This is a genomic window from Methylosinus sp. LW4 (assembly GCF_000379125.1).
Taxonomy (GTDB): Bacteria; Pseudomonadota; Alphaproteobacteria; order Rhizobiales; family Beijerinckiaceae; genus Methylosinus.
In genome coordinates this window covers 1,416,498-1,527,111 of record NZ_KB900626.1, presented here as the reverse complement: position 1 = coordinate 1,527,111, position 110,614 = coordinate 1,416,498, and the positions used below count along the sequence as shown (strand labels likewise).

Annotated in this window: 116 protein-coding genes and 2 tRNA genes (2 of these 118 only partly in view); 29 read left to right on the top strand and 89 right to left on the bottom strand. The window is 64.8% G+C overall.

The annotated features are described in order from the left end of the window. Positions 1–216, bottom strand: partial view of an NAD(P)H-binding protein gene (locus METLW4_RS0107800; RefSeq protein ID WP_018265647.1) — the 5' portion only. Its footprint begins 1,035 nt before the window's first position; the window shows 216 of its 1,251 coding nt (coding positions 1–216); its start codon is at positions 214–216; its stop codon lies off the left edge, out of view. A 171-nt stretch (positions 217–387) separates the two neighbouring features. Between METLW4_RS0107800 and METLW4_RS0107795 the strand changes: the two genes are divergently transcribed. From METLW4_RS0107795 to METLW4_RS0107780, 4 genes are read left to right on the top strand one after another with little or no spacing between them, the layout of a single operon-like run. Next, positions 388–2,112 carry a sensor histidine kinase gene (locus METLW4_RS0107795; RefSeq protein WP_018265646.1) on the top strand — a complete coding sequence of 575 codons (1,725 nt, stop codon included), beginning with the start codon at positions 388–390 and terminating at the stop codon, positions 2,110–2,112. After that, positions 2,109–3,452: a sigma-54-dependent transcriptional regulator gene (locus tag METLW4_RS0107790; protein ID WP_018265645.1), complete on the top strand. Its 1,344-nt coding sequence runs from the start codon at positions 2,109–2,111 to the stop codon at positions 3,450–3,452. The genes METLW4_RS0107795 and METLW4_RS0107790 overlap by 4 nt, the downstream gene beginning before the upstream one ends. A gap of 58 nt (positions 3,453–3,510) precedes the next feature. Continuing rightward, positions 3,511–5,307: a carbamoyltransferase family protein gene (locus METLW4_RS0107785; RefSeq protein ID WP_018265644.1), complete on the top strand. Its 1,797-nt coding sequence runs from the start codon at positions 3,511–3,513 to the stop codon at positions 5,305–5,307. A 36-nt stretch (positions 5,308–5,343) separates the two neighbouring features. Beyond that, positions 5,344–6,606 (top strand): glycosyltransferase family 4 protein, encoded by a 1,263-nt coding sequence (locus METLW4_RS0107780; protein WP_018265643.1) that lies wholly within the window; start codon positions 5,344–5,346, stop codon positions 6,604–6,606. Between the two features lie 8 nt (positions 6,607–6,614). Here METLW4_RS0107780 and METLW4_RS0107775 read toward each other — a convergent pair whose 3' ends face one another. Further along, positions 6,615–7,700 carry an acyltransferase family protein gene (locus METLW4_RS0107775; RefSeq protein WP_026191340.1) on the bottom strand — a complete coding sequence of 362 codons (1,086 nt, stop codon included), beginning with the start codon at positions 7,698–7,700 and terminating at the stop codon, positions 6,615–6,617. Positions 7,701–7,904: 204 nt separating this feature from the next. Then, positions 7,905–9,080, bottom strand: a complete 1,176-nt coding sequence (locus METLW4_RS0107770) for a glycosyltransferase family 4 protein (RefSeq protein WP_043332407.1) — start codon at positions 9,078–9,080, stop codon at positions 7,905–7,907. A 10-nt stretch (positions 9,081–9,090) separates the two neighbouring features. On the opposite strand from METLW4_RS0107770, the gene METLW4_RS0107765 reads away from it, so the two are divergent. Then, on the top strand, positions 9,091–10,428 hold the full coding sequence (locus tag METLW4_RS0107765; protein ID WP_018265640.1) for a hypothetical protein: 1,338 nt from the start codon (positions 9,091–9,093) through the stop codon (positions 10,426–10,428). Here METLW4_RS0107765 and METLW4_RS0107760 read toward each other — a convergent pair. From METLW4_RS0107760 to METLW4_RS24340, 6 genes are read right to left on the bottom strand one after another with little or no spacing between them, the layout of a single operon-like run. After that, positions 10,418–11,575, bottom strand: coding sequence for a glycosyltransferase (locus METLW4_RS0107760; protein ID WP_018265639.1), 1,158 nt, complete (start codon positions 11,573–11,575; stop codon positions 10,418–10,420). The genes METLW4_RS0107765 and METLW4_RS0107760 overlap by 11 nt on opposite strands. Further along, entirely contained in the window at positions 11,568–12,584 is a 1,017-nt protein-coding gene (locus tag METLW4_RS0107755; protein ID WP_018265638.1) for a polysaccharide deacetylase family protein, read from the bottom strand. Before METLW4_RS0107755 ends, METLW4_RS0107760 begins: the two co-directional genes overlap by 8 nt. Next, entirely contained in the window at positions 12,581–14,158 is a 1,578-nt protein-coding gene (locus METLW4_RS0107750) for a lipid II flippase MurJ (RefSeq protein ID WP_018265637.1), read from the bottom strand. The genes METLW4_RS0107755 and METLW4_RS0107750 overlap by 4 nt, the downstream gene beginning before the upstream one ends. Then, a complete protein-coding gene (locus METLW4_RS0107745; RefSeq protein ID WP_018265636.1) occupies positions 14,155–15,585 on the bottom strand; it encodes an O-antigen ligase family protein in 1,431 nt (476 codons plus the stop codon). Before METLW4_RS0107745 ends, METLW4_RS0107750 begins: the two co-directional genes overlap by 4 nt. 7 nt (positions 15,586–15,592) lie before the next feature. Beyond that, positions 15,593–17,782, bottom strand: coding sequence for a GumC family protein (locus tag METLW4_RS24345; protein WP_157234982.1), 2,190 nt, complete (start codon positions 17,780–17,782; stop codon positions 15,593–15,595). Next, positions 17,752–18,909: a glycosyltransferase gene (locus METLW4_RS24340; RefSeq protein ID WP_018265634.1), complete on the bottom strand. Its 1,158-nt coding sequence runs from the start codon at positions 18,907–18,909 to the stop codon at positions 17,752–17,754. Before METLW4_RS24340 ends, METLW4_RS24345 begins: the two co-directional genes overlap by 31 nt. Before the next feature lie 663 nt (positions 18,910–19,572). On the opposite strand from METLW4_RS24340, the gene METLW4_RS0107730 reads away from it, so the two are divergent. Next, positions 19,573–19,648, top strand: a tRNA-Phe gene (locus METLW4_RS0107730). A gap of 256 nt (positions 19,649–19,904) precedes the next feature. Here METLW4_RS0107730 and amoC read toward each other — a convergent pair. From amoC to METLW4_RS27720, 12 genes are all read right to left on the bottom strand, one after another. Then, positions 19,905–20,684, bottom strand: coding sequence for a bacterial ammonia monooxygenase, subunit AmoC (amoC, locus tag METLW4_RS0107725; protein WP_018265633.1), 780 nt, complete (start codon positions 20,682–20,684; stop codon positions 19,905–19,907). A 172-nt stretch (positions 20,685–20,856) separates the two neighbouring features. After that, positions 20,857–21,297: a DUF1178 family protein gene (locus METLW4_RS0107715; RefSeq protein ID WP_018265631.1), complete on the bottom strand. Its 441-nt coding sequence runs from the start codon at positions 21,295–21,297 to the stop codon at positions 20,857–20,859. Then, positions 21,294–21,566 carry a glutaredoxin 3 gene (gene grxC, locus METLW4_RS0107710; RefSeq protein ID WP_018265630.1) on the bottom strand — a complete coding sequence of 91 codons (273 nt, stop codon included), beginning with the start codon at positions 21,564–21,566 and terminating at the stop codon, positions 21,294–21,296. The genes METLW4_RS0107715 and grxC overlap by 4 nt, the downstream gene beginning before the upstream one ends. Positions 21,567–21,636: 70 nt before the next feature. After that, positions 21,637–22,389 carry a ComF family protein gene (locus METLW4_RS0107705; protein WP_018265629.1) on the bottom strand — a complete coding sequence of 251 codons (753 nt, stop codon included), beginning with the start codon at positions 22,387–22,389 and terminating at the stop codon, positions 21,637–21,639. 3 nt (positions 22,390–22,392) lie between these two features. After that, positions 22,393–24,261: a potassium transporter Kup gene (locus METLW4_RS0107700; RefSeq protein ID WP_018265628.1), complete on the bottom strand. Its 1,869-nt coding sequence runs from the start codon at positions 24,259–24,261 to the stop codon at positions 22,393–22,395. Positions 24,262–24,279: 18 nt separating this feature from the next. Then, on the bottom strand, positions 24,280–24,852 hold the full coding sequence (locus METLW4_RS0107695; protein ID WP_018265627.1) for a pyridoxamine 5'-phosphate oxidase family protein: 573 nt from the start codon (positions 24,850–24,852) through the stop codon (positions 24,280–24,282). Between the two features lie 28 nt (positions 24,853–24,880). Then, positions 24,881–26,053: a CobW family GTP-binding protein gene (locus tag METLW4_RS0107690; RefSeq protein WP_018265626.1), complete on the bottom strand. Its 1,173-nt coding sequence runs from the start codon at positions 26,051–26,053 to the stop codon at positions 24,881–24,883. A gap of 7 nt (positions 26,054–26,060) precedes the next feature. After that, positions 26,061–27,632 carry a D-alanyl-D-alanine carboxypeptidase family protein gene (locus METLW4_RS0107685; RefSeq protein WP_018265625.1) on the bottom strand — a complete coding sequence of 524 codons (1,572 nt, stop codon included), beginning with the start codon at positions 27,630–27,632 and terminating at the stop codon, positions 26,061–26,063. A gap of 240 nt (positions 27,633–27,872) precedes the next feature. Beyond that, the gene (locus METLW4_RS0107680; RefSeq protein ID WP_018265624.1) at positions 27,873–28,247 is read right to left on the bottom strand and encodes a hypothetical protein; all 375 of its coding nucleotides are present in this window, start codon (positions 28,245–28,247) and stop codon (positions 27,873–27,875) included. A 26-nt stretch (positions 28,248–28,273) separates the two neighbouring features. Beyond that, positions 28,274–28,666, bottom strand: a complete 393-nt coding sequence (locus METLW4_RS0107675) for an energy transducer TonB (protein WP_018265623.1) — start codon at positions 28,664–28,666, stop codon at positions 28,274–28,276. Positions 28,667–28,795: 129 nt separating this feature from the next. Next, on the bottom strand, positions 28,796–29,104 hold the full coding sequence (locus tag METLW4_RS0107670) for a hypothetical protein (protein ID WP_018265622.1): 309 nt from the start codon (positions 29,102–29,104) through the stop codon (positions 28,796–28,798). Between the two features lie 69 nt (positions 29,105–29,173). After that, positions 29,174–29,374 (bottom strand): hypothetical protein, encoded by a 201-nt coding sequence (locus tag METLW4_RS27720; protein ID WP_157234980.1) that lies wholly within the window; start codon positions 29,372–29,374, stop codon positions 29,174–29,176. Positions 29,375–29,687: 313 nt separating this feature from the next. Between METLW4_RS27720 and METLW4_RS24335 the strand changes: the two genes are divergently transcribed. After that, complete coding sequence (locus METLW4_RS24335) at positions 29,688–30,341, top strand: hypothetical protein (protein WP_018265620.1); 654 nt, start codon at positions 29,688–29,690, stop codon at positions 30,339–30,341. A 54-nt stretch (positions 30,342–30,395) separates the two neighbouring features. On the opposite strand, the gene proS is transcribed toward METLW4_RS24335, so the two are convergent. Next, complete coding sequence (gene proS / locus METLW4_RS0107655; protein WP_018265619.1) at positions 30,396–31,943, bottom strand: proline--tRNA ligase; 1,548 nt, start codon at positions 31,941–31,943, stop codon at positions 30,396–30,398. Between the two features lie 180 nt (positions 31,944–32,123). On the opposite strand from proS, the gene METLW4_RS0107650 reads away from it, so the two are divergent. Further along, positions 32,124–33,329 (top strand): acyltransferase family protein, encoded by a 1,206-nt coding sequence (locus METLW4_RS0107650; protein WP_157234978.1) that lies wholly within the window; start codon positions 32,124–32,126, stop codon positions 33,327–33,329. 14 nt (positions 33,330–33,343) lie between these two features. Here the strand turns inward: METLW4_RS0107650 and METLW4_RS0107645 are convergent, their stop codons facing one another. Then, positions 33,344–33,541, bottom strand: a complete 198-nt coding sequence (locus METLW4_RS0107645; protein ID WP_018265617.1) for a hypothetical protein — start codon at positions 33,539–33,541, stop codon at positions 33,344–33,346. Positions 33,542–33,788: 247 nt separating this feature from the next. Here METLW4_RS0107645 and METLW4_RS0107640 point away from each other — a divergent pair, with 247 nt between their 5' ends. The 6 genes from METLW4_RS0107640 (at position 33,789) to METLW4_RS0107615 (ending at position 41,015) form a co-directional block, all read left to right on the top strand. Continuing rightward, positions 33,789–34,691 (top strand): LysR family transcriptional regulator, encoded by a 903-nt coding sequence (locus METLW4_RS0107640; RefSeq protein WP_018265616.1) that lies wholly within the window; start codon positions 33,789–33,791, stop codon positions 34,689–34,691. A 145-nt stretch (positions 34,692–34,836) separates the two neighbouring features. Further along, positions 34,837–35,313: a formate dehydrogenase subunit gamma gene (locus tag METLW4_RS0107635; protein WP_018265615.1), complete on the top strand. Its 477-nt coding sequence runs from the start codon at positions 34,837–34,839 to the stop codon at positions 35,311–35,313. After that, entirely contained in the window at positions 35,310–36,863 is a 1,554-nt protein-coding gene (locus tag METLW4_RS0107630) for a formate dehydrogenase beta subunit (protein WP_018265614.1), read from the top strand. Before METLW4_RS0107635 ends, METLW4_RS0107630 begins: the two co-directional genes overlap by 4 nt. Positions 36,864–36,874: 11 nt before the next feature. Next, a complete protein-coding gene (gene fdhF, locus METLW4_RS0107625; RefSeq protein ID WP_018265613.1) occupies positions 36,875–39,751 on the top strand; it encodes a formate dehydrogenase subunit alpha in 2,877 nt (958 codons plus the stop codon). Between the two features lie 222 nt (positions 39,752–39,973). Beyond that, positions 39,974–40,804 carry a formate dehydrogenase accessory sulfurtransferase FdhD gene (gene fdhD, locus METLW4_RS0107620; protein ID WP_018265612.1) on the top strand — a complete coding sequence of 277 codons (831 nt, stop codon included), beginning with the start codon at positions 39,974–39,976 and terminating at the stop codon, positions 40,802–40,804. Next, entirely contained in the window at positions 40,794–41,015 is a 222-nt protein-coding gene (locus METLW4_RS0107615) for a formate dehydrogenase subunit delta (RefSeq protein WP_018265611.1), read from the top strand. Before fdhD ends, METLW4_RS0107615 begins: the two co-directional genes overlap by 11 nt. 47 nt (positions 41,016–41,062) lie before the next feature. Here METLW4_RS0107615 and METLW4_RS24330 read toward each other — a convergent pair whose 3' ends face one another. Both METLW4_RS24330 and METLW4_RS0107605 read right to left on the bottom strand, forming a co-directional pair. Next, positions 41,063–41,716 (bottom strand): Crp/Fnr family transcriptional regulator, encoded by a 654-nt coding sequence (locus METLW4_RS24330; RefSeq protein WP_018265610.1) that lies wholly within the window; start codon positions 41,714–41,716, stop codon positions 41,063–41,065. Positions 41,717–41,852: 136 nt separating this feature from the next. Further along, entirely contained in the window at positions 41,853–43,049 is a 1,197-nt protein-coding gene (locus METLW4_RS0107605; protein WP_245258423.1) for a lytic murein transglycosylase, read from the bottom strand. A gap of 186 nt (positions 43,050–43,235) precedes the next feature. Here METLW4_RS0107605 and irrA point away from each other — a divergent pair, with 186 nt between their 5' ends. Continuing rightward, entirely contained in the window at positions 43,236–43,718 is a 483-nt protein-coding gene (gene irrA, locus METLW4_RS0107600; protein ID WP_026191338.1) for an iron response transcriptional regulator IrrA, read from the top strand. A 67-nt stretch (positions 43,719–43,785) separates the two neighbouring features. Here irrA and METLW4_RS24325 read toward each other — a convergent pair whose 3' ends face one another. The 3 genes from METLW4_RS24325 to METLW4_RS0107585 all read right to left on the bottom strand — a co-directional run bounded on the left by METLW4_RS24325 (position 43,786) and on the right by METLW4_RS0107585 (position 45,550). Beyond that, the gene (locus tag METLW4_RS24325) at positions 43,786–44,304 is read right to left on the bottom strand and encodes a helix-turn-helix domain-containing protein (protein WP_018265607.1); all 519 of its coding nucleotides are present in this window, start codon (positions 44,302–44,304) and stop codon (positions 43,786–43,788) included. Between the two features lie 2 nt (positions 44,305–44,306). Further along, positions 44,307–44,540, bottom strand: a complete 234-nt coding sequence (locus tag METLW4_RS0107590) for a DUF4160 domain-containing protein (protein WP_198290179.1) — start codon at positions 44,538–44,540, stop codon at positions 44,307–44,309. Positions 44,541–44,665: 125 nt separating this feature from the next. After that, complete coding sequence (locus METLW4_RS0107585) at positions 44,666–45,550, bottom strand: UTP--glucose-1-phosphate uridylyltransferase (protein ID WP_018265605.1); 885 nt, start codon at positions 45,548–45,550, stop codon at positions 44,666–44,668. A 200-nt stretch (positions 45,551–45,750) separates the two neighbouring features. Here METLW4_RS0107585 and galE point away from each other — a divergent pair, with 200 nt between their 5' ends. Continuing rightward, a complete protein-coding gene (galE, locus tag METLW4_RS0107580) occupies positions 45,751–46,746 on the top strand; it encodes a UDP-glucose 4-epimerase GalE (RefSeq protein WP_018265604.1) in 996 nt (331 codons plus the stop codon). Between the two features lie 169 nt (positions 46,747–46,915). Further along, a complete protein-coding gene (locus tag METLW4_RS0107575) occupies positions 46,916–47,830 on the top strand; it encodes a hypothetical protein (RefSeq protein ID WP_018265603.1) in 915 nt (304 codons plus the stop codon). A 16-nt stretch (positions 47,831–47,846) separates the two neighbouring features. Here METLW4_RS0107575 and METLW4_RS0107570 read toward each other — a convergent pair whose 3' ends face one another. The 4 genes from METLW4_RS0107570 to METLW4_RS0107555 all read right to left on the bottom strand — a co-directional run bounded on the left by METLW4_RS0107570 (position 47,847) and on the right by METLW4_RS0107555 (position 54,514). Beyond that, complete coding sequence (locus tag METLW4_RS0107570; protein WP_018265602.1) at positions 47,847–50,927, bottom strand: autotransporter outer membrane beta-barrel domain-containing protein; 3,081 nt, start codon at positions 50,925–50,927, stop codon at positions 47,847–47,849. Positions 50,928–51,015: 88 nt separating this feature from the next. Next, positions 51,016–53,775: a phosphoenolpyruvate carboxylase gene (ppc, locus tag METLW4_RS0107565; protein ID WP_018265601.1), complete on the bottom strand. Its 2,760-nt coding sequence runs from the start codon at positions 53,773–53,775 to the stop codon at positions 51,016–51,018. A gap of 158 nt (positions 53,776–53,933) precedes the next feature. Further along, on the bottom strand, positions 53,934–54,185 hold the full coding sequence (locus METLW4_RS27005; protein ID WP_245258485.1) for a type II toxin-antitoxin system RelE/ParE family toxin: 252 nt from the start codon (positions 54,183–54,185) through the stop codon (positions 53,934–53,936). Positions 54,186–54,226: 41 nt separating this feature from the next. Further along, positions 54,227–54,514: a ribbon-helix-helix domain-containing protein gene (locus tag METLW4_RS0107555; RefSeq protein WP_026191335.1), complete on the bottom strand. Its 288-nt coding sequence runs from the start codon at positions 54,512–54,514 to the stop codon at positions 54,227–54,229. 165 nt (positions 54,515–54,679) lie between these two features. Between METLW4_RS0107555 and METLW4_RS0107550 the strand changes: the two genes are divergently transcribed. Genes METLW4_RS0107550 through METLW4_RS0107540 form a run of 3 tightly spaced genes read left to right on the top strand, consistent with a single transcriptional unit; the run spans position 54,680 to position 57,111 of the window. After that, entirely contained in the window at positions 54,680–55,222 is a 543-nt protein-coding gene (locus tag METLW4_RS0107550; protein ID WP_018265598.1) for a hypothetical protein, read from the top strand. 27 nt (positions 55,223–55,249) lie between these two features. Then, positions 55,250–56,236, top strand: a complete 987-nt coding sequence (gene bioB, locus METLW4_RS0107545) for a biotin synthase BioB (protein ID WP_018265597.1) — start codon at positions 55,250–55,252, stop codon at positions 56,234–56,236. Between the two features lie 32 nt (positions 56,237–56,268). Then, positions 56,269–57,111 carry a shikimate dehydrogenase gene (locus METLW4_RS0107540; protein ID WP_018265596.1) on the top strand — a complete coding sequence of 281 codons (843 nt, stop codon included), beginning with the start codon at positions 56,269–56,271 and terminating at the stop codon, positions 57,109–57,111. A gap of 56 nt (positions 57,112–57,167) precedes the next feature. Here METLW4_RS0107540 and METLW4_RS0107535 read toward each other — a convergent pair whose 3' ends face one another. Both METLW4_RS0107535 and METLW4_RS0107530 read right to left on the bottom strand, forming a co-directional pair. Then, complete coding sequence (locus METLW4_RS0107535; protein WP_018265595.1) at positions 57,168–57,839, bottom strand: phasin family protein; 672 nt, start codon at positions 57,837–57,839, stop codon at positions 57,168–57,170. Positions 57,840–58,012: 173 nt separating this feature from the next. Then, positions 58,013–58,372 (bottom strand): phasin, encoded by a 360-nt coding sequence (locus METLW4_RS0107530; protein ID WP_026191334.1) that lies wholly within the window; start codon positions 58,370–58,372, stop codon positions 58,013–58,015. A gap of 353 nt (positions 58,373–58,725) precedes the next feature. On the opposite strand from METLW4_RS0107530, the gene METLW4_RS0107525 reads away from it, so the two are divergent. The 5 genes from METLW4_RS0107525 to METLW4_RS0107505 are packed head-to-tail and all read left to right on the top strand — an operon-like array spanning position 58,726 to position 64,546. Then, positions 58,726–61,521, top strand: a complete 2,796-nt coding sequence (locus tag METLW4_RS0107525) for a histidine kinase dimerization/phospho-acceptor domain-containing protein (protein WP_018265593.1) — start codon at positions 58,726–58,728, stop codon at positions 61,519–61,521. A 38-nt stretch (positions 61,522–61,559) separates the two neighbouring features. After that, positions 61,560–62,033 carry a nucleoside deaminase gene (locus tag METLW4_RS0107520; RefSeq protein WP_026191333.1) on the top strand — a complete coding sequence of 158 codons (474 nt, stop codon included), beginning with the start codon at positions 61,560–61,562 and terminating at the stop codon, positions 62,031–62,033. After that, positions 62,030–62,797 (top strand): LamB/YcsF family protein, encoded by a 768-nt coding sequence (locus METLW4_RS0107515; RefSeq protein ID WP_018265591.1) that lies wholly within the window; start codon positions 62,030–62,032, stop codon positions 62,795–62,797. Before METLW4_RS0107520 ends, METLW4_RS0107515 begins: the two co-directional genes overlap by 4 nt. Positions 62,798–62,801: 4 nt before the next feature. Further along, on the top strand, positions 62,802–63,530 hold the full coding sequence (locus tag METLW4_RS0107510) for a 5-oxoprolinase subunit B family protein (protein WP_018265590.1): 729 nt from the start codon (positions 62,802–62,804) through the stop codon (positions 63,528–63,530). Then, positions 63,527–64,546 carry a biotin-dependent carboxyltransferase family protein gene (locus tag METLW4_RS0107505; RefSeq protein ID WP_018265589.1) on the top strand — a complete coding sequence of 340 codons (1,020 nt, stop codon included), beginning with the start codon at positions 63,527–63,529 and terminating at the stop codon, positions 64,544–64,546. Before METLW4_RS0107510 ends, METLW4_RS0107505 begins: the two co-directional genes overlap by 4 nt. A gap of 9 nt (positions 64,547–64,555) precedes the next feature. Here METLW4_RS0107505 and METLW4_RS27715 read toward each other — a convergent pair whose 3' ends face one another. From METLW4_RS27715 to ybgC, 6 genes are all read right to left on the bottom strand, one after another. Then, positions 64,556–65,035 carry a hypothetical protein gene (locus tag METLW4_RS27715; protein WP_157234976.1) on the bottom strand — a complete coding sequence of 160 codons (480 nt, stop codon included), beginning with the start codon at positions 65,033–65,035 and terminating at the stop codon, positions 64,556–64,558. Between the two features lie 306 nt (positions 65,036–65,341). Beyond that, a complete protein-coding gene (gene tolB / locus METLW4_RS0107495) occupies positions 65,342–66,655 on the bottom strand; it encodes a Tol-Pal system beta propeller repeat protein TolB (protein ID WP_018265587.1) in 1,314 nt (437 codons plus the stop codon). Between the two features lie 55 nt (positions 66,656–66,710). Beyond that, complete coding sequence (locus tag METLW4_RS0107490; protein WP_026191332.1) at positions 66,711–67,979, bottom strand: hypothetical protein; 1,269 nt, start codon at positions 67,977–67,979, stop codon at positions 66,711–66,713. 9 nt (positions 67,980–67,988) lie between these two features. Beyond that, on the bottom strand, positions 67,989–68,438 hold the full coding sequence (locus tag METLW4_RS0107485; RefSeq protein WP_018265586.1) for an ExbD/TolR family protein: 450 nt from the start codon (positions 68,436–68,438) through the stop codon (positions 67,989–67,991). 15 nt (positions 68,439–68,453) lie between these two features. Beyond that, the gene (tolQ, locus tag METLW4_RS0107480) at positions 68,454–69,191 is read right to left on the bottom strand and encodes a protein TolQ (protein ID WP_018265585.1); all 738 of its coding nucleotides are present in this window, start codon (positions 69,189–69,191) and stop codon (positions 68,454–68,456) included. 248 nt (positions 69,192–69,439) lie between these two features. Then, entirely contained in the window at positions 69,440–69,859 is a 420-nt protein-coding gene (gene ybgC / locus METLW4_RS0107470) for a tol-pal system-associated acyl-CoA thioesterase (protein WP_018265583.1), read from the bottom strand. A gap of 176 nt (positions 69,860–70,035) precedes the next feature. Between ybgC and METLW4_RS0107465 the strand changes: the two genes are divergently transcribed. Both METLW4_RS0107465 and METLW4_RS24320 read left to right on the top strand, forming a co-directional pair. Continuing rightward, positions 70,036–70,854 (top strand): hypothetical protein, encoded by an 819-nt coding sequence (locus tag METLW4_RS0107465; RefSeq protein WP_018265582.1) that lies wholly within the window; start codon positions 70,036–70,038, stop codon positions 70,852–70,854. A 99-nt stretch (positions 70,855–70,953) separates the two neighbouring features. After that, a complete protein-coding gene (locus METLW4_RS24320; RefSeq protein WP_018265581.1) occupies positions 70,954–71,796 on the top strand; it encodes a hypothetical protein in 843 nt (280 codons plus the stop codon). Positions 71,797–71,854: 58 nt separating this feature from the next. On the opposite strand, the gene METLW4_RS27710 is transcribed toward METLW4_RS24320, so the two are convergent. After that, positions 71,855–71,952, bottom strand: a tRNA-Pro gene (locus METLW4_RS27710). 69 nt (positions 71,953–72,021) lie between these two features. Between METLW4_RS27710 and METLW4_RS0107455 the strand changes: the two genes are divergently transcribed. After that, on the top strand, positions 72,022–72,318 hold the full coding sequence (locus METLW4_RS0107455; RefSeq protein ID WP_018265580.1) for a hypothetical protein: 297 nt from the start codon (positions 72,022–72,024) through the stop codon (positions 72,316–72,318). 84 nt (positions 72,319–72,402) lie between these two features. Here the strand turns inward: METLW4_RS0107455 and METLW4_RS0107450 are convergent, their stop codons facing one another. From METLW4_RS0107450 to METLW4_RS0107365, 17 genes are all read right to left on the bottom strand, one after another. After that, entirely contained in the window at positions 72,403–72,615 is a 213-nt protein-coding gene (locus METLW4_RS0107450) for a hypothetical protein (protein ID WP_018265579.1), read from the bottom strand. Then, complete coding sequence (locus METLW4_RS0107445; protein ID WP_018265578.1) at positions 72,612–72,959, bottom strand: hypothetical protein; 348 nt, start codon at positions 72,957–72,959, stop codon at positions 72,612–72,614. Before METLW4_RS0107445 ends, METLW4_RS0107450 begins: the two co-directional genes overlap by 4 nt. 15 nt (positions 72,960–72,974) lie before the next feature. Beyond that, positions 72,975–73,154, bottom strand: coding sequence for a hypothetical protein (locus tag METLW4_RS0107440; RefSeq protein WP_157234974.1), 180 nt, complete (start codon positions 73,152–73,154; stop codon positions 72,975–72,977). 19 nt (positions 73,155–73,173) lie between these two features. After that, positions 73,174–73,449, bottom strand: coding sequence for a hypothetical protein (locus METLW4_RS0107435; protein WP_018265576.1), 276 nt, complete (start codon positions 73,447–73,449; stop codon positions 73,174–73,176). Positions 73,450–73,452: 3 nt separating this feature from the next. Then, a complete protein-coding gene (locus tag METLW4_RS0107430) occupies positions 73,453–74,142 on the bottom strand; it encodes a hypothetical protein (protein WP_018265575.1) in 690 nt (229 codons plus the stop codon). A gap of 280 nt (positions 74,143–74,422) precedes the next feature. Beyond that, positions 74,423–74,545, bottom strand: a complete 123-nt coding sequence (locus tag METLW4_RS28755; protein WP_018265572.1) for a hypothetical protein — start codon at positions 74,543–74,545, stop codon at positions 74,423–74,425. Between the two features lie 6 nt (positions 74,546–74,551). Beyond that, a complete protein-coding gene (locus tag METLW4_RS0107410) occupies positions 74,552–74,812 on the bottom strand; it encodes a hypothetical protein (RefSeq protein ID WP_018265571.1) in 261 nt (86 codons plus the stop codon). Positions 74,813–74,839: 27 nt separating this feature from the next. Beyond that, positions 74,840–75,838, bottom strand: coding sequence for a hypothetical protein (locus METLW4_RS24315; RefSeq protein ID WP_018265570.1), 999 nt, complete (start codon positions 75,836–75,838; stop codon positions 74,840–74,842). A gap of 147 nt (positions 75,839–75,985) precedes the next feature. Continuing rightward, positions 75,986–77,206 (bottom strand): acyltransferase family protein, encoded by a 1,221-nt coding sequence (locus tag METLW4_RS27000; RefSeq protein WP_157234972.1) that lies wholly within the window; start codon positions 77,204–77,206, stop codon positions 75,986–75,988. A gap of 80 nt (positions 77,207–77,286) precedes the next feature. Continuing rightward, on the bottom strand, positions 77,287–79,488 hold the full coding sequence (locus tag METLW4_RS0107400; protein WP_043331766.1) for a phage head spike fiber domain-containing protein: 2,202 nt from the start codon (positions 79,486–79,488) through the stop codon (positions 77,287–77,289). Between the two features lie 2 nt (positions 79,489–79,490). Further along, positions 79,491–79,751 carry a spike base protein, RCAP_Rcc01079 family gene (locus METLW4_RS0107395; RefSeq protein WP_018265568.1) on the bottom strand — a complete coding sequence of 87 codons (261 nt, stop codon included), beginning with the start codon at positions 79,749–79,751 and terminating at the stop codon, positions 79,491–79,493. A gap of 43 nt (positions 79,752–79,794) precedes the next feature. After that, positions 79,795–83,106, bottom strand: a complete 3,312-nt coding sequence (locus METLW4_RS26390) for a phage head spike fiber domain-containing protein (protein WP_018265567.1) — start codon at positions 83,104–83,106, stop codon at positions 79,795–79,797. Positions 83,107–83,178: 72 nt separating this feature from the next. Beyond that, positions 83,179–84,054 (bottom strand): hypothetical protein, encoded by an 876-nt coding sequence (locus METLW4_RS0107385; protein WP_018265566.1) that lies wholly within the window; start codon positions 84,052–84,054, stop codon positions 83,179–83,181. Between the two features lies 1 nt (position 84,055). Beyond that, a complete protein-coding gene (gene gpJ, locus METLW4_RS24305) occupies positions 84,056–86,872 on the bottom strand; it encodes a TipJ family phage tail tip protein (RefSeq protein WP_018265565.1) in 2,817 nt (938 codons plus the stop codon). Beyond that, on the bottom strand, positions 86,824–87,237 hold the full coding sequence (locus METLW4_RS0107375; protein ID WP_018265564.1) for a C40 family peptidase: 414 nt from the start codon (positions 87,235–87,237) through the stop codon (positions 86,824–86,826). The genes gpJ and METLW4_RS0107375 overlap by 49 nt, the downstream gene beginning before the upstream one ends. Beyond that, positions 87,234–87,746 (bottom strand): hypothetical protein, encoded by a 513-nt coding sequence (locus METLW4_RS24300; protein WP_157234970.1) that lies wholly within the window; start codon positions 87,744–87,746, stop codon positions 87,234–87,236. The genes METLW4_RS0107375 and METLW4_RS24300 overlap by 4 nt, the downstream gene beginning before the upstream one ends. A gap of 2 nt (positions 87,747–87,748) precedes the next feature. After that, entirely contained in the window at positions 87,749–88,177 is a 429-nt protein-coding gene (locus METLW4_RS0107365; RefSeq protein WP_026191329.1) for a hypothetical protein, read from the bottom strand. A gap of 117 nt (positions 88,178–88,294) precedes the next feature. On the opposite strand from METLW4_RS0107365, the gene METLW4_RS0107360 reads away from it, so the two are divergent. Next, positions 88,295–88,684 (top strand): translation initiation factor 2, encoded by a 390-nt coding sequence (locus METLW4_RS0107360; RefSeq protein WP_198290178.1) that lies wholly within the window; start codon positions 88,295–88,297, stop codon positions 88,682–88,684. Positions 88,685–88,686: 2 nt separating this feature from the next. Here METLW4_RS0107360 and METLW4_RS0107355 read toward each other — a convergent pair whose 3' ends face one another. From METLW4_RS0107355 to METLW4_RS24250, 31 genes are all read right to left on the bottom strand, one after another. Further along, a complete protein-coding gene (locus tag METLW4_RS0107355) occupies positions 88,687–91,062 on the bottom strand; it encodes a hypothetical protein (RefSeq protein WP_018265560.1) in 2,376 nt (791 codons plus the stop codon). A gap of 10 nt (positions 91,063–91,072) precedes the next feature. Continuing rightward, a complete protein-coding gene (locus tag METLW4_RS26385) occupies positions 91,073–91,750 on the bottom strand; it encodes a hypothetical protein (protein ID WP_157234968.1) in 678 nt (225 codons plus the stop codon). Further along, positions 91,747–92,037, bottom strand: a complete 291-nt coding sequence (locus tag METLW4_RS29005) for a phage tail assembly chaperone (RefSeq protein ID WP_444849022.1) — start codon at positions 92,035–92,037, stop codon at positions 91,747–91,749. Before METLW4_RS29005 ends, METLW4_RS26385 begins: the two co-directional genes overlap by 4 nt. 23 nt (positions 92,038–92,060) lie before the next feature. Then, positions 92,061–92,486 carry a hypothetical protein gene (locus METLW4_RS0107345; RefSeq protein ID WP_018265558.1) on the bottom strand — a complete coding sequence of 142 codons (426 nt, stop codon included), beginning with the start codon at positions 92,484–92,486 and terminating at the stop codon, positions 92,061–92,063. Beyond that, entirely contained in the window at positions 92,486–92,668 is a 183-nt protein-coding gene (locus METLW4_RS0107340; RefSeq protein WP_018265557.1) for a hypothetical protein, read from the bottom strand. The genes METLW4_RS0107345 and METLW4_RS0107340 overlap by 1 nt, the downstream gene beginning before the upstream one ends. Continuing rightward, positions 92,665–93,612, bottom strand: coding sequence for a phage tail tube protein (locus METLW4_RS0107335; protein ID WP_018265556.1), 948 nt, complete (start codon positions 93,610–93,612; stop codon positions 92,665–92,667). The genes METLW4_RS0107340 and METLW4_RS0107335 overlap by 4 nt, the downstream gene beginning before the upstream one ends. Positions 93,613–93,639: 27 nt before the next feature. Then, positions 93,640–94,059, bottom strand: a complete 420-nt coding sequence (locus tag METLW4_RS0107330; RefSeq protein ID WP_018265555.1) for a hypothetical protein — start codon at positions 94,057–94,059, stop codon at positions 93,640–93,642. A 1-nt stretch (position 94,060) separates the two neighbouring features. After that, complete coding sequence (locus METLW4_RS0107325) at positions 94,061–94,456, bottom strand: hypothetical protein (protein WP_157234967.1); 396 nt, start codon at positions 94,454–94,456, stop codon at positions 94,061–94,063. Next, positions 94,453–94,773 carry a hypothetical protein gene (locus tag METLW4_RS0107320; RefSeq protein WP_018265553.1) on the bottom strand — a complete coding sequence of 107 codons (321 nt, stop codon included), beginning with the start codon at positions 94,771–94,773 and terminating at the stop codon, positions 94,453–94,455. The genes METLW4_RS0107325 and METLW4_RS0107320 overlap by 4 nt, the downstream gene beginning before the upstream one ends. Next, complete coding sequence (locus METLW4_RS0107315) at positions 94,766–94,966, bottom strand: hypothetical protein (protein WP_018265552.1); 201 nt, start codon at positions 94,964–94,966, stop codon at positions 94,766–94,768. Before METLW4_RS0107315 ends, METLW4_RS0107320 begins: the two co-directional genes overlap by 8 nt. A gap of 14 nt (positions 94,967–94,980) precedes the next feature. Continuing rightward, positions 94,981–95,388, bottom strand: a complete 408-nt coding sequence (locus METLW4_RS0107310; RefSeq protein ID WP_018265551.1) for a hypothetical protein — start codon at positions 95,386–95,388, stop codon at positions 94,981–94,983. After that, positions 95,388–95,618 carry a hypothetical protein gene (locus METLW4_RS0107305; RefSeq protein ID WP_018265550.1) on the bottom strand — a complete coding sequence of 77 codons (231 nt, stop codon included), beginning with the start codon at positions 95,616–95,618 and terminating at the stop codon, positions 95,388–95,390. The genes METLW4_RS0107310 and METLW4_RS0107305 overlap by 1 nt, the downstream gene beginning before the upstream one ends. Beyond that, positions 95,618–95,890, bottom strand: coding sequence for a spike base protein, RCAP_Rcc01079 family (locus METLW4_RS0107300; protein WP_018265549.1), 273 nt, complete (start codon positions 95,888–95,890; stop codon positions 95,618–95,620). Before METLW4_RS0107300 ends, METLW4_RS0107305 begins: the two co-directional genes overlap by 1 nt. 7 nt (positions 95,891–95,897) lie before the next feature. Next, positions 95,898–96,251 (bottom strand): DUF5856 family protein, encoded by a 354-nt coding sequence (locus tag METLW4_RS24290; protein WP_018265548.1) that lies wholly within the window; start codon positions 96,249–96,251, stop codon positions 95,898–95,900. 3 nt (positions 96,252–96,254) lie between these two features. Next, positions 96,255–96,935 carry a hypothetical protein gene (locus METLW4_RS0107290; protein ID WP_018265547.1) on the bottom strand — a complete coding sequence of 227 codons (681 nt, stop codon included), beginning with the start codon at positions 96,933–96,935 and terminating at the stop codon, positions 96,255–96,257. After that, on the bottom strand, positions 96,935–97,264 hold the full coding sequence (locus tag METLW4_RS0107285; RefSeq protein WP_018265546.1) for a hypothetical protein: 330 nt from the start codon (positions 97,262–97,264) through the stop codon (positions 96,935–96,937). Before METLW4_RS0107285 ends, METLW4_RS0107290 begins: the two co-directional genes overlap by 1 nt. A 10-nt stretch (positions 97,265–97,274) precedes the next feature. Then, on the bottom strand, positions 97,275–97,763 hold the full coding sequence (locus METLW4_RS26380; protein ID WP_018265545.1) for a hypothetical protein: 489 nt from the start codon (positions 97,761–97,763) through the stop codon (positions 97,275–97,277). Positions 97,764–97,820: 57 nt separating this feature from the next. Then, positions 97,821–98,246, bottom strand: a complete 426-nt coding sequence (locus METLW4_RS0107275) for a hypothetical protein (RefSeq protein ID WP_018265544.1) — start codon at positions 98,244–98,246, stop codon at positions 97,821–97,823. A gap of 70 nt (positions 98,247–98,316) precedes the next feature. Next, positions 98,317–99,546 (bottom strand): phage major capsid protein, encoded by a 1,230-nt coding sequence (locus METLW4_RS24280; RefSeq protein WP_018265543.1) that lies wholly within the window; start codon positions 99,544–99,546, stop codon positions 98,317–98,319. A 66-nt stretch (positions 99,547–99,612) separates the two neighbouring features. Further along, complete coding sequence (locus METLW4_RS24275) at positions 99,613–100,359, bottom strand: head maturation protease, ClpP-related (RefSeq protein WP_083919308.1); 747 nt, start codon at positions 100,357–100,359, stop codon at positions 99,613–99,615. Between the two features lie 113 nt (positions 100,360–100,472). Beyond that, complete coding sequence (locus METLW4_RS24270; protein WP_018265541.1) at positions 100,473–101,798, bottom strand: phage portal protein; 1,326 nt, start codon at positions 101,796–101,798, stop codon at positions 100,473–100,475. 3 nt (positions 101,799–101,801) lie between these two features. Further along, positions 101,802–103,775, bottom strand: a complete 1,974-nt coding sequence (locus METLW4_RS0107255) for a terminase large subunit (RefSeq protein ID WP_018265540.1) — start codon at positions 103,773–103,775, stop codon at positions 101,802–101,804. Further along, positions 103,772–104,389: a hypothetical protein gene (locus METLW4_RS0107250; RefSeq protein ID WP_018265539.1), complete on the bottom strand. Its 618-nt coding sequence runs from the start codon at positions 104,387–104,389 to the stop codon at positions 103,772–103,774. Before METLW4_RS0107250 ends, METLW4_RS0107255 begins: the two co-directional genes overlap by 4 nt. Positions 104,390–104,585: 196 nt before the next feature. Beyond that, positions 104,586–104,984 (bottom strand): HNH endonuclease signature motif containing protein, encoded by a 399-nt coding sequence (locus METLW4_RS27705; RefSeq protein WP_157234965.1) that lies wholly within the window; start codon positions 104,982–104,984, stop codon positions 104,586–104,588. A gap of 56 nt (positions 104,985–105,040) precedes the next feature. Continuing rightward, entirely contained in the window at positions 105,041–105,667 is a 627-nt protein-coding gene (nusG, locus tag METLW4_RS26375; protein WP_018265537.1) for a transcription termination/antitermination protein NusG, read from the bottom strand. A 66-nt stretch (positions 105,668–105,733) separates the two neighbouring features. Further along, the gene (locus METLW4_RS0107235; protein WP_018265536.1) at positions 105,734–106,852 is read right to left on the bottom strand and encodes a helix-turn-helix domain-containing protein; all 1,119 of its coding nucleotides are present in this window, start codon (positions 106,850–106,852) and stop codon (positions 105,734–105,736) included. Continuing rightward, positions 106,849–107,331 (bottom strand): hypothetical protein, encoded by a 483-nt coding sequence (locus METLW4_RS27700; RefSeq protein WP_018265535.1) that lies wholly within the window; start codon positions 107,329–107,331, stop codon positions 106,849–106,851. Before METLW4_RS27700 ends, METLW4_RS0107235 begins: the two co-directional genes overlap by 4 nt. Continuing rightward, positions 107,328–107,852, bottom strand: a complete 525-nt coding sequence (locus METLW4_RS0107225) for a hypothetical protein (protein ID WP_018265534.1) — start codon at positions 107,850–107,852, stop codon at positions 107,328–107,330. The genes METLW4_RS27700 and METLW4_RS0107225 overlap by 4 nt, the downstream gene beginning before the upstream one ends. Next, positions 107,849–108,154, bottom strand: a complete 306-nt coding sequence (locus METLW4_RS0107220; RefSeq protein ID WP_157234962.1) for a hypothetical protein — start codon at positions 108,152–108,154, stop codon at positions 107,849–107,851. Before METLW4_RS0107220 ends, METLW4_RS0107225 begins: the two co-directional genes overlap by 4 nt. After that, positions 108,151–109,164 (bottom strand): MT-A70 family methyltransferase, encoded by a 1,014-nt coding sequence (locus tag METLW4_RS26370; RefSeq protein WP_018265532.1) that lies wholly within the window; start codon positions 109,162–109,164, stop codon positions 108,151–108,153. The genes METLW4_RS0107220 and METLW4_RS26370 overlap by 4 nt, the downstream gene beginning before the upstream one ends. Continuing rightward, positions 109,161–110,614 carry the 3' portion of a DEAD/DEAH box helicase gene (locus tag METLW4_RS24250; RefSeq protein ID WP_018265531.1) on the bottom strand. Its footprint extends 88 nt past the window's final position, so only the last 1,454 of its 1,542 coding nucleotides appear in the window; its start codon lies off the right edge, out of view — the gene reads right to left on this strand; its stop codon occupies positions 109,161–109,163. Before METLW4_RS24250 ends, METLW4_RS26370 begins: the two co-directional genes overlap by 4 nt.

The following is a 110,614-nucleotide window of genomic DNA, read 5'->3' as shown; positions in this document are numbered from 1 at the left end:
CGCCATGCTGTTGGCGCCGTCGTCGCGGACGAGCCCGGCGCAATTGACGACGATCTCGAAGCTCGCGACCTTGTCGCGAAGCCGCGCTTCGCCGTCACGCGCGAGATCGATCTCGCGGCGCGAGGCGGCGACGACATTATGGCCGCGTTCGCGGAGCCGGCCGGCGATATGCCGCCCGATGAATCCGCTGCCGCCGATGATGAGAATACATGCCAATTTCAGTTTCCTCCGAAAGCGGGGCGAAGAGGTTTCGCCTTCTGGGAGGTAGAAGGGCAATGGCGGCGCCATATCGTAAATTATTGTTTATATGTGCGATTTCTCGCCATTCTATAAACGTGAGATACGGGATTCATTGAGTTGCCTATAAACTCGGGATACAGTCTTGCGATGACGTCGAGCCAGCTGTTCGCCCTGTCCCTCTCGACGACTTTCGTCTCGAGCATTGCGCTTTCGGCGTTTCTCCTCGCGCGGGCGAGGACGGCGCCGGGCGCGAAGCAGCTCGCCGCATTCGTCGGGATCGTCGGGCTTTTCGCCCTCGGCCTCCTCCTGCCCGAGCGCCTCGGCGCGGCTTCGATGGCGCTGGCGCCGCTTGGCTCGGCGATGGCGGTCGATTTCGCGATCCGGCTGACGGGGCGGGGCGCGCGCTCCCTTCCGATCGTCCATGCGCTCGGGGCCGGCGCGACGCTTTTGCTTCTGCTGTTCGGTCCAGGCGCCTTTTTCGAAACGGCGGACGGCTTGCGCGGCTTTCGCTATGAGGGCGTCGGCCTCATCGGCGTCGCTGTCGCGATCGGTCTCGCCGCCTATGGCAATGGGCTGATGGCCTTCGCGCTGCGACGCGCCGAGGGCAAGCGACAACGCGAGATCGCGATCGTTCTCCTCTCCTCGCTCGTCGGCCTTTCGACGGTCGTCTCCTTTGCGCCGGCTTTGGTCGGCATGGCGGTCGCGCCCTGGTCCATTCTCGCTCTGCCGATCTATCCGGCGCTGCTCGTCTATGGAATATTGCGCTACGAGCTGATGGCGGCCAATGTATGGGCGCGCCGCGCCGCGGCCTATGCGCTCATTCTTCTGCTCGCCGCCGCCGTGGCCGGATTGCTCGCCGCCGCGCCTTTGAGCTTCATTGCGCCATCCATGGATTTCATTTCTCTATGGCTCGTCGTCGCCGCGGCCATGGCGCTGGCCTTCGCCTTCGGCGAGCCCATTCGCCGTGCGGCGGATCGGCTCGTTTACGCCGGCCCCGAGATTTCCGCCGAGACGATGGCGCAATGGCGCAGCGACCTCGCCGGCGTGGACACGACGACCGAGGCGCTCGAGATCGCGCGCGCGCATTTGCGCATGGCCATGCGGCCCTTGGTCGATGTGACGCTCTCTAGCGATGGGCCGGAGCCGGCGCTTCGCTGCGTCGATACGGGCGACAAATGGATGGCGAAGCTCACAGGCTTCGAGGATTCGCCGCCGGGCGCGCGCCGCCTCGCCATCGTCTACGCCGATCTTCTGACGCAGAGCCTCGACGACATCGATCGCCGAAGAAGCCGCGCCGAGAGTGAACGGCTCGCCGAGCTCGGAATGCTCGCCTCGACAATCGCGCATGATCTGCGCAATCCGCTCAACATCGTGAATATGGCGGCGGCCGCCGCGCCGCCGGAGACGCGCGCCGAGATCATAGAGCAGACGCGGCGCATGAATCGTCTCGTCGGCGAATTGCTCGACTACGCCAAGCCCTGGAAGATCGAGCCGGCCGATATCGATCTCGCCGCAGCCTTCGGCGATGTCGAGACCGACATTGCGAGCGATGCGCATTTGCGCGCCGATCCGTTTCGCTTCGCCCAGGCGATGGACAATCTCATCGCCAATGCGCGCGCCGCCGGCGGCCGCATCGCAATCTTCGTCGAGACGGCGCGGGATGCGACGGTCCTTCATGTCTGCGACGATGGCCCCGGCGTGCCGGAAGAGATCAAGGATCGTCTGTTTCAGCCCTTCGTCTCGCGCAACAGCGAAGGCACGGGGCTCGGCCTCGCCATTGTCGCCAAGATCATGGCGGCGCATGGCGGCTCCGTCGCGCTCGGCGCGCGCGAGGGCTTTTCCACCTGCGTCACTCTGAGGTTCCCGAGATGACCGCCGAGACGATCCTCATCGTCGATGACGAGCCCGCTTTCGCGCGCGTCGCCGGCGCCTTTCTGACGCGCGAGGGCTATCATGTCGTGACGGCGACGGACGCGGCCTCGGCGCGCGAAGTCTTTGCGCAGGCGCGGCCTGATCTCGTGCTTCTCGATCTCGTCATGCCGCCGGAGCGCACGCCCGAGGCGGGCCTGTCGCTGCTGCCCGATTTTTCGAGCGCCGTCACCGTGGTGCTGACGGCGCATAGCGAGCATGAGCTGGCTCTGCGCGCCGTCGCGCTCGGCGCATGGGACTTTCTCGCCAAGCCCGTGGAGCCGGAGCTGTTGCGCTTTTGCGTCCAGCGCGCGCTCGCCAAAGCGGCGCTCGAGCGCGAGATCGCGCAGCTGCGCGCGGAAAAGGCGAGCGCCGACGACGGGCTGATCGGCAATGGTCCCGCCATGACGCATGTGAAGGACATGATCCGCCGCATTGGTCCGGCCGAGCTGCCTGTGATGATCCTCGGCGCCACCGGCTCCGGCAAGGAGCTCGTTGCCAATGCGCTGCACAGGGCGAGCGCGCGTCGCGGGGCTTTCGTCTCCATCCATTGCGGCGCAATTCCCGCCGAGCTGATCGAGAGCGAATTATTCGGCCATCTCAAAGGCGCCTTCACCGGCGCCCACGCCGATCGCCCCGGCCTCGTCGCCACGGCGCGCGGCGGAACGCTGTTTCTCGATGAGGTCGGCGAGACGCCGCCGTCCATGCAGGTAAAGCTGCTGCGCTTCCTGCAAGACGGAACCTTCACTCCCGTGGGCGGGCGCGAGACGCGGCGCGCCGATGTGCGTATCGTCAGCGCGACGCATCGAGACTTGGAGGCGATGACTGCGGCGGGGAGCTTTCGCGAGGATCTCTATTATCGCCTGCGCGGCGTCGTCATTCGCACGCCCGCGCTGGACGAGCGGCGCGAAGATTTGGGTCTTCTCGCCGCGCATTTCCTCATGCGCGCGGCGAAGAAGCGCAAATTGCGCTTCTCGCAGGAGGCGCTGGCGTGGCTCGTCGCGCAATCCTGGCCCGGCAATGTCCGCGAGCTGAAAGCGACGATCGAATGCGCCGCCGCGCTCGCCGATCCGCAGTCGTCGACGATTTCCGCCGAGGATTTGATTTTCGCGCGCGGCGGCGGAGCTCCTTCCTCCTCAACCGTCATTGCGGAAACGCTTCCCGAGGCGCAGGAGAAGTTGGAGCGCCGCATGATCGGCGCCGCGCTCGCCGCGGCCGAACACAATCACAGCGCCGCGGCCCGCCGCCTCGGCGTCTCGCGCGTCGGGCTGCTGAAGATGATGGCGCGGCTGGGCCTGCGATAATCCGCGCTATTTCACTCGGCGCGAGGCGGAGGAACAGGTCCTCCGGAAAGGAGATAGCGTGGCGATCATACTCGGGCTCAACGCCTATCATGGCGACGCATCGGCCTGTCTCGTGCGTGACGGCGCCATCGTCGCGGCGGCGGAGGAGGAGAGATTCCGCCGCGTCAAGCATTGGGCGGGCTTTCCCTCGGAAGCCATTCGCTATTGCCTCGAGGAAGGCGGCGTGACGCTCGTTGATGTCGCGCATGTCGCGGTGAGCTCTGATCCGAAGGCGAGCATCTTTCGTAAGATCGGCTATTCGCTGAAGACGCGTCCCGATCTTTCGCTCATTGTGGATCGCATCCGCAATCAGACAAAGCGACGGTCGATCGAAACGGATTTGGCGAGCGCGTTTCCGGGAGCGAATTTCAAGGGCGAGATCCATCGCATCGAGCATCATGTCGCTCATGTCGCATCTGCATTTCTGGTCTCGCCTTTCGAGCACGCGGTGGCTCTGTCGTTGGATGGGTTCGGCGACTTTTCGAGCGCCGCTTGGGGCATGGGCGATCGAAATGGCGTGTCGATCGACGGTCGTGTCTATTTCCCGCATTCGCTCGGGATCTTCTATCAGGCGATCACACAATATCTCGGCTTTCCACACTATGGCGACGAATATAAGGTCATGGGGCTCGCGCCCTATGGACGCCCGCAATTCATGAGCGCGATGCGGCGTATTCTTCGGCTCGAGGACAATGGCGCGTTCACGCTCGATCTCGGCTATTTCCGCCATCATAAGGAAAAAATCGCATATGAATGGACCGGCGGCGCGCCTCATGTCGGCGCGCTCTACAGTCCGGCGCTCGAAGAATTGCTCGGACCTGCGCGAGCGAAGTACGAGCCTCTGGAGGAGCGCCATCTCGATATCGCGCGTTCTGCGCAGGCGATGTATGAAGAAGCGTTCTTTCATTTGCTGAGCGCGCTTCACGAGCGATATCGTCATTCCGATCTCACGCTCGCCGGGGGCTGCGCGATGAATTCTGTCGCCAATGGCAAGATCAAGCGCTATTCGCCGTTCAGCCGGGTCTATATTCAGTCTGCGGCGGGTGACGCCGGCGGAGCGATCGGCGCGGCGATGCAGGTCTGGAGCCGGCTCGGGGGCGTCGTCCAAGGCGCATCGTCTACGACGGCGCTTTCGGGGGATAGGATATCGGGCCGAAGCGTGATGGATCACGCCTATCTCGGTCCTCGCTATGACGACAAGTCGATCGCGGCTCTGCTCGCCGCGCGCGGGGCGGAACTGGAGGGCCAGAATTGCGTCGTCGAGCATATCGAAGACGAGGCGGCTTTGTGCGCGCGAGCCGCGGAGGCGATAGCGCAGGGCGAGGTCGTCGGCTGGTTCCAAGGACGGATGGAGTGGGGTCCGCGCGCGCTGGGAAATCGATCGATTATTTGCGATCCGCGCCGCGCCGACATGAAGGACATTCTAAATCTGAAAATAAAGCGTCGCGAGAGCTTTCGTCCTTTTGCGCCCTCGATCCAAAGGGAGAGCGTCGCGCAGTGGTTCGAGGAGGATGGCGATGCGCCGTTCATGATGCAAGTGTTTCAGATAAGGGAAGAGAAGCGCGCGATGATACCCGCAGTCACCCATGTCGACGGTTCGGGACGCCTGCAGACTGTTCACCGCGAGACCAATCCGCGCTATTGGGGATTGATCGAGGCGTTTCGACAGCGGACCGGCGTGCCCATGGTGCTCAACACGTCGTTCAACGAGAACGAGCCCTTGGTATGCAGGCCCGAGGAGGCGCTCGACTGCTTCTCGAGAACCAAGATGGATGTGCTGGCCTTGGGGAACAGCTTCATTCGGCGTAATAGCTGAGCGCCGGCTTCGAGCGCCGCCGCACTCGGAGTCGTGATGCTGATTTTCGTGAACCGCTATTTCTACCCGGACCATTCGGCGACGAGCCAGATGTTGTCCGATCTTGCGTTCGGATTGCGCGCGCGTGGGCATGATGTCCGCGTCATCACGTCTCGGCAACGATATGATGCGCCGAATGATCTCCTGCCGGCTCATGAGGTCATCGGCGGGGTCGAGGTTTTTAGGGTGTGGACGTCGCATTTCGGCCGCGGCGATCTCATCGGCCGGGCTGTCGATTACGCGACCTTCTATTTCTCCGCAGCGTGGCGGCTCCTGCGATTGGCGCAAGCCGGAGACACGATCATCGCGGAAACCGATCCGCCGATGCTGTCCGTCGTCGTCGCGCCAATCGCGCATTGGAGAGGCGCGCTGCTGGTCAATTGGATACAGGATCTGTTTCCAGAGGTCGCAGAGGCTGTAGGGCTCGGCCGGCGCCAGCTTCCGCATTTCGTCTATGGCGCGCTTCGCATGCTGCGCAACGCGTCATTGCGCTCGGCGGCGATGAATGTGGCGCTGGGCGAAAAAATGGCGGAGCGACTGTCTTCGCTCGGCGTGGCGTCGGATCGCATCGCCGTTATTCCGAATTGGGCCGACGCCGAGCTGATCCGGCCCATTGCGCCAAAGGACAATCCGGCGCGGAAGGAATGGGGGCTCGATGGCGCTTTTGTCGTGGGCTATTCGGGCAATCTCGGGCGCGCGCATGATTATCGCGCTCCGCTGGGCGCGATCGAACGGCTGAGCGGCGCCTCGTCGACGAATCCGAAAATTCGCTGGCTATTCATAGGGGGAGGCGCGCTCTACGACGCCTTCGCGCGGGAGCTGCGCGCCAAGGGGCTGCAGGACGTTTTATTCGCGCCCTACCAGCCGCGCGAGCGCCTTTCGGAGAGTTTGTCGGCTGCGGATGTGCATCTCGTGTGCTTGCGGCCCGATCTCGAGGGCTCGATCGTGCCGAGCAAATTCTACGGCGTCGCCGCTGCCGGTCGTCCGACCATTTTCATCGGCGATGACGACGGCGAAATCGCGCGGATCGTCAGACGAGAGGATCTCGGCTGCGTGTCGCCGCAAGGCGATGGAGAGCAGCTGGCCGCGCGGATTTTGACGCTCGCGCAGGACCCGGACCGGCGCCGAGACATTGGCGCGAGGGCGCGTCGGCTTTGCATGGAAGAGTTCGACAAGCGCGTGGCTCTCGACAGCTGGGAGCGGCTGCTGGAGCGCCTTTCGGCGAGACGCCGCGGCGCGGCTCGATGTCGGCGCGCCTAATAGAGTGCTCAGCTCGCGACGCTCGACTTCTGCGTGCGGGCTTTGCCGAAGATGGAAATTCCATCGATCGCGCGTCGCATCGGCGTCTCGAACAGATGAAACGACAGCAGGCTCGTGGCGAAGATGCACGAATAGCAGATGAGGCTCAGCGCGGCGATCGTGATACCGCCGCCCTTCATCAGCTTGTCGCCGACGATATTTATCAAGACCAGAATAAACAGATTGTGCCACATATAGATCGAATAGGTGAGCTGTCCGAGCGGAGCGATGCGCATCAGGCTCGGCGTCGCGATCGCGTGGACGTCGCGCGCGACCGCGCCCGTCACGAGTAAAACAATCAGAGCCAAGATCAGCAATGGCGATTGCCCGGTGAGCATGGCCGCCAAAATCGCCAGCAGGCCACCGGCGAGAACCGGGAAAGGCGGCGTAATGGGCGCGAGAAAATGCCGGAGCCGGAAGAGCGCCACGCCGACGCCGAAGCCGAAAGCGCCGCGCAGAAGTGGATGAAAGCTCTCGGAGTCGATCCAATCATGAACGCCGAAATCGAGGCCGTAGCGACGGACGGCTCCGAAAATGATCGCGGCGCAGGCCGCCGCGATGACGAGAACGCCTCTCTGCCCGGCGCTTCGGGCGAGAAAAATGACGATCGGAAAACCGATATACATCATCATCTCGACGCTGATCGACCAGTTGACGCCATTGAAATACTGGTGATTTCCACATTCGATGAGAGTGTGCAGCAATAGGGCCGTATCCGCGATGCACAGCGGGCTGAAGGATGGCGTGTGCCGGCTCGGCAGCTGCAGCGCCGAAAAGCCAGCATATAGGAACGCAGATACGACGAGGGTGAGCAGATGAAGCGGGAATAGTCTCGCAACGCGCTTCTTCAAAAAGGCCCCATATGAGGCGATGTCGTCTATGTGGTCGAAATACACATGGGATATGACATATCCAGATATGATAAAAAACATGTCGACGAATAGAGCCAAGCCATCCGAGCGCTCATTGGCGGCGGAAGAGAGCATGAACTCTTTGGAATGGTGAAACACGATGCCGAGAGAGGCGAGGAAGCGAAGCGCGTCGAGGTGCTGCATTTCCCCCGATTTCGCCACGAGCGGCTTCAGCTTCAACCACTTCCGCATAAGAGCCGTCCACCTTTCCGCATCTTTGTTGTCTAGCTCGCGTTGAATGATTTACCAAGCGCAAATTCTGCGGGTTCGACTGTCGTTTGTGTGGGCAATGGGGAATATTTGTTGCTGCTTTGTGTAGTTCTGCGCCGAGCCGGCCTCACGCGGAAGTTATCGTTTGGCGGCGGACGCCTCTTCCTTTTGCATTTCTTCCAATAATTCGAGATATTTCGTCGCGACGCTGTCCCAGCCGAAGCTCTCGGCGGTGGAGCGGGCGCCGGCCCGCAATGTCGCGAAGCGCTCCTTGTCCTCGAAGGCGGAGTGCAGCTTCTCGGCAATGTTTTTGGCGTTCCGCTCGATCGTGAAGCCGTTCACGCCGTCTCGCAAATAGTCTTCGATCCCGCCGACGCGGGTCGCGAAAACCGGGAGGCCGGCGGCCATCGCCTCCATGCAGACCAGCGAGAATGTCTCATAGGCGGTCGGAAGCGCGAAGGCGTCGGCCGCGGCGTAGAAGGCGGCGACGTCGCGCCGCGCGCCGCAGAACAAGAGCCGTCCCTCGGCCTGCGCGGCGAGGCCTTTATAGCGCGCCGGATTGTCGGAGCCGACCACGGCCAGCCAATAGCGCTCGTCCAGAAGCGCCAGCGCTTCAATGAGCGGCGCGAGGCCTTTGCGCGCAAATTCATGTCCGACGAACAGCAGCAGCCGGGCGTCGGGCGGTATTCCGAATTCGCCGCGAATTTGCGCGCGCGCTTCCTCCGAGGCTTGGAAACGCTGGAGATCGATGCCATTGTAGATGATGCGTATGCGTTCGGCGGGAACATTGTAATGCGATTGCAATTCGTTACGCACGCGAGCGGAGACCGCGACATATTTGCGGTAGCGGAGCCCGCCGATCATCCAGCGGTCCCGCAAGGCGACCCAATAATGCATGGGATTGAGCCTCCAGCGCCAATCGCCGGCCTCGCGCTTTTGCGCGAGACTCTCTGCATTCACGGCGTGGACGACGAGAATGTCGCCACGCAGACAATCGCCATGGCTGATGATCTGCGTCGCCCGCGCGCGGCGCTGAAGGGCGAGCGTCGCGGCGAGCGTGAATATCGGCATGACGACGAGCCGGCCGATATGGCGCATGGCGCCGCGAGTCGGCACGCGCGACAGCCATGGCGTGACGAACTCTATCTCGGAGGCCGTCTCGCCGTCGTCTGCGACGACCGCGGCGACGACGCAATTGTGCGCTCCGGCGCGCGTGAAGGCTTTCGCGAGCTCGAGGGCGACTGTCTCGACGCCGCCGTCTCGGCTGAATTCTTGCACGACCTGAACAATTGCGAGTGAATTGCGTGAGCTCATTGGTAAATCCATGACACAAATCTGCGTGAGATTAGCGTGCGCGACTCTGCTTTTCGTCGCATCGGCCGCCTTTTGCGAGGATCGGCTCTTCGAGCCCGATGCGCCTTTGCGAATGCGCATCGGCGGCGGAAATCTCGTGACGCATCTGCACGGAGCGCCTTCTGCGCAAATCTATGCGGCGCTGCGCGGAGTCGGCGCGCCGCTCGGCCGCATGGATTCCTATGGTTGGCGCACGCTCGACCGCAAGCCGACGCCGAGCGATTTCGACGCCGCCATGCGCGAGGCCTATGAGCGCGGAATAACGCCGGTCATTCTGCTGGAATATGAAGGCTCGTATCAGTTTCTCGATCCGCCGCAGCCGATCGGCTCGTATCGAGATTGGTTCATCGCCGGCGTCGCTTATGCACGGCGCTTTCAGCCCGGCGGCGATTGGGCGAAGGCCAATCATATCGAGGGATGGGGCGCGACCATCTTCACCGCGATCAACGAGCCGGATGTGCAGGCGACCATTCCGCGCGAGGACTATCGGCGGGCGCTGGAAGGGCTGGCCGATGGCGTTCACAGCGTCGATCGGGAACTGAAAGTCGTTCCCGGCGGCTTCGCCACTTGCAACTCGCATGGCGACGCGACTCTGCGCGGCTATGGACCGGCCATTGCGCCATTGCTCGAGGACGGACGCCTCGACGGCGTCGATCTGCATACCTACTATAACTTCCGCTGGTTTCCGCTGACTCGCGGTCGCCAATTTTCGGCGCAGAGCTGCTTCGATCGCGTCAAAAAAGCGATGGGCCTGTCGCGCGACATTAATTTCTACGCGACCGAATATAATATCTCGAAATCGGAAGGCTGGGCGCGGCCGGAGACCGCCGCCAAGCTGTTCCTGACCGCCTTTTGGGACGAGATGTCGGTCGTCGGCGCCGACGGGCGCAGGCCCGCGACGGTTTTCGCCATGCCCTGGAATCTCGGCGACACTGGCGCGATCGAGGGACCGAGCTACGCAATGGCGGCCGGCGCCGCTCCTTGGCGTCCGGAGGCGCGCGCTATCGTGCTGCGCAATCTGATCGAGATCGCCGGCGCGATGCATTTCGTTTCCATCGATCGCGAGAAGGGGCTGCTGACGCTGGAAGGGCCGAATGGACGATTGCTCGTCTGGCATGATCTCGAGGGCTGGACCGACGCGCCGGGCTCCGCATGGACCGTGCCCTTGCCGGAATGGGCCGCCGCCGCAGAGCTGTGGGGCTGGGACGGACTGCGGCGACGCGTCCCCGTGGCGGGGGCGGAGCATCGCTTCGCCGCGCTGCAGCCGGGCGAGACCTATATGGTGTTTATTCCGCGGCCTAAGCGCTGAGCGACGTTGCATGATAGGCCTCGAGCCAAGCGCGCCGCAGCGTGCGCGCGACCTCGTCATAGGTGAAGCGCGTCGCGACATTCTCTAGCGCGGCGCGTGACTTTGCGCGCACATCTTCATTGCCGGCGGCGATGTCGTCGAGCAGGCGCGCGAGCGCCGCGCTGTCACGCTCGGGCGCGACCCATCCGCCTTCGCCGATCACATCCGGTATCGCCCCGCCGGTGGAGCCGATCACCGGCACGCCGCAGCTCTGCGCCTCGATGATGACGCGGCCGAACTGCTCGCGCACGCGCGGCGTGGTGCGCGTGAACAAGATCAGCGCGTCGAGCCGGCGCATGAATTGCGCGACCTCATGCGGCGACGCCCAATTGCGAAAGCTCACGCGCTCGGCGAGGCCGAGCCGCGCCACGCGCGCGCGCAATTTGCCTTCATGCGGGCCGGAGCCGATCAGATCGAGGCTGATACCGGCCTCCGCGCGCGCGATCGCATCCAGCACATCGTCGAGCCCCTTCTCCTCGACGAGACGGCCGACATAGCCGATGCGCAATCCCGCGCCTCGCGGCGCTGCGACGCCATCGGGACGGAAGCAGTCCTGATCCACGCCATAGCCGATCATCGTGACCGGGCCCTCATAGCCGCCGGCCCTCACCACGGCCTCGGCGTCCGGGCTGCGCGCGAGAATATGCGCGCATTTCTTCAACACGAAGCGGCGAATGGTCTCGAAGGGCGGCGGCAGGGTCTTGAGAATATTCTGATCGACCTCGAGAACGAGCGCCGCCTCCCGTTTCGTCAGCGCGGCTTGCAGCGCCACTATGCTCCACGGCTCTTCCCATAGATGAAGCACATGCGGCCGCACCTTGCGCAGCAGGCGCGGGAGATGCGGATAGAAATGCAGATACCAGTTCAACGGCCCGGCACTCGGAAACAGGATCGGTAGCACATGCAGCTGCATGGCGGGATCGGCGGCAGGCTCGCCGGTGAGCGAGCGGCCGAACTCGCGCCAATTTTTTGGCGCGACGAGATGCAGATCGAGGTCGCTCTGGCGGAGCAGGGGCGTGTAGCGTTGACGTCCGCCCTTCTGGCCGACGGCGGAATGCGCGATGGAGACGACGCGCAGAGGGGAGGGGGCGCTGCGAAGGTCAGACACGGCCGAGCATCCTCGCGACGACGCCGGACGCGCCGGTCAGATGCATCTCGGCCATCGCCAGACTTTTCGCGCCGCCATTGATCGTGTTGCGCGGCAGGCTGAACACATTGCTCCGGCGCCGCATCACGCCTTTGCGCGTCGTCGCCGCCGAGGAAAAGCCGGCGCGATGCGCGAGCGCGAAATCACGCTCGCCCGCATCGGCCGCGCGGCCGAAGGGAAAGGCGAAATGTCGAATCTCTCGGCCGAGCCGCTCGCGCAGTCGACGACGGCAGGATTCGAGCTCGGCGAGCGCCTCCGCTTCGCCGAGCGCCGAGACGCGCGGATGATCGACCGTATGCGCGCCGATCTCGACGAGCGGATCGCGCGCCAGCGATTCCAGCATATCCCAGGAGATGGCGTGCTTCTCGCGCAGCCGCCTCTCGTTGAATCCACTTTCCGCGCAAAAGGCCGAATAGAGCGCGTCTGCTCGCGGTCCTTCCCATGCGCTCTCTATCGTCGCATAGGCGGCGCGCTTCTCTTGCGCGGTCCCGACCTCGATCGTCCGACCGTCGTGAATGATATGGTCCTTGCTCAGGATGATGTCCTCGAGGCCGGCGTGCCACAAAGACATTGTTCCATCGGGAATGCCCGTGGTCACGAAGAGCGTCACCGGCGCTCCTTGCGCACGAAACAGCGGGACGATCTCCTCGAAAGCGTCGCGGTAGCAATCATCGACGGAAAAATTCACAAAGCGGTCGCCGGGGCGATCGGCGGCGGCGCGCTCTATCGCCTCTTCCATGGTCACGATCGACCAGCGTTGCGCCTTCAGATATGCGAGCAGACGATCGAGATAGGCGAGGTCGAGATAGAAATTGCGATTGGGCAGCCGCTCCCATAGCGCGCTCGGCGCGGCGCGATGAAAGGTGAGCAGACAGCCGCGCGCGCCTCTCGCCCTGTCGAGGAGCGCGCCGATGGGTCGCAGCGCCGCCTCCATCGGCAGAACGTCTGTCAAGCTCGACGCGAGACTCATGGCGCCTCTCCTGTTCCGAGCAATATTCGCAGCTTCGAAAGACTCGCATCGTGCAGTTGCGGCAGCAGAATGAATGCTCCGGCCGCTGTGCAAAGGGCGCAGGCGACGGCGCCGGCGAGGAGCCGCGGCGCGAGGGCGCTCATTTGCGCCTCGATCATCCATCCGGCCGCCAGCATGGCGGCGCCGGGCGCCGCCGCCATGCATGTCAGCGACAATATTCGCCCGCGATTGGGCAAGGCAAAGGCCGTTCCTGTCAGCAATGTGAGGCTGCGCGCGCTCTCGCCGAGGCCGATCAGCAGCATGCCGAAGCCGAGCGGCGGCGCGAGCCATGCGCCGAGCGCATTGATGACGATATTGACGAGATAGGCGCCGACGACGATCAGCGTCGCCCGCGCATTGCGGCCCTCGCTATTGAGATGCCGCAGGAGAATCCATCCGAGCGTCGAGGCCCAGAGGCCGATGGAGACGCCGCGCAGCGTCGCGCTCGCGAGCAGCAGGCCGGTCTCGGAGAAAGCTCCGCGGAAAAACACCAGCCGGACGATATCGGATGCGAAGACGAAGACGAAGGCGGAGGCCGGGACGGTGAGCGCGAGAATGAGACGCGCGATGGCTTCGATCTGATGATGGCTCTCGTCCTTCCGATAGCTCGACATATAGGCGAGCCCGACCGGCTGGCTGATGAGCAGCAGCGCCGTGTCCGAGAGCGTGCGCGAATAGTCGAGCGAGGCCACCGCTCCAGTTACGTTTCGCGAGGCCGCCAAGCGCTCGATCCAGACCTGCGTCTGCTCCGCGAAGGGAAGCGCGAGCAAAGGGCGCAGGCGCCACAGAAACTCGCGTCCGGCGGCGAGGATCATTGCGGGATGCGCGCCGCTCGGGTCCAGCGTGCGCTCTCGATAGCGCGACCAGAGGCCGAACAGCGCCAAGGCGATGAAGGAGAGGGTGAAGGGCCAAGCGAGCGCGCCGAACCAGCCGACGACGGCATAGAGCGCGAGACCTATAATCATCGACAGATTCAAGAGGCCGGCGCGCAGATTGGAGAGCCGCGTCTTGCCGAGCGCGATCTCGCCCGCCGCCAGCGTGTTCACCAGCACGGAGGTCGGCATGGCGAAGCTCATGATCTCGACATAGCTCAGCGTCAGCGCCTTGCCCTCGGGCGTGAAGCCGCCGAGCATCAGATCGATCCACCATGCGCCGAGCGTCTGCACGCAGAGCATCACCGCAATGGCGGCGAGCGTCAGCGCGCAGCAGAGCGAGGCGAGCAGGCGAGGGGCGCGCCCTTCCGCCTGGGCATGTTGCAGCATGGGGATGAGAATGGCCGGCGCGCTCTCATTCTGCAGAAAGCACAAGGGCAGCAGGATCACGGTGACGGCGCCGCGATAGCCGTCGGCGAGCAGCGACGCCCCCAGCACTTGCGCCATCAATATCTCGCGCGCGAAGCCGAGAATTTTGCTGGCGAGGGCGCCGAGCATCAGCAGCGCGGCCATTTTGCGCGGCGCGGCGTGCGTCGGCGCGGCGGGCGAGATCGGAGCGCTCAGCGGAGGCGCCGAGCCGCGAAGGCGTTGCGTCCAGCTCATCGGCGCCGCCCTATGTCGAGGCGCTGGCGTGATCCGCGCTCCGGGACGGAGGCGAGCGCGAGCGCCATGAAGGTCCAGAAGAGAAAGCCCGCTTCGCCCGAGCCTATGCCGGCGAGCGGCAATTGCACGAGGAAGAAGGCGCCGAAGGCGCCGAGCATGACGCTTTCCGCGCCGCCGTCGCTCAGCGCGCCGATGATCGCCGAGACGGCGACCCACACCAGCGCGAAGAGGCAGATGAGGCCGAAGACGATGCCCATCGACTGCCAGCAGGCGATGATCATTCCGTCGACCGGCTGCGAGCCGGCGACGCCCGTGTCGACCGTGGTGAATCCGGCGCCGATCAGCGAGCTGTCGGAAAGATTCCACAATGCGGAATATTGATCGATACGCTCGCGCGCGCTGCCGTCGCGGCTGCCTTCCGTGAAGGTCGCCAGTCGCGCGCTGATCGACTCGCCGAAGGGCGTCGCGACCAGAGCGACGATCGTCGCCGCGCAGACGCAGAACATCATGATGAAGGAGCGTCCGCGCGTCGCGCGGAACAAGGCACAGAACAGCATGGCGACGACGAGCGAAATCCAGGCGGTGCGGTAGAGCGAGAGAAACAGCGCGAGCGCAGCAGGCGCCGTGGCGATCTGCGACAGCCAGTCGCTCTTGCGAAACCAGACCAGCAAGAGTCCGGCGGCGGTGAAGGTGGCAAAGCCAGCGGGGGCGTTCATGGTGCTGAAGACGCGCACGCTATAGGGGACGGGCTGGCCGATGGAGGTGATCGGCGCATTTTGCATCCAATAGCGATCCCACGCCGGCGGATCGACATATTGCACGACGCCGTAGACGCCGATGAGCGGCAGCGCGATCACGAAGACATTGGTGAGGGCGGCGAGCATCTCGTCCTTGTCGGCGGTCTCCGCGAGCAGCATGGCGTAGAGCAGGGGAGCGAACCATTTGACGGCGTCTCGCGCGGCGCTCATCCACTCGCCTTTGAACAAGGTGAGGATCACCGCATAGACCACGCAGGCGATGACCATGAGCATGGGCTCCATGCGCCGCATCCGGCCCGGCGATGTCATGAGGCCGAGCATTTGGGAAAGAGGCGCCATGAGGCAGGCCAGCGGTCCCACCAGCATCAGGCTGCTGGCGTCATAGCCGAGGCGGACGTCGACCAGCCGCCGCACGAAGGGCGTGAAGAGAAACAAGAGCAGCGCGGCTCCGACATGAGCCGAGGGGCCGCGTCGCCAGCTCCACCATCCGACGGACGCGCAGGCGAGCACATAGAGCGCGCGGGCGGGCGCGCCGAGAAAAGGTCCGACAGCGCCGGCGATGAGCAATGTCGCGAGCGCGGCGGCGCATCCAATCAAATGGTCCCGCGCGCTCGGCGCCGCGTCGCGGCGGACGCCGTTGTCGGTTCTGGCGCCAGCGAGACTCGTCATCTCCGCCTCACGCCGTCGCACGCGAAGATCGCTTCGAGAAAGGCGGCTCGTCGCGCTCCGCCATATTGACGACGACGCCGAGCAGCCGCCCGCCGCACGCGATGAGCCCCTCGCTCGCGGCGAGGGCTTCCTCCGCAGAGCATCGCCCGGCGCGCGCGCAGAGCAGGATCGAATCCGCCCGCCGCGCCAAAAGGCGTGCGTCCAATGCATCGGCAGGCGGGCAGTCGAGCAGCACGAGATCATAGTCGCGCGTCGCTTTCAGCACGGTCTCGATGCGCTTGCCGATCTGGGGCGGCGCCGCTTTGGCGGAGGCGCCGAGCGGCAGGGCGTCGAGCATTCGCCAGTCTGTCGCCGTCACGCAGTCTCGCAGAGGCGCTGTAGAGTCCAGCGCCTCGAGCAGGCCAGGCCCGCGCTCGAGGCCGAGCGCGGACTCGAAGCATGGATTGGCGCGGTCGCATTCGACGATGAGCACGCGATGCCCCATCGCAGCTGCGAAATGCGCCAGGATCAAAGTGAGGAAAGTCTTGCCGTCGCCGCGCGCGGGCGAGGTCACGGCGATGAGCCGCGATCCCTTTTCCTCGCCGAGGCGCGCGCTCGAATAGATCTCGAACAGCGCGCGCTGCGCAGCTTCGTCGCTCTCTGCGAGCTCGATGAGGGCCTTCGAGGGCAGGGCGCGATCTCGACGCGCCGGCATGCCGAAAAGCCTGGGGCGCGCGCTGCGAAAATGCGGCAGCTCCACGCATGGCGCGTCGCCGGGGAGACCGGCCAGCTCGGCCGAGCCGCGCAGGCTCTTGTCGAAACGATCGCGCAATATCGCCGCCGTGGCTCCCAGCAGCGTGGCCATCGTCAATCCCGCCGCGAGGAATGGCAGCTTCTTCGGGAAGTAGGGCTGATTGGGCAGCTCGGCCAAGCCAACGAGGCGCGTGCTTCCGTTCAGCACGCGACGATCGGCGTCGAGCTCGCTGGCGCGCTTGTAGAGTTCCGAATATTGACGCCTCTTCATATCGACGCCATGCACCAGCGTCTCTATGGAGCCCTGATCGATCATCGCGTCGCCGACCTCTGTCTTAGCGGCCTCCACCTTGGCTCTCAGCGAGGCGACGAGCGAGTTGGCGGCGTCGTAATTGCGCTTCGCCGCGGCGGCGACGCCGGCGATCTCGGCCGCGAGGCGTCGCTGCGCGATGTCGCGCTCCTGCTCCAGCCCGCGCATGGCCGGGTGCCGATCGCCGAGCGTGCTCTGCGCGGAAGCGATCCGCATCTCGATCATGGTGAGCTGCTGCTTGAGATCGGAAACGCTGCGGCTCGCCAGCACGGCGGGCGAGTCGGCCAATCCCTTGCCTTTGTTCGCGGTGATCTCCTTGAAGCGCGCCGAGGCCTCCGCCCGAGTGGCCTCGGCGGCGGAGAGCTGCTGCGTGAGGCTGGTCAGGCGTTCGGAATCGATCAGCGCATTGGTTCCGCGCGCCAGACCTTTCTTGCGCTTGTATTCTTGAATCTTGCCGTCGTCGTCGCGCAACTCGGTCTCGAGCCGATGCACCTCGGCCCATAGCCAATCCGCGGCGTGCTGGCGCCCGGACGACAGATTCGCGCGCTGATCCTCGAGGAAGGCGGAGATCAGCGCATTGGCCATCTTCTGCGCGATCTCCGGCCGAGTGGATTGATAGGAAATGCTGATGACGCGCGATCGTCCGACATTGCCGATGGAATAGCGCGGACGGACGAACTCGACGAGCGCGTCGGCGTCCTCGCTCAGCTTGTCGCAGCCGGAGCGCCGGCCGAGCTTTTCCAGCAATGCGCCGATCCCTTTGCCCGCCGCGCAATCCTGCAGCGCCAATTCGAGAACGCCGGGCGAGGCGGTCGCCGCCTTCAGCACGCGCGACGAGCCGATGATGAGAAGCTGACTCTCCATATCGGCGGGATCGCCGGCCTTCTGCGCCCAGACGGCGGATGAATTATTGTCGCCGGGCTCCTGCTCGGCGACGATCACCGAGCCCGTCGCCATATACTGAACCGGCAGCAACAGCAGCGCCGCGACGACAGCGCCGAGAATCGTGATGAAAATCGCCGAGAATATCGTCTTGCGTCGCCACAGCGCGGCGAGCAGGCCATGTCCCGGGGCGACGGCGATGCTCGTCGCGCGCCGCGCCTCCAGATCGGAAACGGCTGCGCCTAGATTGTCATAGGCCATGCGGGCGTCCAATCCGTTTCCTTGCCGCGCTCGCGCTCGGCGATCGTTCGTTCCACGAGATCTTTGAACTCTCGGCGAAAGCGCTCTGCTGAAAAATTCTGCGCGCGCCTTCGGCAAGCCATGCGCGAAAATTGATCTTCTTCCGCCACAAATCTGCGAAGGCAATCGGCGATCTCCGCCGGCGTCGCATTCGCGAAAAACATTCCCGAGCGAGGCTCCCGCGCCGACACCGATTCTCGCGCGCCGCCGCGATCGAGCGCCAGCACCGGCGTTCCTTCGGACATGGCCTCGACGACGACGATGCCGAAATCCTCCTCGGCGGCGAAAATGAAAGCGCGCGCCGAGGCCATCAGATATCGAAGCCGCTCATCGCTGACGAAGCCTTCGAAGGAGACATTGTCGGTCGCGATGCTGCGCAGGCGCGCGGCTTCGGGGCCGTCTCCCGCGACGATCAGCTGAAGATCTTCGAGCTCGCCGAAGGCCTTCACGATCGCATCGACATTCTTGTAGGGCACGAGCCGGCTGGCGGTGAGAAAATAGGGGCGACGCGAGACGTCCTGCCCTCCGCCGAGCGCGACGGGCGGGTAGATCACTTTTGCTTTGCGCCCATAGGATTTCTTTATGCGCCGTGCGACGAATTGCGAATTGGCGACGATGACGTCCGGCCCATTCGCCGTGCGCGTATCCCAGATGCGCAGATAATGAAGCAGCATGCGGGCGACCGCTCCCTTGATCCCTTTCTCGAAGCCATTGTCGCGCAAATATTGATGCTGCATGTCCCATGCATATCGCATCGGCGAATGCACATAGGAAATGTGAATTTGATCCGGGCCCGTCAGCACGCCTTTGGCGGCGGCGAAGCTGCTGGAGATGACGAGGTCGTAGGCGGAGAGATCGAACTGCTCGATCGCCAATGGCATCAACGGCAGATACAAGCGGTGATGCGTGCCGACGAAAGGCGCGCTTTGCAGAAAGCTGGTCGTCTCGCGGCCGATGCCGATGACGGCGCGATCCGCGGGCGGGAGAACGTCGAAGAGCGAAAAGACATGCGCTTGCGGATAGCATTGCAAAATTTCGCCGAGGACGCGTTCGGCGCCGCCGAGGACATAGAGCCAATCGTGCACGACCGCGACGCGCATACTCTTCCCTTGTGGTTCCAGGGCGCTCGTCGGTACAATCACAATCGACGGGCTAGGGGCTAATTACGTCTTCAAATACAAGCATTATCAGTGAGGATGGTCGGATAATCGAGGTGAATGTCTCTTCCTCTCGCTGTATACATTTTTACGTGTTCGCTTGCGCTCTCGTAAAGTTATTTTTTTACAAGAACAGTTAATGTGAAATCGCTCGATTATTATTTATATGTGTCCGTCAACGACTTGGCGTCTATTCGTTCGATCTCGAAATAATGAGTGAGATTCGATCGAGTGATCTAAGCGCTCTCACTCCTCTGGCGCCTATGGGACATTATGATACGGCGGTCGATACGATGTCTCTGATCGGGACAATGGATCGCGCGAAGAATGCGCGTGGACCTTTCAGGCAAAAGCGGCGCCGCCACCAATGGGACGATGATCCATTAGAGTCGGCGCGCGCGGCGAGATGGTGAGCGCGTCTCGATGATGTCATGCAGGACGGGAAGGGCCGGCCCGGTTCCTCTCGCGGTTTCGTGCGTGCGCGGGCTCGGCGACAGCGGCCGCGCCTGCGGTTTTGCGCGAGCTCGTGAGAAATCCGCTTTTGGGGTCTAGACAAGGCCGGCGGCACTTTCTATAAGCCCGCTCTCGGCGTCGCGAGGCGCCCAGGCCCAGGTAGCTCAGTTGGTAGAGCATGCGACTGAAAATCGCAGTGTCGGTGGTTCGATTCCGCCCCTGGGCACCATCCCCGCCTAAGAAATTCTGCACTGTCGCACGGTGGCTCGAGATCTGAGCCAGGCGATTTGCCATAGCGCGACGGTCGCGGGAATTTCGTGAAAGCTGTGGCTCGCTTCGCTGGCGTCGGCTCTCGGCCATTTCCGCCCTATAACGGCGTCGCCGCGAGAATCAGCGGCCCGAGAGGCAATCAGACGAAATTGAAAGCGAACGAGCCGCCCCTCGATCGAGGGGCGGCTGCTTGGCGTCGGATGCTGTCGGGCGCGTCAGTCGATGATCGCCTTCACGCCGTCTTCGCCGAGCAGGCGTTTCATGTTCAGCAGAATTTGCGCGGTCACGCCGAACACGGCGAGCGCCATCCAGCCGAAGAACACGAAGCCCCAGTGCAAGGGAGCGACGAACAGCTCCTCCATGAACCAGAAAGTGTGGCCCCATTCGTTCAGTCCGACATTCGGAATGATCATGAACGGGCCGATCGTCAGGATCAGAAAGGCCAGCGAATAGCCCTTGGAGAAATAGGGCAGCCTGGTCTTGGCGTAGAAGAACGAGCCGACGCCGACGATCGAGTAGATCGGATAGCTCAGATAGAACTCGATGATATGGCTGGGCGTGAAGTCGGTGTCGCGGATCACCGTCATGTGCCAGGTGCCGTCTTGTTCCGTGAAGAAGCTCGCGCCGAAGTAGATCGCTATGCCATAGACGACGAGCCATTGCGCGAGGCACACCCAGCGGCGCAATTCTTCGCGCGTGCTCAGCGCCGCCATGTCGCGCGTGCGCGTCTTCCACAAATAGCCGGCGAGGCCGAGGCCGGTGATCAGCTCCAGCGGAATCTCGGTCCAGAGCATCGTCAGCCAATAGGTCTGGAATTCCGGGGCGAAGGAGTCGAGACCGGCGCGCCAGCCATAAATCTGCTCATAGATTCGAATGAACAGATAGAAGGCGACGAGTCCGCCGGCGGCGATCCACATTGGCTTCAGATCGACGATGACGACGTCGGCGCTGTCGGTCGCGCCGGCTTTGCCGGCTGCTTCTGTCGTTAGACTCATGTTTTTCTCCTCGAGCTCGGCTTCGCGTCTCGGTGTTTCGCAAAGCCCGGCTCAAAGGGATAAGAGTCGTATTCTCAAAGAGAAAGTGCAGATTATTCATTGGGATATGACGGAATTTCAGCGGCGCTCGACATAGAGAAGCGCCCGCGGCGCTATTCGTCGAGGAAGAGCCTCAGTGGCTGTCGTCGGGCGGGCCGGGGAGCGGCAGGATTTCTATGCCCTCCTCGAGCAGCGCCTTGGCTTCCTCGAAGCTGGCGCGTCCGCGAATGGGGCGGTTCTCGGCCTCGCCGTCCTGCATCCGCCGCGCCTCGTCGGGGAAGCGGTCGCCGACGTCTTCCGTCGCGGCGACGACATTTTGGCGTAGCTCCTGGATCATCGCCCGCAGCGCCGCATGGCGCTCGTCCAGCAGAGCGGGGAGGCTCGCCTCGCGCTCACGCTCGCGTGACGAGCGGCGGGCGACATGTGGGGCCATGATCGCCTTGGCGACCTGCGTCGAATGACAGAAAGGGCAGCTGACAGCCCCCGCGGCGGCTTGCGCGTCATAGGCTTCGCTGTCGCGAAACCAGCTTTCGAATTCATGTCCTTCCGAGCAGATCAGCCGGTAGAGGATCACGGCGCCGGCTCGCCCGCGGCGAGCAGCGGGTCGAGCTCGCCGGCGCCGTCCAGAGCGTAGAGATCGTCGCAGCCGCCGATCGGCCGGCCGTCGATGAAAATCTGCGGCACAGTGGTCCGGCCTTCGGCCAGCCGGCTCATCTCGGCGCGCTTTTGCGCGTCGCCGTCGACGGAAATCTCTTCATAGGCTGCGCCTTTCACGTCGAGCAGCTGCTTGGCGGCGCGGCAATAGGGGCAGGTTCTCGTGGTGTAGATGACGATCTGCGGCATGACGGTTCCGTGACCTTTCGCGCGCTCTTATAAGCGCTTCCGGCGCATGGCTGCAACGGAGGCCTTCGCTTCAGCTCTGGCCGACGACGCGGGCGTAGACCAGCACGTCGACGCGCGTCGCCCGCGCCCGCAGCAAGACGCGGGCCGCGGCGTTGGCCGTCGCGCCGGAGGTCAGCACATCGTCGACGAGCACGATGTTGCGGCCTTCGATTTCTGGCTTTTTCTCCTCGCGCAGGCGGAAGGCGCCCTGCATGTTCGCCGCGCGCTGGCCGCGCGTCAGCCCCACTTGCGGCGGCGTCGGCTTCACGCGCTCCAGCGCCAGCGCCTCCACCGGAACGGCGCTCTCTCGCGCGATCACATGGGCGAGCGCCGCCGATTGGTTGAAGCGCCGCGACAGCAGCCGCATTCTGTGCAGCGGTATGGGAACCAGCAGATCGGCGTCCGAAAGGATCTCGGCGCCGGCGCGCGCCATCCAGCGGCCGAGCGGCTCGGCGAGTTCCAGCCGATCGTAATATTTCAGCCTGTGGGCGAGGCTGCGGGCGCGGTCGCTGTCATAGCGCACGACGGCTCGCGCCCGCGTGAAGACGGGCGGATCGGCGGCGGCCTCCAGCGAGATCATGCCGGGGCCGAAATCGCGCTCGAAGGGCGTGCCCAGCCGCTCGCAATAGGGCTGCTCGATAAAGCCCATCTCGCCCCAGCAGCGCGGGCAGAGCGCGCCATGGCTCGCCACCGCCCGGCGGCAGACGAGGCAGACGGGCGGATAGACGATGTCGAGCAGGCGCGCGCCTAGGCTGCCGATGAGGCCGGCGGCGCGCCCCAGCATGGCTCAGACCTCGACTTGGCCGCCGAGCTCGACGACGCGGCCGGAGGGGATTTGGAAAAATTCCGTCGCCGGCAGCGCGTTACGGTGCATGAATTGGAAAATGTGGATGCGCAGCCTCCGCCAGCGCGAGCGCCCGAGCGGCGTCACGGTGAGCCGGCCGACGAAGAAGGAGGTGTTCATCATATTGAAGGTCAGCGGGCTCGATATGGTGTCGAGCATCAAGGCGCAGGGAATGTTCGGCTGCTCCATGAAGCCGTAGTTCAGCTCCATCGCATAGAAATGATCGTCGAGGGACTGGGTCTCGACGCGCCGTGCGCGATCGGCGCGCGGCGTGTTGGCGGTGGCCACATGCAGCAGCACGATATGCTCATGCAGGACCTTATTGTGCTTGAGATTATGCAGCAGCGCGACCGGCACGACGTCTGTGCGGCTGGTCAGATAGACGGCGACGCCGTCGACGCGCGGCTTGCCGTGGAATTTGGCGACGAAATCGGCGATCGGAAACGTGTCGCGCTCGAGCGCCTTGCGCATGGCCTCGAAGCCCTCGCTCCAGCAGCTCATCAGGAAGAAGAGGATGGCGGCGACGACGAGAGGAATCCAGCCGCCCTCGAAGAATTTGATGAGATTGGCGGCGACGAAGGCGACGTCCACGACGAGAAACAGGCCGCCGACCAAAAGGGCGAGCGGCAGGCTCCAGCGCCAGATTGAGCGCATGGCGATGAACATCAGCGCCGTCGTCAGCAGCATGGTCAGCGAGACCGCGATGCCGAAGGCGGCCGCGAGATTCTCCGAGGAACGAAAGGCGAGGGTGAGGACCAGAGTGAGCGCCATCAGCGTCCAATTGACGAAGCCGACATAGATCTGGCCGTAGCTCTGCGCCGAGGTCTGCGTGATGGCGAGGCGCGGCGACAGGCCGAGCTGGATCGCCTGCCGCGCCATGGAGAAAGCGCCGGTGACGATGGCCTGGCTCGCGATGACGGTGGCGACGGTGGCCAGAGCGACCAGCGGCAATTGCAGCGGGGCAGGGCAGAGATCGAAGAAAGGATTCTCCGTCACGGAGCCCTCGACGAGCAGCGCCGTCTGGCCGGCGTAGACGAGGACGAGCGACGGCAGCACCAGCCCGTACCAGGCGAGGCGAATGGGTCGCCGCCCGAAATGGCCCATATCCGCATAGAGCGCCTCGGCGCCGGTGGCGCAGAGAAACACGGCGCCGAGCAGCAGAAATCCCTCGAAGCCATGGGTGAAGAGATAATGCAGCCCGACGCGCGGATCGACGGCGGCGAGAACGCTCGGATGCGCGACCACGCCGCGCGCGCCGAGGATCGCTATCGAGACGAACCAGAGCGCCATCACCGGGCCGAAGAGGCGCGAGATGCGCTCCGTGCCCTGCGGCTGCAGGGCGAACAGGCCGATGAGCACGACGATGGAGAGCGGGACCACATAGGGCGCGAGCGCGGGCAGGGGCGCCTTCAGCCCCTCGAGCGCGCTCAGCACCGAGATCGCCGGCGTGATCGCGCCATCGCCGAACAGCAGCGCCGCGCCCAGCATTCCGATCGCGATGATCGCCGGATGGCGCCCGTGCTTCATGCCGAGCAGAGACATGAGCGCGAGAATGCCGCCCTCGCCGTCATTGTCGGCGCGCATGATGACGGCGACATATTTGATCGAGGTGACGATGATCAAGGTCCAGACGATCAGCGACAACATGCCGAGCGCTGTCTCGGCGCCCACATGCCCGCCGGACCAGTCCATCGCCGTCTTGATCGTGTAGAGGGGGCTGGTGCCGATGTCGCCGAAAACGACGCCGAGGGCGCCGAGCGTCAAGGCTTTCACGCCGGTCTCGCCGGCGTGCGTCGCAGTCGAATTCGTCATGTGAGTTTCGCCTCGCGCCTATTCGGCGACCAGATCTTCATTCTCGAACAGGCCGGTGGGCAGCCCGTCTATGCTCTGCTGGTTCTTTTCCCGGCGATAGGCGTCGAGCGCCTGCTCGCCTTTCGACACGGCCCAGCGGTCGAGCCCGTCGCGCTCGCCGGCGTAATCATAGAGCGGCACGGCGAAGCCGCAGGACGTCTGCACGGATTGGACGTCGATCAGGATCATCTGCCGTGCGCCCGGCGGCTCCGTCCCGCCGAAGGCGGAGCGCAGCAGCCGCGCATACTCCGCGCCGCCGCGCGCCAGCGCCCGGCCGCGGCCATAGAGGCGCAGGATCAGCGGCGCGCCGTCGAGCGCGCAGAACATGAAGGTGAGGCGCCCGTCTGCTCGCATATGCGCCGCCGTCTCATTGCCGCTGCCGGTGCGGTCGATATAGACGGCGGTCCGCTCGTCGATGAGGCGCAGCGTATCGGCGCTCTTGGGCGAGACGTTCACGCGCGAGGCGGGCGCGGCGGAGGCGACGAAGAAGAGCTTCTGCTTCTCGATGAAGTCGCGATGCTGCGGCTCGATCGATGCGAAGAATTTGCTCATGACGCGCGATTCCGATGCTTGCCCCGCGTCAGCCTAGCAGGCCGGCGTTTTTGGGGGCAAGCGGATTATCCTGCAGCGCGGCGGCGTCCGGCGTGTCCGGCGCCGGAATTCCCGCGACGGCGGCGTAGAGCTTCTCGACGAAGGACGGGTCCAAATCCTTGACGATGAAGACGAGCCGCGTGCGTCGATCGGCGTCCGGCCAGGCGGCGAGGCGATGCGGCGGATGGAAGACGTGCTGCACGCCATGCACGGCCACGGGCCGCTCGAGATCGTCGGTGAGGCCGACGATTCCCTTCACGCGCAAGAGATGCGGACCATGCGCCTGCCGCAATATCTCGACGAACATGTCGAAAGCCTGCGGGCCGAGCGGCGCGTCGCTCGTGACGCAGAAGGCGCGAATATGCGCGTCGTGACGATTCACGTCCTGATGCGTATGACCGTGGTGGTCATGATCGTGATGATCGTGATCGTGATGATGGTGATGCGCCTCGTGCGCCGCCGCGACCGCCTCGTCGTTCAGCCATTTGGCGACCTGCGGAATCTTGCCGGAGGCGTCATAGAGCCCGCAGTCGAGCAGAGCGGCGGGGCTCGCCTCTCCCGCCGCGGCGATGAGCCGGCGCGCCGCCGGATTGAGCCGCGCCAGGCGCTGATCGAGCGCCTCTAGCCGGGCGGCGCCCTCGGGGAGGTCAGTCTTGGCGATGACCAGCCGATCGGCGACGGCGGCCTGCTTCACCGCCTCCTCATGCGCGTCCAGCGTCGCGGCGCCATTCACAGCGTCGACCAGCGTGACCACGCCGTCCAGCCGATAGCGCAGCGCGAGATAGGGATGCGACATGATGGTGTGGAGAATAGGCGCCGGATCGGCGAGCCCTGTCGTCTCCAGCACGACGCGCCGGAACGGGCGAATGCGGCCATTGTCGAGCTTGCGCAGCGCGTCCTCGAGCGCCGCGACGAGATCGCCGCGGATCGAGCAGCAGATGCAGCCTGAGCTCATGACGATCATGTCGCCTTCGACATTCTCGACCAGCAGATGATCTATGCCGACCTCGCCGAACTCATTGATGAGCACGAGCGTGTCGGCGAGCTCCGGCGAGGCGAGCAGGCGATTGAGCAGAGACGTCTTGCCGGCGCCCAGAAAGCCGGTGAGGATCGTCAGCGGAATGGGCGGCGGCGGACGACGCGGCTCGGAACGCTCGGTCATTGGCGAATCACTGCTCATTGTCTTGGCGCGGCGGGGCGTGATCGCCGATCGCATGCTTATCGTTCTTGGCGGAGACGCTCTTGCCCGGAGCCTTCGCCGCCGCCTTGGCGGCCGGGGCCTTCGCCGGAGCTTTGGCGGGAGCCTTCGCCGATGTTTTGGCGGCGACATTCTTGCCTTGCGCCGGCTTGCCCTGCGCTGGCTTGGCGTGCGCGGGCTTCGCCGTCTTCGCGGGCTTTTCCGTCGCCTCCGCCTCGATGGCGGCGTCCTCCTGCGGCGGCGCTTTCGCCTTGGCTGTCTTCTTCTGCGCCGGCGCATGCGCGGCCTTTGCCGCCGCCTTGCGGCCATGGCGCATGGAGAGCGCATCGGGCGCGGGGCGGCTTATCGGCGAGGCGGCGGCGGCCGGCGGCTCATGGGCGTAGGCGGTGACGGTCGAGGGCGAGCCGACCGGCGTTCCAGGATCGCGCACGCCGGCGACCGGCCCCTCATAGCCGGGAGCGCGACCGAGATAAACAGGCGTCGGCTCGAAGCGCGCGCGGGGCAGGGCGGCGATGGTCTTGACGTTCACCTGATCGGTCGAGCCGTTCTCGCGCGGAATGGCGACATTCATATCCTCGACCTCGGCCATATATTCGGCGTTGGCCTTGCCGCGATGGCGGCACACGCTGTCGCGCATGTCCGGCGCCTGGCCGACGCCGAAGGTCGGCAGGGACGTCGCCGAGCCCGAAGGCGAGCCGGTCATGAAGGCGCGGTCCAGCAGCGAGGCCGCCTTGGCCGTGCGGGCGGCCGCCGTCGGCGCGCCGAGCACCACGGCGATGAGCTTCTGCCCGCCATGGGTGGCGCTGGCGACGAGATTATAGCCGGCCGGGCAGGTGAAGCCGGTCTTCATGCCATCCGCGCCCGGATAACGGCCGAGCAGGCCATTGTGCGTCGGATGGATCTGCCGGCCGAGCTGCATCGCGCCTATGTTGAAAAAGCCCGCGGATTCGGGAAACTCCGTCAGCAGCGCGCGGCCGAGAATGGCGAGATCGCGCGCCGAGGTCACTTGCCGGTCGTCCGGCAGGCCGTTGGGATTGGCCCAATAGGATTCGCGCATGCCGAGCTTGGCCGAGGCGCGGTTCATCTCATCGGCGAAGGCCTCCACCGAGCCGGAGACGCCCTCCGCAATGGTGACGGCTATGTCATTGGCGGATTTAACCATCAGCATGACCAGCGCATTGCGCAGCGTCACCTCCGAGCCGACCGGAAAGCCCATTTTCGACGGCGCCATGGAGAGCGCGCGGGGCGACACGATCATCGGCGTGTCATATTGAATGCGGCCGGAGCGCACCGCGTCCAGCGCCACATAGACGGTCATCAGCTTGGTCAGCGAGGCGGGATACCAGCTCTGGGTCGCCTGCTCCTGCTCGAGGACCTGGCCGCTGGCGACGTCGATGACGACGGAAGGGGCCGCCGACGCCCCCGACGCCGCGACAATGGCGGCGACGGCGAGAAAGCTGCGTAGGGTCGGTTTCGCGCTCATGTTCATCCGATCGGCCTCGACCTCGGCCGTTTTGGCGGCCGCGCGTTCGATTCGAGACATAGTCTCGCTCCAAGGACGGCCCGAATATGGGCCGAATGTGGCGTAAACGCGCTCTGCGCCTCTCCCGTACGTCGAAAAGCGCCGTTATGGACAACGGTTGTTACGCCTTTCGCGATCAAATTTCATTCCAACTGCGGCGAGCCGGCGCAGGCTCGGCGTTGGCCGCCTCCCGCTCGGCATTGTGGCCGCCAATTCCGATCGGGCGGTCGGGGGCGGCTCGCCAGCGGCGCCTGCCAGCGGTCAATGGAAGCGGAAGGTCTGCTCGAAGTCGCGGCAGTCGGTTTCCATGTCGAATGGCGGCGGCGGCAGCTTCAGCGAGGTGATCATGCCCGCCGCGACCAGCGCGCGGGCGTTATTGTCGTAGTTCGCGAAAGAGGCTCTGGTGACATGGCCTCTGAAATCGACGTGGAACTTGATGGTCACTGTTCCACGTCCCAGATTGAGCTTCGGCGCGCGCTCGCGGAGCTGCTGGGTGACGGTCTGTATCCAGGCCTTGTTCTCCGGGGTCGCCATGCAGGCGGCCAGAGTGGGCCGCTCCGAGGGGCCGAAGAGGGATTGCGCCAAGGCCGCCGGCGACGCGCCGATCAGACAAAATACGATGATCGCTCGATACATGATGCGTGGCCTCCCGTCCGCCGGGCTCAAGGATAGAAGAAGCTCTGCGAGAATAAGTGGCATTTGCCGCCGGCCGCCTTGCGGGCCGAGGCCGGGGGAGGCGGCAATTTGAGCGACGAAATCGTGCTCAAGGCGAGGAGCGCCTGCTCGTTATTGCTGGCTTTCACGACATTCGCATCGGCCACTCGGCCGGCGGCGTCGACGCAGAAATGTACGGTCACAGACCCATGTCCGAGCCAGAGGCGCGAGGTGTGCTCTTTCGCCTGACGGGCGATCGTCCTCTTCCATTGCTCATATTCCGCCGAGGCGGCGTCCCGTGCAGGGTCTCCTGTTCCGCCGAGCCCGTCGAAGATCGATTGGGCTGTCGCCGGTTGGGCGAGAACGAGCAGAAAGGCCGAAAAAAACGCCGCCGCTTTCATAAATTCGGTCCTCGAACGAAACATAGCGCCTGGAAATTCGCCGCCCGCGCCTTGTGATCTATGAATATCCGAACGCGTTGCGCGGTCAATAAGGTGAGTGATTTCGTCGAGCGCCGGCCGGTTTTCCCGTCATTCGTTTCGGTCATTTCTCGCGGCGCCGAGCGCGCCTCGCGGCGGGGCGACGCGATTGAGGGCGGTGATCGACAAAAACCCGCCGATCCAGGCGCCGAGCGCGGCGAACAGCACATAGGCCCAGTTGGATGTGTAGCTGATGACCGCGAAAGCGGAGAGCAGATACCACACGCTGCTCCAGCTCGCTGCGGCGACGCGACGGCGTTCGGAAACCGCTGCGTTGAAGAACACATAGACGGCGTCCGTCACGGCGGTCGAGAGGGCGACTCCCGCGGCGATGGCGGGGTCGAAAGGGGGGATGTCCATTGGCGTGGTCTCCGATCGGTCTCGCGGTCGAAAATGGCGCGAAGCGCCTTCGAGGGCGAGACGGCGCCGTCAATGGAAGGAGACGTTCAGCGAGAGCCAGCAGCAGCCGGCGCCGGCCGATCGGGGAGGCGGCGGCACCTCGAGCGACGACATCATGCTCGCGATGATGAGCGCTTGGGCGTCATTGGCGCGCTGGACTTTGACATCATAGACGCGCCCGGAGCGATCGACCCGAAACTCCACCGTCGTCCGCGCATATCCCAAATTCAATCGTGGCGCGTGATCCTCGATCCGACGAAAAACCTCACGTTTCCAAATTTCTAGATTTTGGTCGGTCTTGCTCGCGCCCCCGGAGAGCGGCTGGGACAGCGCCGGGAGGCATAGCATGAGTGTGCAAACCAGCATGATCGCCGCTTTCATTGTGCAATTCCTCGAGAGCAATAATCGTCGAAGTCGCCATTCGCGCTTCCTACTCCAATGTTTATAGTGGCGTATGGCGCAGTCAATGTTTCGAGTCGATGGAACGCAGACACCGGATCGGCGGCGGCCGCGCCGTGACTTCCAATGGCCAACGGAGGCGGCGATGGCCGGAAATTTCATTCGCAGTTTTATTCTGTTCTTGTTTTCGGCCATGCAGGCCGCGGCGGCGCCGTGGGGGCCGCCCTCGGGACAGGCGCCGACCCCGGAATTGACGGCGCGCTGGTGGCAATGGGCCATGATGCATGGCGACAATGGGCCGGTGGCCGATACGACCGGCGCGCGCTGCGCCCTCGGGCAGCAGGCCGACGTTTGGTTTCTGGCGGGAGGGTTTGGTTCGTCGAAGCTGCGGCGAAGTTGTGTCGTGCCGACGGGGACGCCGATATTCTTTCCGCTCGTGAACATGGCTTTCTGGAGGCGACCGGGCATGCTCGGGATGAGTTGCTCGCAAGCGCAAAAGGCCGCGGCCGTCAATAACGACACGGCGATCGAGCTGTTCGCGGAGCTCGATGGAGCGCCTTACCCTATCTCCGAGGCGCATCGCATTCGAACTGCGGATTGTTTCGACATTTTCGCCCGAGTTCCGACCAGCGGGGCGCCCATCGACGGCTATCCGGCGGCGTCAGACGGCTTTTGGCTGATGCTGCATTCGCTCGCGCCGGGACGTCACACGCTGAAATTCGGTGGGCGCTACAAGCATACCGCGATGGATTATGGGCGCATGGTCCAAGACATAGAATATGAGCTGCTGGTTCGCTGACGGGCGACGAGGGGCGGTGGCGGACTACGCTCCGCCGCCCCTCCCGCCCGGCGTTCAATACGCCCGCGCGATCAAAATCTCCTCCACCGCCGGCCGGCCGGTGAAGACGCAGACGCCCTTCGGCGCGCTCTGCTGGAGCGGAATATTGCGCAGCGTCAGCTTCAGCGCCTTCAGCCGCGTCTCCACTTCCTCGAGCTCGGCGCCGGTCGGCCGCGCCCAGGGCGCGCGCACCCAGCCCTTGAAAGCTGCCGCAGCCTCGTCGTCCTCGGCCGCCTTGCCGAAATAATCGGCGATCTCGGCGAAGCTCGTCAGATCGGTGCGGATGTTGGCCTCGAGCCGCGCCTTCGCCTCGGCGAACAGCGCCGCCTGGATTTCCGCGAGCAGGGCAGGGACCGCGCTCACGAATTCCGCGCGCGGCGTCGCGCTGGAGACGATCTTGTCGCCCTCGCGCAGCCGATCGCGGCGGATCAGCGTCACCATGTCATTGGCGGCGTCGCGCGGGCCGATCTCGAGAATGATCGGTGCGCCGCGGCGCACCCAGTCCCAGCGCTTATTGGCGGCGCGCGCCGGCTTCTTGTCGACGATGGCGCGCAAGGGGGCGCCGAGCGCGAAGAGCCCGTCCAGCTCGGCTTTCAGCCGGTCGCAGAAGGCCAGCACCTCGGCGTCCTCGGGCTTCTCGCGCAGCATGGGCACGATCACCACCTGACGCGGGGCGATGGCGGGCGGCAGGCGCAGCCCGTCATCGTCGCCATGCGTCATGATCACGCCGCCGATGAGCCGCGTCGAGACGCCCCAGCTCGTCGTGTGGCAATATTCCAGCTCGCCGCTGGCGCTCTGAAAGCGGATATTCTGCGCATGGGCGAAATTGGTTCCGAGATAATGCGAGGTGCCGGCCTGCAGGGCCTTGCCGTCCTGCATCATCGCTTCGATGGAATAAGTGTTCACGGCGCCGGGGAAGCGCTCATTCTCCGGCTTCTCGCCGGCGATCACCGGCACGGCGAGCACATCCTCGACGATTTGCCGATAGACCTCGAGCATTTTGCGCGTCTCTTCCCGCGCGTCGGCCTCGTCGGCGTGGGCGGTGTGGCCCTCCTGCCAGAGGAACTCGCTCGTCCGCAAGAAGAGCCGCGTGCGCATCTCCCAGCGCACGACATTGGCCCATTGATTGATGAGCACGGGCAAATCGCGATGCGAGGAGACCCAGCGGCGGAAGGCGTCGCCGATGATCGTCTCCGAGGTCGGCCGCACGATCAGCGGCTCCTCGAGCTTGGAGTCGGGGTCGACGACGAGCTTGCCGTCCACCGCCTTCAGCCGATGATGGGTGACGACCGCCATCTCCTTGGCGAAGCCTTCGACATGGCTCGCCTCCTGAGCGATGAAGCTCATGGGGATGAACAGCGGAAAATAGCAATTGTCGTGGCCGGTCTCTTTTATGCGCCGGTCGAGCGCGCCCTGGATCAGCTCCCAGACGCCATAGCCCCAGGGCTTGACGATCATGCAGCCGCGCACCGGGCTCGTCTCGGCCATATCGGCCTCCGAGACGATGGCCTGATACCATTGCGCGAAATTCTCTTCTCTCGTGACCGACAGAGCGCGTTTCATCTTTGCCCTTGGGGATTCGATTCCGGTGTTCGAGCGCAGAGATAGCCCAAGCCCGCCGTCATGGCGAGCGAGGCCGCGCTTTTCTGCCTATTCCGGCGCCGGGCGCGAGCAGGGACGTTGCCTTGCGCCGGCGTTCCGGTCGAAACTCCGCGCCGCGGACAAGAGTCCGGGGAGGGCGCGTTGGTCTATCCATTGGGCATGATCGGCATTGGGATAGGCCTCGCCTATCTCGCCGCCTTCGCTGCGGGCGGCCTCCTCCTTCGCTGCGGCTTTCCGCTTCCCTCGTCGTCCGGGCGGATCGGGCGAATAGATGGTCTGCGAGGTCTGCTGGCGCTCTCGGTGATGATGCATCATTTCGTGATCTGGATGCAGGCGACGAGGCTCGGCGGGAGCTGGGAGCGGCCCACTGTCCTGTTCCTCGAAAATCTCGGCGGCGGCAGCGTGTCGATATTCTTCATGATTACAGGGTTTCTATTTCATCGCGTCGCGCTGGAAGGATTTCACATTTCCAGAATCGCCGCTCTATGGGTCGGCCGTTTCTTCCGCCTGACGCCGATGGTCGCCGCTTCTGTCGTGGCGACATGCCTGATCATTCTGTGGACGCAGGATTATTCCATTCGGCCGGACACGGTTTTCGCGCCGCTGCTGAGCTGGGTGGCGGCCCTCGGCCAGCCTCCGCTTCTTGGCCATGCCGATAGCGGCCGCATAGACGCCTATGTGCTGTGGTCGCTGAAATATGAGTGGGCCTTCTATCTATTCGGCCTGCCGCTGATGGCGATCGCCTATGACCTTCTGCGCGGCAAGGCGCCGAATGCGGCGCTTCCGCTGGCGCTCATTTTTGGCAGCCTGGCGATGGCGCGTCTGACGGCGCTCGATTGGCTCGCGTTTCCGCCCTTATTCGCGATGGGGATGCTGGCCAGCGAGGCGACGAAGCTCGAAAAGGCGCGGATTTGGTCGTCCTCGCGCGGAGGAATGCTGGCGGCGTCGGCCTGCCTGCTCGCGGCCCTGGCTTGCGCGCCCAAGCCTTACGGGACGCCGTGGGATTTTCTTTTCGGACTCTTCTTCGCCTCTGTCGCCTGCGGCAATGACGTCTTCGGTCTTTTGCGGAGGCGGGCGCTTCTGGCGCTCGGAGAATGCTCCTATGGAATATACTTATTCCATGGCGTCATTCTCTTTGTTCTCTTCGATTTCGGGGGGCCCGCGCTCGCGGCGCTCGATACGGCCAGCCTGCCGCTGCTTTTGCCCTTGGTCGCGATCGTCGTCGTGGCGCTGACGGCGGCGACCTTCATCGTGATCGAGAAACCTGGGGTCGCTTTCGGGCGAGCGATTGTCGCTTCGTTTTCGTCCGCGGCCCCGGCGATGTTCGATGATAAGGCGATCGGGTGAAGCTTCGCCGACGCTCAGGCGACGGCGCGAGGCTTCAGCGCTTTCAGCTTCGAATGGAGCTCTAAAATCAATTTCTCATTATTTTGAATAAATTCCGGCGAAAGCATCAGCTGCTCGCGCAATGCGCGCGCCTCGTCGAAGCTGCTCGCGCTGTCCAAATTCACTTCCTGTTCCGGGTCGCGGTCGAGAATGAGGCGATAGCCCCAGAGCAAATGATCTTGTGTCAACGACATGCGCAGCCTCCGTGTATTCTGCCAGCTCAGTATTAGATTTGTGCGGCGCACAAGGTCAACTGCGTTTTTTTCCGGCTGCGCGCCGTTCGGGCGCGCTTTTCGGCCGCCCTCATGCGCACATTATCCGATCGAGCGATGAATTCGCCGCGCCAAGCCTTTAGGTATATAGTTCCACGAGCGTCCCATTCTGTCCTTCGAGGGCGCGAAGAGGGAGTTTGGGCGCGACGTGATCGACAAGCTGGAATTCTTCATCACCGTCGCCAAGGAGCGCAGCTTTTCCCGCGCCGCGGAACTCTGCGGGGTGACGCAGCCGACGCTCTCCGCGGGGATCAAGCAGCTCGAGGACAGTCTCGGCGTCCTGCTCGTCAATCGCTCCTCCCGCTTCCACAGCCTCACCGCCGAGGGCGAGCGCGTGCTGGAATGGGCCAAGCGCATCGTCGCCGACGCGCGCGCCATGCGGCAGGAGGTGCGCACGCTGAAGGAGGGGCTCGGCGGCCAGCTCAAGATCGCCGCCATTCCCACGGCGCTGACCATGATTCCCGCGCTGACCACGCCGTTTCGCGAGAAGCACCCCGGCGTGCGCTTCACCATTCTCACGAGCTCTTCGACCGAGATCTTGTCCATGCTGGACAATCTCGAGATCGACGCCGGCCTCACCTATCTCGACAATGAGCCGCTGGGGCGCGTGCGGACAGTGCCGCTCTTTTCCGAGCGCTATCGGCTGCTGACCGCGGCCGACAATCCGCTCGGCAATCGGGACAAGGTGACCTGGGCCGACGTCGGCCGCATCCCGCTCTGCCTGCTGACGCCGGACATGCAGAATCGCCGCATCGTCGAGCGGCTGATCCGCGACGCCGGCGGCGAGCCCGAGCCCGCGCTCGAATCGAATTCGGTCATCGTGCTCTTCGCCCATGTGAAGACAGGGCGTTGGGCCACCATCCTACCCGAAAAGCTGGTCGACTCGCTGCGAGTCGCCGCCCCCTTGCGCTCTATTCCGATCGTCGAGCCGGAGGCCGTCCACGAGATCGGATTGGTCGTTCCGCTGCGCGAGCCGACCATCCCACAGGTCGCCGCGCTCGTCGCCGAGGCGAAGAAGCTCGCAAAGAATCCGATAGTTGGCGATCTATAGGATTCGCCTATCACATAACCGTTCCAGATTATTGATCCCGCCGATTTTTTGGCGCACTGTTGGGGCAATTACCTAAAATGGGCGGCTGTCGCTCAGAAAGGCCCGCTCTCTAAGAACGGGCTCGCTCGATAAGAACGGGGAAGAAATGTCTGGCGCTGTTCCGTGGAACGAGGCGCGGGCGCAGGAGATCATCGACGCCCATCTCGGGCTCGAGGGTCCTGCCCTGCCTATCTTGCATGCTATCCAGGAAGAATTCGGCTATGTGCCCGAGGCCGTCGTGCCACAACTGGCGCAATCGCTGAACATCTCCCGGGCCGAGATGCATGGCGTCGTCACTTTCTACCATGATTTCCGTCACGCGCCGGCCGGCCGCCATGTGCTGAAGCTGTGCCGGGCGGAGTCCTGCCAGTCCATGGGGTCGGAGAAGATCGCCAAGGACTTCCTCGAGCGCATCAAGCTCGAATGGGGCGGGACCGCCAATGACGGCTCGCTGACGGTCGAGGCGATCTATTGCCTCGGCCTGTGCGCCCACAGCCCCGGCGCTCTCTACGACGGCGAGCCGATCGGCCGCGTCGATGCGGAGATTCTGGACGAGCTGGCGTCGGAGGCGCAGAAATCATGACCAAGGTTTATGTGCCCCGCGACATGGCCGCGCTCGCAGTGGGCGCCAAGCGCGTCCTCGCCGCCATAGAGAAAGAGGCCGCCGCGCGCGGCGAGACCATTCAGATCATCCGCAACGGCTCGCGCGGCCTGCTGTGGCTCGAGCCTCTGGTCGAGGTCGAGACGCCGGACGGCCGCATCGGCTATGGCAATGTGAAGCCCTCGGACGTTCCCTCGCTGTTCGACGCCGGCTTCCTGAAGGGCGGGGCGCATCCGCTCTCGATCGGCAAGGTCGAGGAGCATCCCTATTGGGCCAAGCAGACGCGCGTGACCTTCGAGCGCGTCGGAATTATCGACCCCGTGAATCTCGATGATTACGTCGCCCATGGCGGCGGGCAGGGCCTCGCCAAGGCCTTCGAGATCGGCCCGGCCAAGGTGATCGAGGAAGTCACCAAATCCGGCCTGCGAGGCCGCGGCGGCGCGGGCTTCCCGGCTGGCATCAAATGGAAGACGGTCGCCGACGCTCCGGCAGATCGCCGCTATGTCGTCACCAACGCCGACGAGGGCGATAGCGGCACTTTCGCCGATCGCATGGTGATGGAGGGCGATCCTTTCGTCCTCATCGAGGGCATGACCATCTGTGGCTACGCCATCGGCGCGAGCAAGGGCTTCATCTATCTGCGCGCGGAATATCCGCAATGCGCCGAGGTGCTGACCGAAGCGCTGGAGGCGGCCCGCAAGGGCGGCTGGCTCGGTCCGAATGTGCGCGGCTCCGGCTTCGCCTTCGACATCGAGCTGCGCATCGGCGCCGGCGCCTATGTCTGCGGCGAGGAGACCTCGCTGCTGGAGAGCCTCGAGGGCCATCGCGGCATCGTGCGCGCCAAGCCGCCGCTGCCGGCGCATGTCGGCTTCATGGGGCGTCCGACGGTCGTCAACAATGTGCTGACGCTCGCCACCGCCCCGGCCATTCTCGCCAAGGGCGGCGAATATTACGCCTCTTTCGGCGTCGGCCGCTCGCGCGGCACCATGCCGCTGCAGATCGCTGGCAATGTGAAGTTCGGCGGCCTCTATGAGACGCCCTTCGGCCTGACGCTGGGCGAGATCGTCAACGACATCGGCGGCGGCACGCTGACCGGCCGCCCGGTGCGCGCCGTGCAATGCGGCGGCCCGCTCGGCGCCTATGTGCCTCCGTCGCTGTTCGACACGCCCTTCGACTATGAGGCTTTCCAAAAGCACGACAGCCTCATCGGCCATGGCGGCCTCGTCGTTTTTGACGACACCGTGGACATGGCGCAAATGGCGCGCTTCGGCATGGAGTTCTGCGCCATAGAGAGCTGCGGCAAATGCACGCCCTGCCGCATTGGCTCCACCCGCGGCGTCGAGACGATCGACAAGATCGTCGAAGGCGTCGATGTGGAGGCGAATATCGAGCTTTTGTCCGACCTCTGCAACACGATGAAGTTCGGCTCCCTCTGCGCGCTCGGAGGCTTCGCCCCATATCCGGTCGAGAGCGCCCTTCGTCATTATCCAGAAGATTTCCGCAAAGCGACGCTTCCCGCCGCCGCCGAGTGAGGAGCAAAGCCATGAGCCTCGTCAAAGAAATCGATTACGGCACGCCCGCGTCGAAGTCCGAGAAAGAAGTCACTCTGACGATCGACGGCGTATCGGTCAGCGTGCCGGAAGGCACGTCCATCATGCGCGCCGCCATGGAGCTGGGGACGGAAATCCCCAAGCTCTGCGCCACCGACAGCCTGAAGGCTTTCGGCTCCTGCCGTCTCTGCGTCGTCGAGATCGACGGCCGCTTCGGCACGCCCGCCTCCTGCACCACGCCGGTGCTGCCGGGCATGAGCGTGCATACGCAGACGCCGCGCCTCAAGGCGATCCGCCGCGGCGTGATGGAGCTCTATATCTCCGACCATCCGCTCGACTGCCTGACTTGCGCCGCCAATGGCGATTGCGAGCTGCAGACGATGGCGGGCGCGGTCGGCCTGCGCGACGTGCGCTACGGCTATGACGGCTCCAACCATGTGTTCGCCCGCAGCCGCGTCGACGGCAAGGCGAATTTCGATTGGATGCCGAAGGACGAGTCCAATCCCTATTTCACCTATGACCCGTCGAAATGCATCGTCTGCAATCGTTGCGTCCGCGCCTGCGAGGAGACTCAAGGCACTTTCGCGCTGACGATCGACGGCCGCGGCTTCGACAGCCGCGTCTCGCCCGGCATGGCCGAAGCCTTCATGGATTCGGAATGCGTCTCTTGCGGCGCCTGCGTGCAGGCCTGCCCGACCGCGACCTTGACCGAGAAGTCGGTGATCGCCGTGGGCCAGCCGGAGCATTCGGAAGTCACCACTTGCGCTTATTGCGGCGTCGGCTGCACCTTCAAGGCGGAAATGCGCGGCGAGGAGATCGTCCGCATGGTGCCGTGGAAGGACGGCAAGGCCAATCACGGTCACAGCTGCATCAAGGGCCGCTTCGCTTACGGCTATGCGCTGCACAAGGAGCGCGTCACCTCGCCGATGATCCGCGACAAGGCGACCGACCCCTGGCGCGTCGTGTCCTGGGACGAGGCCATCGCCTTCGCCGCTGATCGCTTCAAGAAGATCATCGAGAAGCATGGCAAGCGCTCGGTCGGCGTGATCACCTCCTCGCGTTGCTCGAATGAGGAGACCTATCTCGTCCAGAAGCTGACCCGCGCCGGCTTCGGCAACAACAACACCGACACTTGCGCGCGCGTCTGCCATTCGCCGACCGGCTATGGCCTCAACCAGGCTTTCGGCACCTCGGCCGGCACGCAGGATTTCGACTCGGTCGACGAGTCGGACGTCATTCTCGTCATCGGCGCCAATCCGACCGACGCGCATCCTGTGTTCGGCTCGCGCATGAAGAAGCGCCTGCGCGAGGGCGCCAAGCTGATCGTCGTCGATCCGCGCCGCATCGATCTGGTGCGCTCGCCCCACATCTCGGCCGATCATCATCTGGCGCTGAAGCCCGGCACCAATGTCGCGGTCGTCACCGCTCTGGCGCATGTGATCGTCAAGGAAGGCCTCGTCAATGAAGCCTTCGTGCGCGAGCGTTGCGATTGGGACGAGTTCCAGGATTGGGCGGCTTTCGTCTCCGACGATCGCAACAGCCCGGATGAGGTCGAGAAGCTCTCGGGCGTCCCGGCGGAAGAGATTCGCGCCGCTGCGCGCCTCTACGCCACCGGCGGCCGCGCGGCCATCTACTATGGCCTCGGCGTCACCGAGCACAGCCAGGGCTCGACGACTGTCATGGCCATCGCCAATCTCGCAATGGCGACCGGCAATCTCGGCCGCCGCGGCGTCGGCGTGAACCCGCTGCGCGGACAGAACAATGTGCAGGGCTCCTGCGACATGGGCTCTTTCCCGCATGAGCTGCCGGGCTATCGCCACGTCTCCAACGACGATGTGCGTCACAGCTTCGAGCAGGCCTGGGGCGTCGAACTCGACAATGAGCCGGGCCTGCGCATCCCGAACATGTTCGACGCGGCGATCGCCGGCGAGTTCATGGGCCTCTATTGCCAAGGCGAGGACATTCTGCAGTCCGACCCGGACACCAAGCATGTCAGCCGGGCGCTCGAGGCGATGGAATGCGTCATCGTGCAGGACCTTTTCCTGAACGAGACCGCGCATTACGCCCATGTCTTCCTGCCGGGCGCGAGCTTCCTCGAGAAGGACGGCACCTTCACCAACGCCGAGCGCCGCATTCAGCGCATCCGCAAGGTGATGAGCCCGAAGAACGGCTATGGCGATTGGGAGATCACCCAAATGCTCGCCAAGGCCTTCGGCCTCGATTGGAACTATTCGCATCCGAGCGAGATCATGGACGAGATCGCCGCTCTGACGCCGACCTTCAAGAATGTCTCTTACGAGAAGCTCGAGAAGGACGGCTCGGTGCAATGGCCGTGCAATGACGCGTCGCCGGAAGGCATGCCGATCATGCACATCGACGGCTTCACGCGCGGCAAGGGCAAGTTCGTCATCACCGAATATGTCCCCACCGACGAGAAGACCGGGCCGCGCTTCCCGCTGCTGCTGACGACGGGCCGCATCCTGTCCCAGTACAATGTCGGCGCGCAGACTCGTCGCACCGAGAACAGCCGTTGGCACGAGGAGGACGTGCTCGAGATCCATCCGCATGACGCCGAGCTGCGCGGCGTGCGCGATGGGGATTGGGTGCGCATCGCCAGCCGCGCCGGCGAGATCACGCTGCACGCCAAGGTCACTGATCGCGTGGCGCCGGGCGTCGTCTACACCACCTTCCATCACCCGCTCTCGCAGGCGAATGTGGTCACCACCGACAATTCGGATTGGGCCACCAATTGCCCCGAATATAAGGTGACGGCGGTGCAGATCTCGCCCTCCAACGGTCCGACCGAGTGGCAGGAGCAATATCGCGAGCTCTCCGTGAACGCCCGTCGCATCGCGACGGCTGCGGAGTGACGTAGGGCCGAATCGACGTGCGCGAATCCTTCTCCCACTCGTGGGAGAAGGTGGCCCGGCGTAGCCGGGTCGGATGAGGGTATCTCATCGCGCGCCATCGATTGAATAGGGGCCGGTTCCGAGGACGGTCGCCTATTGCACGGACCCTCATCCGACCCCGCTTTGCGGGGCCACCTTCTCCCGCAAGCGGGAGAAGGAGCGCGCGCTGGAGACACATCGAGGATGAACGAGGACCTGCCCGCCGCTAGCATTCGTGTTCCGTGCATCGCGCGGCGCAATGATGCTCTGTCGGACAGCTCCCGCACCATCCCGGAAGAGACCCCCATCGCCTTCACCTATGGCGGCTCGACCCATGCGGTGATGATGGCGACGCCGGCCGATCTCGAGGATTTCTCCATCGGCTTCGCGCTCACCGAAGGCCTTATCGACTCGATCGACGAGGCCGGCGATTTCGAGATCGTCGCCTCCGAGGCCGGCATAGAGCTGCGCAGCTGGCTCGCCGGCGGACGGCAAGAGGTCTATGCGGCGCGCAAGCGCTCCATGGCCGGGCCGACCGGCTGCGGCCTCTGCGGCATAGAGAGCCTCGAGCAGGCGAGCCGGCCGCTGCCGGTTCTCGCCAATGCGCTGCGCGTCTCATCGCCGGCGCTGATCGCCGCCATGGACCGCTTGCCCGGCGCGCAAACGCTCAATCGCGAGACGCGCGCCGTCCACGCCGCCGCCTTCTGGGCGCCGGAGTCGGACGCGCTGATCGTTCGCGAGGATGTCGGCCGGCACAATGCGCTGGACAAGCTCGCCGGCGCGCTGGCGCGCCAGGGCCTGCCCGCCTCGCAGGGCGTCGTGCTGATGACGAGCCGCATTTCCGTGGAGCTCGTCCAAAAGGCCGCCCGCATCGGCGCGTCCATTATTGCCGCAGTCTCTGCGCCCACGGCTCTGGCCGTGCGCACGGCGGAGAAATGTGGCATGACCTTGGTGGCGGTCGTGCGCGGCCGCGACTTCGAAGTCTTCACCCACCCCGAACGCATTCTGGAACAGGTCTCTACCCATGTCGCATAATTCGGCCGACCGGCTCGTCAAAATGGCCAATCAGATCGGCAAGTTCTTCGCCGCGCAGAGGCATTCCGACGCGGTGGCCGGCACGGCCGAGCATTTGAAGAAATTCTGGGATCCGCGCATGCGCGCCGGCATCATCGACCACGTCGCCCATGGCGGCTCCGGCCTCGACGAGGTGCCGCTGCAGGCGGTGCAGAAGCTCGCCGCGAAATAGAGCCGAGCGGGGGCCCGCCGCTCTTCCTCCGCGAGAAGCCCTTCGGCTCAGGCGCCGACGTCTTCCGTCGTTCTATTCCAGGCGACGGCTTCGAGCTGCTGCGTGTTCGCCTGACAGCGTCGAACGATCAGCCGAATGAGATAGAGCCCGAATTGCGGGTTCTGGAAATAGAGCTGCTCGAACTCCTCATAGGTGATCGACAGCAGCCGGCAATCGGTGAGCGCGCGCGCCGAGGCCGTGCGCAGGCCGTCCTCGGTGAACAGGGCCATTTCCCCGAACAGCGTTCCCGGCGGCAGCCGGATTCCCACTTCTGGAAGCTCGATCTCGCCTTCGATCAGCATATAGGCGCGGTCGGCTTCCTCGCCTTTGCGAAACAAAAGCGCGCCGGCCCTCACATTGCTGGGATGCATGAAGGGCTTCAGCCATTCGACCTTCAGCTCCCCATCCGCCGCGCGCTTGACGCTGGCCACCAGCTTGCGCATCTCGCGCAGACGAAAGAGGTCGAGCGGAAACAGAATGACATGGCGGGTCAACACGGCCATGTTCCCGCTCGCGGCGCCGACGACGACGCCGAGGAAATTCGCGATCGTGGATGCGATCCGCAAGCGGATCATCGTCTTCGAATAGGCGGAAGCCACAGCCGCCACCGATTGCATCCACGAGGCCGCGATCACCAGATACAGAATATGATCGCTCGTCACTGGGGTTTCTCCAGGGAAGCGGAGCTTTTCTCGCCGATGACGAGCGGCTCGACGCCTCTTTGGCGTCACAGATAGCTCATTTCTCGCGCGGAAGTCAGCAGCTACCGCGTTTCGCGCCCCGTATCGCCGCTGCGGCTCAGCGCGCGAGCCGCGCCAGCACGTCCTTGGTGGCGAAGCCGTCCGCCGGCTGCATGCCTTCGCTCAGCTGAAATGCGTGCACGGCGTTGCGGCTGGTGCGGCCGAGCTTGCCGTCTATGGCGCCGCGATAGAAGCCGCGCGTGGTGAGCAGGCGCTGCAGCTCCTTGCAATCGGCCGTGGAGAGCGCCGCGGTCTTCTTCGGCCAAGGGGCGACGGGCGCGCGCCGTCCGGCGATGCGGTCGGCGAGCAGGCCGATCGACAGCGCATAGGCGTCGGATGTGTTGTATTTGCGAATCACCTCGAAATTATCGGTGATGAGAAAGGCCGGGCCGGCCGCGCCGGCCGGCAGATAGAGGCTCGCCGGACCGCTCGCCGGCAGCGCTTCGCCACTCGCCGCGGCGAGGCCCAGCGCCCGCCATTGCGAGAAGTCGAGATCGAAGTCGGCATAGTCGAAATTCTTGGGCAGGACGACCTCGACCGCCCAGGGCAGGCGCGGGTCCCAGCCGGAGAATTTCAGGAAATTGGCGATGGAGGCGAGCGAATCGAGCCGGTTCGTCCAAATGTCCGGCGCGGCGCCGCCCGCATAGCTCGCGGCGTATTTCAGATAGGCGGAGGGCAGGAATTGCGGCTGGCCCATCGCTCCCGCCCAGGAGCCGCGCAGCCGCGCGCGGGTGACGTCGCCCCTCTGCAGCATGACGAGCGCCGCGACGAACTCATCCGCGAAGATCGCGCCCCTATGGCCGGCATAGGCCAGCGTCGCCAGCACGCGCAAAGTGTCGGCGGCGCCGGTCGCGGAACCGAAATTGCTTTCCACCCCGAGTATGGCGAGAGCGATCTCGGAAGGGACGCCGCTGCGCTCCTCGATCGTCGCCAGCGGCGTCGAGAGCTCGCCGGCGAGCGCGCGGCCTCGTGCGACTCGCGCCGCGCTCACCGCGCTCGCGACATAGGAGGGGATGGAAATGGTGAACTCGGCTTGAGCCTGTGGGCGCCGCAGCAATCCAGGCTCCGGCGAGAGGCCGGCGATCGCCGAATCGAAAACCTCGCGCGAGACGCCGGCGTCCCGCGCCCGAGGCCATAATTGCTGCAGGAAAAGGTCGAGACCGGAGCCGGCGACGTTTTCCTGCGCGAGCGCGCAAGGACTGAAAAAAGCCGTCAGGACAAAGAGTAGGAAAATGACCGGCAATGATTGGAACACATCGCGGCGATCGGCGCGAGCGTGGCCGAAAGCTTGTCGCAGAATTGCGCGCGAGCTTGGCCATTCTTTGGAATCTTTACACTTTTGGCCATTTTGTTTGACACTTCGCTGCGCTGCGTTTTCAATCGGCATGTCTCGACTTCCACAAGGAGCCGCGAGCAGGACAGGATCTGAGGCGAAACGGAAATGACGCATCACCCCATGATTACGAATTTTCGTGCGCCGATCCAACTCGGAAAAAAGGCGGCCCCCATCAAGGACGAGCATGAGCTGAAGGCCAAGCTGAGAGCCGCCGGCCTTCGTCCCACCTCGCAGCGCATCTCGCTCAGCAAGCTGCTCTATGGCAATGGCGACCGCCATGTGAGCGCCGAAGCGCTGCACGCCGAAGCGCGTGAGGCCGGCCTGCAAATGTCGCTCTCCACCGTCTACAACACGCTCAATCAATTCGCCGACGCCGGCCTGCTGCGGGAGATCGCCGTGCAGGGTCCGCGCACCTATTTCCACACGCGCACCGCGCCGCATCACCATTTCATGGATGAGGTCAGCAAGCGCATGTTCGACGTGGTGGACGGCTCCATCGAATTCGCCAAGCTGCCCGCGCCGCCGGAGGGCATGGAAATCGTCGGCTGCGACGTCATCATCCGCCTGCGGCCCAAGCGGAAGGTGTGAGGCGGCTCGTCGGAGCGGCGTTTCGGCGCGATCATTGAAGACAGGCCGCCCACCCAGGCGGCTTTTTTCATGCCTTTTTCCGCGCCTTGGCGCGGGCGTCGCCGCCCTCCCGGGCCTCTGCCTTCTTACGGGACAGGCGTTGCGCTTCAGCGTCCAGCGCACGGGTGGCGAGCGCGACGACGCGCGGAATCGGCTTCTCGCCCTGCTCGTAATAGGAGATCATCCGCCGGCCGATCCCGAGAGCGCGGGCGGCGGTGTCGAGCGTGTAGGCTCGCCGCTCGCGCCAGCTCTTGAACTCGCCGGCCGACATTGTGGCGCCGGCCTGCTCCTGCGCGAGCCGCCAAAGCGTATCCGCGCTCATATCGATCTCATCGGACCAGACAATATCGCTCCCGAGGTCGCCGAGCCGAACCGCCTTGAACAATTCTGGATCTCGGCGAAGCGGCAGGTAGAGCTTGTAAGCGCCGATATGGCCTGAAACGTCCACTCTGCTCGATTCGCCGTTGTTCCATTCGAGCCGAAGCGTCCACGGCCTGCGGCTATCGACCTTCACGTCTATAATGCGCGGCGGCGCCTTCCTCGGCATGTTCAACCCCGTTCGTTGAGCCGCGTCCATTCGGTTGCGAGCGTGTCCCCGTTCCGCTGCGCCCACTCCAGGGCTTCCGCGATCTGCGCGGGCTTCGCCCTGCCGGCAATGACTTCGAGGCCGTCCAGCGCGATCAGCACCTCGAAAGTGGGCGAGACAATGTGAAAATGCGGCGGGCTGTGATCGTCGGCGTACATTCGGATATAAACCGAACCGAATTGTTTCAGCGTCGGCACGGCGCAGCCTCGGAGCTTGGTGCAATAGTTGCATCGGCGAGCGCGGAAATCAAGGCGACAAAGGCGGCGCGGAAGAGGCGCGTCCGCCCTCTCCCGCGAAGCGTTGCGGGAGAGGGCCTTTCCGTTCAGCCGAGCAGCTTGGCGATCTCCGCCCTCAGCCCGTCGGCTATGTCCGGGCGCGTCAGGCCGAAGGCGAGATTTGCGGCGAGGAAGCCGAGCTTCGATCCCGTGTCATAGGTCTTGCCGTCGAAGCGCACGCCATGGAAGGCCTGCGAAGCGGCGAGCGTCACCATGCCGTCGGTGAGCTGAATCTCGCCGCCCGCGCCCTTCTCGCCCTTGGCCAGAATGTCGAAAATCTCCGGCTGCAGAATATAGCGGCCCGAGATCATCAGATTGCTCGGGGCGGTTCCCTTCGGCGGCTTCTCCACCATTCCGGTGATCTCGAAAGCGGCGCCGAAATCCTTGCCGACCGAGACGATGCCATATTGATGCGTCTCCTCCGGCGGCACCTCCTCCACCGCGATGATATTGCCGCCATGCGCCTCATAGGCCGCGACGGCCTGGGCGAGGCAGCGGCTTTTCTGCGGGCCGTTGCCGAGCGTCACCATATCGGGCAGCAGCACGGCGAAGGGCTCGTCGCCGACGATCTCGCGCGCGCACCAGACCGCATGGCCGAGGCCGAGCGGCGCCTGCTGGCGGGTGAAGCTGGCCGCGCCGGCGGGCGGCAGATCGGCGATCAGCGCGTCATATTCCTTGATCTTGCCGCGCTTCTTCAGCGTGTCCTCGAGCTCATAGGCGATGTCGAAATGATCCTCGATGACGCCCTTGTTGCGCCCGGTCACGAAAATGAAATGCTCGATCCCGGCCTCGCGCGCCTCGTCCACCACATGCTGGAGCACGGGACGATCGACGACGGTCAGCATCTCCTTCGGCACCGCTTTGGTCGCCGGGAGGAAGCGCGTGCCGAGGCCGGCCACGGGAAAAACAGCCTTGCGAATGCGTTTGCTCATGATTAGTCCATTTCGAGCGAGTGTGACCCGAGCGCGAGAGCGCGACGCCCGAGCAGGGTTTCGGAAAGAGCGTCAACGCTTTTCCGAGAATATCCCGCAATGGCGAAAGACCAACGCCTAGTCCGAGCCGGGCCAGGATTCGTCCTTAACCATTGCCCGTTAATTTCCCGTGATGACGTCTTCAGCAGGAAGGGCGCGGAATGACCATCCTCGTGACCGGCGGCGCCGGCTATATTGGAAGCCATATGACGCTGGAGCTGCTCGACGCCGGCGAGAAGGTCGTCGTGCTCGACGATCTCTCCACGGGGTTTCGCTGGGCGGTTCCGCAAGAGGTTCCGCTCATCGTGGGCGATTTCGGCGACGCGGCGCTGCTGCGCGATATTTTCGCGCGGCACGATACTCAGTCGATCATTCATTTCGCCGCCAAGATCGTGGTCCCCGAGTCCGTCGCCGATCCTCTCGGCTATTATCTGAACAATACGGCGAAAGCGCGAGCTCTGCTGGCGGCGGCGGTGGAGGCCGACGTGAAGCGCTTCATCTTCTCCTCGACCGCGGCCGTCTATGGCGATCCCGAGCATAATCCGGTGACAGAGGACGAGAGCCTGAAGCCGGTCTCGCCCTATGGCCGCTCCAAGCTGATGGTCGAGTGGATGCTCGAGGATGTCTCGCGCGCGCATGATCTCTCCTATGTAGCGCTGCGCTACTTCAATGTCGCCGGCGCCGACCCTCTCGGCCGCTCCGGCCAATCGACGCCCAAGGCGACGCATCTCATCAAGGTGGCGGTGCAGGCGGCGCTGGGGCTGCGTCCCGGCATGCAGGTTTTCGGGACCGATTATCCGACGCCGGACGGTACCTGCCTGCGCGACTATATCCATGTCACCGATCTCGCCCGCGCCCATCTCGATGCGCTGCGCCATCTGCGCGGGGGCGGGGAGAGCCTCGTCTGCAATTGCGGCTATGCGCATGGCTTCTCGGTGCTCGAGGTGATCGAAACGGTCAAGCGCGTCTCCGGCGTCGATTTCAAGGTGGATTTCGCCGCGCGCCGGCCGGGCGATCCCGCCGCCATCGTCGCCGCCAATGACCGCATTCGCTCGCGCCTCGGCTGGACGCCGCGTCACGATGATCTCGAGACCATCGTGCGCCAAGCGCTGGATTGGGAGCGCAAGCTCGCGGCCCGCAACGAAAGTGGAGCATAGCATATATATTATAGAAATATTCCGATACTCTTCGGATAAGGGGGTAAAGCTCCCGATCTTACAAGTATTTATCGGAAATTTAGCCTCCTGGCGGCGAGAATCGGCAAGTTTTGCGTAAGGCGGCGCGTGGACAGTCGCGTGCGTCCGCTCTCCGTTCAGGATACGCAGAATGTCCATATCGAGCCTCGCCTCCAGCGCGGTGCAGACCGCTTATCATCATCATTCCCGCCACACGAAAGACGTCGACGACACCACGGCGTCGACCGCCGCGAGCGCTTCGGCGACGACCGGCTCCACCTCCACGACGCAGACGAGCGCGGTCGATCCGAGCTCCGCGATCGATTTCCGCAGCCAGAGCTCCGGCCAGCTCGCGTCGCTGCTCTTCGCCAGCGACTCCGGCTCGTCCAGCGACAGCGGCGATTCGACGTCCTCCTCATCGGATTCGGGCTTCGCCTCGACGGTCGCCAATCTGCTGAAGGCGGTCGACTCGGGCGATACAGACGCCGCCAAGACCGCAGCGTCGAGCCTTCAGAGCCTGTTGCAGCAATCGTCGTCGACCTCGGATTCGTCGAGCGCGTCCTCCTCGTCGGACGGCAAATCCGGCTTCCTCTCCGATTTGCAGACGCTCGTCTCGGCGGTGCAGTCGGGCGACACGACGACAGCGCAATCGACCGCCAAGACGATCGAGAGCCATTTGCGCGCGCCGCCGCCTCCGCCGCCGTCTTCTTCCTCTTCCGACAGCTCGAATTCGACCGCATCCTCCTTCGTCTCCGATCTGGCGACGCTGCTGAATGCGGTGCAATCGGGCGATACGACGACGCAGAAGAGCTCCGCCACGAGCCTCGAGAGCGATCTCAACTCGCTCTTGTCGACATCCTCGACCGATTCCACGTCATCGACCGCCTCATCGTCCTCGACGACGACCGATTCTTCCTCTTCGACCATCGTCGACGATCTGAAGACGCTGATCACGGCCGCCAAGAGCGGCGATTCCAGCGCCGCGCAATCGAGCGTCGAGGCGCTGCTGAAGGATCTCGTCGCTCAGCAGGGTTCTCAGTCCTCGAGCGCTTCGCAGAACGCGTAAAAGAGCAGGGGCGGCCTCACCAGACCACTTTGAGGCCGCCTCGTCCCGCATAGGATTGCGTGCGCCCGCCATATTCGCCCTCGAAGGAGGCGAAGAGCGCGACAGAGGCGCTCACATCGAGGCGCAAGCCGCCTTTCACCTGCAGATAGTTCTCGTCGGGACGCGCGCCGGCGATGGTGAAAGCCGCCGAGGGCGTCGAGGCGAAGGAGGCGAGAAGCGTGCGCGTCGGCTCGAATTCATGCACATAGGCGAGCGAGAGATCGGGCGTCAGCCGCCAGCCATTGTCGAGCGCGAAGCTGCGCTTGACGCGCGCGCCGAAATAGACGGGCAGGGACTCCGTCTCGCGCGCGGCGAAGGTCAGCGCGCCGAGGCCCGCAAAGCCGGGGAAAGCCGCCGTCGTCTCGGCGAATCCGTCGGTCCAAATATGCGCCGTCTCGACAGCCGCGAAGGGCGTCGCTCTCAGCCCGAAGAGATCGACGTCGCGTCCGATCTCGACGCGCGCGCGCAGCACGCGGCTCTCGAAATTCGCATTGGCGGTTTCGCCCGTCCCGAGGCCGAAGACCGAGCGGCGAGAGTAATTGTCGAAATCGGAGAAGGTGAGCGACGCGGAGATATAATTGGGATCGAAGGTGAAGACGCCATAGCCGCCGATGTGCCAGCCATGTGTGTCCACATGGGTCGAGCGCAGATCGGTGGAGGCGTCGCCGGCGCTATAGCCGCCCGCGAAGCCGAGCAGAAGATTGGGGAGCACGACCGCATCGAGACCGATGGCGCCGCCGCCGAGGCTGGTGCGTTGCGTCGCCGAGCCTTGCGCCGCATCGCCGCCGAGGCGCGCGCTCTGGCCGAAGCCGGAGATCCACAGCCGCCAGAGTCGCGCCGGCTCCTGCGTCGGACGCAGAGCGATCGGACCCTTCTTCGATTCCAGCGACGCATAGCCGAGGGCCGGCGTCGTCGCGGAAATGGAAACGCCATTGGCGTCGCGCGTCTCGCCCGAGCGCCAGAATTGCCCCGCGTCTGCGAGCGTGGAGCCGAACAGGCGGTTCGATTCGAGGCCCGCGTTCAGCGCGCCCGTGACGCCTTCGCCGGAGAGGCCGTCGAATGCCGTGCGCGCGCCGGCCGCCGATTTGCCGACGATGGAAAGGAAGAGCGGGCTCGCCGTCGGCGTCGTGTCGAGCGCCGCGGCGACCGCGCGCTGATTGCGATTGGCCGCGACGCTCTGGAAGAACACGCCATTGCGCGAGAGCGTCAGATAGGCGTTGTTGGCGTCATAGGAGAGCGAGGGCGTCAAAAAGGCCAGATCGGTGGAGACTGATGCGAAGGAGCCGCTGACGCCGCCTGCCGCCTGCACGATCGAATAGGTCGTGGCGGGGGCATAATTGCCGGACGCCGCCGTCACTTGCACCGCGCCGCCGAGCGCCGCCGTTCCGCCGACGACGATCTTATCCGCCGCGCCGGCGGCGTTGGCGTCTACCTGATAGACCGAGCCCGAGCGGAAAGTGGCGTTGCCGGTCACGGTGAGCGTCGAGATCGCGCCGACGCCCGAGCCCGGCGAGACGACGCCGGAAAGATCGAGCGCGCCCAGCGTTCCCGCGCCGGAGACGCGCCCGCCCGCGGCGATGGTGACGAGATTGCCGATCGTTCCGGCGGCGACCAGCTCGGCGCCGCTGGCGACAGTGAGGCCGCTCGAATAGCTCTGCGTTCCGGTGAGCGTCCACACGCCGTCATCGACGCTCAGCGTCTCGAAATTGATCGCGCCGGCGAAAGTCCCGGTTCCCGAGAGCGAGATGCGGTCGAAGCCTGCGCCGCCGTCCACCGTTCCATTGATGACAGAGCCGGTGCGAATGTTCAGCGTGTCGTCGCCGGAGCCGAAGACGATCGCTTGTCCGCCGCCTCCGGTGATGGTCCCGGAATTGGTGATGGTATTGTTCAGCGTGCTGTTGATATAGATTCCGTAGCGCGTCGTGCCCTCGATCGTGCCGGCGTTGGTGATCGTCACTGCGCCGAAGGCCGGCCCTTCCGAGCTATTGTCGACGAGAATGCCATCCGCCTGGCCGATGATGGTCGCGCCGGCCTTATTGTCGATGACGCCGCCGCCGATAGCGACGCCCTGGCTGGTGTTGGTCTTGCCGTCGGAGCCGACGCCCTTTGCGCCCGTGCCGCGGATGATCCCGTAATTGGTGATGTTGCCGATGTAATCGATATCGACGCCATCGCCGTCGCCATTGGCGACGCCGGCGATATTGTCGATATCGCCCGAGATGAGGCCGTAATTGATCACCGTCCCGCCGACGTCGGAGCCGACGCCCGAACCGTTGCGGCCGATGATCTGACCGCCAGCGTAATTGGTGACGGTGATCGAGGAGGTCGTCGCATTCGCCGTCGGATCATAGCTGATGTTGATTCCGTGGCGCCCGCCGGAAATCAGGCCGCCGGCGTAATTATTGACCGTTCCGCCCGTGCTGGTCTGGAAGTCGATTCCATCCGCGCCGCTGCTGGTCTGAAAATTATTGCCGATGATCTGGCCGTAATTATTCACCGTGGCTTTGTTGCCGGGGCGTATGCCGTCGGCGTCGGCCGTCTGCAGCACGCCGGTCGAGAAATTATTGATTGTGATGGAGGCCGTTCCGGCGACGATATTGCCGAAGTCGATCGCCTGGCCATTGTTGGAGCCCGTGCCCGTCGCCTGGATCAGCCCGTAATTATTGACGGTGATCGTTCCCGACGCGACGGCGGTGCCCACTTGCAGCGCGTCATTCTGCGATTGGATCGTCGCGCCCGCCTCATTGGTGAGCGTGAAGCTCATCGCGGTTCCGCTGTTGAAGCGGATGGCGCGCGTTCCTGTTCCGGTCGATTCGATCGTGCCGAAATTGTCGATGGAGACGCCGGTGGAGGTCGACGTCTGATTCAGCGTCGGATTGGCGGAGGAGGTGAGCTTGCCGCCGGCGCCAACGGTGATCTTGTCGGCGCCGCCGAATGTCTTCTGGCCGGAGACGGTCGTATTGGCCGGGACGTTGATGTCCGCTGCGACGGCCGCCGGGGAGAGCGAGAGAGAGGCGAGAAGAGCGAGAGGGCTGACGCGCGAGAGAAGAGGCGACATTGCGGTTCCGTTCCAGCTGAATCGGAACCCCTAATGGCGGCGGCGCATGACGGTTTGACGACGGCGCCGCAATGTCGCCCACTTCTGTTCACCCCGTGTTGCGCAGGCCCGCGGCGACGCCATTTATGGACATGAGAATGCCCTGGCGGATGTCGTCGCCGGTCTGGCCGCCACGGAAGCGGCGAATGAGCTCCACCTGCAGATAGTTGAGCGGCGCGATGTAGGGGAAGCGATGGTGCAGCGAGCGCGCCAGCGCCGGATTGTCGGCGAGACGCTCGCTCGATCCGGTGAGATCGGCGAGCGCGGCGTTGGCTCTGCTCCACTCCGCCTCTATCTCCCCATAGATGCGGTCGGCGAGCGCGTGATCCTGCACCAGCCCCGCATAGTGACGCGCGATCGAGAGATCTGTCTTCGACAGGATCATGTCGATGTTCGACAGAAGCGTGCGGAAGAAAGGCCATTCGCGATACATGCGCTTCAGCAGCTCGAGCTTGGTTCCGTCGTCGCCCTCGCGGAAGCGCGCGATCGCCGAGCCGAAGCCGTACCAGCCGGGCAGAGCGAGACGCGCCTGACCCCAAGAGAAGCTCCACGGAATGGCGCGTAAATCCTCGATCTTGCGCGAGGGCTTGCGCGAGGCCGGCCGCGAGCCGATGTTGAGCGAGGCGATCTCGGAGATCGGCGTCGAGGCGAAGAAATAGTCGACGAAATCGGGCGTCTCGTAGACGAGGCCGCGATAGGCGTCCATGCCCCATTGCGCGAGCTGTTCCGCCACCTCGAGGAATTCCGGCGGCGGCGCCTTGCTGTGCGAGAGCAGCGTCGCCTCGAGCGTCGCGGCGACCAGCAGCTCGAGATTGATGCGGCCGATCTGCGGATTGGCGTATTTCGCCGCGATCACCTCGCCTTGCTCGGTGAGGCGGATTTGCCCGTTCACCGTGCCGGGCGGCTGCGCGAGAATGGCGTCATAGCTCGGTCCGCCGCCGCGTCCCACCGTGCCGCCGCGGCCGTGGAAGAGTCGCATGGCGATCGACGGAAGGCCCGAGAAGAAATCCGCGAGCGCGGTGGAGGCGCGATAGAGCTCCCAAATGCTGGCGAGAATGCCGCCGTCCTTGTTGCTGTCCGAATAGCCCAGCATGATGTCCTGCTGCGCGCCGGAATTGGTGACGAGCTTGACGATTCCGGGCAGCGCATAGAATTCGCGCATGATGACGGCGGCGTTGCGCAGATCGCCGATCGTCTCGAACAAAGGCACGATGATGAGATCGGCGGCGACGATATTGGCGTCGCGCGGATCGAGCGTGCCGCGCATCATGCCGCATTCCTTCTGCAGCAGCAGCACCTCGAGCAGATCGCTCACCGTCTCCGTATGGCTGACGATGTAATGGCGGATCGACTCGTGGCCATAGGTCTTGCGCATCTCCGCCGCGCGCTCGAAGATCGCCAGCTCGCTCGCCACATCTTCGGAATAGGCGGCGTCGACGAGCCGCACCGGCCGCGGATCGCTGAGCAGCTTCAGCAGCAGCGCGCGCTTCTCCTCTTCCGTTAAAGCGGCGTAGTCGGGCGCGACGCGCGCCTCGCGCAGCAGAGCGGCGATGGTCTCCTCGTGACGGTCGGAGCTCTGCCGCAGATCGACAGTGGCGAGATGAAAGCCGAAGACTTCCGCCGCGCGGATCAGCGGCTCGAGCCGCTGCGTCGCGATCACGTCGCTGTGATGGCAGCGCAGCGAATCGTCGACGATCTCGAGATCGGCGAGAAAAGCGCGCGCGTCGGAATAGGGCGCGCCGGGCGCCCGCGCATGGCGCTGCGCCTGCTGGCCGGTCAGCTCCTCGAGCGTCGCGGCGAGGCGGGCGTAGACGCCGATCAGCGCGCGGCGATAGGGCTCGTCGTCGCGATGCGGATTGTCGTCGCCGGAGCGCGCCGCGAGCTGCTCGAGCGCCTGGCTGCAGCCGGCGTAGCGGCGCGAGATGGACAGCTCGGCGCCGAGCTCATGCACCTCGGTGAGATAGAAGCGCAGCGCCGTCTCGCTCTGCATGCGCAGCGCATTGGCGAGCGATTCGGCGCGCACATTGGGGTTGCCGTCGCGATCGCCGCCGACCCATGTGCCCATGCGCAGAAAGGGCGGAATGCGCAAGCCGCCGAGGCGCTCTTCGATGTCGGCGTAGAGCAGCGGAATCTGGCGCAGGAAGGTGCTGCGATAATAGCTCAGCGTGTTGGCGATCTCGTCGCGCACGGTGAGCCGAGCCTGCCGCAGCAGCTCCGTCTGCCACAGCTGCGAGACGCGGGCGCGCAATTGCAGCTCGTTGCGGGCGAGCTCGGCCTTGTTGCGCGCATGTGGGCGCGCTTGCAGCAGAGCGGAGATGGCGTGCTCGGCGTCGAGCAGGCTCTTGCGCCGCACCTCGGTCGGATGCGCGGTGAGCACGGGCGAGACCCAGCCATTGGAGAGCACTTGCGCCACCTTGCCGGGGCCGATCGAGGCCTTGCGCAAATGGGCGAAGGTGTTGGCGAGGCTCGGCGCGCCGGAGGCCTCGTCGCCCTGCAGCGGATGCAGATCCTCGGCGATATTGGCGAGATGCGAGAAATAGCTGAAAGCGCGGATGACCGTCACCGCCTCGCTCGCCGAGAGCGAGCGCAGCAGCGCATCGAGCTTGTGATCGGCCTCCATGTCGCCATTGCGGCTGACGGCCACCGAGAGGCGGCGGATCGTCTCTATGCGCTCGAAGGCGGCGACGCCCTCCTGCTCGCGCACCGTGTCGCCCAGCAGGCGGCCGAGCAGGCGAATATCGGCGAGCAGCGACTGATCGTCGAGCAGAGCGGAGGAGCTGGAATTGGCGGCGTCTGTTTCGACTTGCATAGGGGGCGTCGATCCTCGAGCGGGGGCGCCATGCGGCGCGGTAGGTCTGGCGAGCTATAGCAGATTTTGGACCGGAGGCGATGTGGGGCGAGGGGGAGAGCGAACCGGCCCGAGCTCGGCTTTCGAAACTAAGGCGGCGTTCGGGGCCGGGGCGCAGATCAAAGAGTCGAAAATCCCCCGTGCTCGGCGATCGCAGCGGCGTCACGCGCGCCGTGCAGCACGCGCACGATGACGACCTCGGCCGTGGTCACGGCGTAATAGATCACATAATTGCCTTTGAACGTCGCACGGAGACCGCGCGCCAGTCGCTCGCGCGAAACTCCTGCGAAAGGAAAGTCGAGCAATCCAGAGCAACTCGTCTCGATCTCCCGGAGCAGCCGTGTCGCTGAGGCTTCCGAGTCGGAAGCGATATGAGCCCAGATTTCGGCCAGGTCGGCTTCCGCCGCATCGGTCAGACGGAGGGAGAGCGGCTCGCCAATAATTTCCTCCCACGCGCAATGATGGATTCTGCGTCGAATTTTTTCACCCGGCCTGCCGCGACGTCGGCGAGCCCTTTGTCTATCTCCGCCTTCAACGCGGCCAGCTCCTGAAGCTGCAGGGCGCGCTTTATTTTCCAGTCACGAATGGCTTCGCGGACGACCTCGCTGGTCGAGGCGTAGTCGCCGACCGCGACCGCGCTCTTGACCACGGAGGCCATGTCGGACGGCAATGTAATGGTGAGACGTTCGATCTCGGCCACGGGCGCCTCCTTTTCGAGAGAGTCATACTTTATCATACCTTGCGTGGAAAACGAGGGGAGCGCCGGAAGGGCCGGCGTCCGACGCCGCCCGCCCCCTCCCTTGTCGCCTCCGCCGGTCCGACTTATAGACCTCGCTGCGGCCGTACCCTCAGTGAGCTCACGACCATGGAAGACGCGTCCTCGATTCTGATTCCCGCCGCCGTCGGCGCGCTCATCGGCGTGGCTTTCGCCTTTTTCGCGCGCTGGTCGGAGCGTTATCCGCAGGCGGGCTCCCGCCGCGCGCTGGCCTATGGGCTCATTGCCACCGCTGCGCTCTATGTCGGTTTCGCCTTCGCCTCGGACAATGCAAAGGCCTGGTTCGGCATCGAAATGACCGGCCTCGCTATTTTCGGCTCCTTCGGGCTGCTGGGCCTCGTCGGCTCGCCCTGGTGGCTCGCCATCGGCTTCGCTCTGCATCCCTTCTGGCATTTGCAGTTCCATTATCTCGGCACGGGCTCGGAGTTCACGCCGGCGTGGTTCACGCTCGGCCTCACCGGTTTCGATCTGGCCGTCGCCGCTTATGTCGTCTATGCCATTCTGCGCGGCGCCGATCCGCAGCTCCAGCGCAAGCCGCGGCCCTCCGCGCCTTCCGGCGCCGGCGGCGAGGAAGAGGAGCCGCAGCGTCCGCTCACGCGCAATGAGCGCCGCGTCGCCAAAAAGTCGCGCTGAAACCACGCCGCAGAGAGGCTCTGATCGATGAACGCTCCCGCCGATTTCACTCTCCGTCACGATTGGACGCTGGAGGAGATCGTCGCCATCCACGACGCGCCTCTGCTCGAGCTGATCGCGCGGGCGAGCGCGCTGCACAGCCGCTTCTTCGATCCCAATGACGTGCAGAAGGCGGCGCTGCTCAGCATCAAGACAGGCGGCTGCCCGGAGAACTGCTCTTATTGCTCGCAATCTGCGCATCACCGCGAGGTCAAGCTCGATCGCGTCGAGCTGCTGCAGGTGGACGAGGTTCTGGACGCCGCCGCGCGCGCGAAGGAGGCGGGGGCCGATCGCTTCTGCATGGGCGCGGCCTGGCGGCAGGCGCCCAAGGGCGAGCGTTTCGACGCCGTGCTGGATATGGTGCGCGGCGTGCGGGCTCTCGGGATGGAGGCCTGCGTCACGCTCGGCATGCTGGACGACGGCCAGGCCGAGCGCCTCGTGGAGGCGGGCCTCACCGCCTATAATCATAATCTCGACACGGGGCCGGAATTCTACGGCGAGATCGTCACCACCCGCACCTATGAGGATCGGCTGCAGACGCTCGCCGCCGTGCGCCGCGCCGGCATAGAAATGTGCTGCGGCGGCATTATCGGCATGGGCGAGAGCGTGCGCGACCGCGCCCATATGTTGCAGGTTCTCGCCTCCTTCGATCCGCATCCCGAGAGCGTGCCGATCAATGCGCTGGCGGCCATAGAGGGCACGCCGCTCGAGGGGCGCCCGCCGGTGGATTCGCTGGAGCTGGTGCGCATGATCGCGACGACGCGCATCCTCATGCCGAAATCACGCGTGCGCCTGTCCGCCGGCCGCTCCGGCCTCTCGCGCGAGGCGCAGATCTTGTGCCTCGTCGCCGGCGCCAACTCCATCTTCTATGGCGAGAAGCTGTTGACGGCCGGCAATCCCGGCCTCGACGCCGACGCCGCGCTCTTTTCGGCGCTTTCTGCGCAAGGGCAGGGGGCCTGCGCGGCGAAGCAATAGGCGCGGGCGGGAGAAAAAGCGGGGAGAAGCAGATGCATGGGCAGGACCGCTTTCTCCTCGCCGGCGTGATGGGCTGGCCGATCTCGCATTCGCGCTCGCCCAAAATCCACAATTACTGGCTCGCCCGCTATGGCCTCGCCGGGGCCTATGCGCCGCTCGCCATAGAGCCGGGGCGGCTCGCGGCGGCGCTGCGCGCTCTGCCGGCGCTGAATTTCTCGGGCTGCAATCTCACCATTCCGCATAAGGAGGCGGCGCTCGCCATCGTCGATGTCCTCGACGCCAGCGCGACGCGCATCGGCGCGGTCAATTGCGTGGTGGTGGAGGAGGACGGAACGCTCGTCGGCCGAAATTACGACGGCTTCGGCTTCACCGCCTCGCTGCGCGCCGCCGCGCCCATGTGGCGGGCGGACGCCGGGCCTGCGGTGGTGATCGGCGCGGGCGGGGCGGCGCGGGCGGTCATCGCCGGGCTCATCGATTCCGGCGCGGCGGAGGTGCGGCTGTTCAACCGCACGCTCGAGCGGGCGCAGAAGATCTCAGCGGATTTCGGCGCTCCGGTCACGGCGCATCGCTGGGAGGAGCGCGCCGAGGGCCTCGCCGGCGCCGGCCTGCTGGTGAACACGACGAATCAGGGAATGGTGGGCGAGCCGCCGCTCGATCTGCCATTGGATCGCCTGCCGGCGGAAGCGCTCGTCTCCGACATTGTCTATGCGCCGCTGGAGACGCCGCTGCTGGCCGCGGCCCGCGCCCGCGGCAATGTCGCTGTCGATGGGCTCGGCATGCTGATTCATCAGGCGCGGCCGGCGTTCCGCGACTGGTTCGGCGTCATGCCGGAGGCGACGCCGGAGCTGCGCGCGCTGATCGAGGCGACGCTGTAGGGATCAGAGCGCTCCGCCCGGCGCATTCGGCCGGGCGAGGAGCATTTTCGCGGGGCTCACGCCACAAAGGCGGAGACGGCGAAGCGGAAGGGCGACCAGCGGCTCGACAATTCCACCAGCTCATTGGCGCGCTTGAGGAAAGTCGTGTAGCGCTCGCTCGCGAAGCGCGATTGCGCCTCCAGCGCGTCGCCCACCGAGCGCGCCTGACCGAGGGCCAGCGCCAGATCGAGGACGGCGGCGGCGTTCTCATTCACGAGATCGAAAGTCTTCAGCGACCAAAGGCTCGGGTCGAGCGGCTCGGCCTTGGCGGGCGCGGCTTCGATCGTCGCGGCGATGATGGCCACGGGCGCGGCCGGAGCCTCGGAGATCGGCTCTGCGACGACATCGAGGACGGGCTCCGCGATCGTCTCGAGGACAGGCTCAGCCACAGTCTCGAGCGCTGGCTCCGGCGCAATGTCGAAAACGGGCTCCGGCGCGGTCTCGGTAGGGACATCGATGGCGGCGGGCTCCGCCGGCGTCAGCGCCAGCTCGACAGGCTCCAGCGCCGCGGTCACGGCCTCGATCTCGGCGGCCTCCAGAGCGGCGGCGACGGCGTCGATCTCGACGGGCGACGCAGCCTCCAGCGGGGCCGTCTCGGGCTCGTCGTCGTCCAGCGCGTCCTTGAGGGTGATCGGCGGCTCCTTCGGCGGCGTCGGGCGCTTGGAAGAACCTCTCGTATGGGTGGCCATCGCTTCGGGCTCCTTTCGTGCTGGTGTCGGCAGTTTGATGTCGCGCCCGAATCGCCTTCGGCGCTCGAAGCTCCGCGGAAACGCCGCTCTACTCGACGCTGCCTCTACTCACGACGCGCCGCAGCGCGCTTCGTCGAGGCGCCGCGCGCCGAAGGCGCGGCGCCGTCGGCAAATCACTTGCCGGTCGTCGCTTTTTGCAGCGCGGCGCCGAGATCCTTGGCCTGGGTCTGAATCGCCTCGACCTGGCTCTTCACATACTCCGCTTGCAGCTGGAGCACTTCCTGGGGGTCTTTCGCGCGCAGCAGCTTCTGCGCGAGGTCGAAGGCCGCGTTCACATTGGCTTCGGCGTAGCCGAGCGCCTTGGCGCTCACATCCTTGGCCCCGACCTGGAAGGTGGCGGTCGTCGTCTCGACGGAGCCGATCGCCTTATGCGCGGCTCCGGCGAATCCCTCGAACGCCTTGCGCGCCTGCTCGACGCTCTTCTCGGCGAAGTCGCGGACTTCGTTCGGTATCTGGTAGATCGGTTCGCTCACGAATGCTTCCTTCTGGTCGGGTCGGCTGCGCCGCCCGTCGGCCGAAGAAGGGGCGCCGGCCGACCGCCTGCGGCCGTCCATCGCGCATCGCGATCGGGACAGGCGCCGCCGAGCCGAATATGGCTCAACTCATGTTGCATTGCAACATAATTATGGTCTAGGGGCGGCGCGTCCGTTCATCATGAATCGCCGAAGCTTGTTAAAATGTCCTTCGCCGCATAGACCAAGCCGTAACGAACCTTTAAGTTTCATTTAACCGATCCTTCACCTTCGATCGGCCGCGACGCGCGTTCCGCGCCGTTTTGTTCCGCGCCGCTTCCGGCGCTTGTCGCGTCTGAAGAGGCGCTGTCGATATGAGCGAGCACGACAGGATCGAGAGCGAGGCGTTCGCCGCGCAGATCGGCGCCGATCCGGCCTTCGCCGCGCTCGAGGCGTCCGGCGCGCCGATCGTGGCCGCCGCTGGCGAGCCGCTGGCGATCGTCTACGCCAATGAAGCGGCGATTTCCGTCTTTGGCGGCGATCTGGTCGCGCTCGGCGACCGGCTGTTCCGTGGGAGCGAGCCCGGCGCGCGCCGGCTGCGCGAGCTCGCCGCGGCCGAGAGCCACGCCGCCGCGCCGCGGCTCGAGCGGCTGCGCTTCTCCTTCGGTCCCATCGCGCAGACGGCGACCGTTCTGTGCCGCAGGCTGACGGCCGAGGAGACGGGGCCGATCTTTCTGGTCGCAATGCTCGGCATGCGCTCCGCCGCGAGTGAGACTCCGCTGGTCCGGCCAGAAGAAGCTCCTGTCTCGGCGGCCGTGATCGCCGCGCCGGAGGCTGTGGCCGAACCTCCGGCCGCCGCTCCATCTCCGGCGGCTCCTGCGATCGAGCCGCCGCCCGCCCGTCCGCCGCGGCCGGAACGCTTCCTCTGGCGCTCCGACGCGGAGGGACGGGTGCTCGACGTCACCGCCGCGCTCGCCGATGTGGTTGGGCGCGAGAATGGCGACATCGCCGGACGCTTGTTTCTCGAGCTGGCGAGCCGGCTGCGGCTGGCGCCGGATGATCGTCTCGCCGACGCCTTCGCCTCGCGCCGTTCCTGGAGCGGGGTCGAGCTCGATTGGCCGCTCGACGGCGGCGGGGCGCGTGTCCCGGTGACGCTCGGCGCTCTGCCCATCTTCGACGATGGCCGCCATTTCGGCGGCTATCAGGGCTATGGCGTGCTGCATGTGGATCGGCTGCGCCACGAGCCCGAGTCCAATTCCGAGCCCGAGCCAGAGCCGGATGTTGCTCCGCCGGCGGAAGAGCCCGCCGCCGCGCTGGAGCCGCCGGCCGAGGCCGCGCCCCTGGCCGAGGCGGAGCAGACGTCGGCGCTCATCGGCGCCAAGATCGTGCCGCTGCGGCCGCTGCCGCGCCTCGAGGAGGCCGCCGCCTCCATCGGCGAGTCGCTGTCGCCGAGCGAGCGCACCGCCTTCGACGAGATTGCCCGCGCGCTCGCCTCCGCCGCGCAAAAGCCGGCCAAGGGCTCGGTGCGCGATTTGTTCGAGACGATCGAGCAGGCGACTGGGCAGCAAGCTTCCGGCGGGCAATCCGCGGGGCAGGCGGCCGCCGTCTCGGCGGAGCCCGAACCTGTCGAGGAGCATGAGCCCGCGCCGATCCACGAGGCTCTGCCCTCCAATGAGAATAGCGCCTTTCCCGGCGACCTCTCGCGCGCCGCGGCGCTGCTCGATCGCCTGCCGATAGGCGTGATGGTCGCGCGCGGGGCGGAGGTGCTCTACGCCAATCGCACGCTGCTCGATTATCTCGGCTATGGCGACGCCGCCGCTCTGGCGGAGGAGGGCGGCGCGACGCGGCTCTTCGCCGGCCGGCGTCCGCCGACCGCGGCGGACGGAACCGCCGCCGGCGTCGTCGAGGTGCTCGACTGCGACGGCGAGCCGCTGGAGGCGGACGTTCGGCTCGAGCCGATCCAATGGGACGGCGTGGTCGCCACCCTCGTCACGCTGCGCAGCGCGCAGCAATCTATCGCCGCGCCGGAGAGCGCGCGCGCCGGCGCCTTGCGCAAGGAGCTGGAGAGCCGCCGCCATGAGGCGGAGGAGCTGCGCGCGACGCTGGACGCAATGGGCGACGCCGTCGTGGTCGTGGACGCCGAGGGCAGGCTGCGCAGCGTCAACGCCGCGCTCGGCCAACTCATCGGCGGCGAGCCGCGCGCGCTGCTCGGCTCCGGCCTCGCCTCGCTGTTCTGTGACGGCGATCAAGGCGTGGTCGCTGATTTTCTCCGTCGCCCGACGAGCCGCGATCTCGGCGAGGGGCTGCAGGTGCAGGCGCGCGCGCGCAATGGTCAGCTCATTCCTGTGCAGCTGACGCTGGCGCCGCTCGGCCCGCCGCCGGAGCAGAGGCGTTGCGTCATTCTCCATGTGATCCGCCGCCGCAGCTCGGACGACGAGCTCGAGGCCGCGCGCCGCGAGGCGGAGCGCGCCAGCGCAGCCAAGACCGATTTCCTGGCCAAGGTCAGCCATGAGATCCGCACGCCGCTCAACGCCATCATCGGCTTCGCCGAGGTGATGATGGAGGAGCGCTTCGGCCCGCTCGGCAATGAGCGCTACAAGGAATATCTCAAGGACATCCACACATCGGGCGAGCATGTGCTGAGCCTCGTCAATGATCTGCTCGATCTCTCTAAGATCGAGGCGGGCAAGTTCGAGCTGGACGTCGAGCGCATAGACGCCAACGCCGTCATTTCCGAATGCGTGTCGATCATGCAGCCGCAGGCGAACCGCAGCCGTGTGGTGATCCGCCTGTCCTTGTGGCCGCGCCTGCCGCGCATCCTTGCCGACGGCAGGTCGCTGCGGCAGATATTGCTCAACCTTCTGTCCAATGCGGTGAAGTTCAACGAGGCGGGCGGGCAGGTGATCGTGTCGAGCGCCTTGACCGACGCCGGATATGTGGTGATCCGCGTGAAGGACACAGGGATCGGCATGTCCGAGACCGAGATCGAGACAGCGCTCGAGCCCTTCCGCCAGATCGGCTCGTCGCGCGGCGGCACGGGCCTCGGCCTGCCAGTGACGAAAGCGCTGATCGAGGCCAATCGCGCCTCCTTCTCGATCAAGAGCCGAAAGAACCAAGGGACGCTGATCGAGGTCGCCTTTCCGCCGCCGCAGGTGCTCGCGGCGGAATAGCGAGGCCCCGCCGGCGCCGGGCCGGAAAGGGGATTTCGATGAGAGCGTCGGATATCGTCTGCATGGATGAGGCGTTTCGCTTGGCGAAGAAGAGCTTCGACGAGGGCGGCCTGCCGATCGGCTCCGTTCTCGCCGAAGGGGACCGCATACTCGGCCGCGGCCATAATCGCCGCGTGCAGCAGGGCGATCCGATTCTGCATGGCGAGATGGATTGCCTGCGCGACGCCGGACGCCGCGCCTCCTATCGCGAGACGACGCTCTACACGACGCTCTCTCCCTGCATGATGTGCGCGGGGACGATCGTGCAGTTCAAGATTCCGCGCGTCATCGTCGGCGAGAACAGGAATTTCGGCGGCAATGAGCAGTTTCTCCGCGACCATGGCGTCGAGGTGATCCTGCTCGACGATGCGCGTTGCCGGGAATTGATGCGAGACTATATCGCGGCCAATCCGTCCATCTGGAACGAGGATATCGCCGAGGATGCGCCGCGCGAGGGAGCCGGGGGACAGTGACAGTCGATCTCAACGCCGATCTCGGGGAAGGATTCGGAGCCTGGCGCATGGGCGACGACGAGGCCATGCTCGATCTCGTCACCTCCGCCAATGTCGCCTGCGGCTATCATGCCGGCGACCCCGACATAATGGCGCGCTGCTTCACGCTGGCGAAGGCGCGCGGCGTCGCCATTGGCGCGCATGTGTCCTTTCCCGATCTCGCGGGCTTCGGCCGCCGGCGCATTCCCTATTCCGCCTCGGAGGTGGAGCGTCTCGTCGCCTATCAGATCGGCGCGGCGCAGGCGCTCGCGCAATACAGCGGCCATCGCCTCACTTATGTGAAATGCCATGGCGCGCTCGCCAATGTCGCGGAGGTCGAGCCGGAGATCGCGCTCGCCGTGGCGCAGGCGACGCGCGCCGTCGACGCCAGCCTCACTCTGCTGGCCATCGCCTGCAGCGAGCAGGTGGCGGCGGCCGAGCACGCCGGCGTCGCCATCGCGCATGAGGTGTTCGCCGATCGCGCCTATCTCGATGACGGACGGCTGAAGCCGCGCGGCCAGAAGGGCGCCGTGATCGACGACCCGGACTGGGCTGCGGCGCGCGCGTTGGCCATGCTCGAGGAGCAGGCGATCGTCACCGAGAGCGGCAAGCGTCTGCCGACGCCGATCGACTCCATCTGCGTGCATGGCGACACGTCGCACGCCGTCGATATGACGCGGCGCCTGCGTGCGGCGCTGGAGCGCGCAGGCTATCAGCTTCTGCCCTTCGCGCCCTCGGAGACATGAGGCGATGCGTTACGACGCGCCGCGTTGTCTCGACGCCGGCGAGGCGGCGCTGGTGGTCGAGTTGGGCGACAGCGTCGATCCCGCGATCAGCGCCGAGGTGCTTGCGCTCGACGCTGCTCTGCGCGCCGCGCCGCTCACTGGAATCCTCGAGACGGTTCCGACCTATCGCTCGCTGATGATTCATTACGATCCGCTGGCGCTCGCCCGCGCCGCGCTCGTCGCTCATGTCGAGGCGCTGGAGAGAGCGGCGCAGGAGAGCGCCGCGCCGGGCGTCCGCTGGGTCATTCCCTGCTGCTACGCGCCCCCGCATGGCGAGGATTTGGCGGCGGCGGGCGAAGCCTTGTCGCTTTCGCCCGAGCGTATTGTGGAGCTTCATTCGGGAGCCGATTTTCGCGCCTATATGTATGGCTTCGCGCCGGGCTGGTGCTATCTCGGCGGCCTGCCTTCGGCGCTCGCCGTTCCGCGCCGCGCCTCCCCGCGCGGGCCGACGCCGCGCGGCGCCGTGCTCATCGGCGGCGGCCTCTCGCTCATCGGCGCCGATCCCATGCCGACCGGCTGGTATGTGCTCGGCCGCACGCCCGAGCGGCTCTTCGCGCCGAGTCGTAATCCCTCTTTTTTTGTCGAGGTCGGCGATGCGCTGCGTTTCGAGCCGATCGACGAAGTGACATTTCGCGCGCTCGAGGAGAAAAGCGCGCGCGGCGAGATGATCGCGCGGCGCGAGGCCTCCGCATGAGCGCGCGGCTGATTATTCGCGCGGCGGGGCCGGGCGTCACTCTGCAAGACGCCGGGCGGCGCGGCAGCCTGCGCTTCGGCGTCACGCCGGCCGGGCCGATGGACGCCAGCGCCTTCGCCGCCGCCAATCTCGCGGCGGGAGCCGCTATGGGCGCAGCGGCGATCGAGGTCTCGCTCGGCGGAACGGAGCTGACGGCGGAAGGCGAGACGATCGGCCTCGCCATCGCCGGCGGCGCGTTCGATATTCGCCTCGATGGCGCGCCGCTTCCCGCCGCTTGCGCTCTCGCGCTGGAGCCCGGCGCGCGTCTCGTCATCCGGGCGGGGCGAAGCGGGGCGTGGTGCTATGTCGCCATCGCCGGCCGCATCGATCTGCCGCCGACTCTGGGCTCGCTCGCCACCCATGCGCGCGCTTTCATGGGCGGGCTCGAGGGGCGGGGATTGCGCGCCGGCGATGTTCTGCCGCTCGCCGATCTCGCCCCGCCGCCGCGAGAATTGCAGGCGCTCGAGGCGCCCTGGCTCGCCGCTGGGAAGGAGCCGATCCGCGCCGTGCTCGGACCGCAGACGGATTATTTTTCGCAAGATGCGATCGACGAATTTTTATCGGCGCGGTGGCGGGTGGGGCAGCGCAGCGACCGCATGGCCTATCGGCTGGAGGGCGCGCGCCTTTCCCACGCGAAAGGGCATGACATTGTCTCGGATGGCGTGGCGCTCGGCGCGATCCAGGTTCCGGGCGACGGCGCGCCGCTCGTGCTGATGGCCGATCGCCAGCCGACCGGCGGCTATCCGAAGATCGCCAATGTCATCGGCGCCGATATCGGCCGTCTCGCGCAGCGGCGGCCGGGGGATGCGTTCTCCTTTGCCGCGGTATCGATCGAGCAGGCCGTCGCGGCGCGGCGGGCGCTGAGCGAGGCGATGGCCGCTGGCGTGCGGCTGCGCGCCGTTGGCGGGGACATTTCGACGGAATTGCTGCTGTCCGCCAATTTGATCGGCGGGGTTACCGATGCGCGATGCGACTAGTCGGGGGCGTCAGGCGAGCCAAGCCGGCCGTTTTCTCTTTTCGCGCGGCGCCGAGCGGCGATAGCCATCGAACAAATGGCCGCCCAGCTGATCGAGCAGTCGTAGAAGCTCAGCGACACTTTCACTCGATGCGCCATGAACGTGGGCTTGAGCCACGACGCCTTCCAGCCGTTCTGCGAAGCCCGAGTCACACTCGCGCAGAGACCTCGCGAGATGCTTGCCGGATGCAGAGAAGCGTGTCGACCGTCTCAGCCGCAGTTCGCCCATTTTCTGATAGAGCGCGTATAAGATCGACCTTTGCTCGTGTATCGGCCGGTCTCCGCGCAGATCGTCGACGAGATCGCTGATCGAATATCGCAGATCGTCGATCGCCGCCTCGTCCAGCTTATCGGGTCCATTGACGAGCAGTCCTCGCGCATAGTTCTTCAGGGCAAGCGAGCGTTCGCTTTCGACGGGAATGCTCACGCCCGTCGCCACCATGTCGATCATCGCGGCGTGAGCCGCAGCGTGATCGTCGTCGAGAAAGGCTTGGATCGTCTCCAGGTCATGGACGAAAGCTTCGATCGGAACGCCGTCGAACCAGAATGATTCGCGCCACGCCGATTCGAGGGAATCGAAGATGACAACGAGATCGAGATCAGACCAAGGCGCGCCGCTCCCGCGTATAACGGAGCCTGCGGCGATGCAGAAGCTCGCGCCAGCATATCGCGACGCAAACAAAGCGTCGGCGACCGCGAGCGCCTTCTCTCGGGAAATCGCTTGCATTGCTATCCTCGACGAGCCTTCCGGGACGCTTCATTCCTGCAACGGCCCCCACGACGGATCGGACGCGTAGGACGGCGTCGGCACGGGGAATTCCGAGCGGCCAAAAATATCGACCATGAAAATCTTCGCGCCGCCGCTGCCTCCGGAATCGCGGAAGAACATCAGGAACAGCCCATTCGGCGCCCAGGTCGGGCCTTCGTTGTGAAAGCCCTCGGTGAGGATGCGCTCGCCGGAGCCGTCCGGCTTCATCACGCCAATGCCGAAGGAGCCGGAGGATTGCTTGGTGAAGGCGATGTAATCGCCCTTGGGCGACCATACCGGCGTCGAATAATGGCCCTGGCCGAAGGAGATGCGACGCGCGCCGCCGCCGCCCGCGCCCATCACGTAAATCTGCTGCGAGCCGCCGCGGTCGGATTCGAAGACGATCTCGCCGCCGCTCGGCGAATAGGAGGGCGAGGTGTCGATGGCGTTGGTGTCGGTGAGCCGCGTCGTCGTGCGCGAGCGCAAATCCATGGCGTAGAGATTGGTGGCGGCGCCCTGCGACAGCGACATCACGATCTTCTGCCCGTCCGGCGAGAAACGCGGCGAGAAGGTCATGCCAGGAAAATTGCCGACCACCTCGCGCTGGCCGCTTTCTATGTTCAGCAGCAGCACCTTCGGATCGGCGGAGCCGAAGGACATGTAGGTGACGTCCTGCGAGGAGGGCGAGAAGCGCGGCGTGACGACGAGCTCCTCGCCGCGAGTCAGATAGCGCACATTGGCGCCGTCCTGATCCATTATGGCGAGGCGCTTGCGGCGATGCTCCTTCGGACCGCTCTCGTCGACGAAGACCACGCGCGTGTCGAAGAACCCCTTCTCGCCGGTGATGCGCGTGAACACCGCATCCGAGACGAGATGCGCGACGCGGCGCATATTGGCGGAATCGGTGACATATTGCTGGCCCGCCGCCTGCTCGCCGGTGGAGACGTCGAAGAGGCGGAACTCTGTTTTGAGCCGTCCGTCCGGGCTGCGTTGCGAGCGGCCGGTGACGACATATTGCGCATTGAGCGTGCGGAAGAGATCGAGATTGGGCGTGGCCTCGGAGCCGGCGGGCTCCGGGACGGCGCCCGGCTCTATGGGGCGCAGAAAGACCGAGCGCTTGAAATTATTGACGACGACGCTCGTCACTATGCGCGCCGCCTCGTCGCCCGAGAAATTCGTCACCGCGACGGAGACCGGCTGAAAGCCGCCGCCCGCGCGCAGATCGAGCACGCGCGCCGCGCGCGCCGGCGCGGCGAGGAGAGGCGAGAGGGTCGCGCCGGCGAGAATATGGACGGCCGAGCGGCGGTCGATGTGAAACGTCATGAGAGGGTGGTCCTGGGCGTTTTCGAATTTTCGAAGGCGAAGAGAATGACCGTCGCTACATATCCTCCCTCATGTCCAATTCCGTGACGCGCCAATAATCGTAATAGGGCGCGAAGGCGGCCGGAATCGGCATGGGGCTGCAGCGGCGCACGGCGCCGAGCGCCTGCTCGCCGCGGCTGTGCTCGACGGGATCGGAGGAGGGGTTGAGCAGGCGCGGCGCGCCCTCCAGCGCGCCCTCCCGCGACAGGCGGAATTCCACACGCGGCACATAGCTCTGCGCATTGATCGACAGCGCCGCTTGCCAGCAGCGGCGATAGTGATCGACCGTATAGGCGTCGATCTGCGCTTGCAGCGTCGGCGACATGCGCGGCGCGCTCGCCGTCGGCGCGCCGAGCGAGGCGGTCTTGGTGAGATCGGCGCCGGTCGCGGCGCGGCGTTGCGGCGCCTCATGGCTCAAGAGATTGGCGATATTGGCCGCGTCGAATTTCGATTTGGGCGCGGCCTCGTCGCCGGATTTCGGCTTGGCCGGCGGCTTGTCGGATTTCTTCTTCTCGTCGGAGTCGCTCGGCGCGCCCTTTTCGGCGGCCTTCTTCTTCTCGAGGAGCTTGGCCACCTCATCGACCTTCAATTGCTTGGTCGCCGGCTCCTTCGGCTTGGCCTCTTCCTTCTTGGCCTCTTCCTTCTTGGGCTCGTCCTTCCTGGGCTCTTCCTTGGGCTTCGGCTTCTCGGGAGGCTGCGGCGTCTCCTTGGCCTCCTTCTCGGGCTTCGGACGCACGGGGGGCTTGGGCTTCACCACCTCGGCCTCTTCCGGCTCCTCGCGCTCGGGCGGCGTCGGCGCAGGCTTGGCGCGTTCCGGCTTGGGGGGCTCGGGCTTGGGAGGCTCCGCCTTGGCCGGCTGCGGCTTCGGCGGTTCCGGCTTGGGCGGGGTCGGGCGGAGCGGCGGCTCAGGCGTCGGCGGCAGAGCGGCGACCCGCTTGGGAGGAGGCGGGGCTTCGGGCTTGTCCTCCGGCTCCTCGAGCCGCGGCTTCAGCGGCGGGGGCGGGGCGGCGACGTCCTTCTTGGCCTCGGCGAGCGGCGGCAGCGGCTTGGTCTCGTGCTGCTCGGCGATCTTGTCGGCGCGCTGAACGGGCTTGATCTCCTTGGCGGCCTTCTCGCCCTTCATCACCTGATTGAGCTGCGCATCCGTGACGATATCGACCGGCACGGTCTCCTGCGCATCATCGAATTTCTTCGTGTCCGAAAAGGCGATGAGCGTCGCCAGCAGCAGTCCGGCATGGACGGCGGCCGATACGATGAGGCCAGGTTCGGAACGCGAGGGCTTCAACGCTTCCCCTCACTTCTTGTCCACTTCGGTCACGAGAGCGACCTTCTTGTAGCCGGCGCTCGTCACCATCGACATGATCTCGGCGACGCGGCCGTAATTCACCGTCTTCGAAGCGCGCATATAGATGCGCTCGTCGAAGCCCGCTTTGGCGGTCTCCTTCAGACGGTCGAGCAGCTGGCCGATCTCGATCGGCTGATCCATCAGAAAGATCTGCCCCTTGTCGTCCACGGCGATGGACAGCGGCTTCTGATCGATATTGAGCGGCCCGGCCTTGGTCTGCGGCAGGTCGACGGCGACGCCAGTGGCGAGCAGGGGCGCCGCCACCATGAAGATGATGAGCAGCACCAGCATCACGTCGATGAAGGGCGTCATATTGATCTCGGCCATGGCGCCGTAGCGCGGCGTTCCGCGCCGGCGGCGTCCCGAGCCCTTGCGTCCTGCGGCGACCGACGCTCCCATTTCCGGCGCTCCCGCTCAGGCCGCGCGATCGCGGCCGGACTGGCCGGCGTGCTGATCGATCTGGCGCGACAGAATGGCGGAGAATTCGTCGGCGAAGCTCTCGAGCCGCGCCTGCGTGCGGGCGACGTCGCCCTGCAGCTTGTTATAGGCGACCAGCGCCGGAATGGCGGCGAAGAGGCCGATGGCGGTGGCGAGCAGCGCCTCCGCAATGCCGGGCGCGACGACCGCGAGCGAGGTGTTCTTGGAGGCGGCGATGGAGCGGAAGGAGGTCATAATGCCCCAGACCGTGCCGAACAGTCCGACGAAGGGGCCGGCCGAGGCGACCGTCGCCAGCACCAGGAGATTGGATTCGAGCTTCTCGACCTCGCGGGCGATGGAGACGTCCAGCACTTTGTCGATGCGCGCCTGCAGTCCCATGAAGGAGGCGCCGGCGTTCTGGAAGGAGCGCTTCCACTCGCGCATGGCGGCGATGAACAGGCTGCCCATGCCGGCCGCAGGGCGCTCCTGCAGCTTGGCGTAGAGATCCTCGAGCGAGGAGCCGGACCAGAACACTTCCTCGAAGCGGTCCATGGCGCGGCGCGTGCGCGAGAACAGCAGAACCTTGTTGACGATGATCGCCCAGCACCAGACCGAGGCCAGCAGCAGGCCGACCATCACCAGCTTGACGACGATATGCGCGCCCCAGAACATGCCCCAGATGGAGACCTCGGCGGCGGCGCCGGAGAGCGGGGCGGCGATTTCGGCTGGATTCATGAAAGTCGTCCTCGGAAGTCGCGGGGTCGGCGGCGAAACTCTGGCGGCGAGCGGCGGAAATCCTCGGCTCCCGCCCGCGCCGGGACTAGAGGCGCGGATAAAGGCCAATCACGTCGCGCTCGCTCCCGCAGCGCCGCGCCGAAGGCTGTGGGGCAAGAGCGGTATGGAGCGCGAATCCGCCGAGATTTTGTCCTGGATGCGCCGCACAATCGGAAAATATGAGTGGAAGGCTTAAGGGACCGTAAAGGTCACGCGCCGCGCGGGCTGGCGACGGAGAGGAACTTCGCCCGCACATCGGCCGGCATGCGGCGCGGCCGGCCGCCTTCGACCGCGGCGATTCTCACTTGGGCCGAAACCAGCGGCTCCTCGCCTCGCATGACGCGCTGGTCGAGATCGAAGGAGGCGCCGGACACTTCGCGGACGATCGTCTCGACGATGAGGGAATCGTCCATTTGCGCGGGCTTGCGGAAATCGATCGTCAAGGCGCGCACGACGAAGAACAGTCCGCCTTGCGCCTCCAGCAGCTCGCGCTGGCCGAGGCCGAGATCGCGCAGCAGCTCGGTGCGGCCGCGCTCCATGAAGCGCAGATAAGAGGCGTGGTAGACGAGACCGGAGAAATCCGTGTCCTCGTAATAGACGCGGACGGCGAGAGTGTGCGTATGGGTCATTTCGCGCGCGCAGGATCACTGGAGGCTCTGCTATACAGCAGGCCGCCGCGTCTCGCATCCCTCAGATCCCGAGAGATCGGCGCGGTGGGTGCGCTGCGGCAGGGCCGGTTGCGCTTCAATATATAATTCTGATACATATCGATGCGTCGCAGGCGTGTCGAGGCTGAGAAGGGTCGATGAACAAAGAGCTTTGCATCCTCGTCTGCGGCGTCGGGGAAAGGGCCTCGGCGGTGGCGAGGCGTCTGATCGGCGAAGGCTACGCCACCGTGCTCCATCAGGAGCGGCCGCCGCGGGCGCTGCGGCGGCGCATGTGCTACGCCGACGCCTGGTTCGACGGCGTCGCCGCCCTGGGCGGCGTCGAGGCGCGCCGCGCCGACCGGCCGACGGAATTTCTCTGCGGCATGCAGACCCGGCAATTTCTGCCGCTTCTGCTGCGGCCTTTCGACGAGGTGGTGGAGCGCTGGCCCTGGGACGTCATCATCTCCGCGCCGGACCATGACGGCCGCCCGGCCCGATCTATCGCCAATGTGGCCGAGCTGACGATCGGAGTCGGCTCCGGCTTCGTCGCCGGCGCCGATTGCGATCTCGTCATCGAGACCGATGGTCTCGATCCGGGCGCCGTGCTGCGCGCCGGAGACGCGCCGTCGAGCCGCCGCGAGGCGGATCGCCTCGCGCTCGACTATTGGGACGTGATCGCGATGTCGGAAGGCGCGCTCGCCGCGCGCAAGACGATCGGGGAGCGCGTCGAGGCGGAGGAGATTTTGGGCTTCATCGGCGAGGAGCCGGTGCGCGCCCCGGTCGCCGGCCGAATCAGCGGGCTGGCGCGGCCGGACCAGACGGCGCCGGCTGGCGCGCCGATCGCGGAGATCGCGACATCGGACCGCGCGCCCGTCGCCGGCGTTTCCGACCGCAACAAGCTCATTGCCCGCGGCGTCTCCTTCGCCGTGGAGATGGAGGCAGGCGGCTGGACGCCGGTCTCGATCGGCTCGCGCTGACGTCTTTCCTGTAATAAGCTCCGGCGCATATTTTTTTGCGCCGGCGATCGATTTGGCGTTCAGCCGTCGAGAGGCGGCGCGCCGCGCGGATTTTTCGTCATGAGACCTTTTTTCTCGCTGACCTTGCTGGTCATCGTCAGCCTCGCGCTCGGCGCGGCCCCGCGCCTGTGGAATTTTGCGCTGGCCGCCCTCAACGATCCCGAATGGCTGCCCGCGCTCGCCGCCGATTCGCCCGTGCATTTCGAGCCGGCGGCCGAGGGCTGCGCCACCATCGTCGGCCGCATGCTGCCGGAGGCGATTCGCAGTGTCGAGGATGCGCATGGACGCCCTTTCGCCAGAACGCCCATCGTCGGCGTCTATGGCTCTTATGATAATTACGCCAAGGCCAATGGCGCGGGCGATCCCCGCATCGCCGCAGTCGCCTTGTCCGGCCGCGTCGTGCTCTCGCCGACCCTCTGCGGCGCGGAGAGCGCCCGCCTCGCGCCGGTGCTGACGCATGAGCTCTCGCACGCCCACTTCTTCGGCTGGCGGGGATTATGGGCGGAGCGTCCGCCGAGCTGGTTCGTGGAAGGCCTCGCGGTCATGATCTCGGGCGGCGCCGGCGCGGAGGAGATGAGCGAGGAGGAGGCGAGGGCGCGCATTCGCGACGGACATGCGCTCATCATGAGCGAGCAGGGCGTCTGGCGGGATTTTTCGTCCATCGCCTTCGCCGAGGAGCGTGGCGACAATTTCGCGCGATTCGATCTCGTCTATCGTCAGCGGCTGGCCTTTCGCCAAGCCGCGATGTTCGTGGCCTGGCTGAAGGCGCAGGACGAGGCGGGCTTCGCCGCGCTTTTGCGGGGGCTGGAGGAGGGGAAAGGATTCGCCTCGGCTTTCGCGGCGGCGTTCCGCGCCGATCTGCCGACGCTGTCGCGGAATTATCTCGCGACCATCGGCGGATGATGGCGCGCTCGGCGCGGGCCGAGTCGCTATACCCTTGAAGATCTATGAAAATTTTGGTCGGAGTGAGAGGATTCGAACCTCCGACCCCCTCGTCCCGAACGAGGTGCGCTTGCGCAATGCTATTGATTTCCAATCATATTTATTGCGCTCGGCCCCTGAATGTTCGCGCTCGGTTCCGGTCATTCGGGGGCCAATCAGGGGCCGCTTTGTGATAGGCTGGACGCCATGGATGATCCTGCCCCGCTCCGCTGGCGCCGCACCTCTTTCACGCGCCTCGATGGCTCGATCGAGGTCGCGCCAGACGACTGGGTCCTGAAAGAGCCGGGCTGGAGCTATGGGCGCATCTATCGGATTGTCGGCGGCCCGATGCACGATCACTGGTTTTGGGCGGCCTATCACCATGATCCGAATGGCCATCCGCTCAACGGCGGAGCCGGCGACGCCCCAGACGGCCGCGCCGCCCGAGAGGAGGTCGAGCGGCGCCAACCCGAGGAGGTGAGAGCGCGGATCACGAGAGGATAATCCCGAGCAAGCCATCCGACGGACGCAAAAAGCCCCGCCGGCGTTTGGCCGACGGGGCTGTGATTTGCAAAAAGCGCAAAGAACTCAGGTCACGCCGCCCATGTCGCGCACATCGCCGCCCGAGGCCTCGGCCTCCGCTGGCCGCGGCTCCTCAAGAAAGGCCACATCCCGCGCCGCCGCGACCGCCTGGCGCGCGGCGAGGATCCGCGCGCGAAGGACGGGGCCGGGGTCGAGATCGAGCAAGGCGTTCAGCCTGTCCTTGATCTGGGCCAGTTCGGCGGCGAGGGCGGCGGTCATTGCCGGCGAAACCAGGGGATTTTCATAATCGACAGGCCGAATTTCGTCCGCTCGATCATCCAGCGGCAAAAGTCGATCCCCGTCAGCCCGAGCACGAAGCCCGTGAATCCTGGGATAGCGTCCGCCTGGATCATCTCCGGGTCGAGCCCCACCTCGCGATAGACCCAGGCGAGCCCCGCGCCGACCAGCGGCGCAAAGATCGGCGTGCCGACGAAGGCGAAGGCCCCGCCCGCCGCGCCGGCGACGGCTCGCAGCGGCCATGGGCCATTGAACAATAGGGCGGCCACTCCGGCCCCCGCCGCCGATCCGATGATCGGCGCCACATGATAGGCGTCGTTCGGCATTCCCCCGATTCCCCCTCAGCCCTTGACCTTCATTCCCCGGCACACGCGCGCCTCGGCGTCGAGGCGCGAAAGATCATTGACGATCGCGAGCCCGCTTTTGTCGGGATGCGCCTCGGCGTAATCCGCCGCGCGATCGAGCGCCGCGTCGGACAGCGGCGCTGGACATATCGGCGCGAGCTTGCGCTGTATTTCCACGCGTCGCGCCGCCGGCGCGCTATTCGTGGCCCGCACTGCCAGCGTCGGAGCCAGTCTTGCGGGCGCGCAGCCGGAGAGCGAGCTCGTGAGCATCGGCAGCAGCGCCAGGCAGAGCGCTACGCGCATCGGCGATTTCTGCGACCACATCGGATGTTTCCTCCGCGGCCTCGGCGACCGCCGCTTCTTCGTGGGTGGCGACGCGATCCTCGTCCTGGCGCTTTCCTCGGAGCGCGTCGAAGACGGCTCCGAGGATGCTGGCGAGGATGGCGCCGACCGCGGATGCGATGGCGCTCATGGGTCAGCTCGCGCCCAGCGTCGAGGCGCTGGCCGTCGCCGGGATGACATTGAGCGCCGAGAGCCGCGCGATGATCAGCGGCTCGAGATTGTCGCCGGCCCATTTCTGAATTTTGGGCTCGTAATCGACGATCCATTCCAGCGCCGCCGAGATCACTGCATTGGAAACTTTGATATCAGCCTCCTTGCCGCGGACCGCGCCCTCGACGCTGGCGAGCGCATAGTCCACGGCCTTGGCGATCACATCATTGGTCAAAAACGTCCGCACATAGGAGGGCAGAAAGCTTTTGACGCCCCACGAGACCACCGCGAGGAAGATCGAGCCGCTCGTCGCTAGCAGGCCAGCGAGCCAATCGCCCCAGGGGATGGAGACAGAGGGCGAGCTCGCCGTCGACGCCGCCGCCTCGGCCGCATGAGCCGCGCCGCCGAGGGCGAGCAGCGCCAGCACGCCGAGCGTGAAGCACGCGGTGCCGACGATGATGCGCACGCGCGAACGATGCGCAGTCTCGGCGATGCGAACGACGAAGGCGCCGATCTCCGGCGCGAAGATGAGCGCGGCGAGCGCGGTCATGGCGCCGATGATGACGAGGCCGACGATCGGCCCATAGATGAGGAGCAGCGCGACAAACAGAGAGGCGAAGAAGAGCGCGAAGGCCGAGGAGGGGCTATTCGCGCGAGCGATCAGTGCTTTCATGATCCATTCTTTCGATGATGATCGGCGGGAGGCCAATTCGCGATTGTGCGCGGCCCCGCCGGGACGCCGCGCGCGCGAAAGGGATCATTTCGGTGACATCACCGAAATGATTGTCTAAGGATCAGTTGAAGCTCTGGCCGGTGATGGCGAGCCACGCGACATTCAACAGCGGCGACACCAGCACGAACGCGATGAATGCGAGCACGGCGAGCGCCACGCGCTTGAGATTTTTCGACATGTGAGAGCTTTCAGTTGTTGAGCGCCAGTTGAGAACTGCGCGCTACTCCGGCACGCCGAAGCGAACGGCGTAGAGGATGGCGGGGAGAAGCTTGACGAGATAGATCGCAGCGAACGCCGCGCATGCGCTCGCCACGATCAGCAGCACATCGCGATCGTCCGGCATTAGCGCTCAATCGCAGTCGAGCGGCAGATTATATCGAGGCACATAGGCCTTTTGCTCATCGCGCCAAACCCATTTGCACTCGCGAAGTTCTTGGTCCTCTTTCCGCTCGCGCCACACTCTGACGCCGACGAGCGCGACCAGACCCGCAGCGGCGATCATGATCGGCGCCTGCGCGGGCGGATAGTTGTCGCCAATGCGAAACATGGCGAGCGCGAGCGCGATTCCCGCGGCAAAAGTCGGGACGATGACTTCGAGAAATTTGCCCATGACGGACTCCTTTCGAGATTGCGCGCCTCACGCGGCGCGTTTTTCGGGCGCTTGAAGAATTGCGAGGAAGCGCTGCCGCGCTGCGGCGCGCGCCGCGAGGCCTTCATCGCCGCCTTGGATGCGCCGCGTCTGCAAAGCGACATCGCCGCTGTCAGCCGGCCCGACGGCGTTCAGCAGCACGAAGAGCGCGCATGCGCATTCGAGCGCGCTGTCCGGCGCGACGAGCATGTCCGGCACAGCTTCGGCGGAGACGCCGAGCTCCTTGGCGAGCATCTCGCCCTTTTCGCGGCCGGTCGACTGCAGCATTCCATGGCCGCGGAAATTCCAGCCGTCATCCGTGCCGACGCGATTGCCGAGCCGGCCGTTGTAGACCTTATTGGCGAGCGCCTTCGGATTATGCGCGAAAGGCATGGCCTCATAGACGCTCTTGAAGCGCGTCGGCCAGACTTCGACGATGCGCTGTGCGCGATAGTCCATGCTCTCTTCGAGCGTCGTGAAACCGCTCGTCTCGACGCTGATATGCGCGAGGATCGTCGCCTGTCGCGAAGGCGTCGTCAGCCGCCATCGCGCGAATTGCTCATCCGCATGGAGCGCGACCATATCGACGATCGACGCCTTCGCGCGCGGGCATACGGCATAGATCGCCGCATCCCAATCGATTGCGCCGACGAACGCCCGCGCTGCTGTCGAGGCGCCGTGCACGATAGTGATCTGCCTCGTCTGCGTCGCGCTCCATTTGGCGAGCGCATCTCGCGTCGCCGCGCCGGCGCGTCCGTCTATGGCGCCGCGATAGAGTCCGGCGTCGCGCAGCATGATCTGCTCATAGGCGATGAGCAGCCGCTCGGCGCTCCACGGCGCCGCAACACCGCCGAGAGCGGCCTGCACGGCGGCATAGATCGCCGCGCGCGTTGCCGGGCCGAGCGCGCCATCTTCGGCGATTGTCGCGCCCTTGGCGTTGAGCGCCCGCTGAATCGCGCGCACGTCGAGAGACCCCGCGGAAGCCGCGGCGGCGGAGATGGTCGACATGTCTTGCCTTTCAGGGAGAGATCAGGGGAAACTCATGCATTCCGTGCACGAGTTCACACCCCCACAAACGATGTTAGGGCGTGTGGGGCTCTTTTAGCCCATATCGACCGCCGTGATCCGCTGGGCGGTCACGGCGGTCGCCAAAACCTAGACGCTTTCTTTTATCGTTTCGGCGGCAATCTCGCGCCGACCGCTCAGCTTTTTAGCGATACGTCTTCCGTTTTCGATTCCTGGCAATTCAACGAGAACGTGCAATGCCGCTGCAATAAATACAAGCAATGTTGCGCACATAGCGACCACTAGCCAATGATTGATTGGAGCTATCTGAGCAAAATCAGAGACTCTTTTAGAAGAAAAAACAATCGCAAAAACGATGCCCTGCAAAATATAAATTCCAAAACTGATATTTCCTAACCGGCGCGCCGGAGTGGACGACAATATTCCAAACAATGTCGCTCCAGACAAAATCATATAGAAGACAAAACCTAACAGAATGCACTGATACGGTGCGTAAGCCGTCGTGAACTCAAGCCATATATACGCAATAATTCCTAATATTATAGTGTCGAGAACGTAACTATTAAATCTAATTAAAATATTAGCTCGCTCAAGTGACGCCCCCATCATTCCAATAAGAAAGAACATCATGCATTGAAGCTCTTTGTGCCTTCCCATAGGATCTACGTCGGTTGACAGATATGCAAAAATTCCGGTAATCGCTGCAGAAATAAGTAAAATAGAAACTAGAATATTCCTAGAAAAAATAGCTAATACAAAAAGGCTTATATAAAATTTCCACTCGAACGCCAGCGTCCAGGTGACGCCTGCAAGTATCTGCCACGTATTCTTGTAGCCGTTAATGTCTCGTCCATCTACCGCGCCCAAGAGCAACCAAGCTCCAATCTCTTTGATAATAACCGATAAATTTTCGCGCAACAAAAAATCTGTCTTTACGCCAACTATTAACACCATAGCAGCTATGGCTATCAAATATAGAGGGCCGATACGGAATAGTCGTCCTATATAAAGCTTAATCCAGTTTGGCCGGCCGCCGTCATCGAGTAATTTCCCCCAAAATAAATATCCGGTAATCATAAAAAACAATACGACTCCGCCCTCGGCCAAAAGCGTATAAACCGGAGATACAGGCTCCTTACCCCAACTGCCGTCGATTATGTAACGATGATATAACGCGCCATGGCCGAAGAACACTCCAAATGCTAAAAATCCACGTATCCCATCCAATGCCTCTTGCCTTCGCATATTGGTCCCAGGAAGACCGTCAGCACCGCAAAACAATGGGCTCGATATTATCGCCAGGATAGCCGCCATGGTCACGAAATAGGGCCAGATCGGATAAAAATTCACGAAACACGCTCCTCGTTGGCACTTCTCACTCCCATTGATGCGGCATCTTCTGACAAGAGGCAAGCTCGTGCGCAGTTGCGTCAGAAATCCGGCGCGGTTTTCGCCGCGCCGTAAGCCGACCCAGCGCCAGAGTCGTCGGTGTATAGGTAGTATTCTCCAACGCCGGGGACTTCGAATAGCGACACGTTGCCCGTATAATATATGCCATGACCATAAAACAGCGGGCCGTTGTTATAATAGGTCCAGTTTACGCCGTCGGCGGACACCGCATATCCGATTTCCTGCCCAGATGCGTGCTCGGTAAAACCAAAAATGGCCGAATACGTCATCTCATAGAAGCCGTGCTTATTCTTCGAAATCCAGGGGTCGATTATCCCGCTGCGGTAGCGGTCCCATTGATTGGCAGATGGCGCGCCGAGCGCGACGCCGCCGTATGTCCACGTCACGCCATCAGGCGACGTAAAATATACGATCTTCGTGGAGACGTTGCCATTGTCGCAGCAATACAGGTAATAGGTCGAGCCTATTTTTATGACTGTCGGCAGTCCTGGGTTGGATGCATTGGCGGACGGTCCAATGACCAGCCCGTATTTTGTCCACGTCTGCCCATCCGCAGACGACTTTATCAGCCCAATGCCCCACGCGCCGGTCGTCGGGCCGGCGGAGGAACATGCACTGTAATAGGCCCAGAGCGTCCCGTCCCCTTGAGGCGACGGAATAATATCCGGGTGTAGCAAATAATTGTCATCCCATTGACCGGCGGAATGTGTAATAGCCGGGTTGCTCGCAGCCGGCGTCCAGGACAATGGCGGATTTGTGCTCGTATAGAGCGCCAAATTGATCCAGTTATTAGCGGACGAGGGGGCTGCTTGAGTCAATGCGAAATACGTCGATCCTATTTTTGCATTCTCACGCGCGTATGGGTTGCCTACGCCATTGGAATTATACGCGCCTGTATTCGCTGCGGTTATCGGGTTAGATGCATAGGGTGAAAAATTGCCGAAATCCCGAAACGGCGGCACGGATGCGGTGGTCGGCCAGATCGGATTTGGAGATGTGAAATCATGAGAAGTCCCGGTCGGAATAAAACCGGGGCTCATCACAGCTCCGAATTGGGGGCTGGATTTCTTTTTCTTCCACGCGACAAGAGCATCTATGCCGCCCCCCCATTGCTCAGCGAAGGCAAATGGAGCCTGTGGAGATCGCGACTGCGTATCGCCCGCTACAGTGCCGTTGAGAGCGATCACGCCGCCAGCGCCATCCCAGGCAAGACCGACATTGTTTTGATAGGCCCACGCGCCGACATTGCTGCTGTTGAGCGTAGCCCCCGCCGCCGTCGTCGCGAGATTGGCGGCGCTCACGCCGAGCAAGGATACGCCGTTGGCTTTGAGCAGCGTCGCCGCGGTCGATCGTCGGCCCGAGCCGGTAATCAGACTCACAGAGCCAGCAGCCCCGGAAAGCATCGAGGCGAGTTGAGCCTTTGGAGCGCACGACACAGCGGCGCGAGCCCCTTGAGACGCGCTTGACGGGATGTAGGGCGTTGCGGCAGCGCCCAACTCGACTTGCGCGCCCCACGCCAAAAACGAGACGCTACTCGCACCGCTGCCGAGGGCCGGAGTATAGCCTACGACAATCTGGCACGAGGCCGACGCGACCATCGTCGCACTCACGGACACCCGCTGCCACGCGCCCGACAAAATGACGAGCGTCGCGGTTGTGTTTGTCCCGTCGTAAATGGCGAGGGCTATTTGGCCGCCCTTATCGGCAGCGCTAAACGCTTTGACCCATATTGACGCAGTATAGACGGCCACAGTCCCGGTGAACTGCTGATATGCCTCTGCATATGAGGTCGTGTTGCTCCTATTTACGGTGATTTTTGCCGCGGTTGTCGTCCCGTCCGGCGCGACGCCAGCGGCCGCCACGCGCGCGACGGAGCCCGTCCCGCTCGAGAATGTAGACCATGGGGATGTGCTCAAATCATCGGAATGCAGCAACAAATTGGTCGCCGCCGGCCACGTCGATCCATAGCCGGCGCTCGATATGGCGGGCACGTCGTTTGCGACGTAGGAAACCGCCCCATTGGCGTCGGTCACAGTCTCCGCGCTGGCGCGCGAAAAAGTGAATAGGTCGGAAAACGCCACGAAACCCGCGCCACGCGCCCAGTATTGCTGCGTCGCGAAATTGAGCACGAGGTCTGCGTCCGCCGGGCCGAATGGCGCCGCAGGCACGCCCTGAGAAAGGGCGACTCCCGCCGAGGTCAGAGAAAGATCGATCCCGAGCATGGTCACTCCCACCCGATGAGCGTCGCCGTCGTGCCATTGGCGAGCAGGCGCACGCCGCGGAACGGCAAGATCGCGAACTGGTTGACGTTGTAGGCGACGTCATTTCCTGCGGCGTCGCGGATCACCGCGACGCCGCCGACATTGACGTAGACGGCGCGCGGGATCACCGCGAGGTCGGCGGTGTCCGACGCGACGAGCGTGAAATGCTTCGTTCCTGGGCTCGAGAGGCCCTTTCCGAAAGAGGAAAAATTATCGGCGCCCATGGATCACCTTTCTGTTTTGCCTGCTCTGCGGGAGGATGGCCACTCAAAGCGGGAAATCGACAATGAGGCTGTTGCACCAGTCGTAATCGTTCGGCTGGCCAAAGAGCGACGTGTGCGCGACATCGTTGCGCAGACAGCCGGCGACGTTGGAATCCAGGATCACCGTCTCGGTGGCGTAGGCGAGTTGGCCGGCGTGGCCTGTCGGCGCTGCGGAGAGGTTGAGAAACAGGAAATTGCCCGAGATCGAATGGCTGGTGATCGTGGGCGGCGAACCGGAGCTGTCGTCGAAGCGGAAGCCATAGTAGTTGCCGCTCGGATAGCCTGTGTTCGGCACGATCGAGCCGCTAGTGTCGAGCACGATGTTGCCGAACGGGACCTGAAACAACACGGCGATTTGCGCGGAGCCGCTGCGCCAGACGCGCTTGTGGTGGAAGGGCGTCCAGCCGGGGCCGAACATCTCCGCCCAGACGGCGCGCGCGAGCGCCTGGCCGCGTCGGTTCTGGCCGACGTTGTTCATGTGGACGGATTCGCTCGGCGAAGATTGGCTCGGGAATTGATAGGTCGGGCATGCGAGCTTGATGAAAGGATCGGACGCCGCCGCCTCGATATTGCCCGTGAAGACCGGGTTGCTGAAAGCATAGGTCGACGACGTGCGGATCGAGGAAATGAACAACACCCAATTCTCGGTCTGCCCGGTCGCGCGGCGAATATCCTCGTCCATTTGTCGGCGCAGCTGTCTGAGCTGATTTGCCCAGTCTCCTGCGCGGCCGAGCGCGGCGCTCTCATTGCCCATCCAATCGCCGGCGATCACGACGGGGCGATAGCCGGCTCGGCGCGCGGCGTCGCATGTGTCGTGCAAGGCGCCGAGGAAGCGCGTGTAGGACGGGCCGCCGCGCTTCAACTCGGTGATCGTCTTGCCGCCGATCGCCGGGTTGAAATAGGCAAAGCGCGGCAGCACGGGCGATTCCGAGAGCATGCGCGAGAGCATGCCGTTGATCCAGCCGGAGCCGGCCGATTCATTGATCCCGGTCTCGATCAAATCCACGAATTGCGTGAAGCGCGCGCCCTCCGCATGCGGGCCATTAGAGCCCATGAGCGCATAGCCAGAAAACAGCGGCGAGGTCGCGACGAGCGCGTCCGTGCCGCCGCCGTGCGCGTTGGACTGCGAATCCGTGAAGCAGATATAGAGCGTCGGCGCATCCGACAGCACTGCATAGCCTGTCGTGACGCCCGGAACATAGCCGATAGGGCGCCGGTCCGCCGCGTCGTAAATCTCCTGCGCGCCATTGGCCGTGAGCGTCGTTGTCGCGACGAAATCCGGCAGGTCATAGCCGAACCATGCCTGCGCATTGGCGAGATAGAGGCCCTTATTCGCCTCGCCGAGATAGGCGGTCGCGCCGGCATTGGAGATCATCCAGAACATCTGGAAGGTGCCGGCCGTAATCATTTTGCCGACGACGACGACGCGGAACCAGCCGGGCATGCCGTCGATCGGGATAATGCGGCAGTCGAGCGGCGGGGAGCCGCTGGTCGGCGTCGCCGTGCCGGCCGCGAGATCGAAGAGGACAGTCTGCTCGGCGTCGTGCTGTGGCTTGAACCATCCCGTCAGCTGCGTGCGCTCGCCAGCCTTGACGCAAATTCCGCAGGATACGACCGAACCGGCTGCGATAGAGCTGCCATAGCCCTGCTCGATCATGTGAAAGTTTGTCGTCGCCAGCTCATTGACTTTGGTGGCGAAGATTTTTCCGAAAGGCGCCGGGATCGCGCCCGGAAGGATGATGACTTCATTCTGCGTCCAGGGCGATGCGATGTAATTGTCCGATTGCAAAAATAGGTTTGCGCCAGTGGCCAGCGCCGTGGTCTTCAGCAACCCCACGTCCACCGCATCGAGGCGCAGCTTCGACGCCGCCTCTTCGCCAAAAGCCGCGGCGCCGCGCTCGCTGTCGACAGCCACATTGCCGGTGACGGCCGCCGCCGCCGTATCGATATAGGGAAAGAGCTTGCCGGTGCTGGCCATGACGCCGGCGAGATAGAGCGATTGCGAAGTTCCGGGGTAAGAAAATGTGCCGTCGTCCTTGGCGGTCAGGATGAACAGCGACGGCGTGCCGTCGCTGTCGAGCGTGATCTTCATCCAGCAGCGATACCAGCCCGGAAAATCTTCGATTGGAATCACGCCGGCTTCGATCGCGGAATTGAGCGTGAACGCCTTTCCGGCGGCTAGATCGAAGATCGCCTGCTTGCCGGAGTCTGTTCCGTTCACAACCCAGAACATGAGCTTCGAAAGGGCGTCCGCCTTGGCGTAGGCGGATAGGACAATGGCCGATCCCGCCGTCTGCGCGACGGCGAGATTTTGCTGAATATTGTGGATGTTGCTGTCGGTATTATCGGTCAGCTTATAGATCGTGCTACCGCTGACCGGCGACGTGCCGGAGACAGTCGGGACGGTCGCGTGACCTTTCGACCAGGATGCGTCAGCGAAATTATTCGAGTGTGTGAGCAAATTGACCGCGGTCTCTGTGCCGAGAATGGTCGGCGCCGCGGCGAGCTCCGTCTCCAGCACTTCGACGCGCGCGGTCAGCCCATCGAGATCATTGTCGCTTTTCCACACCCACGCGCCGGCGCCATCGGACGCATAGGCGCCATTGCGATCGACATGTCCGGCCGTGTCGGTCGTCGTCGATTCATCGCCGCCGGTGTTGGCATAGGTGAAGGAATTCGCGCCCGTGACTGTGACCGTCACCTGATTGGCGTTGTAGCCGGAGCCGCCGAGCTTGCGGACATTGACCTTGGCGCCGGTGGTGAGGCCATGCGTCGCCTGCGTCACGATGGTCGCGACGTTGGACGAGCGCGCGCGGCTCGCCGTGTAGCCGACGATATCGGCGACGACATTCGCCTCGTAGTTCGCGGGCGTGCCTGTGACCGCCGCCATTTCCGCCACGGTCGAGAACAGCAGTTGCGTGTTGGCGATGACGGTCCATTTCGAAGTATTGGCGTCCCAATAATAGTCAGTCTTCTCGTCGATGATGAAGACGCGATAGCCGGCCGTCGGCGCGACGAAGCTCCATCCGGTCGCCGTCGCGGTCGCGACGGAATTGTCATGCGAAGCCCATGCGCCGGTCCCTGTCGCCTTGACGATATAGCGATCGCCGAGCGTCGGAGAGCCGGGCGGCGTCGAGAGCGTTCGCGTCTTGACGGAGACGATCGCAGAATCGAATTGGATCAGCGTCCGCATCTGCGTCGCGACGCTCGCCGCCGTGGCGCGGCGCGTTTCCATGCCGAGACCGGAGTCGAAATTGCCAATGAACTCATCAAGAGCGCCCGCGAGGGTGAGATCGGGCGATTGCGTTCCAGACATGGGCCGCCTTTTTCCGTTCAGATTTTGGGAGAGATTTGCGCTTGGATGCGCGGATCTGCGGCTAGGCGCCGATCAGAGTTCCGCGCTCGCGGTGAATGCGCGATCGTAGGACTCGACCTCGCCGGCGGCGGTCGAGGAGATGTAATAGCGGACCGCAGAATCGCCCATCGTGTTGAGGCCGTCAGAGGCGACGTTGGTTTGCGTTCCGCCGGAGAGGGAGGAGAGCGTCGGCGTCGCGCGCATCGTCACCGGCAGTGCGATGGCGCCGCCGAAGAACTGCGTGGCCGCCGTCGCCAGGGCCAGATGCGATGCGAGCCGCGATTGGAAATAGCGCTGGCACAAGGCCAGCTCGACGCCGAGCGGGCGACGCTCGAACGCCGTCGCATAGACACCGGGCTCGAATTGCGGACGCAAGATCGTGCCGGTCGAGAATTCGACGGCGGTCAATGTGTTTGCGGTCAGGCCCGACGCTATGAGTCCTCCCGCGACGCTCACATAAGAGCCGGCGGGGCTCGTCTGCCAGATGCGCGCTTGCGCCGTGCCGGCATGCGACAGCATATAATTTCCGCCTTCGATCAAAGCGCCTTCGATCGGCAGGATGAGCGAGCCGGATGCGACGGTGATCGTCGTGTCTATTCCGCTCGTCGCGAATGTATATGAGCATCCCGCCGCGCCCGCTTTGACGCCGTCATGGCCATAGGCGCCCGCAGAGAGCGTCACCGTGCCGGAGACGCCGCGCTGATTGATCGAGAAGGCGGCGTTGCGCAGGCGATTGCGGAAGCCGACGCCGGATTCGTCGAGGCGCGCTGCCGGATAGCCGCCGGCGCGCGAGCCATCGCCGACGACGGCGCGATTGTTGGTCGTATCGACGACGATTTCGCCGGCCGCGGGCGTGAAGGCCGCGAGCTGCGTCGCGTCGCCGCGCCGATGCTTGATTTCTGCCGTCATTTCAGAAGCTGCCCCAATCGATGCTCTGATCCGCCGTCGCGGCGATCGAGCCGACGTCGAGATGCACGGTCGCGGCGCTGGTGATCGCGCCCCAATCGGCGCTGTCGCCGAGCGCGACGATGAGCGTTTTCGTCGCGGTGTAGGCGCTCGCGCCCGTCGTGTTCACGGCGCGCGCGCGGAGCTCGACGACGTCATATTGCGAATAGCCCGAGATGGTCGCGGAGCCCGTCGCGACGGCGATAGAGACCGTCGTCCATAGACTCGCACCGGAGAGACGATGATCGACCTCGAAAGTCGCCGGCGCGCCGCCGCCAGAGCCGATCGAGAGCGGGACAAAGATATTCGCGGAGGGCTCCGAGCCGGGAATTGTGAGCGAGACGATCGTCGCGACGACAGGGACCGCCGGCGCGGCCGTGGTCGCTCCGATGTCCTCGCCGACGCGCCCGTTCCATGCGGGCGGGACCTCGGCGTCGAGCAGATCGAATATTTCCGGCGCATAAGGGATGAGCGTTTCGCGCGCGCCGAAATTCTCGGTCCCTTCCTTGTCCTTCACCAGCACGGCGAAAGAAATTTTCGAGGACTCTCCGAACATTACGAGATCGCCGACCGCCGGCGCGACGCCGGTTCCGGTCAGATAGATGATATCGGTCTCGCCCACCACGGTCTGAACCGTGCGAATGATGCTCTGGTCTTCATCGACATCATTGGCGGCGAGCTTGCGAATGCGGATCGCATAGCTCTTGCCGACCTCCATCGTCACATGATCGTCGAGCAAAACCATGGCGTCGGCGACGCGCTGCACACGGGCCGCGCGTTGCGTCTTGTCCAGAGTGTCATAGGCAAATTGGCAGAGATCGCCGCGGACCTCGACGGCGGATTCGAAGTCTCTCATCACTGTCCATGTGTCGGGACGGTAGATCGTCTCATATTGCCGCTTGCGCGCCTCGATCCAGATTTCATCCGGGCTCGTCTTGCCGGGGAGCTCTATGCTTTCGGTAATGGTCGGAATGCCGACGAAGCCGGGCCAAGGGACGACGCGCTCGGCCTGCTTATAGCTGTTGGTCTCGTCCTGGAATTTGACGCGAAAGCCGTGCGGAAATTGGATGTTCGGCCGTTCGAAAGAGAACTCCCACGCATTGCGCGTCGTGATGTGGCCGTAGACGATGCTCTGCCGACGATCGATGACGCCGCTCCATTTCTCGCCGTCATCGCGCGGGCTGGCGCGCCCGGCGCCGCAAATATCCTCCATCACATCGAAAACAGACGCCTCATAGTCATGGACGCGATTGTAGGAGAGGCCGTTCGCGACACAGTGCGGGTGGAAGTCGTTTTGCAGCCATGCGAGATCGATCTCGCTATCCTCCCGCGGGTAGGCGTTCATCGGGCCTTGCAGAGCGTATCGATAGAGCGACGCCGGATTTTGCGTCTCGCGCTCCACCCATGCCGACGTTCCGGCGTCCCAATCCTTGCAGATGCGCGAGGCCTCGACATTGAGATTGTCGAGCACGCCATTGAGCTGCTTTGTGCCTTTGATGCGCACGGCGATGAGCGCGAGCGGATAGGGAAAGGCGAGCGCATATTCGGGGCGGTATGACCTGATCGCCGACCACAAAGCGAGCGAGACGAATTGGTCGGTCTGCTGGAACGCGTTGAGATCGTCGAAATCGGCCGTCAGACGCTCGACTTTGATCTCGTAGCGGCCACGCATCGGGAGAGTCCAACGATAAGCTGAGCTGAATGCTTTTTGTAAGAAGTTCGTGACCGGGAAATCAGCGACGATAGACCAAGAGCCAGCGCCATTGAGCCTTTGGCTGATTCTGAAATTGACGGTGAAGGGAATCGGGTAGGTGGTCGAGCTGGTGCGCCCGACGACGGTATGCATCCAGAAGAGGCCGGACGGGAAGGTGAAGTCCACAGAGCATTCGGTCGCGTCCGAGGCCGTGAAGCGCGTGTGCGCGCCGAACTGATCGGAGTAGGCTTTGTTGAGATCGACCGAAAGCTGCTCCTCGAGGACCTGCGTCGGGTAGAGCGTAATCGGAGCGTCGGTCGAATAGCCCTCGCGGACCTCGATCTCGACCTCTTTGAACTTTTCGATGGGCGTGTCGCCGAGTCGAATGTTGCGCAGAGCGACTGGGCCATAGCCTACCAGGAACAACGCGCGAATGAATTTTTCGCCGTTGATGACTTCCGTATAGGGCAGGGCGGCATAAGGCGGCGCGAAGCGAATCTTGCCCATGACGCAAGGGACGACGCCATCCGGGTTGGCGACATTCTTGAAGCCCTGCGGCGAGTAGGACGGGCTGCTGGCGTTGCCGACGCCAGATTGCTCATTGCGCTTGAGCGGGACAAAGGCGTTGAGCAGAAATTGCCCGGCGAGCATCGCCGTGCCGGAAATGAGCGCGGCCGCGGAGGTCTGCGTCAGGCCGACCGCCGTGCCGAATGACGAGGCCGCCAGAGGAGCGGCCCAGACCTGCCCAAGCGCCAAAGCCGCGACGCCGACAGCGATCGAGAGCACGGATCGCAGAACGCCGCCATTGCCGGGGACGACGCGGACGATAACGACCGTCTCCGGCTTCGGCCGCACGCTCGGCCACCATTCGCGCGGAATGACGTCATCGCCGATGCTGACGCGCACGAAGTCATGCACCCCCGGCGTCGCGAGCGGCAGCGCGATTCCGACGATATCGAGGATCGTCGCGCCGGCCGGGGCCATGGCGTCGACGCGACGCACGCCGTCGAGATGCGGCGCGGCGATGATGCGCGCGCCGCTCATCGCGCGTCCCTGTGTCGGAAAATCCCGCTCAATCTCGGCCGCCATCGCCCATCCTGATATCTTTCGATGCAGCTCGTCTGCCCGGCCGTCGCATGCAGCATCAATCCGCGGCCGGCGACGACGCCGACATGCGATTGCAGGCCGAGACAGCGGAAGAGCAGGACGTCCAATTCACACTCGGCGCCGGGCTCGATCGGAAACCAGGGGCCATGCGCCATTTCGCCGGCGACGATCGCAGCGATATCCTCGCGCTCTTCGGCCGTGACATAGAGACCGTTGAGCGGGTCCAGGGCGATTTTCGCGACGTCCTGGTAGATGAGCCGCACGAGGCCCCAGCAATCGCACCCTTGTGCGTCCCTGCCGCCGGCGCGCCAGGGCAGGCCGACATAGGCGCCCGACCAATGCGTCATGCGTTGGCGATCCCATGCAGGCCAGGGAAAAAGGCCTTTGTCTGCCGCGCGCCGAAAGGCTCTGTCTGAAGATGAATGCGCGACAGATCGAAGACGATTCCTGTTTCTGTGCCGGAGACCTTTGTGGTGCGCAGCCGCGTATAGCGCTGCGTGACGTAATCGGGCGCCGAGGCATAGACGACCTCGAGCATCGCCGTCGCCGGCTCGATGAAGGACCTCGCGAGATCGACATAGGCGGAGTCGATATTCTCAAATGCAATCGCGGTGCGCGGCGGGACGCCTTTTTGATCGTCGGGGAGGATCGCCGCCATCTCGACGAATTTGAAAGTATCGCCACGGCTGATCGTTGCGTATTCGAGCGGCTCGATAGATAGCCGCTCCGTCGGATCACTCGACAGCCGGATCGGCTCGGCGAGCAGTGAATGCGTGATGGTGATGAGGAGCACCTCGATTTCCGACGAATGCTGCTCATACATGGTCCGGCGAGAGGTGACGGGGACGCGCGGCATTGTCAGGGCAGCTTCAGCAGAGTGAAGGCGGCGCGGAACTGCACGCCGAGCGGATCGAATTTCGGAGCCGAATTTTCCTGGAACATCACCAGCCAATAGGCGGTGACGAGAATGGGAACGCCGGCGCTCGTCAGCAGCGGGACGCCAGCGGAGGTGAATATCGGCACGCCATCATGCGTCTGATCCGGCATGATGAAGGGGAGCGAGCCCCAATCGAGTTCTTCGACCCAGAAGCGCTCGAGACGCGCCTTGCTGGCATAGTCGACGACAATGGTCGCCGTTATCGGGACGGCGGCTTTCGAATAGCGCCGGCGCGACTTCGGCGGCCCGGCCGATGGCTTCGTGAACAAGCGCCCATCGGGGAGCGGCTCGCTATAGCCGTCGCGCAAGATGCGCTGTGGGAGCGACGCCGGCCAAACAGGGATTGTCATCAGCGCCCGATCGCGTAATGTCGCCGCCGCACAATTGCCGAACAATCGGGGCGCGAAATGAGATTTGTCTTTGTTGCTGCTTGTATTTCCATGTCTATTTCCGGCTGCGCGACAATCGTGCGAGGCACGACCGAGAATGTGACCTTCGCCTCTTCTCCGGCCGGCGCGACGGCGCGCGTTTCGACGGGCATGGTTTGCGAGGCGACGCCTTGCACTTTCGAGCTGCCGCGCGACTCGCAGTTTTCTGTGGTTTTCTCCAAGCCCGGCTATCAGCAGCAGCAGATTTTCGTCGGGACACATGTGCCGGTCGGCGGCGGCGCAGCGCTCGCGGGAAATATTCTCGCCGGCGGGATCATTGGGGCAGCGGTCGACTCGTCCAATGGCGCGACGCTGGAGCACACCCCGAACCCGGTTTTCGCGACGCTGGAGCCGGAGGCGCCCCAGCCGGCGCCTGTGGTGGAACGCAAGAGGCGTCGCCAGCAGGCTGTCGCCGACTCCGCCCAATAGGACTAGCGCCGGGTGATGACCGGCTTGAGGCCATAGAGGCCGCGATTGACGGCGACGCCTTGCGGCGAGCCTGACGCGGCGGCGATGCGCTCATCGAAGACCACATCGATGCGCCGGCCGCCGCGGGAGTCCGTCGATTGCTTCACGTCAGTTCCGGGAGGCGCTTTGATGAGATTCACCGTCACCGGCGAGGCGGACGCTCCGCCGCGATTGTCATTCGCCAGCGAGCGCGTATAGGCGAGGCTCTGCGCATTGGGCGTGACCGAGGATCCGCGCGGCAGATTGACCAGCTCCGGGCCGCGCTCGCCGACCCAGGTCGGGCCGCCGCGCCAGTTGTCCGTGCCGTCTGCATTCTGGCCGAAGAGGCCGCCGATCCAATTGGTGAGGCCGGAGAGCAGGCCGCCGCCGCCAGCGCCCGCGCCGATCCCGCCGTTGACGGTCACGACGCCGGCCTGCACGTTCATCGTCCCTGTCGTCTGATTGCCGCCGAGGCCGAGCGCGCTGGCGAGGCCGCCGAAGAGGCCGCCGACCGCGCCGTCCTTGCCGTTGAGTCCGAGCAGCTTGGCGTAGGGGCCCGCGCCCGTGAGCGAGGCGTCGAGGAGCTGGCCCTGGATGGATTGCAGCGCTTTTTGCAGCGCGTCGCCCGGCTTGCCGCCGTTGAGCACATCCTTGAGCGCGCCCGAAATCGTGCCGGCGGCGGCGCTATAGGCCTCGTTGAACTTCTTGGCCTCTTCGTTGAGGCGTTCCTGCGCCTTTTTGGCGGCGTCGAGCTGCGTCACCAGCTCGGCGATATGGTCTTTCTGCGCCTGGGTCGCGCCGGTTCCGAGCTCCAGCTGCTTTTTCTCGATATCGATCTTGAGGGCGAGGCGATCGTGCTCGTCGCCCTGCGTGCGCAGCAGATCGATCTGATTATTCAGCTCGCGGGTGATTTTCTCATAACGCTCGGCGGCGCGATCGGCGTCGCTCTTGCCACTGGCGCCGCCGCCGGAGCCGGATTCGTCGCGCGCGGCGTAGCGGGCGCGGGAGACGCCGGCGGACGTCGTGGGCGCGCCCTTGGGCATAGGCGGCCCATATTCTTCCGCGCCGACCACAGCGTCTTTTCGCCGATATTTGCCGAAGGCGTCTTCGAAAGACGTTCCGCCCGCGGCGTGTAGCCCGGCCCATTTGCCGACCTCGCCATTGGCGAGAATATCTCGCATGCGGCCCGCCTGGCCGGCGGCCTCGGCGATTATGCCGACGATGTTCCACCATCCGCGCTGCAGCCGCGACATGGGGTCGTCGAGGTCCTGCAGGGCGACGAGGAGTTTCGTCTTTGCGACCTGGGCGGCCTCGTCGATCTGCCGTTGCACCTCTTCCGCATGCTTGGCGAGGGCTTCGTTGAGCGTTCCGGCGCGGTCCGCTTCGTCGCCGAGAGCGCGCATCGATAGGGCGCCGCTCTGAATATTGGCGAAGAGCTTGTCGCCGGCGTCCTCGCCGAACAGCTTTTTGGAGAGGTCGAGCCCTTCCTCGCGTGGGAGGGCGCGGATTTTCTCGCCGATAATATCGATGAATTCGCCGGCGCTCTTGGCCTTGTCCGCAACCTTCAGAAAGCCTTCGTCGACCTTGTCGAGCGTATCCTTCACGCCGCCTTCGTTGCGACGGTAGGATTCATATTCCTTGCCGGCGTTGGTCAAAGCGCTGCGCGTCTGATCCTGCGTCAGGCCGCTGCGGGCGCCGACGATCTGCGCGCCGGCGATCTGATTGACGCCGAGCCCGGACTGGCGCGAGACGTCCTGCAATTCGGCGAGCGTCTGCTGCGCGTGATGGCCGATGAGCACGAGCGCCGCCTCTATGGCGACGCCGGCCGCCACGGCGATGGCGGGCAGGCCGCCGATCGCCGCGCCGAGCGAGCGGATCGGCAGAACGACGCGATCGATCGTATTGCCGGAGAGGCTCGTATTGTTCCAGGCGAAGGATTGCAGGCGATCGAGCGCGATGTTGAAGCGCGCGGTCTCGCCGGCGGCGCGGGCCATGCCGTTTGCGATGCTGTTGTCATTGGCCGCGGCGGCCAGCTCGTTATATTTTGCGCGCGCCTTCTCTGCGGCGGCGATCTGCGCCTGCGTTACTTCTATGCCGTTCTTGCGAGCGGCTTCGAGCAAGCGCTCGCCGCGCTCTGCATTGGCGAGCGCCTTATATGTCTGATCGTTCGAGCGCGCGTAAGCCTCGAGCTTGGTTCCGATGCGCGTGACAAATTTTTCCTGAATTTCTGTCTGCTTGGTCAGCACATCGGCGCCGGAGGCGGCGCGCTTTTGCGCGGCCTCGAGCTGATCAAATTGCGCCGCAGCCTCGACGACGCCTTTGGTCGTGAGCTGATATTCGGCGAGCTGACGGATATCCAAGGGGCGGCCCTCAGGTGAGATAGATGAGGATGGCGGGGTTGCGCAGATCCTTGGCGATCTGCGCGCGGCGCTTGCGCGAATTGGAGACGGCGGAGCTGCGGCTGGCGGCCCATGCGTCCAGCGCGGGGGCCGGACCTTCCGGCGCGGCGAAGGTGAATTTCACGCGCGCCACATTGCCGTAGCGCGCGGCGACGAGCGCGGCGACCGATTGATAGACCGCGCCGGGCGCGTATTTCTTTCGGCCCCGCTCGATCTTGCGCGCATAGGGGACGAGCGAGACGATGAGCACCTCGCGCGCGCCGGGCGGCACATCGGCCACGCTGGCGACGGCGACGCCGTCGGCATAGATCGCATGCTGCTTGCGATAGGCGCCGCTGCGCCGAGGGCCTGCGACCTCGAGCAGGCTCTCGGCGTAAGCGACCGCGCCGGATGCGACTTCCCAGCGGGCCGAGATCGTCGATTCCGGGTCGACGAAATCCGGGATGGCGGCGACCTCGGCGCCGGCGACATAATCCGTGCGCCGCAGCGCGCCGCCGGCGGCCTGGGCGTTGTCGCGGTCGACCTTGGCGATATCCTCCCGCGCCATGCGCGCGAAGGCCTTGCCGATGGTCTCCGGCGACGCCGCGCCATCGCCGGAGAAGACGAGCTTGGTGTTGATCGGCGTCAGCTTGAGGGAGGCCGCCATCATGTCTCCGCCGGCTTGCGCGCGCGCTCGGCCGCCCATTCGAGATAGGCGGCGTCCATGCGCGTGAGCAGCACATGGAAGCGCCGGAACTGGTCCGCATCCTCTATGCGATAGCGCCGCGCATAGGCGTCGATCGCGAGGAAGGGGATGGCGCCCGCGCCGCCGACGCCGAGGTGACGATCGCCGCCCAGAGCGCCGAATGCCTCATAGAGAGGGGCGAGGCGCTCCGGCAGCTCCGGCCGGTCGCGGAGCGGGGCCGGCGTCTCGCCTTCCGCCGAAAGGCTTTCCAGCCACTCGGTCCAATCGCCCCACGTCAGTTCCCAACGGAGGCGGCCGACGAGTTTTTTGCGTCGTCCTCCACCGCGGCGAGCTGCTCCTCGCCGACCAGCGCCGCGGCGGCGCCGATATCGGCGCGCAGCAGCGGGCCGCGCTTGGGCGTGGAGAGCTGCGCTTTCACATCGCCAATACCGAGCGGCGCGCCGCCGGAGGTGAGACCGCGCGCATCGAGCAGGATCGTCTCGGCGATCACCTGCGCTTCGATACGGGCGCGCGCCTCATCCGCAAGGCCATTCAGGCGCTCGGCGCGCGGCACGGCGGAGATGAGCTTCTCGCGCAGGCGCTTCGCATCGGCGTTGTTGGAGCCGCGCACGCGCCAGGCGACGCCGGGGAAAGAGGGGCTGTCGATCCATGCGCCGAGGTCGATCGCGTCTTGCGCGGCGTCGATATTGCCGATGTCCATTATTCTGCTGCTTTCTCTTGCGGCGTGGGCGCGGCCGGAAGCTGCGCCAGCCCTTTGGCGATGAAGAGATCGGCGTCGGCGTCGGAGAGCTCCGGCGTCGCGCCGAGGGAATAGACGCGCTTGGTTGCTTCCGAGCCGTCCGGGTAGAATTCGAAAGTGGCGGTGATTTCGACCGTCTTCATGCGACGCTCCGCGTGACCTTGATCGAGCCGCCGGTGGAGGAGTCGTAATCGGCGGCGAAATCGACCTCGAAGCGCAGAGCGCCGGACGTCCCCATGCCGAGCACCTTGGCGTCGGTGATGCGGACGAAGGGCAGATCGAGCGTGTATTTGTTGTTGGCGACTGAGCCAACGGTGAAATTGATATCGCCGCTGGCGTGGTTGAGACTGAGATCAGTGACGTCGCCGGGCGAGGCGGCGAGAATGAAGCCGGTGATCTTGCCGGTGACGCGCGTGAGGTCGGGCAATTGATCGGCGCGATAGAGTGAGCCGAGCGCCTCGACCGGTTGAATTCCATGGTCGATATCGAGCTCGACGGAATTGAGCGTCGGCAGCGTGCCGAGGCCCATGAAGGCGTTGGCCACGATCGTATTGCCGGTGGACAGCGCGTTGGTTTCTGCGGCCGTGTAAGTGGCGCCGGAGAGGGCGGCGGTGGCGGCGACATTCTCGGCCTGCCCGACAAAGGAGAGAGTCGCGCGGACCTCCTTGCGCGCCTCGAAGCGAATGGCCGCCTTGTCGACCTCGACGCCCCTGAAGCGGCGATAGCCCGCCGCGGCGCCGGCGAGGAATTTCTCCTCGAGCGTGAAGGGAACGCGCGTCATTCCGTTGACCAGCACATTGGTGGCCCATGTGCCGTTACGCAAGATGCGCGTCCACCACAGATCGCCGTTGGTGCCGTAGCTCAGAATGAAATCATGCGAGCCGTCGACGTCCTGCTTGAGCTGAATGTGATCGCGCACATTGGGATCGACATGCAGCTCCTCGATCGCCTGCGTTCCCTTTTTCGTCTGCAGGCCGTCGCCGGGGAGGAAGCGCTCGATCTGGAAGGTCGGCGAGGTGGGAATGACGCCCCAGGTGACCTCGGGGACGGTGGCGACTTGGACAATGCGGGATGGAAAAAGCGCCATGGGGCGGACCCTCTCTTGCTGCGGCCGTCAGCCGAATTTCTGGTAGGCGTAGGCGATGGCTGTGCTGCGGACGAAATAGCCGTCGTCCTCATAGGAAGCGGACGTCTGCGCCTCGAATGTCTGGCCGAGGCCATTGGCGAACACCTTGGGCCGCAGCGACGCGATCAGCGTGTTGAAGCGCGTCTGCCATTGCTCGGACGAGGCGCCCTGCAGGCCGCCGCCGATGGGCGTGAGCAGCGCGATATGCGCCGCGCCCTCGCCGGCGAGATAATCGGCGCCCGGCGCGCCCATGCTGGCGAGCTGCTCGCGATAGAGCGGGAATTGCAACTCGAGATAGGGCTGCGAATTGGGATCGAAGGGCTGCTCATTGGGCCATTTGACCAAGGTGAAGGTCCAATAGCTTTCGATTGCGCCGCGGAAGAATGCGACGACGTCATCGGGGGCCATGTCAGCGCACCTGCGCTTCGATGCGGATCAGCTCGCTATCCGCGCCGAGGCGGATCGCCTCGTGGCCGTCGACGACCGTGTAGACCTTGCCTTCCGGCGTCGTGATCGTGTCGGCATGGCGCGGGACGCGCGCGTCACCGGGCTGGCGCTGATCGTCCGGCACGGCGCCGGGCCATTGCGCGGCGTCGATTTCAGTCGTCGACATGATCGCCTTGCGGTCGCCCGTGCGCAGGCTGGAGTCGGCGGCGATCTGCTCCGGCTTGTAGTCGACGATATGGGCGCGCAGCTCCACCGAGACGGGGACGCGCTGGACGCCATGATAGCGCGTGAGCGTGACCGTCTGGCCCGCCTGGCGGAGCATGCGATCGAGGGAGGAGCGGGCTTGCGCGGGGGTCATACGATGACGCCCCACCCAGACTTGTTGCAAGTGCAAATGGGGATCGGCTGCAAGGAGGTCACTTGAAAGCGATCGATTTCCGCCGAGCGCACGCCCTCGCGCATATGCTCGACAAGGAACAGATTGGCGACTTTCGGAATGGTTCCCTCATCGACCTCGAATTCTGCTCCGAGGGCGTCGCCTTCGATCATGAGGCGGATCACGCCCCGATGGTCGAAATATGCGCTTCCGATGATCGCAAGTCCGGCATTCGCCAGGAGGTCGACGGCTTCTTTGCGCAGCAATTCCACGACAATATCGATATAGGCTCTACGCATCGTTCGTCCCTTTATCTTTCAGCGCGGCGCGGAGATTTTCGCTCGACAGAGAGCCGATGCGCCGGCGCGCCCAGATGGCCGCGCGAATGTGATAGACGATCTCGGTCATGACGAAGGCGAGAAGTCCGCAAGCGAAAATCCACCATGCGAGCGCGTTGAGCATGGCGACGAGACGCGCGCTTTCCTCGCTCATCGCGCATCCCGCAATCATCGCGCGTTGAGCCTCGCTGTGACCTGCGTTCCGGCGTAAGTGCCGGTCGAGATGATTTTGAGCCGGTAGCGCGGGCCGAGGATTCCGTCCTGGGCCGTGTTATCCGGCATGGTTCCATCGGTCGGCGAGGCGACCGGCAATATGACGGGCGTCAGCGCGGAAAGGTTGAACTGCTTCGTCGCGGCCGCGGTGGCGAAGGCGGCGCATGCGACGTCCTGGGCCGTGGCGCCGCTATCGAATGACGTCTGCAGATACACCCGGCAGGACGAGCCGCCGGAGCCATAGGCGAATTGGATGGAGGCGGCGAGGGCGAGCATCCCCTCGAGGCCCGTGATCCACTCGCTCACCACCGTTCCCGCCGCGGTGACGGAGGCGGTGAGGCTGTAGACGTTGGGGGAGTCCATCAGCGTGCGGCTCCAATGCTTTTCACGCCGGATTGCGACCTCGGCGGCGGCGGACGCTCATAGGACCAATCCCCGCCAGCGAGCCAGCGACGATGAGCGGGATGCGTGCCGCCATTGCGGAGAATGACATGGGCTTCTCGTGCGCCGGCCACGTCGTTCTCGAAATAGGCGTAGCGGCCATGCTCGGCGACGAGGCGCCATGCGAAGAGTGCGCGGAGAAAGCTGAGCATCACGCGCGCCGGCCGGCTGCGATGATATTGGTGGCGGTCGTTCCGGTCGATAGGACGCGCGTAAATTCGCCGATGATGTAGCCGCCGTTTGAAACATAGGTGACAGTATCGCCGTCGATGCTCACCACGGCGACATTTCCGGCGCCGCCCACATAGAGCGATTGCGTGACGAATTCCAGATCGACCGTATCGCTGGGCGTCACGGCGATATGCGCCGACGGCGGAGAGGTGCGGCCGGCGGAGAGATTTTTGAAGATGTTTTTGATGCTCATTTCGCCCTCACGACAGGAAGCGGAGCTTGTAGAGTGCGCGGCCGAAGATCGCGCCGAGCTCGTCGAGCTGATTGCCGATCACTTCGTCACCGGCGGCGATGGCGGCGCGATTGGCGGAAAGCCAGTCCATCTCTTCGCGAATGCGCGGGATGATATCGGCGTCGTCGAAGACGAGCGGCGGCACGGGGCCGATGAGCGCGTTGCGGCCCTGGTAGATTTCGACGATGGCGTCGATCTTCTCGACGATCTCCTCGTAGAAATCGCCGAGCGCCATATGCGCCGCGTAATTGCCCGTGGACCAATGCGCGAGATGCGCGAGATTGCGCAGCGCGAAGATATGGGAGACCAGAGCCTCGATCATGCCTCACCCCGGAATGTGGTTGACATAGCCGGCGGCGTCGAGGGCGCCGATGAGCGACGCCGGGACGAGATCGCCGAGATGCGGGTTTGCGAACCACTCGCTGCGCCCAACGCCGTCGACATAATCGACCTTTTGGTTGGGGTCGCGGCCGTCCTGCCACCAGAGGATTTGCGCGAGCTGGCTGGCGACGAGGGCGAGATCGTCGCGCACTGTGGCGAAGCCGGCGTCATAGGTGACGATGATCTTCCAATTCAGCCATGCGGTCGGCTGATCGCCGGAGAGGCGCACGAGAATTCCGTCGGCGGCGTGAAGCTCATATTGCGTGGCGTCGAGCGTCGTTCCATCGACGATGACCGAGGCGACGGAGACGGCGGGACGACGCGCCAATATGAGGCTGTGGCGCTGCATCTCGCTATCCGCGAAAGGCCAGGAGCCCTTCGCCCAATAGGACGGGCGGCGAAAGGTCTCGAGGATCGTCTCCTTGCGCAGCGTCGGCGGATTGATCCCATCGTCGGCGACGCGGCATGCCGCGGTGATGGCGGAGGAGACGCGGGCGCCGAGCGCCTTCAATGCGGTGTCTTTCGAGCCGTCCGAGACGCCGGCCGCGGCGCGCAGCTGCTCTATCGTGAGCAGATTGAGATCGGCGGCCGGCGTTTGGACGGTGATGAAAGATTCGAACGCCATCAGCCCTGCTCATTCGCGCCGGCGGCGGCCGGTTCCGAGGCAGCCGCCGCGGCGCGCGCCGCCTCTTCCGGCGCGGCGTCGGAGGATGCTTCGCCGGCAACGGTCTCCGGCGCCTGCGGCGCGAGGAGCGGCGCTTCCGGCGGCGAGGCCGAGCGCTTGCCGCCGCGCGGCGAAGCGGCCGGGACAAGCGCAGGAGGACGGCGGACATAGCCGCCCTTCTCGAGCGCATCGATAAGCCGATCCGGGACGTCGAATGTGTCGCCGGGGGCGAGATCGCGCGAGCCGTCCTCTTTCGAGCAGGTGAATTCGCGCAGAATGAGGACTTCCATCGCGCCCTCCTCACGACAGCCGATAGAGCGTCCAGGCGCCCGCCGCCGTCCGGCGCGCACGGAAGCGGCCGGAGGAGTTGAGGCTTCCCGCGGCGCTATAGGCGGGAATGTCCATGGAGCCGACCAGCGTCCAGCCCGTGTTGGTCGTCAGGCTGGCGTCCTCCGCATCCACGGTCGAAATATTGATGACCGAAAAGTCGAAGGAGTCATTCGCGCCGAAGGCGGCGAGCGCCGTATCCATCGCCGTCGCGAGGGGCAGCTGCAGCGCCGAGGCGGCGCCCGCGCCCTGATTGACGGTGATGATCCCGGCGAGGATTTCCGCCGCCGTGAGAGTGGCCGAGACCGTCTTCGCCGTGGGCGCGCCCTGGACCGTCGCATGAATGCCGGCATTCTCGACGAGGCCGCCGGATTCGATGGTGAGCTTGCCGCCGCTGGCGATGACCAGCTCGTCGCCGCCCTGCTTATGATAGACCTTGGTCTGATAATTCGCGTCGGCCATCGCCGCTGGCTCCTATGTCAGAGAGGGGAGGCGGCGCGAGAGGCGCCGCGTCTTGCGTCAGGCCGGGGGATTGGCGGTCGGGCGGCTCTTGGCGTCGCCGAGGATGGCGATGGCGGCGAGCGGGGCGTTGCCGGTGTTGTTGCTCGGCGTGATCGTCATGCGCACATAGCGCTTCGTGCCGATATAGCCGATCTTGCGGCAGGCGCCGTCGGCCGCGAAGGTGAAGCTCGCCAGCGCGGTCGTGCCGATGAGATCGGTCGCGGCCGGCGCCGCCGTGTCGGCGAGCGCGGCGTCATCGCCATGTTCCATGGTGACGGCGAAAGTGGCGTCGGCGTCCGCCAGCGTGCCAGTTTCGATTGCGAAGGTGAGGCTCTCATAGCCGGCGGTGTCGATGATGGCGGAGGCCTGGGGCGTATTATCGGTGACGACGACCGGCTGGATCGCCGGCTTGAGATTGATGCGATTGGCGAGGTCGCGGCGCATGGCGCGGCTCCTTTTGCGGTGAGAGGGGAAGGGAAGGGCGGCGCACAAGCGGGAGCCGGCGCCGCGCGCGTCACATGGTCAGATATTTGATGGGGTGAGTGCCGGCGTCGACGAGATTGCCGTCCCAGCGCTGGAAGGCGAGGAAGCCGGTTTGATTGTAGTCGGCGTAGCGCTCGGTGAGACGCAGCACCTGGACGCCGGCGACGCGGCGAATGAAATATTTCGAGAAATCGCCGAAGGCGATCGGCTTCTTGCCGGAGCCATAAGCGTCCATGCTCTGATTGACGATATAGGGATAGCCGCCGAGGCGATCCGGCTCCTTGAACTGCAGGCCGGAGGTCCAGAGATACTGGCCCTCGCCATCCTTCAGCTTCTTGAGCGCCTTCAACGTCGAATCCGCGAACATGAACTTGCCGTTCGGGCGATAGGCCGGGTCGACGCTGTGAACGAGATCGATCGCGAACTCGTCGGCGGTCACCGCCGAAGCGGAGGCGGCGGTGACGCCGAGCGTCGCCGCGGTGACGACGCCGAGCGGCTTGCTGGCGCCGTCTCCCGTCGTCGTATGGTCGTTCAGAATGCGCGCGATGCGCACGCCGAGCTTATTGGCGAGGAAGCTGTCGAGATTGAAGGCGGAATCGTTGAGAAGCTGATTGGAGATAAGCACCAGCTTCGAGCTATAGGTATAGGCGTTGAGCGTCACTGCGCCGAAGGTGAGGTCCTGAGACGACGCCTGCGTGTTTTCGCCGAGAATGGCGCCCTTGTTCGAGGTGTCGTTATCGGTCGGGATCGGCAGCGCATTGCCCGTCGAGGTGTCGAAGACGAAGGCGTTCTCGAGCATGCCGCCATAAGCGAGCTGGGCGTCTTCCAGCTGGCCATAGAAGCCTTCCGGCACCGTATAGCCGCCGGCGGTGTCTGGCACAGTGCCGAGCGCGTTCTGAAAGCCGCTCTGCGGATTCTGGAATCGCGCCGTGGCGATGGAGCGCTGCTCCTCATTGAGCCCGTTCATGCCGAAACGCAGATAGGCGTTGAAGGCTTCGCTTTCGAGCTTGTTCTTATGCTCGGCCTCGTCCTTCGAAATGCCTTCGCGGCCCGCGCGACGTTCGATGCGGTTGCCGAGCGCGGCCTCTTCGCCTTCGAGACGCTCGATACGATCGATGTCGCCTTTGAGCTTGTCGGCCGCGGCCATCATCTCATCGAACTTCGTGCTCACATCATCGGAGATCGCGCCGTCGGCAGGGAGCAGCGCGCGAGCGTCCTCGATAAGCTTCGCGCGCTGCTCGCGCAGTGCTTTGCTCTTCATGTCGGTTTCCTCGGTGGAAGCTCTTGCCGAAGGAGCGTTTGCGGCGCCGGCCGAAAGGCCGAAAGGTCAGTCGCGCTCGGCGATGGCGAGGCGCGCGCGCATCGCGCGGACGCGGCGCGCGAGATCGTCGTGCTTATTCTCCGGTTGGGCGTCCGGCTGTTCCGTCGTCTCGGAGCTCGCGAGCAGCTCATCGACGAGGCCATAGTCTTTCGCCTCCTGCGCCGTGAACCAGGTGCCGTCGTTCTTGCCTTCGCCAGCCATCATGGCGAGACATTCGCCGGGAGACTTGCCGGTCTTGGCCGCATAGACGCCTGCGAGCTGCGCGTCGATCTTCTCCAGGATGACGGCGGTCTCCATCATGTCCGCTTTGTTGCCGATGGAGAATCCCCATGCGCAATGACACATCATGAGCGAATTTTCCGCCATGACGCAGCGCTTGCCGGCCAAAGCGATGAAGGAAGCGGCGGAGGCGGCGAGCCCTTCGACGACACAGGAGATTTCGCCGGGATGCTGCTTCAATGCATTGTAGATGGCGAGGCCATCGAAGACGTCTCCGCCAGGGCTGTTGATGCGCACGCGGATGGATGGCGAGGAGATGGAGCCGAGCTGCGCGATGAAATCCTTGGCGGTGACGCCCCAATAGCCGATCTCATCATAGAGAAGGATATCGGTCGAGCCGTCGGCTTGGGCCTTGATGGTCAGATTGCCCTTGGCGCGCGTCGCCGGGGCGCGATTGTTGAAGCGGTCGCTCCATTGCTTGCGCGCCGTCTCCTTGTCGAGACGGGCGAAGATGTGGTGTTTTTTCTGTAGCATCCAAATCTGAATGCTGAAAACCTTGCAAATTTCCGCATCGATATAACGTCGCGAAGCCATATGCTCGAGCATGACCTGGGTGATGGGCGCGTCAAAGGGGGCGAGAAAAGAAGTCATGGCTTCGGCGACCTCGGGTCACTGGGTTGCGGGGGCTCGCGCTGCGGCGGCGCCGGAGCGGGCTTTTGGCCGCCGCTCGTCGCTTCCGCCTCGGCGATGGAGTCGAGCGAGCGCATCGCGCCCTGCATGTAGAGCTTGTCGCCGGCCGGCCCGGCGGAGGGCAGGTTGAACTTCTTGAGGCCTTCGTTCGGCCGCATCAGCGCATTGGCGACGAGCTTAGAATAGAGTTCCGCCTTCGCCTTGGCGTCCATGACGATGAGGCCTTCGCGCTCATATTCGGCGCGATAGCGCGTGCCGAGGAAGAGCTTTCGGTTGAACTCATTCTCCATGCGCCGCAGCCATGGATTGATCGTCGTGATCTGAAAGCCGAGCATGATCTGCTCTATGCCAGCGCCCCAGGCCGTCATATCGGCGTTCTCGTTCAGCAGCATCGCCGGCACGCCGAAGATATTGCAGATCTGCGCTGTCGAATAGCGCCGCGAGGCCAAAGTCTCGGCGTCGACCGGCGACATTTGCACGGCTTGCCATTCCGTGCCGCTATCCACCCACAGCGTCTTGCCGGCGTTGGAGGAGCCGGAATAAAAATTCTCGAATTGCTGGCGCATGCGATTGAAGGACGAGGGCGAAATCCCTTCCTTCGCCTTGCCTATGCCGCTCGGCTTCACGCCATTGGAATGCAGCCGCGCGGTGAATTCCTCCATCGCCAGCGATGTGCCGATGGCCTGGCGACCGACGGCGGAAATGACCGAAAGGCCGCGGAGCCCATCGAAGCCGATCCCCGGAATATGGAGCATGTCTTCGGACTCGACGATCTCCGAGCCGTCATCGAGCCGCACCTTATAGGCGATGGTTCCATTGTCGCGGCGGAAGGGCTCGACCTGCCAGGGCAGCAGCGGCACGAAGCCGACGACACGGGCGGCGTTGTCATATTCGATGACGCTGTAGTGATTGCCCCAGAGCAGGCAGTGCAGCATGACGAGCTCTTTCCAGGAAAAAGCCGTCATGAAATCGTTCGGCGCATCATGCAGAAACGGGAAGACGCGGTGTCCCGTGGCGAGCTCGCGGCCGGCCGGCTGCAGATGATAGATGTTGAGATCGAGCGAGGCGACGATCCCCGAGAGGATGGAGACGCAGCGGAAGACGTCGACATTGCGCAGCGAGCTGCGCTCATTGACATGCGGCCCCGCCATGGTCGGACCGCCGCCGATGATGATGGCGAGCGATTCCTGATTGATCGGGACATTGGGATTTTCGAGCGTCGCCTGAATGGTCGGCTCGATACGCTCGGCGACTTCCGGCGCGCGGCGGGAGAATGGCCACATGGGCTAGCCCCACGCCTGATCGTAAATGGACGGCTTGGCGCGCGGCGCCGGGCGCGCGAGCGCGGGAAGGGCCGTCTCGGATTCGGGGGCGTCGCTGGGCGTCCAGTTTTCCTCGGCGTCGTAGATGGAGGCGCCGGAATTCTGCGCCTCGGGATTCATGCTCATGAGCGCTATCGCGTTGAAGACGGCGATGGCGGGGTCGATCTTGCCGAAGCCGCTCTCGTCGCGAGCGACGCGCATCGCCGTCGCCGTGGGGATGATGCGCAGATTGCCGACGCACCAGTCGAGCAGCGCCGATTGCGGATAGAGCAGGCGGCGCGCGGCGAGCATGCGCTCGGCCGTCTTGATCGCGCCCATAAGGCCTATGCCCTGGCGCACCGCGTCCAGCGTGCCGGCGTCCTGCGTCACGCCGATCGCCGCCAAAGCGTCGACGATGGAGCCTATGCCGGCGGCGTCCACGCCGACCTGGGCGAGCAGGCCGAGATCGCGGATTCGCGCGACGAGGGCGACGATATAGGCGATGTCCGGCGGGAGGGCGTTGGGATCGTCCGAGGCGGGGAGGGCGCGGGCGAGGAGGGCGGCGACGGCGGAGGATTCTTCTGTCTCCGGCTCGGCGCTCGGCGACGGCGGGAGAGGCAGGGGCAGGGGCAGGGGCAGGAGGCTCGGGGCGTCTTGCTCGGAGTCCTCCGGCAGACCGTAGACGCCATCGGCGCCGCGGGTGAATTCGAAGACGGTCAGCTCCTCGGTTTCGGCGAAGCGGAGGTAATCGATGGCGTTTTTCTTGCGGCGCTCGACGCCGATGGTCGAGACGAGGCCATGCGCCCAGATGAGCCAGCGGCCGGTCTCGCGCTCGCGGCCGCAGACGGCGAGGCCGAGGAGATCGTCCAGGCCGCCGCCGTCTATGCCGACGGTGACGACCTCGCAGCGCTCGAGCAGGCTGTCCAGCGTGAGCGTGCGATCGCGGCCGCGCGACCAGACTTCGAGGCCGGCCCAACCATCCGAGCGCAGCGCGATCGACGGCTCGACATTGAGGTGCTTAGCGTGGAAATTCGCGAGGCTGGCTTTGCCGGCGCGCGCGGCCTTGCCCATTTCCGAGATGAGATATTGCTCGGAGACGCTGGCGCCGAGATTTGGATTGGGGATGTAGAAGAAGCGCGGCTCGGCATAGGTGCCGTCCTTGATCATCGCCGGCGGATATTCGTAGATGAGGCCGAAGCTGTGCGGATCGTGAATCTTGCCGTCGCGCACGCCGCGGAAATATTCGAGGCGTTGGGCGTAGACGCCGCGCGGCGGCCCGTCCGGCTTGGTGGAGAGGGTGAGCAGGAAGCCCTCATTGCGCGAGGCGATGCCGCCCTTGGCCTCGCGCAGCATCGCCTCCGAGCCGGCGCGCATGCCGAACAGCCAGAGCTCGTCAAAGATGATGACGCTGGATTTCTTGCCGCCCACCGTTTCCGAATCCGCCGCCACCACCTTGCCGACGGCGCGCGTGTTGCGATGCTCGATGACGCGCTGGTTTTCCTTGACGTGGAAGAGGGCGCGCAGATCGGGGTCGGCGGCGATCATGTCGCGAGACGGAAGGAAGCTGTTGTCGGCGATTTCTTTCGTCGGCGCGGCGATGTTGAGCTCGGCGCTCGGGCGCCAGTTGCGGACCATGCAGGTGGTGAAGACTGCCGCAGCAAACGTGCTCTTGATGTTCTTTTTGGCGATATCGAGGTGAATGTCGTTGATGTAACGAACGCCCAAATCGGGGTCATAGCCGCCGAAGAGAAAGGCGGCGAAATCGGTGATCCACTCGCGGCAGGCCTGGCCAATGGTCGGCGAGCCGGGGAGATCGACGAGGCGCAGATTGGCGAAGACGCCCATCCACGCCGCCGCCTCGTCCGGGAACAGCGGGCCGCACGGCAACAGGGAGCGGCCCTCGACGATGCGGCGCTCCCAGTCGATGCATGCGGTGGTCCACCAGGGCTCGGCGGTCATTGATAGCCTCGCGGGGCGGCGGGGGTGGCGTAGCGGCCGGTGGCGGCGGCCTCGGCGGCGCGGGCCGCCTCTTCCTTCTTGCCGAGCGGGCGCTCGCGCTGCTCGTCCGGCATGCGCGCCTTGCCCACCGTGCCGAGGCCGCGATCGAGCAGCGCTTTCGACGCGGCGGCGATGGCCGTCTCGCTGGCGCCGTCGCTCGCGATCTTGCGGAGCGCTTCGACGGCGAGATTGGCGTATTTGCGCGCCTCGGCGCGGATTTCCTGGGTCAGCGATTCGGAGCGGATCGCGAGAGAGTCGGGCGCCATGAAGAGCGGTAGCATGGCGGCGTCTCCACCGATCTCGACGGCCGGCTTGCCGTAGCCGCGATCGAGGATTTCCTTCGCGGCGGCGATCTTGGCGGCTTCGCTGGAGCCGTAGAACAGCAGCCGGACCAGCGCCTCGATCGCGCCATGGGCGTGCCGCTGGGCGACGCCATCGATTTCATCCGGCGGGGCGGTCGCGAGCGCGGCGACGCGATTGAGCTCGCTGATCGCCGATGGCTTCACGAAACCCTTGGGCTTTCGGCCGGCGCCGGGGCGCTTTCCGCCGCGCTTCGATTTCGGCTGATCACTCATGTTTGATTACCCGCATTCAAACGCGCCAATCAAAGCTATTGCGCTGCGCAGAAATTTTTCGCGCGTGACACCCATGCCGGTCGCGGCTCCCTCGGGGCCTCAGACTTTTTACCCCCCCCTGGGGTGGGGGTGGCACGGGGCTTGCGTGGTCGATCGCGTCGGCATCGCATTGATTTGCTTCGCTTTTTTGCGTCGGTCAGCGGCCCTGCAGGCGGCGCTGCTTCTCGGAGGCGGTCTTGCGGTTGTGGCACCCGCCGATGCGTCCGCGCCCATTGCCGCCGGCCCGCGTGCAGAGCTGCTGGACATTGCGCGGGTCGAAGTCCGCGCCGCCGTCCCGCCGTTCGATGATGTGGTCGAGGATCAGATCGACCGGCGAGCCGTCATCCTCATAGGTCTTGCCGCAGCCTTCGCAGATCCTGCCGCGCTCGGCGCGCACCTGCTTGCGTAGCGCGATCCATTCCGCGGACCGATAGAAGTCGTCGGTTTGCTTCTTCACTTCGACCTTGGCGCGCATCGGGCGCACCTTCGGGGCCAAGGTTCGCAGCTTCATAAGGGGGATTCGCCATTGCGTCGCACTTCCCGCTTTGCGGGCCATTCCGCTTCGCTCTTCGGAGGCCGTTGGCCTAGCTCCCGAGCGAAGCGTCTCCAGCTTTAGTGCGCATGGGCGCTGGAGCGCCGAATGGTTCGGTCCTTGTCCGCCGTCTTCTTCGGAGGCGCCGCAGCGCCTGGCTCCAGAAGCTCGACGTTGCCCGACTCCATGAGCACCGGAGTCAGACGGCCGAATATCTCGACTCCTATGACCAGACGTCCGCCCTTGTCAACGGACTCCACTTCGCCCGTGAAGAGCGCGAACGGGCCGGCGCATATGCGGACGACTGCTCCGATATTGATCTTCGGGCGCGGCTTGCCATGCTCCGGCGCATGATTCCTATAGAACTCCACCAGCGCGTCCGGCACCGGCGCCGGCTCGTTTCCTCCCGCATAGCAGATGAATCCGGTGACGCCCGGCATTGTGGATATCGCAAAAATGCAAGACCAATCGCATTCCATGCGCACGAACAAATAGCGTCCGAACCGCGCCACCTTGACTTCTCGCCGCGTGATTCGATCCACGCCGCCGACAGAGCGCCGTATCGAAACGCGCGATTTATCGATCGGCCTCCAGACCTGAAATCCCGCCGCCGCGAGCCGCAGGCAGACGTCGAAATCCTTGCCTTCGCGCGCCTCCAACACATACCAGCGCCGTTCTTTCGCCGTCTCGCCCGCTTGCGCGCCCATCTCTCGCCTCATCCGCCAAAAGCCCGACTCGCACCACGCCACGCCGCACGCCGCCTTCCCGACGCTTCACGCCGCCGCGCCCTCCGGCCCGGCGCGCGCCGCTCCGCCCGCGATCGGCGGAGGCCATTCGCTTTGTCGCCAAAAGCCTTTCCCGCCGCGCAGCTCGAACAGCATCGGCATCAGCACGGCGTTCTCGCGCCCCTGGGCCGAGGCGCTTCCGTCGCGCCTGTCGCGCCAGGAGAGCCGCACGTCCCGCACGGCCTGGTGATAGTCCAGCCATCGCCAGAATTGCGCCGTGCCGAACATCACGTTGAAGCCCGCGCCGCCTAGCGCCGCTGCGCTTTCGACGCTGCGCGCCTTTCGCGATTGCCAGCTTTTTCCGGCGAGATAGGTCTTCGCATGGGCGATCATTCGCCCCCGCGCCTTGCATTCCGCGATGTAGCGCGGTCCGCCTTCGACAGCCCCGATCTGCTCGTCATCGGTCAGCTGCATGAATTTCTGCCGCGCAAATTCGACGCCCTCGAGCGCGTCCCAAGGCCAAGCCTTGGCGAACACGTCCCACCGCGCGATCCGCGCCTCGGCGCCTCCGCCCCGCGACGCCGGCGCGCCCTCCGCCGTTCGTTTTTCGAAATCCCGCGAAGCGCCTCTCTCTCCAAAAGCCTCGGGGGCCTTAGAGGGGGAATCGTTAGATTCGTTAAAATCGTCTATTACCGACCCGCAACAGTGCGGGTCGGCTTCGTCGAATTTGCGGGTCGGCTCGCCCTGATTTGCGGGTCGGTCCGACCCGCAAATTGCGGGTCGGCTCGCCATATCCGCGCCCGCATCCGTTCGTTCTTCAGAACGCTCCTCTACCGCGTCGATCGCGCCGTCCCAGCCGAGCGAGTAGGCGTGCCGCCGCGCCGCGTCGGTCATCAGCACGATATAGCGATTGGTCAATTGCTTGCCGTCTTCGCCCCTATGCTTGACGACATGCAAATATCCATAGGCGCGCAGCTGCGCGATCTGCCGCGCGACGGAATCGTCGGAGATTTTCGCCTTGGCCGCGATCGTCGAATGCTTGAGCACGCATTCGAAATTGCGATCCTCATGCGCCGCGTCGCAGATCGCCAGCAGCACGAGGAACAGCGTCGGCTTCAAGCGCCGATCGTCGAGCTCCCATGCCCAGCTCGTCGCCTTTATGCTCATCGGCGCCGCTCCGCCTCGTCGCGCGCGCGCGCCACATCCCGCCGCGCGGCCGCCGCCAGCGCCTCCGCCGCGGCGATCCGGTCCCACCAATCGCAGATCCGCGTGAATCCACCGTCGCAGCTCCACGCGCCGCTCGCCGCCATCGCATGCAGCAGCGCCAGCCCATCGGCGCGCGTCAGCGCATAGCGATTCCAGCACCAGTTCCCGTGCCATTCCCGCCAGCCGAGAATCGGAAAGCGCCGCCGATGCATCCGCAATTCGCCGTCGACGAGGCCGAAAGCCGCGCCGCGTTCCCAATCGTCATGCGAAAGATCGCAGCCGTCGAGCTCGCGCGCGCCGATCATGCGAAAATGCGCCATCGTCGCGCGGCCGCGAAACAGCCCGCGCTCGTCATTGCAGGCGAAATCGAGATAGATTTTCCGCTCCTTCCGCGGGCGCGGCGGCGGCCGAAATTGTCGGCGCGGCGGTTCGATGCTCATATGCTTCCCTCGCTCCCGGCGCGCTCCGCCGCGCCTCCCGCGCAATCGCGCCAGGTGATGAATTCCGCCTCCAGCGCGCGCCAGCGCTCCGCCGCTTTGGCGTCGCGATCGAATTCGCCGCGGCTCTCGACAGCGCAGCGCGTCCGCACAGCCGCGCTCGCCGCCGCCTCGTCGCCCGCGCCCAAAAATCGCTGAAACAGCACATTGCGGCAGCGCAGCGCCGCCAGCATTCCGAGCCGCGCGCGACGCGCCGGCTTCGCCGTGTTCGGCGCCGCCGCAGCGGCCGGCGCGCCCTCTATCGCCCCACGCTCGCGCGCCGCGCGCCGGCATTCGATGAACGCCAGCAGATCGGCCTCATTGGCCGCGAGCATGCGCAGCGCCTCATAGGCGCCGCGCAGACAATCGGAGAGATACTCTCGCTCGGACGGCCGCGTCGGCGCGCGCTCCGCCCCGGTGAAGACCGAATGCGCGCGCTCGACAGCAGCCATGCGCTCGGAAAGCGTGATCCGCCGCGGACTCATGACGCCTCCCGAATTTCGTCGAGCGCCGACGTGCGCAGTGTCTCCGCGCTCGCCATCGTCAGCCGATAGACGCCGTCTCCACAGGCGAGCAGCGGATTTTCGAGCAGCCCGCGATCGCGCAATTGGCGAAACGCCGCGCGCACCTGGGCTTCGCGCATTTCCGTTAGAGCAGCGATCTTCGCGCATGTCACATCGGCGCGCCCGCACTCATCGGCGCAGCCGGCGAGGATCAGCAAGACGAAACGCGATTGCGAGCCGCCCGCGATCTGCCCCTCGGCCCAGAGCAGCGCTTCCATGCTCATCCCTCCGCGCCCTCCGCCTCATTGCCCCAAGCGTCCCAGCCCTTCCGCGCCGGACCGCGCCGATTCAATTCGATCTTCGGCAGATGCGGGAAGTAGGTCTCGATAATCTCGGCGAAACGCTCGGGTTTGGCGCTATGCGCCGCCTTCAGCTCATGTTGCATCGCATTGAATTTCTGATCGCCATGTGCAGGGCAGGGAACGTTGCCGCGCGTGGCGATGAGCAGAATTTCAGCGTCGTCGAGATTCCAATAGCCGTTCCCGGCGACGATCTTGTCCCAGATGAAACATGTTTTGTATTCGAAGCCCCATGCTTCACAGACGGCTCCGCCCATCATCAAAAAGGGACGCGTCACCCACATGAACAGCACACAATCATCCGCAGCGATGCTCTCCACATCGAGCGCCTTGATCGCGTCGATCGTCATCGTCGCATAATGATTGTCGGCCGCGCGATCGAGCCCATTCTCCGAATGCGTCTCGAACTTCCAAGCCGGGTCGCAATAGATCACGCCATAGCGCTTCGTCGGCCAAGCGCAGATCCGCGCGCCCAGCTCGCGCTCGCGCGCCGCGCGCCGCTGGCGCTTCTCCATCTGCCGCTCGGCCTTGGTCGCGACGAGCGCGCGCTCGATCTCCTTCGAGGCGCCCGAGAGCTTCGCCTCGAAATCCTCCGTCCGCATATCGGCGAGCTTTTGCCAGCGGCTCGATTGCGATTTCGTCACGCCGATCTCGTCGAGCGTTTTCACGGTCGCATCCGGCGACCGTGATTTTCGATCCCCGCCCGCGCCACGGTCGCGCTCGCCATTGATCGCCATCTCGCGCAGCAGCTCGCCCGCCTTGCGCTCGGCTCGCAGCCTTATTTCCGTCGCCTGCCGCACCAGTTGCTCGTCACGCGCGATGCGCGCCGCCGCCAGCACCGCCGCCGCCCGATCGCGTATCGGCATCACCTCATCGACGCGCCACGCCGCATCCAGCGCCCGCCGCGCCTCGTCATAGAGAGTGAGGGCGATCACATCCGCCCCCCACGCAACATGGCGAGCAGCTCGGCCTTGTGCCGTTCGGCCGCGGTCTCGGCGGCGCGGCGGTCCTCTTCCGTCTCCGCCGCATCCTGCATGAGGCCGAGAAACTGCCGCTCCTTGACGGAAAGCGTCATCATCACGAACGGATCGGAGCCGAGCGCGACCGTCAGATAATAGACGAGCACGCTGTCGTTCTGGCCCATGCGATAGGCGCGATCCTCGGCCTGCGCATGAACCGCCGGCGACCAATCGAGCTCGACAAAAACGACGACCCGCGCTCGCGCTTGCAGACCGTCTATGCCCGTCGCGCTGCGCAGGGCGATCATGCAGAGATTGGTATCGCCGTCGATGAAGCGCTGGCGCGCCGCATCCTTTTGCGACGGGCTTTCCTCTCCCGTGATGCGCGCCGGCGCGAAATCGTCCAGCGCCTCGCAGATCGCCTCATGCACGACGAGATGATGAGCGAAGACGAGCGTCGGCTGGCCCGATTCCATCAGCCCGCGCAAAAAGGCGCAGGCCGCCTTTATTTTGGCGACGCCGGTGGCGCGCCGCAGCTTGGCGATCGCCATCGCCTCCATTTGCGCGCGCTGAAATCCATCGGTCACATATTCGGCTTCTTGCGCCAGCCCGATCGCTTCTTTCAACAGCGCGCGAAACGTCCCATCGTCGCCGTCTATCTGCTCTATGACGCGCCGCTTTGGCGGCAGCTCGGCGAGAACATCCTGCTTGCGCCGGCGCAGCACGAGCCCGCGATCGACGAGATATTCGCCGAGCGCATCCGGCGCGGAGACCAGCGAAGGGTCGCGCTCGGAGCACCATTGCTCTTGAAAATCCACCTTCGGACCGAGACAGCCGCGATCGATGACATTCAGCACATTGTAGATTTCGAGGCCCTTATTGTAGATGGGCGTGCCGGACAGGCCGAAGACGAGCTGCGCAGCCCGCGCGAGCCTTTTATTCGCCTCGAATTTTCGCGTCCCGCTATGGCGCAGCTCTTGGCATTCGTCGAAGACGACGGCCGCGACGCCGCGCGCGACGAGCAAATCGATCCAGCCATGCACGACGAGATAATGGACGATATAGATATGTGCCTGCGGCGCCGTCGCATCGGGCTTCGCGCCACGAAGCGAGGCGACGGATATTTTTCCGCCCGGCGATAGCAGATCGCCGGAGGCGAACCGGCTGTCGAGAAACTCGCCGATCTTGCGCTCCCAATGCGTTTGCATATGCGGCTGGCACAGCACCACGGCCGGCCAACGGTCCGCCCCCGCCAGCGCCGCCAACGCCTGGACCGTCTTGCCGAGGCCCATATCGTCCGCCAGCAGCGCGCGGCCATTGGCGAGCAGAAAGCGCACGCCTTCCGTCTGAAACGGCTTCAGCTCGCCCAAAAATCGCGACGTCAGGCTCTGCGGCAGGTCGTCCGGCCCGGCGGCGCTCATCCGCC

Excerpts from the sequence above, each read along its gene's own strand:
- METLW4_RS0107795 (WP_018265646.1), top strand. The coding sequence starts at position 388 with ATGACGTCGAGCCAGCTGTTCGCCCTGTCCCTCTCGACGACTTTCGTC.
- METLW4_RS0107790 (WP_018265645.1), top strand. The coding sequence starts at position 2,109 with ATGACCGCCGAGACGATCCTCATCGTCGATGACGAGCCCGCTTTCGCG.
- METLW4_RS0107780 (WP_018265643.1), top strand. The coding sequence starts at position 5,344 with ATGCTGATTTTCGTGAACCGCTATTTCTACCCGGACCATTCGGCGACG.
- METLW4_RS0107775 (WP_026191340.1), bottom strand. The coding sequence starts at position 7,700 with ATGCAGCACCTCGACGCGCTTCGCTTCCTCGCCTCTCTCGGCATCGTG.
- METLW4_RS0107770 (WP_043332407.1), bottom strand. The coding sequence starts at position 9,080 with ATGAGCTCACGCAATTCACTCGCAATTGTTCAGGTCGTGCAAGAATTC.
- METLW4_RS0107765 (WP_018265640.1), top strand. The coding sequence starts at position 9,091 with ATGACACAAATCTGCGTGAGATTAGCGTGCGCGACTCTGCTTTTCGTC.
- METLW4_RS0107755 (WP_018265638.1), bottom strand. The coding sequence starts at position 12,584 with ATGAGTCTCGCGTCGAGCTTGACAGACGTTCTGCCGATGGAGGCGGCG.
- METLW4_RS0107750 (WP_018265637.1), bottom strand. The coding sequence starts at position 14,158 with ATGAGCTGGACGCAACGCCTTCGCGGCTCGGCGCCTCCGCTGAGCGCT.
- METLW4_RS0107745 (WP_018265636.1), bottom strand. The coding sequence starts at position 15,585 with ATGACGAGTCTCGCTGGCGCCAGAACCGACAACGGCGTCCGCCGCGAC.
- METLW4_RS24340 (WP_018265634.1), bottom strand. The coding sequence starts at position 18,909 with ATGCGCGTCGCGGTCGTGCACGATTGGCTCTATGTCCTCGGCGGCGCC.
- amoC (WP_018265633.1), bottom strand. The coding sequence starts at position 20,684 with ATGAGTCTAACGACAGAAGCAGCCGGCAAAGCCGGCGCGACCGACAGC.
- grxC (WP_018265630.1), bottom strand. The coding sequence starts at position 21,566 with ATGCCGCAGATCGTCATCTACACCACGAGAACCTGCCCCTATTGCCGC.
- METLW4_RS0107705 (WP_018265629.1), bottom strand. The coding sequence starts at position 22,389 with ATGCTGGGGCGCGCCGCCGGCCTCATCGGCAGCCTAGGCGCGCGCCTG.
- METLW4_RS0107700 (WP_018265628.1), bottom strand. The coding sequence starts at position 24,261 with ATGACGAATTCGACTGCGACGCACGCCGGCGAGACCGGCGTGAAAGCC.
- METLW4_RS0107695 (WP_018265627.1), bottom strand. The coding sequence starts at position 24,852 with ATGAGCAAATTCTTCGCATCGATCGAGCCGCAGCATCGCGACTTCATC.
- METLW4_RS0107690 (WP_018265626.1), bottom strand. The coding sequence starts at position 26,053 with ATGACCGAGCGTTCCGAGCCGCGTCGTCCGCCGCCGCCCATTCCGCTG.
- METLW4_RS0107685 (WP_018265625.1), bottom strand. The coding sequence starts at position 27,632 with ATGTCTCGAATCGAACGCGCGGCCGCCAAAACGGCCGAGGTCGAGGCC.
- METLW4_RS0107680 (WP_018265624.1), bottom strand. The coding sequence starts at position 28,247 with ATGTATCGAGCGATCATCGTATTTTGTCTGATCGGCGCGTCGCCGGCG.
- METLW4_RS0107675 (WP_018265623.1), bottom strand. The coding sequence starts at position 28,666 with ATGAAAGCGGCGGCGTTTTTTTCGGCCTTTCTGCTCGTTCTCGCCCAA.
- METLW4_RS0107670 (WP_018265622.1), bottom strand. The coding sequence starts at position 29,104 with ATGGACATCCCCCCTTTCGACCCCGCCATCGCCGCGGGAGTCGCCCTC.
- METLW4_RS24335 (WP_018265620.1), top strand. The coding sequence starts at position 29,688 with ATGGCCGGAAATTTCATTCGCAGTTTTATTCTGTTCTTGTTTTCGGCC.
- proS (WP_018265619.1), bottom strand. The coding sequence starts at position 31,943 with ATGAAACGCGCTCTGTCGGTCACGAGAGAAGAGAATTTCGCGCAATGG.
- METLW4_RS0107635 (WP_018265615.1), top strand. The coding sequence starts at position 34,837 with ATGTCTGGCGCTGTTCCGTGGAACGAGGCGCGGGCGCAGGAGATCATC.
- METLW4_RS0107630 (WP_018265614.1), top strand. The coding sequence starts at position 35,310 with ATGACCAAGGTTTATGTGCCCCGCGACATGGCCGCGCTCGCAGTGGGC.
- fdhF (WP_018265613.1), top strand. The coding sequence starts at position 36,875 with ATGAGCCTCGTCAAAGAAATCGATTACGGCACGCCCGCGTCGAAGTCC.
- fdhD (WP_018265612.1), top strand. The coding sequence starts at position 39,974 with ATGAACGAGGACCTGCCCGCCGCTAGCATTCGTGTTCCGTGCATCGCG.
- METLW4_RS0107615 (WP_018265611.1), top strand. The coding sequence starts at position 40,794 with ATGTCGCATAATTCGGCCGACCGGCTCGTCAAAATGGCCAATCAGATC.
- irrA (WP_026191338.1), top strand. The coding sequence starts at position 43,236 with ATGACGCATCACCCCATGATTACGAATTTTCGTGCGCCGATCCAACTC.
- METLW4_RS24325 (WP_018265607.1), bottom strand. The coding sequence starts at position 44,304 with ATGCCGAGGAAGGCGCCGCCGCGCATTATAGACGTGAAGGTCGATAGC.
- METLW4_RS0107585 (WP_018265605.1), bottom strand. The coding sequence starts at position 45,550 with ATGAGCAAACGCATTCGCAAGGCTGTTTTTCCCGTGGCCGGCCTCGGC.
- galE (WP_018265604.1), top strand. The coding sequence starts at position 45,751 with ATGACCATCCTCGTGACCGGCGGCGCCGGCTATATTGGAAGCCATATG.
- METLW4_RS0107575 (WP_018265603.1), top strand. The coding sequence starts at position 46,916 with ATGTCCATATCGAGCCTCGCCTCCAGCGCGGTGCAGACCGCTTATCAT.
- METLW4_RS0107570 (WP_018265602.1), bottom strand. The coding sequence starts at position 50,927 with ATGTCGCCTCTTCTCTCGCGCGTCAGCCCTCTCGCTCTTCTCGCCTCT.
- ppc (WP_018265601.1), bottom strand. The coding sequence starts at position 53,775 with ATGCAAGTCGAAACAGACGCCGCCAATTCCAGCTCCTCCGCTCTGCTC.
- METLW4_RS0107550 (WP_018265598.1), top strand. The coding sequence starts at position 54,680 with ATGGAAGACGCGTCCTCGATTCTGATTCCCGCCGCCGTCGGCGCGCTC.
- bioB (WP_018265597.1), top strand. The coding sequence starts at position 55,250 with ATGAACGCTCCCGCCGATTTCACTCTCCGTCACGATTGGACGCTGGAG.
- METLW4_RS0107540 (WP_018265596.1), top strand. The coding sequence starts at position 56,269 with ATGCATGGGCAGGACCGCTTTCTCCTCGCCGGCGTGATGGGCTGGCCG.
- METLW4_RS0107535 (WP_018265595.1), bottom strand. The coding sequence starts at position 57,839 with ATGGCCACCCATACGAGAGGTTCTTCCAAGCGCCCGACGCCGCCGAAG.
- METLW4_RS0107525 (WP_018265593.1), top strand. The coding sequence starts at position 58,726 with ATGAGCGAGCACGACAGGATCGAGAGCGAGGCGTTCGCCGCGCAGATC.
- METLW4_RS0107520 (WP_026191333.1), top strand. The coding sequence starts at position 61,560 with ATGAGAGCGTCGGATATCGTCTGCATGGATGAGGCGTTTCGCTTGGCG.
- METLW4_RS0107510 (WP_018265590.1), top strand. The coding sequence starts at position 62,802 with ATGCGTTACGACGCGCCGCGTTGTCTCGACGCCGGCGAGGCGGCGCTG.
- METLW4_RS0107505 (WP_018265589.1), top strand. The coding sequence starts at position 63,527 with ATGAGCGCGCGGCTGATTATTCGCGCGGCGGGGCCGGGCGTCACTCTG.
- METLW4_RS27715 (WP_157234976.1), bottom strand. The coding sequence starts at position 65,035 with ATGATCGACATGGTGGCGACGGGCGTGAGCATTCCCGTCGAAAGCGAA.
- tolB (WP_018265587.1), bottom strand. The coding sequence starts at position 66,655 with ATGACGTTTCACATCGACCGCCGCTCGGCCGTCCATATTCTCGCCGGC.
- METLW4_RS0107485 (WP_018265586.1), bottom strand. The coding sequence starts at position 68,438 with ATGGGAGCGTCGGTCGCCGCAGGACGCAAGGGCTCGGGACGCCGCCGG.
- tolQ (WP_018265585.1), bottom strand. The coding sequence starts at position 69,191 with ATGAATCCAGCCGAAATCGCCGCCCCGCTCTCCGGCGCCGCCGCCGAG.
- ybgC (WP_018265583.1), bottom strand. The coding sequence starts at position 69,859 with ATGACCCATACGCACACTCTCGCCGTCCGCGTCTATTACGAGGACACG.
- METLW4_RS0107465 (WP_018265582.1), top strand. The coding sequence starts at position 70,036 with ATGAACAAAGAGCTTTGCATCCTCGTCTGCGGCGTCGGGGAAAGGGCC.
- METLW4_RS24320 (WP_018265581.1), top strand. The coding sequence starts at position 70,954 with ATGAGACCTTTTTTCTCGCTGACCTTGCTGGTCATCGTCAGCCTCGCG.
- METLW4_RS0107455 (WP_018265580.1), top strand. The coding sequence starts at position 72,022 with ATGGATGATCCTGCCCCGCTCCGCTGGCGCCGCACCTCTTTCACGCGC.
- METLW4_RS0107450 (WP_018265579.1), bottom strand. The coding sequence starts at position 72,615 with ATGACCGCCGCCCTCGCCGCCGAACTGGCCCAGATCAAGGACAGGCTG.
- METLW4_RS0107445 (WP_018265578.1), bottom strand. The coding sequence starts at position 72,959 with ATGCCGAACGACGCCTATCATGTGGCGCCGATCATCGGATCGGCGGCG.
- METLW4_RS0107435 (WP_018265576.1), bottom strand. The coding sequence starts at position 73,449 with ATGAGCGCCATCGCATCCGCGGTCGGCGCCATCCTCGCCAGCATCCTC.
- METLW4_RS0107430 (WP_018265575.1), bottom strand. The coding sequence starts at position 74,142 with ATGAAAGCACTGATCGCTCGCGCGAATAGCCCCTCCTCGGCCTTCGCG.
- METLW4_RS28755 (WP_018265572.1), bottom strand. The coding sequence starts at position 74,545 with ATGCCGGACGATCGCGATGTGCTGCTGATCGTGGCGAGCGCATGCGCG.
- METLW4_RS0107410 (WP_018265571.1), bottom strand. The coding sequence starts at position 74,812 with ATGGGCAAATTTCTCGAAGTCATCGTCCCGACTTTTGCCGCGGGAATC.
- METLW4_RS24315 (WP_018265570.1), bottom strand. The coding sequence starts at position 75,838 with ATGTCGACCATCTCCGCCGCCGCGGCTTCCGCGGGGTCTCTCGACGTG.
- METLW4_RS0107400 (WP_043331766.1), bottom strand. The coding sequence starts at position 79,488 with ATGCTCGGGATCGATCTTTCTCTGACCTCGGCGGGAGTCGCCCTTTCT.
- METLW4_RS0107395 (WP_018265568.1), bottom strand. The coding sequence starts at position 79,751 with ATGGGCGCCGATAATTTTTCCTCTTTCGGAAAGGGCCTCTCGAGCCCA.
- METLW4_RS26390 (WP_018265567.1), bottom strand. The coding sequence starts at position 83,106 with ATGTCTGGAACGCAATCGCCCGATCTCACCCTCGCGGGCGCTCTTGAT.
- METLW4_RS0107385 (WP_018265566.1), bottom strand. The coding sequence starts at position 84,054 with ATGACGGCAGAAATCAAGCATCGGCGCGGCGACGCGACGCAGCTCGCG.
- gpJ (WP_018265565.1), bottom strand. The coding sequence starts at position 86,872 with ATGGCGGCCGAGATTGAGCGGGATTTTCCGACACAGGGACGCGCGATG.
- METLW4_RS0107375 (WP_018265564.1), bottom strand. The coding sequence starts at position 87,237 with ATGACGCATTGGTCGGGCGCCTATGTCGGCCTGCCCTGGCGCGCCGGC.
- METLW4_RS24300 (WP_157234970.1), bottom strand. The coding sequence starts at position 87,746 with ATGCCGCGCGTCCCCGTCACCTCTCGCCGGACCATGTATGAGCAGCAT.
- METLW4_RS0107365 (WP_026191329.1), bottom strand. The coding sequence starts at position 88,177 with ATGACAATCCCTGTTTGGCCGGCGTCGCTCCCACAGCGCATCTTGCGC.
- METLW4_RS26385 (WP_157234968.1), bottom strand. The coding sequence starts at position 91,750 with ATGATGGCGGCCTCCCTCAAGCTGACGCCGATCAACACCAAGCTCGTC.
- METLW4_RS0107345 (WP_018265558.1), bottom strand. The coding sequence starts at position 92,486 with ATGGACATCGGCAATATCGACGCCGCGCAAGACGCGATCGACCTCGGC.
- METLW4_RS0107340 (WP_018265557.1), bottom strand. The coding sequence starts at position 92,668 with ATGAAGACGGTCGAAATCACCGCCACTTTCGAATTCTACCCGGACGGC.
- METLW4_RS0107335 (WP_018265556.1), bottom strand. The coding sequence starts at position 93,612 with ATGGCGCTTTTTCCATCCCGCATTGTCCAAGTCGCCACCGTCCCCGAG.
- METLW4_RS0107330 (WP_018265555.1), bottom strand. The coding sequence starts at position 94,059 with ATGGCCCCCGATGACGTCGTCGCATTCTTCCGCGGCGCAATCGAAAGC.
- METLW4_RS0107325 (WP_157234967.1), bottom strand. The coding sequence starts at position 94,456 with ATGACCCCCGCGCAAGCCCGCTCCTCCCTCGATCGCATGCTCCGCCAG.
- METLW4_RS0107320 (WP_018265553.1), bottom strand. The coding sequence starts at position 94,773 with ATGCGTAGAGCCTATATCGATATTGTCGTGGAATTGCTGCGCAAAGAA.
- METLW4_RS0107315 (WP_018265552.1), bottom strand. The coding sequence starts at position 94,966 with ATGAGCGAGGAAAGCGCGCGTCTCGTCGCCATGCTCAACGCGCTCGCA.
- METLW4_RS0107310 (WP_018265551.1), bottom strand. The coding sequence starts at position 95,388 with ATGGACTCCCCCAACGTCTACAGCCTCACCGCCTCCGTCACCGCGGCG.
- METLW4_RS0107305 (WP_018265550.1), bottom strand. The coding sequence starts at position 95,618 with ATGCTCAGCTTTCTCCGCGCACTCTTCGCATGGCGCCTCGTCGCCGAG.
- METLW4_RS0107300 (WP_018265549.1), bottom strand. The coding sequence starts at position 95,890 with ATGAGCATCAAAAACATCTTCAAAAATCTCTCCGCCGGCCGCACCTCT.
- METLW4_RS24290 (WP_018265548.1), bottom strand. The coding sequence starts at position 96,251 with ATGATCGAGGCTCTGGTCTCCCATATCTTCGCGCTGCGCAATCTCGCG.
- METLW4_RS0107290 (WP_018265547.1), bottom strand. The coding sequence starts at position 96,935 with ATGGCGTTCGAATCTTTCATCACCGTCCAAACGCCGGCCGCCGATCTC.
- METLW4_RS0107285 (WP_018265546.1), bottom strand. The coding sequence starts at position 97,264 with ATGGAAGTCCTCATTCTGCGCGAATTCACCTGCTCGAAAGAGGACGGC.
- METLW4_RS26380 (WP_018265545.1), bottom strand. The coding sequence starts at position 97,763 with ATGGCCGACGCGAATTATCAGACCAAGGTCTATCATAAGCAGGGCGGC.
- METLW4_RS0107275 (WP_018265544.1), bottom strand. The coding sequence starts at position 98,246 with ATGCGCCGCGACCTCGCCAATCGCATCAATCTCAAGCCGGCGATCCAG.
- METLW4_RS24280 (WP_018265543.1), bottom strand. The coding sequence starts at position 99,546 with ATGAAGAGCAAAGCACTGCGCGAGCAGCGCGCGAAGCTTATCGAGGAC.
- METLW4_RS24275 (WP_083919308.1), bottom strand. The coding sequence starts at position 100,359 with ATGCTACAGAAAAAACACCACATCTTCGCCCGTCTCGACAAGGAGACG.
- METLW4_RS24270 (WP_018265541.1), bottom strand. The coding sequence starts at position 101,798 with ATGTGGCCATTCTCCCGCCGCGCGCCGGAAGTCGCCGAGCGTATCGAG.
- METLW4_RS0107255 (WP_018265540.1), bottom strand. The coding sequence starts at position 103,775 with ATGACCGCCGAGCCCTGGTGGACCACCGCATGCATCGACTGGGAGCGC.
- METLW4_RS0107250 (WP_018265539.1), bottom strand. The coding sequence starts at position 104,389 with ATGAGTGATCAGCCGAAATCGAAGCGCGGCGGAAAGCGCCCCGGCGCC.
- METLW4_RS27705 (WP_157234965.1), bottom strand. The coding sequence starts at position 104,984 with ATGGCCCGCAAAGCGGGAAGTGCGACGCAATGGCGAATCCCCCTTATG.
- nusG (WP_018265537.1), bottom strand. The coding sequence starts at position 105,667 with ATGGGCGCGCAAGCGGGCGAGACGGCGAAAGAACGGCGCTGGTATGTG.
- METLW4_RS0107235 (WP_018265536.1), bottom strand. The coding sequence starts at position 106,852 with ATGAGCATAAAGGCGACGAGCTGGGCATGGGAGCTCGACGATCGGCGC.
- METLW4_RS27700 (WP_018265535.1), bottom strand. The coding sequence starts at position 107,331 with ATGAGCATCGAACCGCCGCGCCGACAATTTCGGCCGCCGCCGCGCCCG.
- METLW4_RS0107225 (WP_018265534.1), bottom strand. The coding sequence starts at position 107,852 with ATGAGTCCGCGGCGGATCACGCTTTCCGAGCGCATGGCTGCTGTCGAG.
- METLW4_RS0107220 (WP_157234962.1), bottom strand. The coding sequence starts at position 108,154 with ATGAGCATGGAAGCGCTGCTCTGGGCCGAGGGGCAGATCGCGGGCGGC.